The 114,759-nt window shown below is 71.9% G+C and carries 104 protein-coding genes and 1 tRNA gene (1 of these 105 only partly in view); 39 read left to right on the forward strand and 66 right to left on the reverse strand.

Going from position 1 to position 114,759, the window contains the following annotated elements; genetic code table 11:
* Positions 1-830 precede the first annotated feature (830 nt).
* A complete protein-coding gene (locus ACGFIE_RS28160) occupies positions 831-1,127 on the forward strand; it encodes a DUF1540 domain-containing protein (protein WP_393300179.1) in 297 nt (98 codons plus the stop codon).
* A 13-nt stretch (positions 1,128-1,140) separates the two neighbouring features.
* On the opposite strand, the gene ACGFIE_RS28165 is transcribed toward ACGFIE_RS28160, so the two are convergent.
* Positions 1,141-3,141, reverse strand: coding sequence for a protein meaA (locus ACGFIE_RS28165; protein ID WP_393300182.1), 2,001 nt, complete (start codon positions 3,139-3,141; stop codon positions 1,141-1,143).
* Between the two features lie 152 nt (positions 3,142-3,293).
* Between ACGFIE_RS28165 and ACGFIE_RS28170 the strand changes: the two genes are divergently transcribed.
* Both ACGFIE_RS28170 and ACGFIE_RS28175 read left to right on the forward strand, forming a co-directional pair.
* Positions 3,294-4,145, forward strand: a complete 852-nt coding sequence (locus tag ACGFIE_RS28170) for an ABC transporter ATP-binding protein (RefSeq protein WP_393300185.1) — start codon at positions 3,294-3,296, stop codon at positions 4,143-4,145.
* Complete coding sequence (locus ACGFIE_RS28175; RefSeq protein WP_363679851.1) at positions 4,142-4,987, forward strand: ABC transporter permease; 846 nt, start codon at positions 4,142-4,144, stop codon at positions 4,985-4,987. The genes ACGFIE_RS28170 and ACGFIE_RS28175 overlap by 4 nt, the downstream gene beginning before the upstream one ends.
* Before the next feature lie 41 nt (positions 4,988-5,028).
* On the opposite strand, the gene ACGFIE_RS28180 is transcribed toward ACGFIE_RS28175, so the two are convergent.
* Positions 5,029-5,877: a 3-hydroxyacyl-CoA dehydrogenase family protein gene (locus ACGFIE_RS28180; RefSeq protein WP_363679853.1), complete on the reverse strand. Its 849-nt coding sequence runs from the start codon at positions 5,875-5,877 to the stop codon at positions 5,029-5,031.
* A 327-nt stretch (positions 5,878-6,204) separates the two neighbouring features.
* Between ACGFIE_RS28180 and ACGFIE_RS28185 the strand changes: the two genes are divergently transcribed.
* Positions 6,205-6,834, forward strand: coding sequence for a hypothetical protein (locus ACGFIE_RS28185; protein ID WP_393300189.1), 630 nt, complete (start codon positions 6,205-6,207; stop codon positions 6,832-6,834).
* Here the strand turns inward: ACGFIE_RS28185 and ACGFIE_RS28190 are convergent.
* Positions 6,825-8,258 carry a serine/threonine-protein kinase gene (locus tag ACGFIE_RS28190; RefSeq protein WP_393300192.1) on the reverse strand — a complete coding sequence of 478 codons (1,434 nt, stop codon included), beginning with the start codon at positions 8,256-8,258 and terminating at the stop codon, positions 6,825-6,827. The genes ACGFIE_RS28185 and ACGFIE_RS28190 overlap by 10 nt on opposite strands.
* A 44-nt stretch (positions 8,259-8,302) precedes the next feature.
* Here ACGFIE_RS28190 and ACGFIE_RS28195 point away from each other — a divergent pair, with 44 nt between their 5' ends.
* On the forward strand, positions 8,303-8,851 hold the full coding sequence (locus ACGFIE_RS28195) for an RNA polymerase sigma factor (protein WP_393300195.1): 549 nt from the start codon (positions 8,303-8,305) through the stop codon (positions 8,849-8,851).
* A gap of 58 nt (positions 8,852-8,909) precedes the next feature.
* On the opposite strand, the gene murA is transcribed toward ACGFIE_RS28195, so the two are convergent.
* Positions 8,910-10,352: a UDP-N-acetylglucosamine 1-carboxyvinyltransferase gene (gene murA / locus ACGFIE_RS28200; protein ID WP_393300198.1), complete on the reverse strand. Its 1,443-nt coding sequence runs from the start codon at positions 10,350-10,352 to the stop codon at positions 8,910-8,912.
* Here murA and ACGFIE_RS28205 point away from each other — a divergent pair.
* Positions 10,351-10,923 carry a cob(I)yrinic acid a,c-diamide adenosyltransferase gene (locus tag ACGFIE_RS28205; protein ID WP_393300201.1) on the forward strand — a complete coding sequence of 191 codons (573 nt, stop codon included), beginning with the start codon at positions 10,351-10,353 and terminating at the stop codon, positions 10,921-10,923. The two genes, murA and ACGFIE_RS28205, sit on opposite strands and share 2 nt — an antisense overlap.
* Before the next feature lie 354 nt (positions 10,924-11,277).
* On the opposite strand, the gene ACGFIE_RS28210 is transcribed toward ACGFIE_RS28205, so the two are convergent.
* The 13 genes from ACGFIE_RS28210 to glyA all read right to left on the reverse strand — a co-directional run bounded on the left by ACGFIE_RS28210 (position 11,278) and on the right by glyA (position 22,313).
* Positions 11,278-11,733, reverse strand: a complete 456-nt coding sequence (locus ACGFIE_RS28210) for a DUF2550 domain-containing protein (RefSeq protein ID WP_393300204.1) — start codon at positions 11,731-11,733, stop codon at positions 11,278-11,280.
* A gap of 13 nt (positions 11,734-11,746) precedes the next feature.
* Positions 11,747-12,028 (reverse strand): F0F1 ATP synthase subunit epsilon, encoded by a 282-nt coding sequence (locus ACGFIE_RS28215; RefSeq protein WP_363679867.1) that lies wholly within the window; start codon positions 12,026-12,028, stop codon positions 11,747-11,749.
* Between the two features lie 89 nt (positions 12,029-12,117).
* Positions 12,118-13,260 carry an LCP family protein gene (locus ACGFIE_RS28220; RefSeq protein WP_393300207.1) on the reverse strand — a complete coding sequence of 381 codons (1,143 nt, stop codon included), beginning with the start codon at positions 13,258-13,260 and terminating at the stop codon, positions 12,118-12,120.
* A gap of 219 nt (positions 13,261-13,479) precedes the next feature.
* The gene (gene atpD / locus ACGFIE_RS28225; protein WP_393300210.1) at positions 13,480-14,916 is read right to left on the reverse strand and encodes a F0F1 ATP synthase subunit beta; all 1,437 of its coding nucleotides are present in this window, start codon (positions 14,914-14,916) and stop codon (positions 13,480-13,482) included.
* Positions 14,916-15,845, reverse strand: a complete 930-nt coding sequence (locus ACGFIE_RS28230; RefSeq protein ID WP_266245724.1) for a F0F1 ATP synthase subunit gamma — start codon at positions 15,843-15,845, stop codon at positions 14,916-14,918. The genes atpD and ACGFIE_RS28230 overlap by 1 nt, the downstream gene beginning before the upstream one ends.
* A gap of 4 nt (positions 15,846-15,849) precedes the next feature.
* The gene (gene atpA / locus ACGFIE_RS28235) at positions 15,850-17,502 is read right to left on the reverse strand and encodes a F0F1 ATP synthase subunit alpha (protein WP_393300213.1); all 1,653 of its coding nucleotides are present in this window, start codon (positions 17,500-17,502) and stop codon (positions 15,850-15,852) included.
* A gap of 168 nt (positions 17,503-17,670) precedes the next feature.
* Entirely contained in the window at positions 17,671-18,492 is an 822-nt protein-coding gene (locus tag ACGFIE_RS28240) for a F0F1 ATP synthase subunit delta (RefSeq protein ID WP_393300216.1), read from the reverse strand.
* Positions 18,492-19,031 (reverse strand): F0F1 ATP synthase subunit B, encoded by a 540-nt coding sequence (locus ACGFIE_RS28245; protein ID WP_393300515.1) that lies wholly within the window; start codon positions 19,029-19,031, stop codon positions 18,492-18,494. The genes ACGFIE_RS28240 and ACGFIE_RS28245 overlap by 1 nt, the downstream gene beginning before the upstream one ends.
* 31 nt (positions 19,032-19,062) lie before the next feature.
* Positions 19,063-19,305, reverse strand: coding sequence for an ATP synthase F0 subunit C (locus tag ACGFIE_RS28250; protein WP_358107021.1), 243 nt, complete (start codon positions 19,303-19,305; stop codon positions 19,063-19,065).
* 65 nt (positions 19,306-19,370) lie between these two features.
* Complete coding sequence (gene atpB, locus ACGFIE_RS28255) at positions 19,371-20,168, reverse strand: F0F1 ATP synthase subunit A (protein ID WP_393300219.1); 798 nt, start codon at positions 20,166-20,168, stop codon at positions 19,371-19,373.
* A gap of 11 nt (positions 20,169-20,179) precedes the next feature.
* Positions 20,180-20,416, reverse strand: coding sequence for an AtpZ/AtpI family protein (locus ACGFIE_RS28260; RefSeq protein ID WP_266245732.1), 237 nt, complete (start codon positions 20,414-20,416; stop codon positions 20,180-20,182).
* 189 nt (positions 20,417-20,605) lie between these two features.
* Entirely contained in the window at positions 20,606-21,016 is a 411-nt protein-coding gene (locus ACGFIE_RS28265) for a hypothetical protein (protein WP_393300518.1), read from the reverse strand.
* Positions 21,017-21,023: 7 nt separating this feature from the next.
* Positions 21,024-22,313, reverse strand: coding sequence for a serine hydroxymethyltransferase (glyA, locus tag ACGFIE_RS28270; RefSeq protein ID WP_393300222.1), 1,290 nt, complete (start codon positions 22,311-22,313; stop codon positions 21,024-21,026).
* A gap of 35 nt (positions 22,314-22,348) precedes the next feature.
* Between glyA and ACGFIE_RS28275 the strand changes: the two genes are divergently transcribed.
* Entirely contained in the window at positions 22,349-23,812 is a 1,464-nt protein-coding gene (locus ACGFIE_RS28275) for an SDR family oxidoreductase (RefSeq protein WP_393300225.1), read from the forward strand.
* 19 nt (positions 23,813-23,831) lie between these two features.
* Here ACGFIE_RS28275 and ACGFIE_RS28280 read toward each other — a convergent pair whose 3' ends face one another.
* From ACGFIE_RS28280 to prmC, 4 genes are all read right to left on the reverse strand, one after another.
* Positions 23,832-25,946, reverse strand: a complete 2,115-nt coding sequence (locus tag ACGFIE_RS28280; protein WP_393300228.1) for a transglycosylase domain-containing protein — start codon at positions 25,944-25,946, stop codon at positions 23,832-23,834.
* A 106-nt stretch (positions 25,947-26,052) separates the two neighbouring features.
* Positions 26,053-26,664 (reverse strand): phosphotyrosine protein phosphatase, encoded by a 612-nt coding sequence (locus tag ACGFIE_RS28285; protein ID WP_393300231.1) that lies wholly within the window; start codon positions 26,662-26,664, stop codon positions 26,053-26,055.
* A complete protein-coding gene (locus ACGFIE_RS28290) occupies positions 26,665-27,312 on the reverse strand; it encodes an L-threonylcarbamoyladenylate synthase (RefSeq protein ID WP_363680494.1) in 648 nt (215 codons plus the stop codon).
* The gene (gene prmC / locus ACGFIE_RS28295; protein ID WP_393300234.1) at positions 27,312-28,259 is read right to left on the reverse strand and encodes a peptide chain release factor N(5)-glutamine methyltransferase; all 948 of its coding nucleotides are present in this window, start codon (positions 28,257-28,259) and stop codon (positions 27,312-27,314) included. Before prmC ends, ACGFIE_RS28290 begins: the two co-directional genes overlap by 1 nt.
* A gap of 72 nt (positions 28,260-28,331) precedes the next feature.
* Here prmC and ACGFIE_RS28300 point away from each other — a divergent pair, with 72 nt between their 5' ends.
* Positions 28,332-29,879 carry a diguanylate cyclase domain-containing protein gene (locus ACGFIE_RS28300; RefSeq protein WP_393300237.1) on the forward strand — a complete coding sequence of 516 codons (1,548 nt, stop codon included), beginning with the start codon at positions 28,332-28,334 and terminating at the stop codon, positions 29,877-29,879.
* Positions 29,880-29,915: 36 nt separating this feature from the next.
* On the opposite strand, the gene prfA is transcribed toward ACGFIE_RS28300, so the two are convergent.
* On the reverse strand, positions 29,916-31,004 hold the full coding sequence (gene prfA, locus ACGFIE_RS28305) for a peptide chain release factor 1 (RefSeq protein ID WP_393300240.1): 1,089 nt from the start codon (positions 31,002-31,004) through the stop codon (positions 29,916-29,918).
* 127 nt (positions 31,005-31,131) lie between these two features.
* Entirely contained in the window at positions 31,132-31,356 is a 225-nt protein-coding gene (rpmE, locus tag ACGFIE_RS28310) for a 50S ribosomal protein L31 (RefSeq protein ID WP_007464546.1), read from the reverse strand.
* A gap of 275 nt (positions 31,357-31,631) precedes the next feature.
* On the opposite strand from rpmE, the gene ACGFIE_RS28315 reads away from it, so the two are divergent.
* Positions 31,632-32,528: an AAA family ATPase gene (locus tag ACGFIE_RS28315; protein WP_393300243.1), complete on the forward strand. Its 897-nt coding sequence runs from the start codon at positions 31,632-31,634 to the stop codon at positions 32,526-32,528.
* Between the two features lie 144 nt (positions 32,529-32,672).
* On the opposite strand, the gene rho is transcribed toward ACGFIE_RS28315, so the two are convergent.
* The 9 genes from rho to argS form a co-directional block, all read right to left on the reverse strand.
* Positions 32,673-34,877, reverse strand: a complete 2,205-nt coding sequence (rho, locus tag ACGFIE_RS28320; RefSeq protein WP_393300246.1) for a transcription termination factor Rho — start codon at positions 34,875-34,877, stop codon at positions 32,673-32,675.
* A 295-nt stretch (positions 34,878-35,172) separates the two neighbouring features.
* Complete coding sequence (gene thrB, locus ACGFIE_RS28325; RefSeq protein WP_393300249.1) at positions 35,173-36,117, reverse strand: homoserine kinase; 945 nt, start codon at positions 36,115-36,117, stop codon at positions 35,173-35,175.
* Positions 36,118-36,183: 66 nt separating this feature from the next.
* Positions 36,184-37,428 (reverse strand): MFS transporter, encoded by a 1,245-nt coding sequence (locus ACGFIE_RS28330; RefSeq protein WP_393300252.1) that lies wholly within the window; start codon positions 37,426-37,428, stop codon positions 36,184-36,186.
* 11 nt (positions 37,429-37,439) lie between these two features.
* Positions 37,440-38,255, reverse strand: coding sequence for a polysaccharide deacetylase family protein (locus ACGFIE_RS28335; protein ID WP_393300255.1), 816 nt, complete (start codon positions 38,253-38,255; stop codon positions 37,440-37,442).
* A gap of 158 nt (positions 38,256-38,413) precedes the next feature.
* A complete protein-coding gene (locus ACGFIE_RS28340; RefSeq protein ID WP_393300258.1) occupies positions 38,414-41,713 on the reverse strand; it encodes an efflux RND transporter permease subunit in 3,300 nt (1,099 codons plus the stop codon).
* Positions 41,714-41,832: 119 nt separating this feature from the next.
* A complete protein-coding gene (thrC, locus tag ACGFIE_RS28345; RefSeq protein WP_363679910.1) occupies positions 41,833-42,882 on the reverse strand; it encodes a threonine synthase in 1,050 nt (349 codons plus the stop codon).
* Positions 42,883-43,015: 133 nt separating this feature from the next.
* The gene (locus tag ACGFIE_RS28350; RefSeq protein ID WP_393300522.1) at positions 43,016-44,326 is read right to left on the reverse strand and encodes a homoserine dehydrogenase; all 1,311 of its coding nucleotides are present in this window, start codon (positions 44,324-44,326) and stop codon (positions 43,016-43,018) included.
* A gap of 8 nt (positions 44,327-44,334) precedes the next feature.
* Complete coding sequence (gene lysA, locus ACGFIE_RS28355) at positions 44,335-45,720, reverse strand: diaminopimelate decarboxylase (RefSeq protein WP_393300262.1); 1,386 nt, start codon at positions 45,718-45,720, stop codon at positions 44,335-44,337.
* 4 nt (positions 45,721-45,724) lie between these two features.
* Positions 45,725-47,398, reverse strand: a complete 1,674-nt coding sequence (gene argS / locus ACGFIE_RS28360) for an arginine--tRNA ligase (protein WP_393300265.1) — start codon at positions 47,396-47,398, stop codon at positions 45,725-45,727.
* A 97-nt stretch (positions 47,399-47,495) separates the two neighbouring features.
* Between argS and ACGFIE_RS28365 the strand changes: the two genes are divergently transcribed.
* The 5 genes from ACGFIE_RS28365 (at position 47,496) to ACGFIE_RS28385 (ending at position 51,048) form a co-directional block, all read left to right on the forward strand.
* A complete protein-coding gene (locus ACGFIE_RS28365) occupies positions 47,496-48,302 on the forward strand; it encodes a DUF3105 domain-containing protein (protein ID WP_393300268.1) in 807 nt (268 codons plus the stop codon).
* Positions 48,303-48,310: 8 nt separating this feature from the next.
* Entirely contained in the window at positions 48,311-48,979 is a 669-nt protein-coding gene (locus ACGFIE_RS28370; protein ID WP_363679918.1) for a DUF305 domain-containing protein, read from the forward strand.
* A gap of 378 nt (positions 48,980-49,357) precedes the next feature.
* Positions 49,358-50,050, forward strand: coding sequence for a winged helix-turn-helix domain-containing protein (locus ACGFIE_RS28375; protein ID WP_363679920.1), 693 nt, complete (start codon positions 49,358-49,360; stop codon positions 50,048-50,050).
* 92 nt (positions 50,051-50,142) lie between these two features.
* Positions 50,143-50,214 (forward strand) — tRNA-Arg (locus tag ACGFIE_RS28380).
* A 366-nt stretch (positions 50,215-50,580) separates the two neighbouring features.
* Positions 50,581-51,048 carry a hypothetical protein gene (locus ACGFIE_RS28385; RefSeq protein WP_393300271.1) on the forward strand — a complete coding sequence of 156 codons (468 nt, stop codon included), beginning with the start codon at positions 50,581-50,583 and terminating at the stop codon, positions 51,046-51,048.
* A 16-nt stretch (positions 51,049-51,064) separates the two neighbouring features.
* Here ACGFIE_RS28385 and ACGFIE_RS28390 read toward each other — a convergent pair whose 3' ends face one another.
* From ACGFIE_RS28390 to ACGFIE_RS28405, 4 genes are all read right to left on the reverse strand, one after another.
* Entirely contained in the window at positions 51,065-53,446 is a 2,382-nt protein-coding gene (locus tag ACGFIE_RS28390) for an ATP-binding cassette domain-containing protein (protein WP_393300274.1), read from the reverse strand.
* 92 nt (positions 53,447-53,538) lie between these two features.
* Positions 53,539-53,988 carry a helix-turn-helix transcriptional regulator gene (locus ACGFIE_RS28395; protein ID WP_363679928.1) on the reverse strand — a complete coding sequence of 150 codons (450 nt, stop codon included), beginning with the start codon at positions 53,986-53,988 and terminating at the stop codon, positions 53,539-53,541.
* Between the two features lie 92 nt (positions 53,989-54,080).
* Positions 54,081-55,040, reverse strand: coding sequence for a DNA polymerase domain-containing protein (locus tag ACGFIE_RS28400; RefSeq protein ID WP_393300277.1), 960 nt, complete (start codon positions 55,038-55,040; stop codon positions 54,081-54,083).
* Complete coding sequence (locus tag ACGFIE_RS28405; protein WP_393300280.1) at positions 55,037-56,602, reverse strand: MFS transporter; 1,566 nt, start codon at positions 56,600-56,602, stop codon at positions 55,037-55,039. Before ACGFIE_RS28405 ends, ACGFIE_RS28400 begins: the two co-directional genes overlap by 4 nt.
* Positions 56,603-56,680: 78 nt before the next feature.
* Here ACGFIE_RS28405 and ACGFIE_RS28410 point away from each other — a divergent pair, with 78 nt between their 5' ends.
* The 3 genes from ACGFIE_RS28410 to ACGFIE_RS28420 all read left to right on the forward strand — a co-directional run bounded on the left by ACGFIE_RS28410 (position 56,681) and on the right by ACGFIE_RS28420 (position 60,027).
* On the forward strand, positions 56,681-57,112 hold the full coding sequence (locus tag ACGFIE_RS28410; protein ID WP_393300283.1) for a winged helix-turn-helix transcriptional regulator: 432 nt from the start codon (positions 56,681-56,683) through the stop codon (positions 57,110-57,112).
* A 100-nt stretch (positions 57,113-57,212) separates the two neighbouring features.
* Positions 57,213-57,764: a TetR/AcrR family transcriptional regulator gene (locus ACGFIE_RS28415; protein WP_393300286.1), complete on the forward strand. Its 552-nt coding sequence runs from the start codon at positions 57,213-57,215 to the stop codon at positions 57,762-57,764.
* 34 nt (positions 57,765-57,798) lie between these two features.
* Positions 57,799-60,027: an MMPL family transporter gene (locus ACGFIE_RS28420; RefSeq protein ID WP_393300288.1), complete on the forward strand. Its 2,229-nt coding sequence runs from the start codon at positions 57,799-57,801 to the stop codon at positions 60,025-60,027.
* Between the two features lie 58 nt (positions 60,028-60,085).
* Here the strand turns inward: ACGFIE_RS28420 and ACGFIE_RS28425 are convergent, their stop codons facing one another.
* A complete protein-coding gene (locus ACGFIE_RS28425) occupies positions 60,086-61,342 on the reverse strand; it encodes an erythromycin esterase family protein (RefSeq protein WP_393300291.1) in 1,257 nt (418 codons plus the stop codon).
* Positions 61,343-61,442: 100 nt separating this feature from the next.
* Between ACGFIE_RS28425 and ACGFIE_RS28430 the strand changes: the two genes are divergently transcribed.
* Positions 61,443-61,634 (forward strand): DUF2795 domain-containing protein, encoded by a 192-nt coding sequence (locus ACGFIE_RS28430; protein ID WP_363679940.1) that lies wholly within the window; start codon positions 61,443-61,445, stop codon positions 61,632-61,634.
* A 228-nt stretch (positions 61,635-61,862) separates the two neighbouring features.
* Here ACGFIE_RS28430 and ACGFIE_RS28435 read toward each other — a convergent pair whose 3' ends face one another.
* Positions 61,863-62,765 carry a Gfo/Idh/MocA family protein gene (locus tag ACGFIE_RS28435; RefSeq protein ID WP_393300294.1) on the reverse strand — a complete coding sequence of 301 codons (903 nt, stop codon included), beginning with the start codon at positions 62,763-62,765 and terminating at the stop codon, positions 61,863-61,865.
* A 449-nt stretch (positions 62,766-63,214) separates the two neighbouring features.
* Between ACGFIE_RS28435 and ACGFIE_RS28440 the strand changes: the two genes are divergently transcribed.
* The 3 genes from ACGFIE_RS28440 (at position 63,215) to ACGFIE_RS28450 (ending at position 65,357) form a co-directional block, all read left to right on the forward strand.
* Positions 63,215-63,607, forward strand: a complete 393-nt coding sequence (locus tag ACGFIE_RS28440) for a hypothetical protein (protein ID WP_393300297.1) — start codon at positions 63,215-63,217, stop codon at positions 63,605-63,607.
* The gene (locus ACGFIE_RS28445) at positions 63,600-64,016 is read left to right on the forward strand and encodes a hypothetical protein (protein WP_393300300.1); all 417 of its coding nucleotides are present in this window, start codon (positions 63,600-63,602) and stop codon (positions 64,014-64,016) included. The genes ACGFIE_RS28440 and ACGFIE_RS28445 overlap by 8 nt, the downstream gene beginning before the upstream one ends.
* A 138-nt stretch (positions 64,017-64,154) precedes the next feature.
* The gene (locus ACGFIE_RS28450) at positions 64,155-65,357 is read left to right on the forward strand and encodes a DUF418 domain-containing protein (protein ID WP_393300302.1); all 1,203 of its coding nucleotides are present in this window, start codon (positions 64,155-64,157) and stop codon (positions 65,355-65,357) included.
* Positions 65,358-65,383: 26 nt separating this feature from the next.
* Here ACGFIE_RS28450 and fabG read toward each other — a convergent pair whose 3' ends face one another.
* Both fabG and ACGFIE_RS28460 read right to left on the reverse strand, forming a co-directional pair.
* A complete protein-coding gene (gene fabG / locus ACGFIE_RS28455; protein ID WP_393300305.1) occupies positions 65,384-66,142 on the reverse strand; it encodes a 3-oxoacyl-ACP reductase FabG in 759 nt (252 codons plus the stop codon).
* 43 nt (positions 66,143-66,185) lie between these two features.
* Positions 66,186-67,838: an alpha-amylase family protein gene (locus tag ACGFIE_RS28460; RefSeq protein WP_393300307.1), complete on the reverse strand. Its 1,653-nt coding sequence runs from the start codon at positions 67,836-67,838 to the stop codon at positions 66,186-66,188.
* 78 nt (positions 67,839-67,916) lie between these two features.
* Between ACGFIE_RS28460 and ACGFIE_RS28465 the strand changes: the two genes are divergently transcribed.
* A complete protein-coding gene (locus tag ACGFIE_RS28465; RefSeq protein WP_393300309.1) occupies positions 67,917-68,531 on the forward strand; it encodes a DUF1349 domain-containing protein in 615 nt (204 codons plus the stop codon).
* Positions 68,532-68,625: 94 nt separating this feature from the next.
* Positions 68,626-69,297 carry a DedA family protein gene (locus ACGFIE_RS28470; RefSeq protein WP_393300312.1) on the forward strand — a complete coding sequence of 224 codons (672 nt, stop codon included), beginning with the start codon at positions 68,626-68,628 and terminating at the stop codon, positions 69,295-69,297.
* 33 nt (positions 69,298-69,330) lie between these two features.
* Here ACGFIE_RS28470 and ACGFIE_RS28475 read toward each other — a convergent pair whose 3' ends face one another.
* Both ACGFIE_RS28475 and ACGFIE_RS28480 read right to left on the reverse strand, forming a co-directional pair.
* Positions 69,331-70,074: a YidC/Oxa1 family membrane protein insertase gene (locus ACGFIE_RS28475; RefSeq protein ID WP_393300315.1), complete on the reverse strand. Its 744-nt coding sequence runs from the start codon at positions 70,072-70,074 to the stop codon at positions 69,331-69,333.
* A gap of 98 nt (positions 70,075-70,172) precedes the next feature.
* Positions 70,173-70,466 (reverse strand): DUF6412 domain-containing protein, encoded by a 294-nt coding sequence (locus ACGFIE_RS28480; protein ID WP_363679956.1) that lies wholly within the window; start codon positions 70,464-70,466, stop codon positions 70,173-70,175.
* A gap of 207 nt (positions 70,467-70,673) precedes the next feature.
* On the opposite strand from ACGFIE_RS28480, the gene ACGFIE_RS28485 reads away from it, so the two are divergent.
* From ACGFIE_RS28485 to ACGFIE_RS28495, 3 genes are read left to right on the forward strand one after another with little or no spacing between them, the layout of a single operon-like run.
* A complete protein-coding gene (locus ACGFIE_RS28485) occupies positions 70,674-71,810 on the forward strand; it encodes a glutamate--cysteine ligase (RefSeq protein WP_393300318.1) in 1,137 nt (378 codons plus the stop codon).
* A 24-nt stretch (positions 71,811-71,834) separates the two neighbouring features.
* Positions 71,835-73,214 (forward strand): FAD-dependent oxidoreductase, encoded by a 1,380-nt coding sequence (locus ACGFIE_RS28490; RefSeq protein ID WP_393300321.1) that lies wholly within the window; start codon positions 71,835-71,837, stop codon positions 73,212-73,214.
* 27 nt (positions 73,215-73,241) lie between these two features.
* A complete protein-coding gene (locus ACGFIE_RS28495; RefSeq protein ID WP_393300324.1) occupies positions 73,242-74,270 on the forward strand; it encodes a LacI family DNA-binding transcriptional regulator in 1,029 nt (342 codons plus the stop codon).
* An 18-nt stretch (positions 74,271-74,288) separates the two neighbouring features.
* Here the strand turns inward: ACGFIE_RS28495 and ACGFIE_RS28500 are convergent, their stop codons facing one another.
* The 3 genes from ACGFIE_RS28500 to ACGFIE_RS28510 all read right to left on the reverse strand — a co-directional run bounded on the left by ACGFIE_RS28500 (position 74,289) and on the right by ACGFIE_RS28510 (position 77,178).
* A complete protein-coding gene (locus ACGFIE_RS28500; protein ID WP_393300327.1) occupies positions 74,289-75,239 on the reverse strand; it encodes a carbohydrate kinase in 951 nt (316 codons plus the stop codon).
* Positions 75,236-76,501, reverse strand: a complete 1,266-nt coding sequence (locus tag ACGFIE_RS28505) for an AGE family epimerase/isomerase (RefSeq protein WP_393300330.1) — start codon at positions 76,499-76,501, stop codon at positions 75,236-75,238. The genes ACGFIE_RS28500 and ACGFIE_RS28505 overlap by 4 nt, the downstream gene beginning before the upstream one ends.
* Before the next feature lie 251 nt (positions 76,502-76,752).
* Positions 76,753-77,178 carry a nucleoside deaminase gene (locus tag ACGFIE_RS28510; RefSeq protein WP_393300333.1) on the reverse strand — a complete coding sequence of 142 codons (426 nt, stop codon included), beginning with the start codon at positions 77,176-77,178 and terminating at the stop codon, positions 76,753-76,755.
* Positions 77,179-77,254: 76 nt separating this feature from the next.
* Here ACGFIE_RS28510 and ACGFIE_RS28515 point away from each other — a divergent pair, with 76 nt between their 5' ends.
* Positions 77,255-78,121: an aminoglycoside phosphotransferase family protein gene (locus ACGFIE_RS28515; RefSeq protein ID WP_393300335.1), complete on the forward strand. Its 867-nt coding sequence runs from the start codon at positions 77,255-77,257 to the stop codon at positions 78,119-78,121.
* On the opposite strand, the gene ACGFIE_RS28520 is transcribed toward ACGFIE_RS28515, so the two are convergent.
* Positions 78,104-78,946, reverse strand: a complete 843-nt coding sequence (locus ACGFIE_RS28520) for an Fpg/Nei family DNA glycosylase (RefSeq protein WP_393300338.1) — start codon at positions 78,944-78,946, stop codon at positions 78,104-78,106. The genes ACGFIE_RS28515 and ACGFIE_RS28520 overlap by 18 nt on opposite strands.
* Before the next feature lie 224 nt (positions 78,947-79,170).
* Between ACGFIE_RS28520 and ACGFIE_RS28525 the strand changes: the two genes are divergently transcribed.
* From ACGFIE_RS28525 to rocD, 3 genes are all read left to right on the forward strand, one after another.
* The gene (locus ACGFIE_RS28525; protein WP_393300341.1) at positions 79,171-80,028 is read left to right on the forward strand and encodes a thrombospondin; all 858 of its coding nucleotides are present in this window, start codon (positions 79,171-79,173) and stop codon (positions 80,026-80,028) included.
* A gap of 350 nt (positions 80,029-80,378) precedes the next feature.
* A complete protein-coding gene (gene ddaH, locus ACGFIE_RS28530; protein WP_181518433.1) occupies positions 80,379-81,194 on the forward strand; it encodes a dimethylargininase in 816 nt (271 codons plus the stop codon).
* The gene (gene rocD, locus ACGFIE_RS28535) at positions 81,191-82,405 is read left to right on the forward strand and encodes an ornithine--oxo-acid transaminase (protein ID WP_393300344.1); all 1,215 of its coding nucleotides are present in this window, start codon (positions 81,191-81,193) and stop codon (positions 82,403-82,405) included. Before ddaH ends, rocD begins: the two co-directional genes overlap by 4 nt.
* A 181-nt stretch (positions 82,406-82,586) precedes the next feature.
* Here the strand turns inward: rocD and ACGFIE_RS28540 are convergent, their stop codons facing one another.
* The 10 genes from ACGFIE_RS28540 to ACGFIE_RS28585 form a co-directional block, all read right to left on the reverse strand.
* Entirely contained in the window at positions 82,587-83,741 is a 1,155-nt protein-coding gene (locus ACGFIE_RS28540; protein ID WP_393300346.1) for an FHA domain-containing protein, read from the reverse strand.
* Positions 83,738-84,031, reverse strand: a complete 294-nt coding sequence (locus ACGFIE_RS28545) for a 4a-hydroxytetrahydrobiopterin dehydratase (protein WP_393300349.1) — start codon at positions 84,029-84,031, stop codon at positions 83,738-83,740. The genes ACGFIE_RS28540 and ACGFIE_RS28545 overlap by 4 nt, the downstream gene beginning before the upstream one ends.
* Positions 84,032-84,246: 215 nt before the next feature.
* Positions 84,247-84,507 (reverse strand): MafI family immunity protein, encoded by a 261-nt coding sequence (locus ACGFIE_RS28550; protein ID WP_393300352.1) that lies wholly within the window; start codon positions 84,505-84,507, stop codon positions 84,247-84,249.
* 110 nt (positions 84,508-84,617) lie between these two features.
* Positions 84,618-84,860 carry a hypothetical protein gene (locus ACGFIE_RS28555; protein ID WP_393300355.1) on the reverse strand — a complete coding sequence of 81 codons (243 nt, stop codon included), beginning with the start codon at positions 84,858-84,860 and terminating at the stop codon, positions 84,618-84,620.
* Between the two features lie 49 nt (positions 84,861-84,909).
* Positions 84,910-85,353, reverse strand: coding sequence for a hypothetical protein (locus ACGFIE_RS28560; RefSeq protein ID WP_393300358.1), 444 nt, complete (start codon positions 85,351-85,353; stop codon positions 84,910-84,912).
* Positions 85,354-85,519: 166 nt separating this feature from the next.
* Positions 85,520-86,572 (reverse strand): acyl-CoA desaturase, encoded by a 1,053-nt coding sequence (locus ACGFIE_RS28565; protein WP_363679979.1) that lies wholly within the window; start codon positions 86,570-86,572, stop codon positions 85,520-85,522.
* A gap of 133 nt (positions 86,573-86,705) precedes the next feature.
* A complete protein-coding gene (locus ACGFIE_RS28570; RefSeq protein ID WP_393300361.1) occupies positions 86,706-90,209 on the reverse strand; it encodes an SCO7613 C-terminal domain-containing membrane protein in 3,504 nt (1,167 codons plus the stop codon).
* Positions 90,210-90,257: 48 nt separating this feature from the next.
* Positions 90,258-90,578 (reverse strand): divalent-cation tolerance protein CutA, encoded by a 321-nt coding sequence (gene cutA, locus ACGFIE_RS28575; protein WP_363679981.1) that lies wholly within the window; start codon positions 90,576-90,578, stop codon positions 90,258-90,260.
* A gap of 9 nt (positions 90,579-90,587) precedes the next feature.
* Entirely contained in the window at positions 90,588-91,604 is a 1,017-nt protein-coding gene (locus ACGFIE_RS28580) for a 1-acyl-sn-glycerol-3-phosphate acyltransferase (RefSeq protein ID WP_393300364.1), read from the reverse strand.
* Complete coding sequence (locus tag ACGFIE_RS28585; protein WP_363679983.1) at positions 91,604-92,437, reverse strand: patatin-like phospholipase family protein; 834 nt, start codon at positions 92,435-92,437, stop codon at positions 91,604-91,606. Before ACGFIE_RS28585 ends, ACGFIE_RS28580 begins: the two co-directional genes overlap by 1 nt.
* 165 nt (positions 92,438-92,602) lie before the next feature.
* Here ACGFIE_RS28585 and ACGFIE_RS28590 point away from each other — a divergent pair, with 165 nt between their 5' ends.
* Positions 92,603-94,126, forward strand: coding sequence for a protein kinase (locus tag ACGFIE_RS28590; protein ID WP_393300367.1), 1,524 nt, complete (start codon positions 92,603-92,605; stop codon positions 94,124-94,126).
* 15 nt (positions 94,127-94,141) lie between these two features.
* Here ACGFIE_RS28590 and ACGFIE_RS28595 read toward each other — a convergent pair whose 3' ends face one another.
* From ACGFIE_RS28595 to ACGFIE_RS28635, 9 genes are all read right to left on the reverse strand, one after another.
* Positions 94,142-95,197, reverse strand: coding sequence for a glycosyltransferase family 4 protein (locus ACGFIE_RS28595; protein WP_393300525.1), 1,056 nt, complete (start codon positions 95,195-95,197; stop codon positions 94,142-94,144).
* A gap of 157 nt (positions 95,198-95,354) precedes the next feature.
* Positions 95,355-96,014 (reverse strand): BON domain-containing protein, encoded by a 660-nt coding sequence (locus ACGFIE_RS28600; protein ID WP_393300370.1) that lies wholly within the window; start codon positions 96,012-96,014, stop codon positions 95,355-95,357.
* 174 nt (positions 96,015-96,188) lie between these two features.
* On the reverse strand, positions 96,189-97,850 hold the full coding sequence (locus ACGFIE_RS28605) for a trypsin-like peptidase domain-containing protein (protein ID WP_393300372.1): 1,662 nt from the start codon (positions 97,848-97,850) through the stop codon (positions 96,189-96,191).
* Between the two features lie 62 nt (positions 97,851-97,912).
* Positions 97,913-99,469 (reverse strand): ATP-binding protein, encoded by a 1,557-nt coding sequence (locus tag ACGFIE_RS28610; RefSeq protein WP_393300375.1) that lies wholly within the window; start codon positions 99,467-99,469, stop codon positions 97,913-97,915.
* Positions 99,466-100,167, reverse strand: a complete 702-nt coding sequence (locus tag ACGFIE_RS28615; protein WP_110561683.1) for a response regulator transcription factor — start codon at positions 100,165-100,167, stop codon at positions 99,466-99,468. The genes ACGFIE_RS28610 and ACGFIE_RS28615 overlap by 4 nt, the downstream gene beginning before the upstream one ends.
* An 85-nt stretch (positions 100,168-100,252) precedes the next feature.
* Complete coding sequence (locus tag ACGFIE_RS28620; protein ID WP_393300378.1) at positions 100,253-100,864, reverse strand: PadR family transcriptional regulator; 612 nt, start codon at positions 100,862-100,864, stop codon at positions 100,253-100,255.
* Positions 100,861-101,685 (reverse strand): DUF4097 domain-containing protein, encoded by an 825-nt coding sequence (locus ACGFIE_RS28625; protein ID WP_393300381.1) that lies wholly within the window; start codon positions 101,683-101,685, stop codon positions 100,861-100,863. The genes ACGFIE_RS28620 and ACGFIE_RS28625 overlap by 4 nt, the downstream gene beginning before the upstream one ends.
* A gap of 103 nt (positions 101,686-101,788) precedes the next feature.
* Positions 101,789-102,727, reverse strand: a complete 939-nt coding sequence (locus ACGFIE_RS28630; protein WP_393300384.1) for a lysophospholipid acyltransferase family protein — start codon at positions 102,725-102,727, stop codon at positions 101,789-101,791.
* Complete coding sequence (locus ACGFIE_RS28635; protein WP_393300387.1) at positions 102,724-103,506, reverse strand: GNAT family N-acetyltransferase; 783 nt, start codon at positions 103,504-103,506, stop codon at positions 102,724-102,726. Before ACGFIE_RS28635 ends, ACGFIE_RS28630 begins: the two co-directional genes overlap by 4 nt.
* Before the next feature lie 151 nt (positions 103,507-103,657).
* Between ACGFIE_RS28635 and ACGFIE_RS28640 the strand changes: the two genes are divergently transcribed.
* From ACGFIE_RS28640 to ACGFIE_RS28670, 7 genes are all read left to right on the forward strand, one after another.
* Positions 103,658-104,302: a hypothetical protein gene (locus ACGFIE_RS28640; protein WP_393300389.1), complete on the forward strand. Its 645-nt coding sequence runs from the start codon at positions 103,658-103,660 to the stop codon at positions 104,300-104,302.
* A gap of 141 nt (positions 104,303-104,443) precedes the next feature.
* A complete protein-coding gene (locus tag ACGFIE_RS28645; RefSeq protein ID WP_363679992.1) occupies positions 104,444-105,379 on the forward strand; it encodes an ABC transporter ATP-binding protein in 936 nt (311 codons plus the stop codon).
* Complete coding sequence (locus ACGFIE_RS28650) at positions 105,376-106,197, forward strand: ABC transporter permease (RefSeq protein WP_393300392.1); 822 nt, start codon at positions 105,376-105,378, stop codon at positions 106,195-106,197. The genes ACGFIE_RS28645 and ACGFIE_RS28650 overlap by 4 nt, the downstream gene beginning before the upstream one ends.
* A gap of 249 nt (positions 106,198-106,446) precedes the next feature.
* Complete coding sequence (locus ACGFIE_RS28655; RefSeq protein WP_393300395.1) at positions 106,447-110,193, forward strand: multifunctional oxoglutarate decarboxylase/oxoglutarate dehydrogenase thiamine pyrophosphate-binding subunit/dihydrolipoyllysine-residue succinyltransferase subunit; 3,747 nt, start codon at positions 106,447-106,449, stop codon at positions 110,191-110,193.
* Between the two features lie 122 nt (positions 110,194-110,315).
* Positions 110,316-110,501: a DUF6104 family protein gene (locus tag ACGFIE_RS28660; protein ID WP_393300398.1), complete on the forward strand. Its 186-nt coding sequence runs from the start codon at positions 110,316-110,318 to the stop codon at positions 110,499-110,501.
* A 218-nt stretch (positions 110,502-110,719) separates the two neighbouring features.
* Positions 110,720-112,789 (forward strand): phosphate acetyltransferase, encoded by a 2,070-nt coding sequence (pta, locus tag ACGFIE_RS28665; RefSeq protein ID WP_363680000.1) that lies wholly within the window; start codon positions 110,720-110,722, stop codon positions 112,787-112,789.
* Positions 112,786-113,901: an acetate/propionate family kinase gene (locus ACGFIE_RS28670; RefSeq protein WP_393300401.1), complete on the forward strand. Its 1,116-nt coding sequence runs from the start codon at positions 112,786-112,788 to the stop codon at positions 113,899-113,901. Before pta ends, ACGFIE_RS28670 begins: the two co-directional genes overlap by 4 nt.
* A 59-nt stretch (positions 113,902-113,960) precedes the next feature.
* Here ACGFIE_RS28670 and ACGFIE_RS28675 read toward each other — a convergent pair whose 3' ends face one another.
* Complete coding sequence (locus ACGFIE_RS28675) at positions 113,961-114,134, reverse strand: hypothetical protein (protein WP_363680004.1); 174 nt, start codon at positions 114,132-114,134, stop codon at positions 113,961-113,963.
* Positions 114,135-114,291: 157 nt separating this feature from the next.
* On the opposite strand from ACGFIE_RS28675, the gene ACGFIE_RS28680 reads away from it, so the two are divergent.
* Positions 114,292-114,759: the 5' portion of an alpha/beta hydrolase family protein gene (locus ACGFIE_RS28680; protein WP_393300404.1), read on the forward strand. The gene runs 426 nt beyond the window's last position; the window shows 468 of its 894 coding nt (coding positions 1-468); its start codon is at positions 114,292-114,294; the stop codon falls past the right edge of the window.

Here is a 114,759-nt window from a genome sequence, read left to right on the forward strand (position 1 = left end):
GGCGAACGCGAGACCAGCAACGGACAGCATGCTCTTACGGAAGATCGTGTTCATGGGGGTAGCTCCTTCGGGGGTAGGAACACCCGCATCACCAGAGGGGCGGTGACGGGGGTGTGAGCACCTCGTCCGGCGCTGCACAAGAAGGGGGAAAGTCTGGGGGGCGGCGCCTGCGAGCGGGGCTCGCGGCGCCCGAGGCGGCCTGCGAGCCGGGGGGCTCGTGGCGCCGGGACCGTGTGTAACGACCGTCGAGCCGGGGTGATTCCCGGGCCGGCGGGCTGGTTCGCTGGCGGGTCGCCCGGGTGAGCGGGTGTGCCGCAGCAGATGGCCGTGCGGGCCGATCAGCCTTGCCGGGGCTACCGGATCTAGCCGGTGCGCTCGGCGGCCCTGCGCGTCGTTCGGGGGTCTGCAACGACCCGACCGGACCGGCCATTCCCACCCTCCATGACAGGGCGGGTGGCCGTGGTCCTGCGATCGTCAGGGTGTGTAACGACCCCCGGCCCGCCACGATTCCAGCCCACGGATGCACCCGATCACACCCAACGCGGCCCCGGAACCGGACATTAAGCCCAGCCCGTCCGAGCCGTGACGGCCGCGTCGAACGCTCGGGCGGTGATCGACACGAGTTCGCCGATATCGGGGTATCCGGGACGCCAGGACACCCCGACATCAGTGGAACTCGTGTTGATCACGCGCAACCTGACGGCTCCGTCGGGACGGCACGAGACGGCCCGATCAGCGATGCCGCCGGGACTGATCGGCGGGCGGACATATCGGGTCTTCGGAGACCGGCAAATGCCTAGGATCGGGGCAAGAGCCTAGAGGAGGTCGGCATGACCACAGCGATGGAGATGCCCCGGGTCCAGGAGTGCGTGGTCGCGGCGTGTGCGTACAACCAGGGCGGTGACTGCCACGCCTTCGCGATCACCATCGGCAGCGTGGACCACGCGCACTGCCACACCTTCGTCGAGTCAGCGGTTCGTGGCGGCGTGGACGGCCTGACCGCCCAGGTGGGCGCCTGCCAGCGTTCCGACTGCCGGCACAACGAGCAGTTGGAGTGCCACGCGTCTTCGATCAAGGTCGGCCCGGACAACGACATGGCCGACTGCATGACGTACGCCGGTCGCTGACCGAAAACGGGGCTCAGGGCAGGTCGTTGGCGTGCCGGATGACCGTCACCAGGTCGTCGATGATGCCGGTGAGGGCGAAGTCCTTCGGGGTGAAGACCCGGGCCACCCCGGCGGCCCGCAGGGTGTCGGCGTCGCAGGCGGGGATGATGCCGCCCACCACCACCGGCAGGTCCGGCCGGCCGGCGGCGCGCAGCCCGTCGAGCACAGCGGGTACGGCGGCCAGGTGTGAGCCGGACAGCACGGAGAGCCCGACCAGATCGACGTCCTCCTCGACGGCGGCGGCCACGATCTGCCCGGCGGTCAGCCGGATGCCCTGGTAGACGACCTCGAATCCGGCGTTGCGGGCGCGTACCGCGATCTGTTCCGCGCCGTTGGAGTGCCCGTCGAGGCCGGGTTTGCCGACCAGCAGCCGGAGCCGGCCGCGGCCCAGCTCGCGGGCCGTGGCGGTGGCCCGCTCGCGGACGGCCGCGAGGCCGGGGTCTCCGCCGCTGCCGGTGGCGCCGGCCAGGCCGGTGGGCGCCCGGTACTCGCCGAAGACCTGGCGCAGCGCGCCGGCCCACTCACCTGTGGTCACCCCGGCGCGTACACATTCCAGGGTGGCGGGCATCAGGTTTGTCGTGGTCGCGGCGTCCGCGCGGAGCCGGGCCAGTGCCGCGTCGACCGCCGCGTCGTCCCGGCCGGCACGCCACCGGCGTACGGAGGCGACGGCCGCAGCCTCGACCGCGGGATCGACCTGTTCGACGACCTCCGCTCCGGCGGCGGTCAGCGGGGAGGGTTCGGTCTCGGCGTACCTGTTGACGCCGACCACCACGTCGGCGCCGGACTCCATCCGGCGGCGGCGTTCGGCCAGCGAGGCGACAAGCGCGCTCTTGAGGTAGCCGGTCTCCACGGCGGCGACCACCCCGCCCAGCTCCAGCACCGTGGCCAGCTCGACGCGCGCTCCGGTGACGATCTCGTCGACGAGCGCGGTCATCACGTGCGAGCCGGCGAAGAGGTCGGGGTATTCGAGCAGGTCCGACTCGTACCCCAGAACCTGCTGCATCCGCAGCGACCATTGCTGGTCCCAGGGGCGGGGCAGGCCGAGCGCCTCGTTCCAGGCGGGCAGTTGCACGGCGCGGGCCCGGGCGTCGCGGGACATCGTCACGCCGAGCATCTCCAGCACGATGCGCTGGATGTTGTTCTCCGGCTGCGCCTCGGTGAGGCCGAGCGAGTTGACCTGTACGCCGTAGCGGAACCGCCGCTGCCGGGCCTCGGTCACCCCGTACCGGTCCCGGGTGATCTCGTCCCAGAGCGCGCCGAACGCGCGCATCTTGGCGATCTCCTCGACGAAACGCACGCCGGCGTTGACGAAGAACGAGATCCGCTGGACCACCTCGCCCATCCGCTCGGCGGGCACCTGACCGGAGTCACGGACCGCGTCGAGCACGGCGACTGCGGTGGCCAGCGCGAAACCCACCTCCTGCACGGGCGTGGCGCCGGCCTCCTGGAGGTGGTACGAGCAGATGTTGACCGGGTTCCACCGCGGCATGGTCTTCAGCGTGTGGGCGATGACGTCCGCGGTGAGCCGCAGCGAGGCGGCCGGCGGGAAGATGTACGTGCCCCGCGACAGGTACTCCTTGATGATGTCGTTCTGCGTGGTCCCGGAGAGCATGTCGACGGTCCGGCCCTGCTCCCTGGCGACCGTGTCGTACAGGGCCAGCAGCCACATCGCCGGGGCGTTGATGGTCATCGAGGTGTTCATCTCGGCGAGTGGGATGCCGTCGAAGAGCGCCCGCATGTCGCCCAGGTGGGCCACCGGCACGCCGACCCGGCCGACCTCGCCGGCGGCGAGTTCGTGGTCCGGGTCGTACCCCGTCTGGGTGGGCAGGTCGAAGGCGACCGACAGGCCGGTCTGGCCCTTGGCGAGGTTGCGGCGGAAGAGGGCGTTGGTCGCGGCGGCCGACGAGTGGCCGGCGTAGGTGCGCATCACCCACGGGCGGTCCCGCTCGGGCAACCGGCTCGGCGTCTCATCCATGGCCGGAGTCTAAGTTACCGTTCAGTAGATCGGGTTGTGGAAAACCACACAGGTCCATGTCGCGGACGTCCAGGCGCGAACTGCCGACAGTGGCGCGCGTCGCCACACCCCGGGGCACCGGAGCGGCCGGTCCAGGGCGCACACTTGACGGCATGGATGACGAGCTGGCGATCTCCGTCCGGGGGTTACGCAAGGCGTACGGCGAGAACGTGGCGGTGGCGGGCGTGGACCTCGACGTCCACCGCGGCGAGGTGTTCGCGTTGCTCGGCCCGAACGGCGCCGGCAAGACCACCACCGTGGAGATCCTGGAGGGCTACCGGCGTCGCGACGCCGGCGAGGTCTCCGTGCTCGGCACCGACCCGGCCCATCCCGACACGGACTGGCGGTCCCGGGTGGGCATCGTGCTGCAGGGCACCGGCGAGTTCGACGAACTGACAGTCGCCGAGGTGGTCCGGCACTTCTCCGGCTTCTACCCCGATGCCGACGACCCGGCCAAGGTGATCGAGCGGGTCGGGCTTGCCGGCAAGGCGAAGGCCCGTACGCACACCCTCTCCGGCGGGCAGAAGCGCCGCCTGGACGTGGCGCTGGGCATCATCGGCCGCCCCGAGTTGCTCTTTCTCGACGAGCCGACGACAGGCTTCGACCCGGAGGCCCGCCGCGAGTTCTGGGAGCTGATCCGCGACCTCGCCGCGGCCGGCACCACGATCGTGCTGACCACGCACTACCTGGACGAGGCCGAGGCGCTCGCCGACCGGGTCGGCGTGATCGCGGGCGGCCTTCTGGTCGAGGTCGCTGCCCCGAACCTGCTGGGCAATCGCCAGGAGGCCCTCGCGACGGTCTCCTGGCGTACCCCGGAAGGCACGCTGGAGCTTGCGCAAACCGCGACGCCGACGGCCCTCGTGGCCGACCTGGCCGCGCGCCACGGCGGCGAGGTCCCCGGGCTCACCGTGACCCGGCCGACCCTGGAGGACGTCTACCTCACCATGATCGGACACGCGCGATGACGACCACCACGAAGCCGGCGACGCCTGTCACCGCGAGCCCCGGCCGGCGGCCGGGCGCCGGCAGCCTCGCCCTGCGCCAGGGCCGCCTGGAGATCACCCAGTTCCTGCGCAGCCGGGAGTCCGTGGTCTTCACCATGGGCTTCCCCATCATCATGATCGTGATCTTCGCGTCGATCTTCCACGGCACGATCGGCGGCGGGGTCAAGTTCACCCAGTACTTCATCACCGGCATGATCGCCACCGGCCTGATGACCGTGAGCTTCCAGAACCTGGGCATCTGGATCCCGGTCGAGCGGGACCGGGGCGTGCTCAAGCGCTACCGGGGCACGCCCATGCCGAAGTGGGTCTGGTTCGCCGGCAAGGTGCTCATGGTGGTGGCGATCGGCATCGCCGAGACGGCGCTGCTGCTGGCCGTCGCGGTGGCGCTGTTCGACCTCGACCTACCCGGCACTGCCGGGAGGTGGCTCACCTTCGGTTGGGTGTCCATGCTGGGGGTGACTGCGTGCACCCTGTGCGGCATCGCCATCTCGTCGCTTGCCCGCAGCGCCCGCAGCGGCTCGGCGGTGGTCACGCCGGTGGCCCTGGTGCTCCAGTTCATCTCCGGGGTGTTCTTCGTCTTCACCGACCTGCCCACCTGGATGCAGCAGGTGGCGGCGCTGTTCCCACTCAAGTGGATGTGCCAGGGGCTGCGCGCGGTCTTCCTGCCGGAGAGCTTCGGCGCCCAGGAGCCGGGCGGGTCGTTCGAACTGGGCCGGGTGGCGCTTGTGCTCGCCCTGTGGTGCGTGATCGGCCTGGCGCTCTGCCTGACCACGTTCCGCTGGACCACCAAGCGCGACGGCTGAGGGTCGACCGGGGCGGGCAGCCGCCCCGGTCGACGTCACTCTCAGTACGTGTAGAAGCCCTTGCCGGTCTTGCGGCCCAGGTCGCCGGCGGTGACCATGCGCTGGAGCAGCTCCGGCGGGAAGAACTTCTCGTCCGCCGTGTCGGTGTAGATGTTCTTCGAGGCGTGCAGCAGCACGTCCACGCCGGTCAGGTCGGTGGTGGCCAGCGGGCCCATGGCGTGCCCGAAGCCCAGGCGGCAGGCGGTGTCCAGGTCCTCGGCCGACACCACGCCGGCCTCGACCAGCTTGACCGCCTCCACCACCAGGGCGGAGATCAGCCGGGTGGTGACGAAGCCGGCGATGTCCCGGTTGACCACCACTACCGTCTTGCCGATCTCCTCGGCGAAGGCCCGCACGGTGGCGAGTGTGGCATCGCTGGTCTTGTAGCCGCGCACCAGCTCGCAGAGCTGCATCATCGGCACCGGCGAGAAGAAGTGGGTGCCGACGACGGCCTCGGGCCGCTCGGTGACCGCGGCGATCTGCGTGACCGGGATTGCCGACGTGTTGGTGGCGAGCACCGCGTCGGACTTGCAGATCTTGTCCAGAGCGCGGAACACCTCGTGCTTGATCTCCAGCCGCTCGAAGACGGCCTCGACCACGATGTCCGCGTCCGCCGCCGCCTCCAGGTCGGTGGTCGGGGTGATCCGCGCGAGCGTCGCCTCGACGTCCGACGCCTCGATCTTGCCCTTCTCGGCGAACTTCTCCAGCGACTTCCGGATGCCGCCGAGCCCTCGGGTGGTGGCCGCGTCGTCCAGGTCGCGCAGTGTCACCTGCCAGCCCGCCTGCGCCGCCACCTGGGCGATGCCGGAGCCCATCAGCCCGGCCCCGACGACCGCGAGTCGACCCGCCATCTGCTTCTCCCTCGCTGCGATTGAGTGCCTGCCTGCACCCTAGTCGGCGAGCCTGAACGACGACTAAGGGCTCCTGGCACCCTCGGCGCCTCACCTGCCGGAGCGCGCCGTCGCCGGACGGCTCGACACGCACGGAACAGTGATCGACGGTGCAGAGGTGCGGGCGCTCAGCGGCGGCCAGCAAACGGGCCGCGTCAGGCCGGCTCCGGCCGTGACATGATGCCGCGCTGGGGTGACGGATTCACGACTCCGCGCCGCGAACAAACTCCCGTCCGGGCGCATCGAACCCTACGACAACAACCCAGTGGAATGAGCCAGGAGCCAACGATGCGTGCAATGCCTGTGGTCGGAACTATCACCTGCCTCCTGTTCGTGGGGGCGTGCTCGTCACCCGCGCACCGGAGCGGCGACGCGGCACCGGCCGGCTCGCCGGAGCAGACGACCAGCGCGCCCACCACCGGGACGTCGGCTTCGCCCACGTCGGCGTCGCCCACGTCGTCTTCGCCGTCCGCGCGGCCGTCCGGCAGCGCCACCAGCACCGCGCTCGTCCTGGGCCCGAACGGGCTCGGCTCGCTGAAGCTGGGAATGTCCCGTGAGCAGGCCACCGCGACCGGCATGCTGCGCCCGTTCGCCGCCTACCGGGACGAGTGCGCGCTGGCCCAACTGCGGTCCGCCCCGGCCGACAGGGGGAATGTCAACGTCTCCCGAACTCTGGGGATCGCCACCATCGACGCGTACGGCAGCATCACGACGCCCGAGGGAGCCCGAATCGGCATGTCCAGCGCCGGGATGCTTCGGATCTACCCGGGGTGGAAGGTGGCCGACGGAGACGCGGCAAACGGTCGTGGCTCCGTAAAGACCCCCGGCAACGACAAGGCCGTCTACCGCATCGCGACGAGAAACGGCACGGTCACCGAGCTGACTCTTCAGTACGCGAACCAGAACTGCTACGAGTAGACGGACCGGATCCGGCCGGCCTGCGGCGCCAGCGAGTTGGACATCCGCAGGCCGGCCAGGATCTCGTCGGTCAGGTCGGTATCGCCGACCTGCTTGATCTGCAGGTAGACGCCATAGCTGCGCTGCGGCACGGAGAGCACCACCTCGCTGAACGAGACCGAGGCGCCACACGATGTCCACCGTCGTACCCGCGCCGGGTTGCCGCCCACGTCCACGGTCCGGTCGGGCTGGTGGACGCAGGAGATGTGACTGGGCAGCGCGGGTGCCGTGCCACCGGCAAGCAGAGCTCTGCTCACACCGACGAACACGCCAGGTATCCCGCTCGCCGGGTCCGGCCAGGCAGTCAGGTCCGGGGCGACCACGAGACCCGGCGCGTGGCCCGCGGGAAGTCGCAGCGCCACCGGATCCCAGCCGGCGTCCTTCAGCTCGCCGGCCCAGCTCGGTGGCACCGCGATGGAAAGGGCACCGGTGGCATCGTCCACGCGTACCCAGCCCGACCGTGCCGGCAGCGTGGAACTGGATGCCGTCGTCGCCAGTAGCGCGATCAGTGCGACCCCGACGCCGACAACTCGCGCCAACTGCCGCACGAACCGGCCACGGCCCGTGTCCCGATCGATCGACGCGATGACCCGATGCAGCTCCTCGGCCATGGCCGCCGCGGACGGCCAGCGTTGCCGGGGATCGTGATGCAGCGCCCGCCGCACCAGGTCATCCACAGTGGATGGAACACCGGGCTGTGCCTGAGACGGCCTGGGCAACGACCGCCCGCCCCTGCCCGCACGGCTGGCCTGGTCGGGAGGGTTCCCGGTCAACATGTGGTACAGGGTCGCTCCGATCGCGTACACGTCGGCGCGGATGTCCAGGCCGCCACCGGGCGTGGCCTGCTCCGGCGGCATGTAGCCGGGTGTGCCGGCGGCGATGGTGAACCCGGACGCGTTCGCGAGCGCCTTGGCCAGACCGAGGTCGGCGACGAGCACCCGATCCCGGTCCGGAGCCGGCTGGAACAACACATTTGACGGTTTGAGGTCACGGTGCAACACACCAGCCTCGTGCAGCACCGTGACCGCGCCGGCGATGTCCGCCGCGACGAGCAGTGCCTCCCGTACCGGCAGCGGCCCCGAAACGAGCCGATCGGCGAGAGTTCCACCGGCCGCGTACGGCATCACCAGGTACGGCCGGCCGTCGGACAGCTCACCGACGTCGAGCACGCGTACGAGCGAACTGGAATCCGTCCGCCGCATGATCCGCGCTTCCTGCTCGAAGCGCTCCCGCAGATCGGCATGGTACGACCAGTTGTCCGCCAGCACCTTGATCGCCACCGAGGCGTCCAGAGCATCGTCGGCGCCGAGCCACACCGTGGCGAACGCTCCGGAACCGATACGCCGCAGAACGCGGTATCGGCCGATCTTGTCGGGCACTGACACGCCCGTAGTATGACCGACGCAACGCTGAGGAACGGGGGCTGAGCATGTCAAAAGATCTTGAAATCGAGGAACTCGCCAGCCGTGCCGCCACGGGCGACACCGCGGCTCTCGATGCCCTGCTGATCAGCATCGGCCCACAGGTCATGCGGCAGTGTCTACGCCTCCTCCCGTGCCGGCAGGACGCCGAAGAGGCGTGCCAGGATGCCCTTCTGCAGGTCGCCCGCAACATAGGCGGTTTCGCGGGACGGTCCAGGTTCTCCACCTGGCTGTACGTCGTCACGGCCAACTGCGCCCGGCAGACGTACCGAAGCCTCAAGCGCCGGGCCGACGAGCAGTCCACGCCACTGCTTCCGCTCGACGCCGCCGACCCGCGAACGACGAGCGTCATCGCGGGCTCCCGGCTCGACCTGCTGGACGCGCTGGAGCGACTGGAGGCTCACCGACCCGAACTCGTTGCCCCTCTGGTATTGCGTGACCTGTGCCAGTTGACCTACGACGAGATCGCCGAGCATCTCGTCATTCCGGTCGGCACGTTGAAATCGCGCATCCACGACGCGCGACGGCACGTGCGGGCGTCGCTGAAGGCCGCCTGACACCGCAAGGGTCGCGGCAATCACTGTCGCTGCCCGGGGCGCCGGGCGGGCTGCGCCCTCAGATCTCCAGAGCGGGCTCCTCCGGGGTCGTGCCCCGCTCGACAGCCACCCCGAGCGCACGCAGGTCGGCCACGAAGTCGGGGTAGCCCCTGTCGACGTGATGGACGTGGGAGACCTCGGTGGCCCCGTCCGCGCACAACCCCGCGATGATGAGCCCCGCGCCCGCGCGGATGTCGGTGGCTCGCACCGGCGCGCCGGACAGCCGCTCCCGCCCCCGGACCACTGCGTGGTGGCCGTCGGTCTTGATGTCCGCGCCGAGCCGCATCATCTCGTTGGCGAACATGAACCGGCCGTCGAAGATGTTCTCCGTGATCAGGGAGGCGCCGTCGCTGACCGCGGCCAGCCCGATCGCCATGGGCAGCAGGTCGGTGGCGAACCCGGGGTACGGCAGCGTCACCACGTCCACCGCCCGGGGCCGGTCGTCCATGCGTACCCGGAAGCCGTCTCCTCGCGTCTCGACCAGGCCGCCGGCCGCGACGACCTTGTCCAGGGCGACCTCCAGGTAGGCCGGGTCCAGCCCGGTCACCGTCACGTCGCCGCGCGTCATGGCGGCACCGAACGCCCAGGTGCCGGCGACGATCCGGTCCCCCACCGTGGCGTGCCGGACGGGGTGCAGGCCGGCGACACCGGTGATCCGCAGGGTGGACGTACCGGCACCGGAGATCCGCGCGCCCATCTGGTTGAGCATCGTGCAGATATCGACGATCTCCGGTTCCCGGGCCGCGTTGTCGATCATCGTGGTGCCCTGGGCGAGCACCGCCGCCATCACCAGGTTCTCGGTCGCACCCACGCTGGGGAAGTCCAGCACGATGTCGGCGCCGCGCAGCCCGTGCGGGGCCTCGGCGATGACGAAGCCGTGCTCACCGGAGATCTCCGCGCCCATCCGCGTCAGCCCGGAGATGTGCATGTCCAGCCCGCGCGATCCGATCGCGTCGCCGCCGGGGTGGGCCACCCGGACGTACCCCCGGCGGGCCAGCAGCGGACCCAGCACGCAGATCGACGCGCGCAGCCGGCGGACCAGGTCGTAGTCCGCGTCCGCGCCCGGTTGCTCGGGTACGTCGATGGTCACGGAACGGGACCTGGCGATTCCGCCCCGTGCCACCATCGGGTCGACGGGGTCGTCCGCGTCGAACCGGACGTCACAGCCCAGCCGGCGCAGCACCTCCCCCATGATCGCGATGTCGGTGATCCGCGGGACGTTGGTGATCACGCTGCGGCCCGGTGCGAGCAGCGCGGCGGCCATCAGCTTCAGCGCCGAGTTCTTGGCGCCGACCACGTGCACGGTTCCGGTCAGCCGTGCCCCACCGCAGATCCGGATGACGTCGACATCGGGGATCGCCGGATCACCGGCGTCGCCGGGCCCCACCGCCGCCGGCCAGCCGGCAGTGGCGTCCGGCCGCGCGGGGATCGTCAGGTCCGGTATCCGTAGGCTGTGCGTCATGGCCGTCCACCTCACGCGCATCTACACCAAGGCCGGCGACGCCGGCATGACCAGGCTGAGCAACAACGAGCAGGTCCCGAAGACCGATCCACGGATCGCCGCGTACGCGGATGTCGACGAGTGCAACGCGGCTATCGGCGTCGCGCTCGCCCTGGGCCAACTCGACGAGGAACTGCAGGGCGTGCTGGCGTCGGTGCAGAACGACCTGTTCGACGTCGGGGCTGACCTGTCCACCCCGGTCGAGCCGGAGCCGAAGTACCCGCCGCTGCGGGTGACCGAGGCGTACGTCGAGCGCCTGGAGGGCTGGTGCGACGAGTACAACGCACGCCTGAGCAAGCTCGACTCCTTCATCCTCCCCGGCGGCACCGCGGGCGCGGCGCTGCTGCACGTGGCGCGGACCACCGCCCGGCGTGCGGAACGGGCGGCGTGGGCGCTGGTCAGCCACGATCCGGATCGGACCAGCCCGCTCCCGGCAAAGTATCTCAACCGGCTCTCCGATCTGCTCTTTATCCTGTCAAGAACGGCAAATCCGGCAGGCGATGTGCTATGGGTGCCGGGCGGCAATCGCTGAAGATGAGCGCCGTGCGGTTGTGGATTCCCCATCTGGCCACAACCACGCGTAGCCGGCACGTGATCGACTCGGCCAGCCGGCCCGACCAGCGCCGAGATCGACTCGGGTTCATGAAAACCGGGGCCTCCCAGCCACAGGGACACCGCGAATTCAAGAAAATCGAGTCGATCAAGCCGAAAAGGCGCGACTCAACCGCACAGGTAACGGCGCCGGACCGACGCACAGCGACAACGACGGGTTTCCGGGGCAGCCCGCCCGGCGCAGGGATCAAGCCTGACCGCCCGGAGCCGGGCGGGCTGCCCCGGAAACCCACAAGAGCAACCAAGGGACCGCCTCAGGCCACCCGAAGCAGCCTCAGGCAGCCGGCCAGTCCTGGGAGGCCATACGCGGCGAGACCGCCCCCGGAGGGGCGGCCTCGAGCCAGGAGAGGAACCCGGTGACGGTCGATCGCGCCATGGCGATCTCCACCGGTGCGTGGTGACTCGTACAGCGGAGGATCACCCAGTCGGCCGGCATGGAGAGCCGTTCCTGCCCTTCGGGCAACCGCCGGCGCTCGACCGCGAGATCCTTGCGGAGGAGAACCCGCTTGGGGCGGAGCGCGAAGCTGAACATCCGATACCAGCGCAGCTCGTCACCTGCGAACCGGCCGAAGCCGGGTGACCAGCCGCGCCCGTCGAGAACTGTGGTGACCCGGACGCTGAGCCGGATGATGCCACCGCTGCGGGTCACGAAGGCCCGCCGGACGAAGAGCACGAGAAGCGCGACGAGGATGACGGCGACGCCGATCCCGATCCCTTCGACGATCTCCATCCTCGGTGTGAACTCAGCGGCTCTGCGCGGAGACCGGGGTTGCGCTCTCGGCCAGCACCGTGACGCCCTCGGCGCTCACCGAGAGGAAGCCGCCGGCCACCTCGTACGCGACCTGCTCGCCGCCGGCCAGCTTGATGCGGACCTCGCCCGGCTCGGCGAGCTGGCCGAGTAGCGGCGCGTGCCCCGGCAGGACACCGAGCTCGCCCTCGGTGGTCCGGGCGACGACCATTTCGGCCTCACCGGACCAGACCTTCTCCTCGACGGCGACGAGCTCGACGTGAAGCTGCTGTGCCACGCTGTCTCCTTGCTGCGGCGACGGATTGCCGAAAGTCTAGTCGTGACGCCGAGCAGACCCCAAGGCGGGTGGGGAGAGCTACGCCACGGCTACTTGGTCTTGTTCTGGAATTCCGGGTGCTCCAGCAGGAACGGGTCCAGTTGTTCATTGTGCAGGGCGGTGAAGAAGTCCGGGACGCCTGCCTGGAACTGCTCACCCTTGTAGGTCTTGCCGTCGAAGACCCCACCACCGGGGAGTTTGATCATCTGGATGGTGTTCGGTCGGATGTTCTTCAGGGCGAGCCCGAAGTCGACAACACTGTTGCCGCGACCGTTGAAGATCAGCGACTGGCCGGCGGCACGGAGCACCTTGTCCAGCTTGATCGGGTTGGCAACCACGTCGGCGCTGAACGCCTGCCCGACCATCGCCTTGACGAACTGCTGCTGGTGGCGCTGCCGACCGTAGTCCGAGTCCGGAACGCCGTTCTTCGGGTACCGCTGCCGGACGTAGTCCAGCGCCTGCCACCCCTTCAGGTGGTGCGTGCCCTTCGTGTAGACCGCCTGCGGCCCGACGTAACCCTCTCCGTACGTCTTGCCCGGCCGCGCAGTGCCGTCCGGCTGCTTGTGCTCGGACCGCACCTCCCTCTCGACGTACATGTCGACGCCACCCATCGCGTCGACGATCTTCTGGAAGCCGGTGAAGTTGATGATCGCGCCACCGTCGAACCGCTTGATGCCCGTCACGTTCTGCACAGTGGTGGCCAACAGCTCGAACCCCCGCGCAGCGTCGGGGTTCTTGCCGGGCACCTTGCTGCCGAACGACATCGCCGCGTTGATCTTGGTCTTCTCACCGGGGAAGTTGGCCTTCTTGAACGCCGGAATCTGCACGTAGAGGTCCCGCGGCACCGAGAACAGGTAGGCCCGGTCCATCGAGGCCGGCACGTGCAGCACCATGATCGAGTCGGCCAGCGGCGCCGCCGTCGGCGTACGCGGGTCGATGCCGACAAGCAGGAGGTTGAGCGGGCCCTTGATGTCGCTCTTCTTCTCCTTGGCGCCCGCCGCCTGGTCACCGAAGAGGTCGGCCTTGCCGACGGCGCCCTCGTAGCGGGCCATCAGCACCTCGGTGCCGACGAGCACCCCGCCGCTGAGCACGGTCAGCACCATGCCGAAGACGGTGCACACCTTGGCCCAACGCGGCACACCCCGCCAGATGGACGACTTGCGGCCACGCTTACCGGCCTTACCCACGTGCATCTCCGTTCGTTACGCCCACAGACATGAGACGGGCGCACGTCGTCGAAAGGTTGCAGAAGTCAGCGCTCGTTCTGGTGAACGCGCGGACCCGACCGTATCTCGCGTGCCGCCGGACCGACGACCACTGGTAACAGACGGCGACGATGGTAAGACGCGAAGATGAACAAAAGACTGCCCCGACATTGCCGGGGCAGTCTTTTGCGGTACGAATCCGGGCTGTCAGCCCTTCATCAGCTCCTCAGCCTTGCGCTCCAGGTCCTCGAGACCGCCGCACATGAAGAACGCCTGCTCGGGGAAGTGATCGTACTCACCCTCGCTGATCTTGCGGAATGCCTCGATGGTCTCCTTGATCGGGACCGTCGAGCCCGGCACGCCGGTGAACTGCTCCGCCGCGTAGGTGTTCTGCGAGAGGAAGCGCTCGATCCGCCGCGCGCGCTGCACGGTGATCTTGTCTTCCTCGGAGAGCTCCTCGATACCGAGGATGGCGATGATGTCCTGCAGGTCGCGGTAGCGCTGCAGGATCCGCTTCACCTCGGTGGCGACCTGGAAGTGGTCCTGGCCGACGAACTCCGGGGCGAGGATCCGGGACGAGGACGCCAGCGGGTCCACGGCCGGGTAGATGCCCTTGTCGGAGATCGACCGCTCCAGGTTGGTGGTCGCGTCCAGGTGGGCGAACGTGGTGGCCGGAGCGGGGTCGGTGTAGTCGTCCGCCGGCACGTAGATCGCCTGCATGGAGGTGATGGCCTGGCCCCGGACGGAGGTGATCCGCTCCTGGAGCTCGCCCATCTCGTCCGCCAGGGTCGGCTGGTAACCCACGGCGCTCGGCATGCGGCCGAGCAGCGTGGAGACCTCGGAACCGGCCTGGGTGAAGCGGAAGATGTTGTCGATGAAGAGCAGCACCTCCTGCTTCTTCACGTCCCGGAAGTACTCCGCCATGGTCAGCGCGGAGAGCGCCACCCGCAGCCGGGTGCCCGGCGGCTCGTCCATCTGGCCGTAGACCAGCGCGGTCTTGTCGATGACGCCGGACTCGGTCATCTCGGCGATGAGGTCGTTGCCCTCGCGGGTGCGCTCACCCACGCCGGCGAACACCGAGGTACCACCGAAGTTGCGGGCGACCCGAGTGATCATCTCCTGGATGAGCACCGTCTTGCCGACGCCCGCACCGCCGAACAGACCGATCTTGCCGCCCTTGACGTACGGGGCGAGCAGGTCGATGACCTTGATGCCGGTCTCCAGCATCTCGGTCTTCGGCTCCAGGTCCGCGAAGGCCGGGGCCTTGCGGTGGATACCCCAGCGGTCGTCCGGGGTCAGGGTCTCGCCCTCTTTGAGGTTGAGCACCTCGCCGATCGCGTTGAACACGTGGCCCTTGACGGCGTCGCCCACCGGAACGGTGATCGGCTCGCCGCGGTCGGTCACCTCGGCGCCGCGGACCAGGCCATCGGTCGGCTGCATCGAGATGGCGCGGACCAGGTTGTCACCCAGGTGCTGGGCGACCTCCAGGGTCAGCGTCTTCTCACCGCCGGACAGGTTCACCTTGACGTTGAGGGCGTTGAACAGGGGCGGCATGGCGTCGCGCGGGAACTCGGCGTCGACGACCGGGCCGATGACCCGGACCACGCGACCCGTGGCCGTCTTGGTCTCTACTGGTGCAGTCATCACACTTCACTTCCCGACGCGGCCAGCGCGTTGGCGCCGCCGACGATCTCGCTGATCTCCTGGGTGATCCCGGCCTGGCGAGCCGAGTTCATCTCGCGCGTGTACTTCTCGATCATGTCTTCGGCGTTGTCGGTGGCGCTCTTCATCGCCCGCCGACGCGACGCCGACTCACTCGCCGCCGACTCGATCAACGCCGCGTAGATCCGCGTGTTGATGTACCTCGGCAGGAGCGCGTCGAGCAGCGCCTCCGCCTCCGGCTCGAACTCGTACGCCGGCAGCAGCCCCTCGGAGCGCGGCCGGTCCTCCACCTGCATCGGACCGATCACCTTGGTGACCGGGCTCTGCGTCATCAGCGAGTGGAACTCGGTGTAGACGATGTGCAACTCGTCGACGCCGAGCACCCCGTCCGCACCGGCCCCGCCGTCGGCGTCGTCCGCACCGGCCGTGAACGCCTTGATCAGCGTCTCACCCACGGTACGGGCGTCCTCGAACGACGGCTGCTCACTGAAGCCGGTCCAGTTCGCCTCGATCGGCCGGTCGCGGAACCGGTAGAACCCGACGCCCTTACGCCCGATGACGTAGAGCACCGGCTCCTTGCCGTCCGCCTTGAGCCGCGCGATCAGCGACTCCGCCATCCTGATCGCGTTGGAGCTGTAACCGCCGGCCAGGCCACGGTCGCTGGTGACCAACAGGACGCCCGCCCGCCGCACCCGCTCGCGCGGGGTGAGCAGCGGGTGGTCGATCCGCGCGTTGGACGCCAGCGCCGTGAGCACACCGGTGATGGCCTGGGCGTACGGCAGGGACGCCTGCACCCGGGCCTGGGCCTTGGCGATCCGGCTCGTCGCCACGAGCTCCATCGCCTTGGTGATCTTCTTCATCGACTTCGCCGAGCGGATCCGTTGACGAAGAACGCGTACCTGGGCCGCCATCGGATCAGCTCTCGGCCGGGCGGTCGGTAGTGCCGTCGCGGAAGCGGGTCACCGTCTCGCGGTTCTCGTCGCCCTCCAGCGGCTGCGCCGGCGCGTCGTTGACCTTGCGCTCGTCGGCCTTGCCGAGGAAGACCTGCTTGAACTCGGTGATCGCCGCCTCCAGGGAGCCGACGATGTCGTCGCCCCACTGGTTGTCGGCGATACCGGCCAGCACACCCTCGTGCTTGTGCCGCAGGTACTGGAGGAACTCCGCCTCGAAGCGCCGCACGTCACCCACCGGGATGTCGTCCAGCTTGCCCTCGACGCCGGCCCAGACCGAGACGACCTCCTGCTCGACCGGGAACGGCGAGTAGTTCGGCTGCTTCAGCAGCTCGACCAGGCGGACACCGCGGTCCAGCTGGGCCCGGGAGGCCCGGTCCAGGTCGGAGGCGAAGGCGGCGAACGCCTCCAGCTCGCGGTACTGGGCCAGGTTGAGCCGCAGCGAACCGGCGACCTTGCGCATCGGCTTCACCTGCGCGGCGCCACCGACGCGGGACACCGAGGTGCCGACGTTGATGGCCGGCCGGACGCCCTGGTTGAACAGGTCCGTCTCCAGGAAGATCTGGCCGTCGGTGATCGAGATGACGTTGGTCGGGATGAAGGCCGAGATGTCGTTGGCCTTCGTCTCGATGATCGGCAGACCGGTCATCGAGCCGCCACCCAGCTCGTCGGAGAGCTTCGCGCAGCGCTCCAGCAGGCGGGAGTGCAGGTAGAAGACGTCACCCGGGTACGCCTCACGGCCCGGCGGGCGACGCAGCAGCAGCGACACGGCCCGGTACGCCTCGGCCTGCTTGCTCAGGTCGTCGAAGACGATCAGGACGTGCTTGCCGCCGTACATCCAGTGCTGCCCGATGGACGAGCCGGTGTACGGGGCCAGGTACTTGAAGCCGGCCGGGTCGGACGCCGGCGAGGCGACGATGGTCGTGTACTCCATCGCGCCCGCCTCCTCCAGCTGCCCCTTGATCGAGGCGATGGTGGAGGCCTTCTGGCCGATGGCGACGTAGATGCAGCGAACCTGCTTCTTCGGGTCGCCGGTGCGCCAGTTGTCCCGCTGGTTGAGGATGGCGTCCAGGGCGACAGTGGTCTTGCCGGTCTTGCGGTCGCCGATGATCAGCTGACGCTGACCCCGACCGATCGGCGTCATCGCGTCGATGGCCTTGATGCCGGTCTGCAGCGGCTCGAACACCGACTGGCGGGACATCACGTTCGGAGCCTGCAGCTCCAGCTCGCGGAAGCCCTCGTTGGCGATGTCACCGAGCCCGTCGATGGGCTGGCCGAGCGCGTCGACCACGCGGCCGAGGAAGGCGTCGCCGACCGGAACGGAGAGAACCCGCTCGGTGCGCTTGACGCGCTGCCCCTCCTCCAACTTGGCGGAGTCACCGAGAACGACGACACCGATCTCCCGGACGTCGAGGTTCAACGCCACGCCGAGCGTGCCGTCCTCGAACTCCAGGAGCTCGTTGGTCATGGTCGAGGGCAGGCCCTCGACGTGGGCGATACCGTCACCGGTGTCGGCGACGGTGCCGACCTCCTCGCGGGAGACGTCGGACGAGTAGGAGGAGACGTAGCGCTCCAGGGCGCCGCGGATCTCCTCCGTCGAGATGGTCAGCTCGGCCATCCTCTGCTTCCTTAAAATTCAGGGGCCCGGGATACCTAGTACCGACCGGTCCGAATGGCGTCTGTCAATCCGGGCGCTGCGGCGGCGGAGCCGCCCCAACGTCGAGGCGGCGAAGCCACCGCATTGCTGAGGTAGCGCAGCCACCGCGTTGCTGGGCGGCGAAGCCGCTCAGCGCTTCGCGAGCGCGTTGCGGGTCTCGTTGAGGCGGCGAAGGATGGTGCCGTCGTACAGGTCGGAACCGACCCGCACGCTCACGCCACCCAGGACGTGGGGGTCGACCGTCTGCTTGACGGAGACCTCTCGACCGTATATCGCGCTGAGGCTCGCTCCCAGTCGGCGCTCGTCCGAGTCACTCAACGGAGCCGCGACGGTCACGTACGCCACCTGCCGGTCGCGTCGCTCGGCGGCGAGCTCCACCAGGCGGGTGAGTGCCCCGCTGAAGGAGCGACCGCCGAACCCGCCCAACGCCACCTCGACGAGGCGGACGGTAACCGGGCGGGCCTTGTCGGCGAGCAGCTCGCGGGCCAGGGTGGCCCGCTGCTCGACCGGGGCGACCGGGTCGGCAAGCGTGTTGCTCAGCGCCGACTGACCCGACACGACCTGACCGAAGCGGAACAGCTCGTCCTCGACCTCGCCCAGCTCGCCGGCTTTGTCGGCGCTGGCGAGCAGCGCCTCCACGCCGAGGCGCTCGGTGCCGTCGAGCAACTCCGACGGCGCCGACCAGCGGCCGGACACCAGCGTCACGAGCAGGTCGAGAGCGTCGGCCCCGATCCGCCCGCCCAGCATGTCGCCGAGCAGTGCGCCGCGGTCCGCGCCGGAGCGAGCCGGCTCGGACAGCGCCCGACGCAGCCGCGGCTCACGCCGCAGCAGGGTCGCGACGGAGAGGATGGCGTCGGCGGTGGACGTCACCGCCGACGGCTCCGCGCCGCGGACGTACGCGTCGAGGCGCTCGGCCGCGACCTTGTACGACTCCCGGCTGGCGGCCTGCATCAGCGGGCCCCCGTGCTCTCGAGGCCGCTCAGGAACCGGTCGACGGTGCCCTTGCGCCGCGCCTCGTCGGTAAGCGACTCGCCGACGATCTTGCTGGCGAGGTCCACCGCGATCGTGCCGACCTCGGCGCGCAGCTCGCGCACGATGGTGGCCCGCTCGGCGGCGAGCTGGTCCTTGCCGGCCTGGATGACCCGGTCGGACTCTTCCCGTGCCTTGGCGAGGATGTCCTGCCGGATGCCCTCGGCGTCGGCCCGCGCGTCGTCCCGGATCTTGGCGGCGTCGGTGCGAGCCTCGGCGAGCTGGGCACGGTACTGCTCGAGCAGCTGGTTCGCCTCGGCCTGGGCGGCCTCGGCGCGCTTGATGCCGCCCTCGATCGCGTCGACCCGAGCCTGGAACGTCTGCTCCATGCGCGGGAAGACGAACTTCATCAGCACGAAGCAGAGCACGGCGAAGGCGATCGTGCCGACCACGATCTCCTGCCCGATCGGAATGATCGGGTTGTGGTCTGACTCACCACCCTCGGCGGCGAGGAGGAACAACATGGGTGACCTCCCGGTCGAAAGGGCTGGATCAGGCTGCGGAGCCGGCCCAGATGAAGCCGAAGGCGATGCCGAACAGCGCGAGCGCCTCGATGACGGCGAAGCCGATCCAGACGTACGGCAGGGTCATCCGCGAGGACTCGGGCTGGCGGGCGGTCGACTGGATGTAGGCGGCGAAGACCAGGCCAACGCCGATGCCCGGGCCGATGGCGGCGAGACCGTAGCCGATGGCAGCGGTGCTACCGGTGACCTCGGCGAGAACGCTAGCGTCCATTGGTGTGGTTCCTCCTGGTTATCACGCGTGACTCTCACGCGGGACGACAACGGTTGGTGCGTGGATCAGTGCTCTTCGGCGATCGCGCCCTGGATGTAGCTGGCGCTCAGCACCGTGAAGACGTAGGCCTGCAGGACGATTACCAGCGCCTCGAGAAGGGTCAGCGCCACGGTCATCACCCAGGACACCACCGAGACCGGTGCCAGCCAGGCGTTGGCGCTCAGCATCGCGAAGCCGCCGAGCGTGAAGACCAGCAGGAGCATGTGGCCGGCGAACATGTTCGCGAAGAGACGTACGGCAAGCGAGAACGGCCGGATGATGAAGGTCGAGAACGCCTCGATCGGGACCAGCAGCGGCAGGATGTACCACGGTGCCGGCGGGATCAGGGCGTGCTTGAAGTACTTCCCGAAGCCGTGGTGCCGGATGCCGATGTAGTTGAACAGCACGTAGCTGATCACCGCGAGGATCGCCGGGAAGGCGATGTGCGAGTTCGGCGAGATCTGGAACAGCGGGATGATCGCGAACGCGTTCGTCAGCAGCACGAAGCAGAACAGCGTCGTGAAGTACGGAGCGAACCGCACACCCTGGTGCCCGATCATGTCGACCGAGATGTTGTTGCGCACGAAGCCGTAGATCGACTCGGCGAACCACTGCTTCTTGGTCGGCACCAGCTTCGGGTTCCGATAGGTCGCCAGGAAGAAGATGATCAGCACGCCGACCGCGATCCAGATCATCAAGGTGAACTTGGTGACCCAGTACGAATTTTCCACACCCCAGGGCAGGATGCTGGGCAGGTAGAAGTCCTCCACACTGGGTGGGAATTCCGCCTGGCCAGCTGCCAGGACGTTCGCCTGTCCGAACACCGCGTCCCTTCCTAAGTAGGCGTGCCGAGTCGGCGGATGACCAGGATGACTCCCCCAGCCATGCCGAGCACGAAGCCGATGCCGGTGGCGACGCCACCGGTGTCGAGCCACTGGTCGACCAGCCAGCCGATGAAACCCCACACGAGCATGCCTCCGACGAGGTAGCTGAGCGCGGTCCAACCCTGACCGGCGCCGGACGGATAGTCGTCCGGTTCACCAGCGGGACGGGGGGTTTGGTCATCAGCCATGACGGGGCGAACGATATCAGCCGGGAAGACGAGGCTGTGCCTCACCCCCCGCACAACCATCGTTGTGTGGGCATCTCGGGGCTCGCGTCGTCTGTGGGCACGCTACTCCCCTTCCGCCCGTCGGTGAATGACCGGAGGCCGACACGTTCCCGCGCGTCCGCTGGTTGGGACGACCGGCCGATCGGCAGGTCAGCCCCGCGGTCGACGAGCGTGCACCGTGGTCAGCCACCAGAGGTGCACCGCTGTCCACACTGCCACCCCGGCGACGATGCCGAGGCAGAGAGGGATCAACCCGGTCCAGCCGGTCGAGGCCACCGCCACCAGCACGACACCCAACAGGGTGAACTTCAGCACGTACAGGCCCAGCCCGAGCGGCAGCAGCAACTGCGGGTTGATCTGGTCGGCCCGGGCCAGCACCACAGTGGTGAGGGTGTAGCTGAACACCGTGACGCCCACGCCGGCCGCCGCGCCGAGCGCGGCGGTCACGCCGCCGGTCACCGCGCCCACCACCGCGGCGACCACGGCCAGCCCCACCGACGCGCCCAGCAACACCGGCAGGTGCCGCAACCGCCACCGCCGGTCGGCGGCGGCCTCGACCACCCCGGGCTCAGCCACGGGGGTACGCCGGGAACGCTGCGGCCAGCTCGGCCACCTCGGCGCCGATCCGGGTCAGCGCGTCGACGCCGCCCGCGGCACCCGGATCCGTCCGCACCGCGCGGGCGATCAGGGCCGCCACCTGCCGCAGCTCACCCTCCCGCATGCCCTGGGTGGTGACGCTCGGCGTGCCCACCCGGAGCCCCGAGGCCACCAGCGGCGGCTGTGGGTCGTACGGGATGGCGTTCTTGTTGAGCGTGATCGCGGCGGCGTCGCAGCGGGCCTCGGCCTGGGCGCCGGTCACGCCCAGCTCCCGCAGGTCGATCAGGGCGAGGTGGGTGTCGGTGCCGCCGGACACCGGACGCATCCCCTCGTCGGCCAGCCCCGCGGCGAGCGCCTGCGCGTTGCGGACCACCTGGCCGGCGTACGTCTGGAACTCGGGTTGGGCCGCCTCGCGCAGCGCGACCGCCTTCGCCGCGACCGCGTGCATGAGCGGGCCGCCCTGCGTGAACGGGAAGACCGCCTTGTCGATCCGCTGGGCCAGCGACTCGCGGCAGAGGATCATGCCGCCGCGCGGCCCGCGCAGCACCTTGTGCGTGGTGGCGCAGACGACGTCGGCGTACGGCACCGGGGACGGGATCGCCCGGCCGGCGACCAGGCCGATGAAGTGCGCGGCGTCCACCATGAGGTACGCGCCGACCTCGTCGGCGATCTCCCGGAACCGCGCGAAGTCGATCAGGCGCGGGTACGCGGTGGCACCGCAGATGATCAGCTTGGGCCGGTGCGTCCGGGCCAGGTCGCGAACCTCGTCGTAATCGATCAGCTCGGTGTCCGGCCGGACCGGGTAACCGACCGGGCGGAACCACTTGCCGGAGAAGTTGACCCGGCTGCCGTGGGTCAGGTGCCCGCCGTGCGGCAGGTCCATCGCCAGCACCGTGTCGCCCGGCTGCACCAGCGCGGCGTACGCGGCCAGGTTGGCGCTCGCCCCCGAGTGCGGCTGGAGGTTGGCGTGCTCGGCCCCGAACAGCTCCTTGGCGCGGGCGATGCCGATCTCCTCGGCCCGGTCCACCTCGGCGCAGCCGCCGTAGTAGCGCCGACCCGGATAGCCCTCGGCGTACTTGTTGGTGAGCGTCGAGCCGAGCGCGGCCAGCACCGCCGGTGAGGTCAGGTTCTCGCTCGCGATGAGCTGCAGGCCGCCGCGCAACCGGTCCAGCTCGCCGAGGACCACCCCGGCGATCTCCGGGTCGGTGGCCCTGAGCTGCGCGAAATCCGGCCCCCAGAAGGTGCTCGTCTCGGTCTCCACAGCGAACGAGTCTAGGCGGCCGCAGACTGGGAGCTGTGAGATGCCTCGTCACCGGCGCTACCGGATACATCGGCGGGCGGCTGACGCCGCTGCTGCTCGCCGACGGCCACACCGTACGCTGCCTCGCCCGCAAGGCCGTACGGCTGCGCGACGTGCCCTGGGCCTCGGCGGCCGAGATCGTCGAGGGCGACCTGAGCCGCCCGGAGACCCTGCCCGCCGCGTTCGCCGACGTGGACGTCGCGTACTTCCTGGTGCACTCGCTGGGCCGGTCCGACTTCGAGGCGGCAGACCGGACGGCGGCTACCAACTTCGCGGCGGCGGCCCGCGCGGCAGGCGTACGCCGGATCGTCTACCTGGGCGGCCCGGAGCCGGCCTCCGACGCCGAGGTCCCCTCGCCGCACCTGCGGTCCCGCGCCGAGGTCGGTCGGATCCTGCTGGCCAGCGGGGTGCCCACCGCGGTACTCCGCGCCGCGGTGATCATCGGCTCCGGCTCGGCGTCGTTCGAGATGCTGCGGTACCTGACCGAGCGGCTGCCCGCCATGATCACCCCACGGTGGGTCCGCAACCGGATCCAGCCGATCGCGGTCCGCGACGTGCTGCGCTACCTGGCCGGCTGCACCGCGCTGCCGCCCGAGGTCAATCGCGGCTTCGACATCGGTGGGCCCGACGTGCTCACCTTCCGCGAGATGATGCAGCGGTACGCCCGGGTGGCCGGCCTGCGCCGACGGATCATCGTGCCGGTCCGACCGCTCACCCCGTCGCTGTCCTCGCACTGGGTCGGCCTCATCACCCCGGTGCCGAACGCCATCGCCCGCCCACTCGTGGAGAGCCTGATCCACGAGGCCGTGGCGCACGAACACGACATCGCCAGGTACGTGCCCGACCCACCGGACGGCCTCACCGGCTTCGACGACGCGGTGGCACTGGCGCTGGCCAAGGTGCGCGACGCCCAGGTGGAGACCCGCTGGTCCACCGCGAGCGGCCCGGACGCGCCGGCCGAGCCGCTGCCCACCGACCCGGACTGGTCCGGCGGTACCGCGTACACCGACGTCCGGGAGCGCACTGTCGACGCGTCACCGGCGGCGCTGTGGCGGGTCATCGAGGGCGTCGGCGGCGAGCACGGCTGGTACTCGTTCCCCCTCGCCTGGTCGGTGCGCGGCTGGCTGGACCGGCTGGTCGGCGGGGTGGGACTGCGGCGGGGCAGGCGTGACCCGCACCGCCTCCAGGTCGGCGAGGCGCTGGACTTCTGGCGGGTGGAGGAGATCGTCCCGGGTGAGCTGCTGCGGCTGCGCGCGGAGATGCGACTGCCCGGCCGCGCCTGGCTGGAGATGCGGGCACTGCCCGTCGACGGCGGGCGCAGCCGCTACCAGCAGCGCGCCGTCTTCCTGCCCCGCGGGCTGGCCGGCCACGCCTACTGGGGGTCGGTGGCCCCGTTCCACGCGGTGGTCTTCGGCGGCATGGCCCGCAACATCGCCCGCAACGCCGAACAAACCCCCTGACCACCCCGCCTCCGACGGGTCAGTTGCCGGTGCGGGCTCCGGTCGTCTGGAAGGCGGCGCGTTCGCTCGGCGGGACGAAGTCGCGGACCGGCTGGTCGCGCAGAGCGACGCGGAGCACCTCCCCCACCGCTGTCACCATCTGCGCCTGCACCGCCTGACCGACCGCGTCGCGCGGGTCGTCCGGGTTGGCCGCCATCGAGGCGACGGCCAACTGCGGGGTGAAGGCCACCACCGTCTCCGTCTCGTACCGCTCGGAGCTACCGGTCTTGCCGGCCACCGGGCGACCGAGGCGGGCACGCAGGTCGGGCGCGGTGGCACCGTCGCACCGCCCGTACATCGACTGGTCGCCCACCGGGCAACGGGCCGCGTCCGCCGCCGCCCGCGCCACGTCGGTGTCGAGCACCTGTCGGCAGTCCGGCTTGGCGGCGTCCACGGGCCGGCCCGCCGAGTCGCTTATCGAGACCACCGGCAGCGGCGCGCACCAGGTCCCCTCGGCCGCCACCGTGGCGTACGCGGTGGCCAGGTCCAGCGGGGTCGTCGCGGCCACGCCCAGGGTGAACGGGCCCCAGTTCTTCGCGCCGTAGCGGGCCAGCCGCTCGTCGGAGTCGGCGCGCAGTACGACGCCGAGCCGCTCGGCCATCTCCACCACCCGATCGGCGCCGACCCGCTCGGTCAGCCAGGCGAAGTAGGTGTTCACCGACCGGCCGAACGCGGTCCACATGGTGCGGGGGCCGTCCATCGACGACGGGCTGGCGTTCGACGGGCACCAACGGCCGTCGCAGCTTCCCGTCCCCGTCGCCGGGAACCGGGTGAGCAGTTGGCTCGGCGCCGTGAACTCGGTCGACAGCGGCAGGCCGGACTCCAGCGCGGCCAGCATGGCGAACAGCTTGAACGTCGAGCCGGCCTGGTAGCCGTCGATGGCACCGCCGCCGGCGACGAGCTGGTTGACAGTGTTCGGATGGTTCTTCTGCCCGACCGGGTTGTCGGCGACGCTGTAGGTGCGGTTCACCGACATCGCCAGCACCCGCCCGGTGCCGGGCTGCACCACAGTGGTCGGCACCGCCCGCGCCTCGGTCGGGCGGTAGATCTTCAGCACCTGCTCCGTGGTGGCCCGCTGCACCGCCGGGTCCAGCGACGAGACGATGGAGAAGCCGCCCCGGCGCAACGTACGCTGCCGCTCGTCGGCACTCGACCCGAACGCCGACTGGCTGCTCCACCAGCGGGTGAACCAGTCGCAGAAGAAGCCCCAGTCGTTGTGCCCGTCGGGCACCCCCGTGCAGTCGTTGGGCGTCTGGCTGGGCCGCAACTGCAACGGCTCGGCCTGCGCCGCCGCCGCCGCGTCGGCAGGCACCTGACCGGTCTCCACCAGCCGTTCGAGCACGTACGTCCGTCGGCCCAGGGCGCTGTCGGCGTCCCCGTTGATCGGGTCGTCGCTGTCCGGCGAGCGGACCAACCCGGCCAGCAGTGCGGCCTGGGCCAGTGTCAACTCGGCCGGCGAGCGGGAGAAGTAGCGCTTGCTGGCCGCCGCGATCCCGTACGCCCCGGCGCCGAAGTAGGCGATGTTGAGATAGCGGGTGAGGATGTCCTCCTTGCTCAGCTCCCGCTCCAGCGCCAACGCGTACCTCATCTCCTGGAGCTTGCGGGCGGTGGTGACCTCGGTGGCCGCCTGGCGCTCCCGCTCGGTCAGCCGGGGGTCGCTGCTGAGCACGTTGCGGACGTACTGCATGGTCAGGGTGGAGGCGCCCTGCCGGGTCTTGCCGTCCCGCTTGTTCACAGTGAAGGCGCGCACGACGCCGCGCAGGTCCACGCCGCTGTGCTGGTAGAACCGGACGTCCTCGGCCGCCACGATGGCCTGGCGCATCACCGGGGCGACCTCGCGCAGCGGGACGTCCACCCGGTCCTCCTGGTAGAAGGACGTGATCAGGGTGGCGCCGTCGTTGGCGTAGAGGTTGGAGCGCTGGGCGGTGGGCGGCGTACGCAGCGTGCTGGGCAGCTCCGAGTAGGGCGTGGACAGGGCGCTGAAGCCGATCCCGAAGACCAGGGCCGCGGGTAGGGCGGCCCCGGCCAGCACCAGTCCGGCCAGCACACCGGCGATCACCACGGTCAGCAGTTTGTCGAGTCGGGCCCGGATCATCAGCTCTCCCCGCAGGAGCCGGTCACGCTAGGACCCGTTCAGAATGACCCGGAACGCCCCTTTCGCCCCTGGTTTTCCCCAAACCCGGAGGAAACTCGCACGACGCTCAGGGCAGCAGCGCGGCGGCCAGCGGGTGGACCGTCTCCTCGATCTCGTCGGCGACCCTGGTGAAGCACTGGTCACCACGACCCCAGGGATCGTCGAGATCGTCGGTGGGCAGCGAGGACGCGCCCAGCCGACTGTCGTGCGCCGCCGCCACCAGGGCCACGCCCCGGGCGTACACCGCATCCGGGGTCGCCTCGGCCGCCGGCAACGCGGCCGCGTCCACCGCGGCCAGCAGGCGGCCGAACTCACCAAGCACGAAGGTGCGGGCCGCCGCGTCCGGGCGCAGCGCCACCACGTACTCCTGCTGGTCGGCCGTGGCCGTCAGGACCAGATCGGCGGCGTCGATGTGGTCCGAACGCAGCTTGCGCGCCGCGAAACCCTCGACGGCGCCGCCACGGTCGATGACCTGGCGCGCGGCCGGCGGGTTCATCTCCTCGCCCGCGTGCCAGCCGCCGGTGCCGGCGCTGTGGCTGTGCAGCAGCTCCTCGGCGGCGGCCGGGTCCTGCGCACGCCGGGTCAACCGCTCCCGCATCGCGAGGGCGAGCAGCCGCTCGGCCATCGGCGAACGACAGATGTTGCCCATGCAGACGTGCAGGACGGTGAACGGGGGCACTCAGACCCCCTGGACGTCGACGAGATCCGGGACGACGTCCCGCAGCTTCTCCAGCGGGATCGCACCGGCCCGCAGCAACTGCGGCACCTCGCCGGTCAGGTCCACGATCGTGCTCGGCACCGGGTCCGGGCAGGGCCCGGCCTCCAGGTACGCGCGCACCGAGTAGCTGAGCTGGTCACGCGCCTCCTCGGCGGTGACCGCGGCCGGCTGGCCCGTCTTGTTGGCCGAGGAGACAGCCATCGGGCCGGTCTCCCGCAGGACCTCCAGGGCCACCGGGTGCAGCGGCATCCGCACCGCCACGGTGCCCGTCTTGTCGCCCAGGTCCCACTGGAGGCTCGGCGAGTGCTCGACCACGATCGTCAGGGCACCCGGCCAGAACGCCTCCACCAGGTCCCGTGCTGCCGTGGGCAGCGAGAAGACCAACCCGTCCAGGGTGTGGCGCGAACCGATCAGCACCGGCGGCGGCATCTGCCGACCCCGGCCCTTCGCGTCCAGCAGCGCCTTGACCGCGTAGGGCGTGAACGCGTCCGCGCCGATCCCGTAGACCGTGTCCGTCGGGAGGACGACAAGCTCGCCGTTCTTGACCGCCTCGATGGCCGCAGCGATGCCGCGGTCCCGATCGGCGGGCGATCGGCAGTCGTAGAGCATCACGAGGAGTCAGTCTGCCACGCCGGCCCGGACGCGGTGTGCTGGCCGTCCGCCCGTCGGGACGCGGTCGCGTAGCGGGGGCGGCCGGTGAGGTCCGGATGCTCCGTGACCGCCTCGAACCGGCCGTCGGAGGCGAACAACGCCGGCACCGCCACGCCGTGTGTGTCGTCGTGCTCGACCCCGATGACGCCGCCGGGGCGCAGCAGCGCCGCCGCCCGGCCGATCACCGGCCGGATCACCGCCAGACCGTCCACGCCGCCGAAGACCGCCTCCGCCGGATCGTGCGCCGCCACCTCCGGCGGCACCACCACCTCCACCGGCACGTACGGCGGGTTGCAGAGCAGCACGTCCACCCGGCCCGCCAGGTCGGCAAGCAGGTCCGGCGCCGTCACGTCGGCCTCGACCACCTCGATCGGCCGGTCGCCCGCGGCGGCCCGCTCGGCCGCGTTGCGGCGCAGCCACGCCAGCGCCGCCGGGGACCGCTCGACAGCGATCACCCGCGCCCCGGGTAGCTCCTGCGCCACCGCCAGGGCGATGGCGCCGGTGCCGCTGCACAGGTCCACGACCAGTGGCTCGGATCTGCCCCGCCCCTGCTCGACACCCCAGCCCGCCAGCAGTTCCGTCTCCGGACGGGGCACGAAGACGCCCGGACCGACCGCCAACTCCAGATGCCGGAATCCCGCCCGACCGGTCAGGTGCTGCAACGGCTCCCGACGGACGCGACGGCCGACCAGCTCGTCGAGCCGGGTCAGCTGGGCGTCGTCCAGGTCGTCGGCGAGCGCCAGACGACCCCGGGGCACCCCCAGCACGTACGCCGCCAGCAGCTCGGCCTCCACGCGCGCCGGGCCCACCCCGGCGGCGGCGAGCGCCCGCGCCGCGCGGGCGACCGCGGCGGACGGACGGGTACGTCCTGTCCCTTCGGGGGGGTGTTGCGGCAGAGTGGTCACGCGACAATCATGAGGCGTCACGGACGACGCCACGAACGGGTGCGTCAAGACGCACACGGCAGGAGGTTGTGGGTGGGCTGGCTCGACCGGGTCCATGACCAGGTTGACACCCTCAGGCAGGCGCGGGCTTTGCAAGAAGCAAGTCGCTCCGCGGAGTCGTACGCGTTGCTGGAGCGGGTGATCCGTACCACCACCGACCCGGCGGCCCGCGCGGACGCCCTCGTGCAGCGCCTCTCCGCGCTGATCAATCTCGGTCGGACGGCGGAGTTCACCCGGGCCATCGAGGAGGCGTCGGCGGCCGTTCGCGATCTCGCTGAGCCCTACCTGCACGGGCACCTCAACGCGCTGGCCGCGCTCGCCGCGCACCACCAGGGCGCGCTGGACCGCTGCGTCACCCACCTCGTCAAGGCCGCCCGGGCGCTCAGCGCCGTGGAGGACCCGGACCGGGACACGGCGTGGGGCTGGCACGACCTCGCGATGGCCTACAGCTACCTCAGCTTCCACGGCTACGCCCTGGGCGCGATCGAACGCGCGCGGCAGCTCGGGTCGACCTCCGGCATCCCCGAGGAGACGTTCGCCGCACCGGGCATCCGGCTGCGCAACGCCGTGGCACTGGACCACAACGGGGACAGCGACGGCTGCCTGCGGGTCCTGCGGGACGTCGCAGCCGACCTGGCCCGGTTCGTCCGCAGCGGGCGGGCCGGCCGGCTGCGCCCGAGCAGCCTCGCCGCGTACGGATATTCGGCGGCCCGGCAGGCCGCGCTCGGCGACCCGCTGGAGTCGACAGGCGAGGCCGAGCCGTCCCACCTGCTCAGCCACGGCGGGGACAGCGCCCGTGCGCGGGACATGCGACAGCTCGGCATGGTCTGCCTGGCCATCGCGGACGGTCGACCCATCGAGGCGGTCGCCCGGCTGGACACCATCCGGGTGTCCACCGAGACACTCGGCGCGGCCGAGCCGGCCCGGCTGCGCAGCATCGCGCTGGCCCGCGCCGGCGACCACCCGGCGGCGCACCGGGCCGACCGGCTGGCGTTCCGGCTCGCCGCACAACGCAACGACCGGCTGCGCGACGTCTACATCGACGGCATCGCCGCCCGCATCGACCACGAGGAGATGCGCCGGGAGGCGGCACGGTACGAGGGTGAGGCGCTTACCGACCCGCTCACCGGGCTGCCCAACCGGCGCCGGCTGGAGCGGTACATCACCGCCGTCGTCACCCGGGGCGAGCGGGTCGTCATCGGCGTCTGCGACCTGGACGGCTTCAAGGCGGTAAACACCCGCCACGGGCACCACTCCGGCGACCTGGTGCTGCAACGCATCGCCGGGGTGATCAACCGGGTGATGCGCCGGGGCGACTTCGTGGCCCGCTACGGCGGGGACGAGTTCGTGGTGGTGCTCCCGGAGACCGGCATGACCGAGGCCGCCGAGGTGGCCCGCCGGATCGAGGCGGCGGTGCGCAACGAGGACTGGGAGTCCCTGGTGCCGGGCACCCCGGTCGGCGTGAGCATCGGCTTCGCGGAGGTGTCCGGTGGCGGCGGGCTGCGCGACGCGCTCAGCGTCGCCTTCGAACAGGCCGACCGGGAGATGCTACGGGCGAAGTCACGCCCCCGCGCGAGCTGACCGCACGCACCGCGCGATCGATCGGCGGCGGTCCGGTCAGCGGCGGGTCAGCTCCGTGTCGCCGGCCAGCCGGGCGGCGCGGTCGGCCTCGGCCAGGGCGTCCAGCACCCCGTCCAGGTCGCCGGCGAGCGCCAGGTCCAGGTTGTACGCGGTGTAGCCGATCCGGTGGTCGGTGATCCGGTTCTGCGGGAAGTTGTACGTGCGGATCCGCTCCGAGCGGTCCACCGTCCGCACCTGCGCCTTGCGGGCGTCCGAGGCGGCGGCATCGGCCTGCTCCTGGGCGGCGGCGAGCAGCCGGGCCCGCAGGATCCGCATCGCCTGCTCCCGGTTCTGCAACTGGGACTTCTCGTTCTGGCAGGAGACGACGATGCCCGTCGGCAGGTGGGTGATCCGCACCGCCGAGTCGGTGGTGTTCACCGACTGGCCGCCCGGCCCGGACGACCGGAACACGTCGATGCGCAGCTCGTTGGCGTCGATGGTGACGTCGACGTCCTCGGCCTCGGGCAGCACCAGCACGCCAGCCGCGCTGGTGTGGATCCGGCCCTGCGACTCCGTGACCGGGACGCGCTGCACCCGGTGCACGCCGCCCTCCCACTTGAGCCGCGACCAGACGCCGTTGCCACCCTCGGGTACGCCCTTCGTCTTGATCGACAGCGAGACGTCCTTGACCCCACCGAGGTCCGAGTCCTGCGCGTCGATCACCTCGGTGACCCAGCCGTGGCGCTCGGCGTACCGGGTGTACATCCGCAGCAGGTCGCCTGCGAACAGCGCCGACTCCTCGCCACCCTCACCGGCCTTGATCTCGACGATCACGTCCTTGGCGTCGTGCGGGTCACGCGGGATGAGCAGCTCGGCGAGGCGCTCCTCCAGTCCCGGCAGGGACGCCGCGATCGCCTCGGTCTCGGCCGCGAACGAGGGGTCCTCGGCGGCCAACTCGCGGGCCGCGGCCAGGTCGGCGCGCGCCTGCTCCAGCTCACCGGCGGCCTTGTGCAGCGGCACCAGCGCGGCGTACCGGCGACCCACCCGGCGCGCGGTGGCCTGGTCGGCGTGGATGGCCGGGTCGGCCAGCCGCTTCTCCAGCTCCGCGTACTCGTCGAGGAGGCCGGCCAGACGCTCGCTGCTCATGCTGCGGATGCTCCTTCGAGGATGCGACACCGGCCGACTCGACGGTCGGACGCCGGGCGGGAATCAGGCAGAACGCGGACGGCGCCCGTGCCCGGTGAAAAACCGGACACGGGCGCCGAACGGGGAGTTACTTGGCCTTCTTGGCCTGAACCTTGGCGTACTTCTGCTGGAACTTCGCGACCCGGCCGGCGGTGTCGAGAACGCGCTGCTTACCGGTGTAGAACGGGTGGCAGGCGCTGCAGGTCTCGACGTGGATCGCCCCGCCCTTGGCGGTGCTGCGGGTCGTGAACGTGTTACCGCAGGAGCAGCTGACCTCGGTGGTCACGTACTCCGGGTGGATGTTTGCCTTCATCTCGCCTCGGTCCTCTCGTTGGTGGTCGCCGGGTCGCCGTCATCACTCGTCGCGCCGTACACGACGGGCTCGGGCGTGAACCGGAACCGGTGGCCGATTGACCAGTGTGCCATGGGCCTGAGCCGACCCGGCAAGCGGGCCGCACACCTCGTCCGGCATCGTCAACACGTGCCTACCCGTCCGCATTCCCGCCGCCTGCCGGGGCAATCGCGCACCCTGGGAGCCGCCGCCGCGTACCCCAGCGGGGGTACGCCTGTCGAGCCTGAGGTGTGCCGATGACCCGACTGATCGCGACCCGAGGGCTGCCCGCCTCGGGCAAGACCACCTTCGCCCGTACGCTCCAGCCGTCCGTGGTGCGGGTCAACCGGGACGACCTGCGCCGGATGCTGCACGGCGAGCGCCTGTTCACCCAGTGGGCCGAGGCCCAGGTGACAGTCGTGCAGCGGGCCCAGGTGGAGGCGCTGCTGCGGGCGCGGGCGGACGTCTGCGTGGACGACACCAACCTCCGCGCCCGTTCGTTGCGGGGCTGGGCCGAGCTGGCCGCCCGACACGGCGCGGATTTCGAGGTGCACGACTTCACCGACGTACCGCTGGACGAGTGCCTGCGCCGCGACGCCGCCCGCCCGGCGGCCGAGCAGGTCGGCGCGGACGCCATCCGCCGGCTGCACGAGCGGTACCTGGAGGGCCGGAGCCTGCCCCTGCCGGTGCCGCAGGCCAGCAGCGGAGGACCCGCCGCCGTGCACCCGCCGTCGACCGAACCGCCGGAGATCGTTCTGGTGGACATCGACGGCACCGTCGCGCTGGCCGTGTCCCGCAGCCCGTACGACATGACGCGGGTGGGCCAGGACCAGCCGAACCCGGCGGTGATCGCGGCGGTCCGGGCCATGCACGCCGCCGGGTACGGGGTGGTCTTCTGCTCCGGGCGGGACGCCTCGGCCCGAGCGGCCACCGAGGCGTGGCTGGCCCGGCACGTCCGGGTCCCCTACCTCGGTCTGCACCTGCGCGCCGTCGGCGACACCCGGAAGGACTCGATCGTCAAGCGGGAGATCTACGACCGGGAGATCCGGGACCGTTACCGGGTGGTCGGGGTCTTCGACGACCGCGCCCAGGTGGTCCAGATGTGGCGGGCCCTCGGCCTCACCGTCTTCCAGGTGGCCGACGGCGACTTCTGAGGCGAGGGGTTCCCGGACGGTGCGGCATCCGTCCGTCGTGGACGATGGCCGGGACGGGCTGGGTGTGTCGGCCTCCTGGCGGACACGACGAAGGGGCACGGCCACAGCGGCCGTGCCCCTTCGTCGTTGGTCACCCGGGGATGGTTACTCCCCCGGCGTGGACTTCGCGATCTGCATCAGGAACTCGATGTTGGTGCGGGACTGCTTGAGCCGGTCCAGCAGGAGGTCCATCGCCGCCTGCGAGTCCAGCGAGTGCAGCACCTTCCGGAGCTTGTGGATGATGGCCAGCTCCTCGGGCGCGAGCAGGACCTCTTCCTTCCGGGTGCCGGACGGGTTGATGTCGATGGCCGGGAAGGTCCGCTTGTCGGCGATCTTCCGGTCCAGCTTCAGCTCCGCGTTACCGGTGCCCTTGAACTCCTCGAAGATGACCGTGTCCGCCATGGACCCGGTCTCCACCAGCGCCGTGGCGATGATGGTCAGCGACCCGCCGTTCTCGATGTTGCGGGCCGCGCCGAGGAAGCGCTTCGGCGGGTAGAGCGCGGTGGAGTCGATACCACCCGACATGATCCGGCCGCTGGCCGGCGCCGCCAGGTTGTACGACCGGCCGAGCCGGGTCACCGAGTCGAGCAGCACGACGACGTCGTGGCCCAGCTCGACCAGGCGCTTGGCCCGCTCGATCGCCAGCTCCGCCACCGTCGTGTGGTCCTGCGGCGGACGGTCGAACGTGGCCGCGATGACCTCGCCCTTGATCGACCGCTGCATGTCGGTGACCTCTTCGGGCCGCTCGTCGACAAGCACCACCATGAGGTGGCACTCCGGGTTGTTCCGGGTGATCGCGTTCGCGATCGCCTGGAGCACCATCGTCTTACCCGCCTTCGGCGGAGACTGGATGAGCGCCCGCTGGCCCTTGCCGATCGGCATGACCAGGTCGATGACCCGGGTGGTCAGGATGTGCGGCTCGGTCTCCAACCGCAGGCGCTCCTGCGGGTAGAGCGGCGTGAGCTTGTAGAACTCCGGCCGCCGCCGCGCCTCGTCCGGCTCCATCCCGTTGATCGTGTCCAGCCGCATCAGCGGGTTGTACTTGTCCCGCCGCTGGTCGCCGGTGTTGCCACCCTCGCGGGCCGCACGCACCGCGCCGGTGATCGCGTCACCGCGGCGCAGACCGTACTTCTTGATCTGGGACATCGAGACGTACACGTCGTTCGGGCCGGCCAGGTAACCGGTCGTCCGCACGAAGGCGTAGTTGTCGAGCACGTCGATGATGCCGGCCACGGGGACGAGCACGTCGTCCTCGCCGACCTGCGGCTCACGGCCACCGGTGTCGCCACCGGTCTCCGCCCGCTCGCCACGGCCGCGCCGACGGTCGCGGAAGCGGCTACGCCGGCCACGCCGACCGCCGCCCTCGCCGTCATCGTCGTCGTTGTCCCGCTCGACACGCTGACCGCGGTCGTTGCGGTCGGCGCGCTCCGAACGGTCGTTGCGCTCGCCGCGCTCGCCCCGGTCGTTGCGGTCGCTCCGGTCGTTGCGGTCGGTCCGCTCGCCACGGTCGGCACGCTCGCCCCGATCGTTGCGCTCGGCCCGCTCACCACGGTCGGCGCGGTCGTTACGCTCGCCGCGATCGTTGCGGTCGGTCCGATCGTTACGGTCGGTCCGCTCGCCACGGTCGGTCCGCTCGCCACGGTCGGCACGCTCGCCCCGATCGTTGCGCTCGGCCCGCTCACCACGGTCGGCACGGTCGTTGCGCTCGGCGCGGTCGCGACGGTTCTCGCCGCGCTCGGGCCGCTCGCCGGCCTCCACCTCGTCGGTGCGAGCCTCGGAGGAGCGGACCTCGGCGGAACGCACCTCAGAAGTGCGCGCCTCAGAGGTGCGCGCCTCAGAGGTGCGCGGCTCAGAAGTGCGCGCCTCAGAGGTGCGCGGCTCAGAGGTGCCGGCCTCGGAGGCACGGGATTCGGCCGGGGCGGTCCGGCTGCGCCGGGTACGACCACGACCCTCGGTCGCAGTCGCCGGCTCGGCCGACGCCTGCTCGGTGTTGCGGCCCTCGGTCGCCGGGCGATCCACGCTCTCCCGCACCTCCTCACGGGCCGGAGCGGCCGCAGCCGCGACCTCGGCTCGCGGTCGAGGGGTCCCGGCGGCGTTGCCGCCCTGCCGCTCGGAGATCGCGGCGATCAGCTCACCCTTGCGCATGCGAGCCGTGCCGGAGATGCCGAGCGACGCGGCCAGGCTCTGCAGCTCTGGCAGCAGCATCGCCGACAGACCGGTGCCGCTGCGCCGACGACGGGCGGGAGCGGCAGCGGTGGCATCGCCAGCGACGTTGGAAACATCCGACGTCACGTCGGTGGTGTCGCTCAATGGATTCCTTCCCTCGATAAGGCCGGGACTGCCCGGAGTCGGAGCTCAGGTGGCCGGGCGGCCTCGGTGCACCCGCCTCGCAAGGACGCGTCGCGGGAGTCTGTGACACAGCAGCCGGTGGTTTCCCGACCCACCAAAAGTCGGTGAGCAGGTCTCGCCGTCTGCGGCGACCTGTGGAAACTGCGGTGCGGCGTGGGCCTTGGCAGGGGTGACGGGCTGACCGCCGAGAGCTTCGGGGGTGCGCCGCCCCGCAGGAGATCGCGTGCTTCGCGGCTGTGCTAGGTCTAGAGCGTAATCAACTCTTCCGACCTGCGGCAACAGGGTCCCGCTCGGCGTGTCCCAGTCTACCCCGGGCGACCCGGGCACCGCTGACGTCTATCGGTAACTGCCAGATCTGCCAGTCTGTTCCCGCGTCGAGGCTCGGCGGCGGCTCGCTGAGCGCCAGCACGCTCGGCCCGGCCCCACTGACCACAGCCGCCACACCTGCCGCGCGCAACTCGCTGACCAGGGCAGATGTGCCGGGCATCCCGGGTGCGCGGTAATCCTGGTGGAGGCGGTCGACGGTCGCCGGCAGCAGCAGCGCCGGGGCCGTGGTGAGCGCGTGCACCAGCAACGCCGCCCGCCCCGCCGTCAACGCGGCGTCGGCGTGGGGCACGGTGGCCGGCAGCGCCGCCCGCGCGGTCGCGGTCAGACCGCGCTCGGCCGGTACGAAAACCGTGGGTCGTACGTCGTCGGCGACCGGCAGGGACACCGCCCGAGCGCCGCCCGGCTCGGACCAGGCCACGGTGAAACCGCCGAGCAGGCACGGCGCGACATTGTCCGGGTGGCCCTCGATCTCGGCGGCCAGCCGGAGCACACCCGGCTGGTCCAGCCGGCGCTCGCCGTCGACGACCAGGGCACGGGCCAGCAGCACCCCGGCGACGATGGCTGCCGACGACGACCCCAGGCCACGCGCCTGCGGAATGCGGTTCACGCACTCGACGCTCAGGCCGCCGGGCTGCCCGCCGAGAACGTCGAAGGTGGCACGCATGGCCCGGACCACCAGGTGCCGGTCGTCGTCCGGCAGCTCACCCGCGCCCTGCCCGGTGACCGTCACCTGGACGCCGGCGGGCGCGACCTCGGCGGCCAGGTCGTCGTAGAGCCCGAGGGCGAGCCCCAGCGCGTCGAAGCCCGGACCGAGGTTGGCACTGGTCGCGGGGACCCGGACCCGGACCGGCCCGGCGGTGAAGTTCGTCGGCACGCGCTCATGCTAGGGGTCGACACCGACGATCCGGCCCGCCGCCCGCACCATGGGACCGCCGGGTCTTCAGCCGGCCGGGTTGGGTACCGGCTCGGTGGCCGGATCGGTCAGGGAGAGCCGGCGCGTGGCGATCCGCCAACCGACCGCGTACACGAGGGTGACGAGCCCGCAGCCGGCCAGCACCACCCGCTCGTCCACCACGTCCACCACCAGGGCCACCGCCAGTTGACTCACCGAGATGGCAAGCGTCGCGAGCATCATGTCGGTGGCGAAGACCCGGCCGCGCAGCCGGTCCGGCACCTCGCCCTGGAGGGCGAAGTTCGACATCACCCAGTTGCTGCCGCCCGCGAAGTGCGCCACGAACACCAGCAGCAGCACCAGCGGGAACCAGCGGACCACCGACGTACCCAGGTAGGACAGACCGTAGAGCGACATGGACAGCGCGAGTCCGGGCAGCAGCCAGGACCTGTTGGTCAACACCCGGCGCATCAGGATCGGCCCGACCAGGGCACCGGCCCCGCGGACCGCGAAGAGCAGGCCGGCGCCCAGCGAACCGACCCCGTAGACGCCGGCGAGCAGCGGAAACACGGTCAGCACGCCGTTGCCCAGGCCGACCGCCGACTTGACCGTGACCAGCGCCAGCACCCGTGGCCGGTGCCCGATGTAACCGAGCGCCTCGCGGACCGCCGACCACGTGCGCTGCGCCGGCAGCTCCGGGTCGCGGGGCGCCTGCAGGGGCCGGCGGATCCGGGTGGCGAGGCCCGCGGCCAGGGCCAGGCCCACCGCCGCCACCCAGAAGCAGGCGTACGGGCCGGCAGCCGAGCTGAGCACACCACCCAGCGAGGCGCCCACCACCGTCATGGTGCCCCAGGCCGAGCCGGCCACGGCGTTACCGGCGGCCAGCTCGTGCGGTTCCAACACGTTGGGGAGCGCGGCCTGGGCGGCCGGTGAGTAGAACGCCTTGGCGACCGCGACGACCCCGATCGCCACCAGCGCCAGCCACGCCGTACCGCGGTTGCGTACGCCGAGGAGCAGCAGCACGCCGGCCAGCGCGGCCACGTTCGCGGCAATCATGATCTTGCGGCGGTCGAAGCGGTCGGCGATCGTGCCGGTGTACGGCAGCAGCAGCGCCACGATGCCGGTGTCCACCGCCAGAACGAGTGCGCCCCAGACCCCGCTGCCGGTCAACTGGGGCAGCAGCACCAGCAGCGGCACCATGACGAACCAGTCGGCGCCGAAGACCACCAACTCGGCGAGGAAGAGGTTGCGAAAGCTCCGGTTGCCGGTGAGGACCGCGAGGGTGGACGCCACGCAGCGGGACCCTACCCGGTCGGCGTGGGGGCCACACCGGGTGCCAGCAGCGCCGAGACGGTGACGAAGGTGTAGCCACGCGCCCGCAGCCCGGCGATCATGTCCGGGAGGCCGTGCAGCGCGACCAGACGTCGCCGGTCACCGACATCGTGCCCGAGCACTATCGTCCCCGGCCGGACGCCGGCCACGATCCGCCGGGCGTGGCCGGCCGGGTCGTCGGGAAACTCCCGCTCCACCATCTGCGACGACCAGAGCACGAGCCGGTAGTTCAGCCGGGCTGCCGCGTGCAGCACCGCACCACCCAGGTGGCCGTACGGCGGGCGGACCAGCCGCGGCGGCGTGCCCGTCACGTCGGCGATCGCGTCGTGGCTGCGGTGCAGGTCGTCGTACGCCTCGGCGGCGTCCAGTTGGGCGAGGTCCCGGTGCGCCCAACTGTGGTTGCCCACCTCGTGCGTGGCGAGCCTGTCGCGCACGAGGTCGGCGTGCTTCCTGACCTGGGCGCCGACCAGGAAGAACGTCGCGGGCACCCGGTGCTGGGCGAGGGTGTCCAGCACCATGGGCGTCCACCGTGGCGCCGGCCCGTCGTCGAAGGTGAGCGCGACCAGCCGCTGCGTGGTCGACCCCGACCAGATGACCGGCACGGCGCCGGCGCCGACGTCCTGCGGCCCGTTGCCGACCGTGGCGCTGGCCGGGCCGCCCGCGAGCGGCAGCCGCCGATGGGTGAGCCACACGTCGGTGGCGCCCGCCCCGGCGGCCGCACCGGTCACCACCAGAGCCCCCCGGCGCAGCAGATCGCGCCGGGACCACCCATGCGCGCTCTCGGTCATCCACCCGCCCCGCTCGCCGGCACCTCACCATTGCTACCTGGAGTATGCAAGACGTGACGCGAGGTGCAGCGCCCGTCGACCGATCGGAGTGTCCGAGGGGGCACGGCGAACGCCCCCGGCGAGCGAGCCTGCCGGGGGCGTTCGCGGATGTCGTCCGACTACTCGGTCGGCTCCGACGGGGGCAGCGGCGAGCGACGGCTGCGGGGCAGCCGTAGCACCTCGAACTGGTCCGTGCCGTCCACGAGCGCGCCCGACGGGGTGGGGCGTGCCGCCGCCGGCTGCGAACCCTCGGCAGGCGTCGAGGCCGGTGCGTTCGTCGGCACTGCCACCTGGTTCGGGCCGTCCGGCTCGACGCCCTCCGGCGCGGTCGGTCCGGTCGGCGCGGTCACCGTCGGGTCGCCGGAGCGCCGCCGACGACGACGCTCCCGCAGCGACTCCTTGGTGTGCTCCACCATCGTGTAGAGCGTCGGCACCAGGATCAGCGTCAACAGCGTCGAGCTGAGCAGGCCGCCGATCACCACGACCGCCAGAGGCTGCGAGATGAAGCCACCCTCGCCGGTCAGTCCGAACGCCATCGGCAGCAACGCGAAGATCGTCGCGACCGCGGTCATCAGGATCGGGCGCAGCCGGCGCCGGCCACCCTCGACCACCGCCTCCCCGACCCCCATGCCCTGTGCCCGGTACTGGTTGATCAGATCGAGCAGCACGATCGCGTTTGTCACCACGATGCCGACGAGCATCAGCACACCGATCAGCGCCGGCACTCCCAGCGGAGTCCCGGTCACCAGCAGCAGACCGATCGCGCCTGTCGACGCGAACGGAATGGAGATCAACAGGATCAACGCCTGCGTGAGGCTCCGGAACGTGGCCACCATGATCAGGAACACGATCGCGATGGCGACCAGCACCGCCAGGGCCAGGTCACCGAAGGCGTCCGCCTGATCGGCGCTGACGCCACCGATGGTGAAGCTCGCCCCCGGGACGTCGATACCGTCGAGCCGCTTCTGCAACTCCTTGGTGGTCGCACCCAGGTTCGAACCGGTCGCGGCACCTGTCACCGAGACGCTACGGTCGCCGTCGATCCGGGTGACCTGCTGCGGCCCCTCGGCCTGGGTGACGTCCGCGATGTCGTCCAGCTTGACCGGCCCGATCGGAAGGGCCCGCAACTGCTCCAGCGACACCGGCGCGGTCGCGCTCAGCCGCAGCACCACGTCCTGCTGGTGGCCGTCGAGCGCCACCTGCCCCAGCGGAGCGCCACGGAACGCCTGCGACACGAGCTGACCCACGGCGGCCTCGGTGAGGCCGACCCGTCCGGCGGCGACCCGGTCGACCGTCACGTCGACCCTCGGCACCCGCTCCGCGAGGCTCGTGGTGACGTCCTCGACGTCCGGGACACCTGCCATCGCCGTCCGGGCCGCCTCGGCGGCCCGGGTCAGCACCTCCGGGTCACCGGCCTGGACGATCACCTCCAGCTGGCTGGTCGAGGCGTCCTGGCCACCGCCGAAGCTGACCTCACCCAGGCTGGTGCCGATCTTGTCGAACTCCCGGCGCAGCTCCTCACGGACCTGCTTGGCGTCGGTGTCCCCGTCGAGCGCCAACGACCAGCTCGCGACGTTGTTGCCTCCGCCGCCCGCCCACGGGCTGTCGCCCCCGCCGGCGGTCACCTGGTACGTGTCGACCCCGTCGACCCGACCGAGGACCGCCTCGACCTGCTTGGCGGCCGCGTCGGTGGCGGCCAGACCGCTGCCCGCCGGCAGTTCCTGCCGGAAGCTGAGCGTGTCCTGACCGGAGTCGTCCAGGAAGTTCGTCTCCAACTTCTGCGCCAACCCGAAGGTGCCGAAGAGCACCAGCAGGCCGAGCCCGACGGTGATCCAGCGGGTCGACCGCTTGCGGGTGGCGAACCCGATCACCGGCAGGTACGCGCGCTGCAACGGGTTGCGCAGCTCCTTCTCCTCGGCGTCGCGGCGCACCGCCTCGTCGTCGACGGTGCCGCCGCGCGGCTTGAGGAACCAGTACGCAAGCACCGGGATCACGGTCAGCGAGACCAGCAGCGAGGCGAGCAGCGCCACCGTCACCGTGATCGCGAACGGCGCGAAGAGCTGCCCGACGAACCCGCCGACCAGGGCGATAGGTGCGAACACCGCCACCGTCGTGAGGGTGGACGCGGTCACCGCGCCGGCCACCTCGCGAACGCCGGTGACGATCGCCTGCCGCTTCTCCTCGCCGTACTCCAGGTGTCGTTTGATGTTCTCCAACACCACGATCGAGTCGTCCACCACCCGGCCCACCGCGATTGTCAGCGCGCCGAGGGTCAGCAGGTTGAGTGAGTAGTCGCCGATCCACAGGGCGATCAACGCCACCAGCACGGAGAGCGGGATGGAGACCGCGGTGACCACAGTCGAACGCACCGACAGGAGGAAGACCAGGATGACGATGACCGCCATCACCAGACCCAGCAGGCCCTCGGTGGTCAACGACTCGATCGACTTCTCCACGAACGGCGCCTGGTCGAAGACCACTGTCAGCTCCGCGCCGGAGGCGTCCTTCAGGTCGGCCAGCCGGTCCCGGATCTCGTGCGAGATCTCCACCGCGTTGCCGTCCGGGGCAGCCGTGACGGCGATGCCGAGGCTGTCCTTGCCGTTGGTCCGGGTGATCGCGGTGGCCGGGGCGAGCTGCTGCTCGACCGCCGCCACGTCACCGAGACGAACCGGTGTCGCGCCGGGCGCGACGATGATGCCGCGCAGATCGTCCAGGGTCGCGATCGGCGTGCCGACCTGCACCGGAAGGGCCAGGCCGCCGTTGGTCACCGCGCCGGCCGGCACCGACACGCCGTTGGTCTTCAACGCGGCGCCGATCGCGGTCGGCTGGACCTTCGCCGCGGCCAGCTTCGCCGGGTCCGGGGTGACCACCACGACGTCGTCGCGGGTTCCGGTCACCTCGACCGTACGGACGCCCTCGATGCCCTCCAGCTCCGGCACCACTGTCGCGCGCAGCTTCTCGGCGAGCGCCCGCTCGTCGGCGCCGCCGGCCGCGGCCAGCACCACCGCCGGCAGGTCGTCGGTGCTCCCCGCGATGACCTGCGGGTCGACGCTCTCCGGCAACTGGGCGTCGATCCGGCTCAGCGCGGTCTGCATCTTGTTGACCACGTCGTCCAGGTCGGTGCCGAACTCGTACTGCACCTGGACCGTGGCCGACCCCTCGCGGGACGTGGAGGTGACCTTGTCCAGCCCGGGAATGCCCTGCAGGGCGTTCTCGATCGGCTCGGTCACCTGCGACTCGACGATCTCGGGGCCGGCGCCGGGGTAGGCGGCCACGATGAACGCGGCAGGGAACTCGAGCGACGGCAGCAGTTGCTGCTTAAGTGACGGCACGGCGAACGCTCCGAACGCCGTAATCACCACCGCGATGAGGGCGACAAGCCCTCGGTTGGCGAGGCTGAATCTGGCGAGCAGCGACATCGGCCTGGCTCACTCCTGAAAGAGAATGCGGGCGGGGATAGGGGAAAGTGTGCCGGATTCGATCACCGGAGCCCCCGCCGCCCCCGGCCGCGTCCCACCGCCGCCGGGCGCTACCGCTCTCAGGCCAGGTCGAGCGCGCGGGCCGCTGCCAGCGAGTCGTTCTCGATGGTCACCGGGGCGGGCGCGGTCGAGATCGCCCACTCGGGGTCCTTCAGGCCGTGACCGGTCACCGTGCACACCACTGTCGAGCCGGCCGGAACCGCGCCCGCCGCGGCCTGCTGGAGCAGGCCGGCCACGCTGGCCGCGCTGCCCAGCTCGACGAAGACCCCCACCTCGCGGGCGAGCAGCCGGTACGCGGTGAGGATCTCCCGGTCGGTCACCGCCGCGATCAGGCCACCGGAGGCGTCCCGGGCGTCGAGCGCCTTGGTCCAGCTCGCCGGGTTGCCGATCCGGATGGCGGTGGCGATCGTCGACGGCTCCGGCACCACCTGGCCGGTCACGATCGGCGCAGCCCCGGACGCCTGGAAGCCGTACATCTTCGGCGCCCGGGTGGTGGTGCCGGCGGCGTGCTCCTCCGAATATCCCATCCAGTACGCGGAGATGTTGCCGGCGTTGCCGACGGGCAGGCAGTGGATGTCGGGTGCGTCGCCGAGCGCCTCGACGATCTCGAAGGCGGCGGTCTTCTGGCCGTGCAGCCGGTCGATGTTCACCGAGTTGACAAGCGCGACCGGGTGATCCTGGGCCAGCTTGGCGGCGAGCGCGAGGCAGTCGTCGAAGTTGCCGCTCACCTGGAGCAGCTTCGCCCCGTGCACCAGCGCCTGGGCCAGCTTGCCCAACGCGATCTTGCCCTGCGGCACCAGCACGGCGCAGGTCAGCCCGGCACGGGCCGCGTACGCCGCGGCGGAGGCGCTGGTGTTGCCGGTGGAGGCGCAGATGATCGCCTTGTTACCGGCCTCGACAGCCTTGGAGACCGCGAGGGTCATCCCGCGGTCCTTGAAGGAGCCGGTCGGGTTGGCGCCCTCCACCTTCAGGTAGACGTCGCAGCCCAGCCGGGCCGAGAGCACGGGCGCCGGCAGCAGCGGAGTGTTTCCCTCGTGCAACGTGACGACCGGCGTGGCCGCGGTGACCGGCAGCCGATCCCGGTACGCCTCGATCAGACCCCGCCACATGTCGCTCTCCTCGCCTCTGTCCCTGCACCGACCCGAGCATCAGGCACCCTGGACCACCCTGCCGCAGCCATCGATGGCACACCCCGGGTTACCCACCTGGCGGGACGCGGGAGCCGCCCGGTGGTTCAACGAGTCAGGCGCCGCCCTCGACCCGCAGCACGCTCGTCACCGAACGGACGATGTCCAGGCCCCGCAGCTCGACCACCGTCGCGGCGAGCGCGGCGTCCGGTGCCACGTGGGTGACGATGACCAACTCGGCGTCGCCGTCCCGGCCGGGAGCCCCGCCCGCCGAGCCCTGCCGGACGGTCGCGATCGACACGTCGTGCCGGGCGAACACGCCGGCCACCGCGGCCAGCACACCCGGTCGGTCGGCCACGTCCAGGCTCACGTGGTAGCGGGTCAGCGCCTCGCCCATCGGCCGCACCGCCAGGGCCGCGTACGCGCTCTCGCTGGCCGCGCGGACCCCGGCGAGCCGGTTGCGGGACACCGCCACCACGTCGCCGAGCACGGCGCTGGCGGTCGGCGCACCACCCGCGCCCCGGCCGTAGAACATCAGCTGCCCGGCGGCGTCGGCCTCGACGAAGACCGCGTTGAACGCGTCGCCGACGCTGGCCAGCGGATGGCTGCGCGGGATCATCGCCGGGTGCACCCGGACGCTCACCGTCTCCCGGCCGGCCGGGTCGACACCCCGCGCCGCGATGCAGAGCAGCTTGATCGTGCAGCCCATGGCCTGGGCGCTGGCCATGTCGGCGGCGGTCACCTCGGTGATGCCCTCGCGGTGCACGTCGGCCGCCCCGACCCGGGTGTGGAACGCCAGCGAGGCGAGGATCGCGGCCTTGGCCGCCGCGTCGAAGCCCTCCACGTCGGCTGTGGGGTCGGCCTCCGCGTACCCCAGCTCGGTGGCCTCTTCCAGGGCCTCGGCGAAGCCGGCGCCGGTGGCGTCCATCGCGGAGAGGATGAAGTTGGTGGTGCCGTTGACGATGCCGGTGACCCGGTTGATCCGGTCACCGTGCAGCGACTCGCGCAGCGGTCGCAGCAGCGGGATGGCGCCGGCCACGGACGCCTCGTAGTAGAGGTCGCCGCCGCCCTCGGCGGCGGCTTCGTGCAGGGCCACGCCGTCCTCGGCGAGCAGCGCCTTGTTGGCGGTGACCACGCTCTTACCGGCCCGCAGCGCCTCGACCAGCCAGCTTCGGGCCGGCTCGATCCCGCCGACCACCTCGATCACCACGTCCACGTCGTCGCGCTTGATCAGGCCGAGCGCGTCGGTGGTGAACAGGTCCTCGTCGACCGGCAGGTCACCGCGGTCGCGGCCGAGCCGGCGGACGGCGATGCCGGCGATCTCCAGTGGAGCGCCGATGCGGGCGGCCAGGTCGGCCGACTGCTCGTGCAGCAGTCGGACCACCTCCTGGCCGACCGTGCCGCAGCCGAGCAGCGCCAAGCGCACAGGTGACGTCATCCCACATCCAATGCCAGCAGATCGTCTTCGGTCTCCCGCCGGACGATCAGACGCGCCTGGCCGTCGCGCACCGCCACGACCGGTGGCCGCGGCACGTGGTTGTAGTTGCTGGCCATGCTCCGGCAGTAGGCGCCGGTGCCGGGCACTGCGACAAGATCTCCGGGCTGCACGTCGGCGGGCAGGAATTCATCCTTCACCACGATGTCCCCGGACTCACAGTGCTTTCCCACCACGCGGGCGAGCAACGGCTGCGCGGTCGACGCCCGGGAGGCCAGCGTGGCCGAGTAGGACGCGTCGTAGAGCGCCGTGCGGATGTTGTCGCTCATCCCGCCGTCGACGCTGACGTAGGTGCGGAGGCCGTCGAGGTCCTTGACCGTGCCGACCTCGTAGAGGGTGAACACGGCCGGCCCGACGATGGCCCGCCCCGGCTCGATCGACAGGTGCGGCACGGCCAGGTTCTCCGCCGCGCACTCCGAGTCGACGATCTTGCGCAGGCGCTTGGCCAGGTCCTGCGGAGCAGCCGGGTCGTCCTGGGTGGTGTACGCGATGCCGAAACCGCCACCCAGGTCCAGCTCGGGCAGCTCCACCCCACGCGCGTCGCGGATCTGCGCCTGCAGGGCGAGCACCCGGCGGGCCGAGACCTCGAAGCCGCTGGCGTCGAAGATCTGCGAACCGATGTGCGAGTGCAGACCCCGCAGCTCCAGCACACCCTCGTCGAGGATCTTGAAGGCGGCGTTCGCGGCGGCGCCACCGGCCAGCGAGAAGCCGAACTTCTGGTCCTCGTGGGCGGTGGCGATGAACTCGTGGGTGTGCGCCTCGACGCCGACGGTGACCCGGACCAGCACCCGGGGCCGTACCCCGCGCTCGCGGGCCAACGCGGTGAGCCTGTCGATCTCGGTGAACGAGTCGACGATGATCCGCCCCACCCCGGCGTCCAGCGCCCGGGCCAGCTCGGCTACCGACTTGTTGTTGCCGTGGAAACCGATCCGCTCCGGCGGCATCCCCGCCGACAGCGCCGTGGCCAGCTCGCCGCCCGTGCACACGTCCAGGTGCAGCCCTTCCTCGGCGATCATCCGGACCACCGCCCGGCAAAGGAACGCCTTGCCGGCGTAGAACACGTCCTCGGTCGGGAAGGCAGCCCGAAAGTCACGGCAGCGCGAGCGCAGGTCGGCCTCGTCGAGGACGTACACCGGGGTGCCGAACTCGGCCGCGATGTCGCGGACGCTCAGGCCCGCGACGGCGACCGCGCCGTCGGCCCCGCGCGTCACCGACCGTGGCCACAGCGCCGGCACGAGGGCGTTGACGTCGGCCGGGGCACGCAGCCACGCCGGCCCCTGGTTGCTGATGTCCGCGTGCAGTGCTCCAGCCTCGTGAGCGCGCATCGTGCTACATCCTTTCCGGGGCGGAGACGCCGAGCAGGTGCAGCCCGTTGGCGATCACCGTGCGGGTGGCGTCGTTGAGCCAGAGCCGGGCGCGGTTGGCGTCGGTGACGGGCTCGTCGCCGCGCGGCAGGATCCGGCAGGTCGGCTCGTCGTAGAACCGGTGGTACGCCTGCGACACGCGCTCCTCGAGGTAGCGCGCGACCCGGTGCGGTTCCCGCAGCTCGGCCGCCGACGCGACCACGGCGGGGAACTCGGCGAGCGCCTTGAGCAGCTCGTTCTCCTTGTCGTGGTCGAGCAGGTCGGGGCGGAACCCCGCGCCGTCGCCACGGGTGAGGCCGACCTGGGCGGCCTGGCGGGCGGCGCTTGCCGTCCGGGCCGCCACGTACTGCACGTAGTAGACCGGGTTGTCGCGGCTCGCCCGGGTCCACAGTTCGATGTCGATGTCGATGGGCGAGTCGCTGGAGTAGCGGGCCAGCGCGTACCGGGACGCGTCCACGCCGATGGCGTCGACCAGGTCCTCCAGGGTGATCACCGTGCCGGCCCGCTTGCTCATCCGCATCGGGGCGCCGTCGCGCAGCAGGTTGACGAGCTGCCCGATGAGGATCTCCAGGTTGCGCTCCGGGTCGTCGCCGAAGCACGCGGCCATCGCCTTCATCCGGCCGATGTAGCCGTGGTGGTCGGCGCCCAGCATGATCACGACCCGCTCGAAGCCGCGCTCGCGCTTGTCCAGGTAGTAGGCGCAGTCCGCGGCGAAGTACGTCCACTCGCCGTTGGACTTGCGCAGCACCCGGTCCTTGTCGTCACCGAAGTCGGTGGTGCGCAGCCAGGTGGCGCCCTCGGACTCGTAGAGGTGGCCCTGCTCGCGCAGGCGGGCCAGGGCGAGGTCCAGCTCGCCGCGGTCGTGCAGGTCCTTCTCGTTGAAGTAGGTGTCGAACTCGACCCCGAAGTCGCGCAGCGACGAGCGGATCTCGTCGAACATCAGCGCGACGCCCTCGACCCGGAAGACCTCCTGGGCGGCGTCGTCGTCGAGCGAGCGCACCTCCGGCCGGCGGGCCTGCACCTCGGTGGCGATCTCGGCGATGTACGCGCCGCCGTAGCCGTCCTCCGGCGCGGGCTCGCCCTTGGACGCGGCGAGCAGCGAGCGAGCGAACCTGTCGATCTGGGAACCGGCGTCGTTGAAGTAGTACTCCGTGCCCACCTCGGCGCCGGTGGCCCGCAGCAGCCGGCTCAGCGCGTCACCGACGGCCGCCCAGCGGACCCCGCCGATGTGCACCGGGCCGGTCGGGTTGGCCGAGACGAACTCCAGGTTGATCTTCTCGCCGGCGAGCCGGTCGCTGCGACCGTACTCCGCGCCGGCCTCGACGATCAGCCGGGCGAGCTGGCCCGCGGCGGCGGCGTCGAGGCGGATGTTCAAAAAGCCCGGCCCGGCGATCTCCACCGACTTGATCCCCGGCGCCCGGCCCAGCTCGTCGGCAAGGGCGCTGGCAAGCTCGCGCGGTGGGACGCCCACCTTCTTGCTCAACTGCAGAGCGAGCGTCGAGGCGTAGTCGCCGTGCTCGGGGTTGCGCGGTCGCTCCACCACCGTGCGCTCCGGGAGCGCGGCGTGATCCAGGCCACGGTCGGTGAAGACGGCGTGGGCGGCGGTGAGGACGACCGAGGCGAGTTCTGCAGGAGTCACCCAACCATGTTATCGGGGGTAGACTCGGGCACTCGGCGGCTACCCTGCGCGTCATCCGGCCCGCCACTCCCCTGACCGACCGACCTGACGAGGCACGATGAGCATCAGCACCCCGGGCGGCCCTGAGCGCCGCCCGACCGTGGTCAGCACCGGCAAGAAGCCGGCTGCGGGCCGGCCGGCGTCCGGCGCCAAGGCCGGCACCGGCAAGCCGGCAGGCACGCCACGGGCAGGCGGTAGCGGCAAGGGCCCCCGCAAGCCGGTCAGTCCGGTCAAGGTGAGCCAGGGCCGGGCCTGGGGCCCGATCGCGCTCTTCGTGACAGTGGGCGTGCTGGCCGCCGGCATCATCGGCTACGGCGCCTGGGCGTCGTTCCAGGGCTCCAAGCCGTGGGACAAGAAGGCCAACGCCATCGAGGGCATCGTCAACATCCGCAAGACCGACAAGACGAGCCTCGAGTACGAGTCCCACAAGTCGGGTCCGCTTACCTACAAGTACTCGCCGCCCGTGGGTGGGGTGCACAACGCGGCCTGGCAGAACTGCATGGGTGACGTCTACGACGCCCCGATCGCCAACGAGCACGCGGTGCACAGCCTGGAGCACGGCGCGGTCTGGATCACCTACCGCCCGGATCTGCCGAAGGACCAGGTCGACAAGCTCGCCGGCAAGGTGCGTGGCGTCGAGAAGATGCTGATGAGCCCGTACGAGGGCCTGGACAAGCCGATCTCGCTCCAGGCGTGGGGCTACCAGCTCAAGCTCGACAACGCCGACGACAAGCGGATCGACGAGTTCATCAAGGACCTGCGGGTGAACGCCTCCGTCGAGGGTCCGACCGCCCTCTGCAACACGGGCGTCACCGCCACCGGCACCACGCCGCGCGACCTCCAGCAGCAGCCCCCCACCCAGTAAGGACGGCTATGACAGCCCCCGCCACCACCGACACCGAGCACGACGACGTCGTGGCCGCCCCGGACGAGGACGGCCGGGCCCCGGCGCGGCGCTACGGCCTCGCGGCGCTCGCCATCATGGTGGTGGTGGGCCTGCTGCTCGGGTACGCCGGCGGCCTGCTCACCCCCCGCCTCGTCCGGCCCGGTGACTCCTCGGTCGAGGCGGGCTTCGCGCGGGACATGACGACCCACCACGCCCAGGCGGTGGAGATGAGCCTCATCGCGTACCGGTCGGCGACGCTGCCCGAGGTCCGGCAGATCGCCGTCGACATCGCCACCGGCCAGCAGGGCGAGATCGGCGCCATGCAGACCTGGCTGCGCGAGTGGGGTCTCAGCCCGACCGGTTCGAAGCCGCCGATGTCGTGGATGTCGGACGGGGCCACCGTCAAGGACGGGCTGATGCCGGGCATGGCCACCCCCCAACAGATGGCCTCGTTGCGCGACGCCAAGGGCATCGAGGTCGACAGGCAGTTCCTGAAGTTGATGTACGACCACCACCTGGGCGGCATCCACATGATCGACGCGGCGCTCGGCGAGACCGACAACGCCGAGGTCGTACGGGTGGCGCAGACCATGAAGAACACCCAGCAGTCCGAGCTGAACAACCTCCGGCAGCTCCAGGCGCAGGCCAAGGGCTGATCCACGGCACGGGCGTACCGGGCCTGCGTCACCGCCACCCATTGGCGGGGCGCGGGCCCGCGCCGTCCGGGCACAAGCCCGACCCGAGCCGCCCCGGCGCGGGCGCGAGCCCCGCCCAGCGCGCCGCGGGCCGCGGGCCGCGGGCCGCGGGCCGCGGGCCGCGGGCCGCGCGCCGCGATGATCGACTCGGGTTCCTGGAAGTCGGGGTGTCCGAGGCACGCTGACAGCCCGGTTTCCAGGAAACCGGGGTCGATCAACGCCCGCCATGTCCGGATAGTTCCTCATGGGGTGATTGACCGAGACAGGCGATTACGTTGCTTAGAGAGTTTTCTCCACACATATCGTGACCAGAGATGATTCGAGCTCGTTGCCCAAGACGTGGGGGTTGCACTCAGAGACGCACGGCGCTCGGTCACCAGTTGGTGCCGACGCCACACCATCGGCGGTGACGGGGCGGTGGCAGCCGTCCGTCGCGGACAGCGGCAGGGCGAGCCGGGAACGCTCAGTCGCGAACAGGAACTCGAACTGATCGACACACTCCGGGGCGTCCACCCCGACGAGTTCGGCCTGGACGACGAGCTGTGGACGCGGCAGAGCCTCACCACGCTCATCCAGCGCCGGTTCGACCTACCGCTGGACGCGGGCGCGGTCGGGGCGTACCTGCGGGCCTGGGGGTTGGGTCCGCGGGAACCGCGCGAACGGGCCTGCGGGCTCTGCGTCAGCGCGGTCGAGCGCTGGGTACGTAGCGAGTATCCGGCGATCACCCGGACGGCCCAGGAGCACCTGGCCGAGGTCTACTGGATCGGTCGGGTGCGGCTGCGCGGCACGATGCCGGCGGCGGACGTGATCTCCGCGGTGTCGTCCCGGGGCCGGGTGCGCTTCATGATCACCACGCCGACTGTCGACCCGCCGCTCCCCCGCGACTTCGTGCTGCGACTCAGTGGCGAGGAGCAACGCACCGTGCACCTGATCGTGGACGGGTCCTGGCCACGCAACGAGTGGCCACGGCGCCTGCCCCGGCGGATCGTCCTGCATCCGCTGCCCAGCTGTGGGCGGGCGATCGCGGCCTGACCACCGGGCGGGCCGGTCACCGACACGATCGGCTCGCCCGATACCGATTCGGCGTACGCGGAGGAGGTTTGCTAGTCTTCTCCAGTCGCTGAGCCCCCGTAGCTCAGGGGATAGAGCACCGCCCTCCGGAGGCGGGGGCGCAGGTTCGAATCCTGCCGGGGGCACAAGCTTTGGCGCTCCATGTCCGCTGAGAATCGCGGACCTGGGGCGCTTGTCATTTCTGCTCCGGGGCCGAGCCCCGGACCCCACGCACCCGGCGCCGGCTCGCGTCGAACCCCCACGCACCCGGCGCCGGCTTGCGTCCGACCCCCGGCGCTCCCGGCGCCGGCTCGCGTCGAACCCCCACGCACCCGGCGCCGGCTCGCGTCGAACCCCCGGCGCTCCCGGAGCCGGCTCGCGTCGAACCCCCACGCACCCGGCGCCGGCTCGCGTCGAACCCCCAACGCTCCCGGAGCCGGCTCGCGTCGAACAACGCGCGGAGCACCCCACATCCCTCGACAGCATTCGCGCCCTAGATCAAGAATGGCGCCATGCTGTTTCTCGTGTTGCTCCTCGCCGCGCTGAGCGGGGTCGCCGTCGCGGTGTTCCTCACCGTTCGTGGGCTCCGCGCGGTGGTGAGAAGAAGCGAACGCTCCCGCCCAGGGGGTTGGCTGCGGGCTGCGGCGCTCCTCGCGGGTGCGGCGGCTGTCGCGATGTACGCGTGGGGCCTGCTCCACGTCGGCTTCGCGGTCATGCAGGCGGAGGACGGCGGCGCAGGCTCCTTCCCGATCGAACCCTGCCGGGAGGCCGGGCCGCAGCTCGCCAGCCGGGTCGACGGGTACGCGGTCAGCTACCTCCCGATCCGCTTCGAGTGCCGCCTCAGCGACGGCGGCACATACGTCACCTCATCCGTTCCCGGGTACGTCAACCCGGTCGTGGCCGCCCTCGGGCTGATCACCGCCACGAGTGGGATCCTCGGCAGCACGACGGCACGGCGCGCCCGACCGCCGGTGGCGTGACCGTTCGACAGGCCCGTCACGAGCCGACGTATGCCGCCAGGTGCTCCCCGGTGAGGGTGGAACGGGCGGCGACGAGATCGGCCGGGGTGCCCTCGAAGACGATCCGGCCGCCGTCGTGACCGGCGCCCGGACCCAGGTCGATGATCCAGTCGGCGTGCGCCATGACCGCCTGGTGGTGCTCGACGACGATCACCGACTTGCCGGAGTCGACGAGCCGGTCCAGCAGGCCGAGCAGTTGCTCGACGTCGGCGAGGTGCAGGCCTGTGGTCGGCTCGTCGAGGACGTACACGCCGCCCTTCTCTGCCATCCGGGTGGCCAGCTTGAGCCGCTGCCGTTCGCCGCCGGACAGTGTGGTCAGGGGCTGACCGAGGCTGAGGTAGCCGAGGCCGACGTCGACGAGCCGGTCGAGGATGGCGTGCGCGGCCGGCGTACGTGCCGCACCCGTACCGAAGAACTCCTCGGCCTCGCGCACCGACATCGCCAGCACCTCGCTGATGTCGCGACCACCGAAGCGGTACTCCAGGACCGACGCCTGGAACCGCCTTCCCTCGCACTCCTCGCAGGTGGCGGCGACACCTGCCATCATTCCCAGGTCGGTGTAGATGACGCCGGCGCCGTTGCAGCCGGGGCAGGCGCCCTCGGAGTTGGCGCTGAACAGCGCCGGCTTCACTCCGTTGGCCTTCGCGAACGCCTTGCGGATCGGGTCGAGCAGACCCGTGTACGTCGCCGGGTTGCTCCGTCGCGAGCCACGGATCGCGCTCTGGTCGACCGACACCACCCCGTCGGAGTCGGACACCGAGCCGTGGATCAGCGAACTCTTTCCCGAGCCGGCCACGCCGGTCACCACCACGAGCACGCCGAGCGGGATGTCGACGTCGACGTCGCGCAGGTTGTGGGTGGCCGCGCCGCGTACCTCAAGGACACCCGTCGGCTTCCGCACGGACGTCCTCAGGCGGGCCCGGTCGTCCAGGTGCCGCCCGGTGAGCGTGTCGCTGGCGCGCAGCCCGTCGACAGTGCCCTCGAACACCACCTCGCCACCGCCGGTCCCGGCGCCGGGGCCGAGGTCGACAACGTGGTCGGCGATGGCGATCGCCTCCGGCTTGTGCTCCACCACCAGGACCGTGTTGCCCTTGTCGCGCAGGCGCAGCAGCAGGCCGTTCATCCGCGCGATGTCGTGCGGGTGCAGCCCGATCGTCGGTTCGTCGAAGACGTACGTGACGTCGGTGAGCGACGACCCGAGGTGGCGGATCATCTTGGTGCGCTGCGCCTCGCCACCGGAGAGCGTGCCCGACGGCCGGTCGAGCGACAGGTAGCCCAGCCCGATCTCCTCGAACGAGTCGAGGAGGTGTTGCAACCCGGTGAGCAGCGGCGCCACCGACGGCTCGCTGACGCCCCGGACCCAGGCCGCCAGGTCGCTGATCTGCATCGCGCAGACGTCGGCGATGTTCTTGCCTTTGATCTTCGACGACCGGGCCTCGGCGCTGAGCCGGGTGCCGGCACAGTCGGGGCAGGTCGTGAACGTCACGGCACGGTCCACGAAGGCGCGGATGTGCGGTTGGAGCGTGTCCACGTCCTTGGCGAGGAACGACTTCTGGATCTGCGGGATCAGGCCGACGTACGTCAGGTTGATGCCGTCGACCTTGATCTTGGTCGGCTCCCGGTGGAGCAGGTCCTGCAACTCCTTCTTCGTGTACTTGCGGATCGGCTTGTCCGGGTCGAAGTAGCCGCAGCCGCGGAAGATCCGGCCGTACCAGCCCTCCATGCTGTAGCCGGGGATCGTGATCGCGCCCTCGTTGAGCGACAGGCTGTCGTCGTAGAGCGCGGTCAGGTCGAAGTCGGTGACCGCGCCCATCCCCTCACAGCGCGGACACATGCCGCCGAGACGGTTGAAGGTCGCCTTCTCGGTCTTGGTCCGGCCCGCGCCGCGGTCCACCGTGATCGCGCCGGTAGCCCGCACCGAGGGGACGTTGAAGGAGAACGCGTTCGGCGAGCCGATGTGCGGTTGCCCGAGCCGGCTGAAGAGGATGCGCAGCATGGCGTTGGCGTCGGTGGCGGTGCCGACTGTGGAGCGGGCGTTGGCGCCCATCCGCTCCTGGTCGACGATGATCGCGGTGGTCAGCCCGTCCAGCATGTCGACCTCGGGCCGGGTCAGCGTCGGCATGAAGCCCTGCACGAAGGCGCTGTAAGTCTCATTGATCATCCGCTGCGACTCGGCGGCGATGGTGCCGAACACCAGCGAGCTCTTGCCGGAACCGGAGACCCCCGTGAACACCGTCAGTCGGCGCTTCGGAAGCTCGACAGTGACGTCCTTGAGGTTGTTGACGCGCGCGCCCTGCACCCGGATCAGGTCGTGCCGGTCGGCGAGGTGCGCCGCGGGCGGGTCCGTGGCCTTGCTCATGGTGTCTCCATCTTCTCGGGCGGGCGGGGGCCCTCAGGTCACGGCCGGCGCGGCTCGGGGAGGCTCGCCCACGCCGGTGCGAGCCGTGCCAGTCACGCTATGGGCGGCGGCGTGACCTGGGCTTCTCGATTCCTGATCGGTCTGGTCACCTGCTTCGCCGTGCACGACGGCATCCCGGCCGTCGCGAGCGCCGCCTCCCGCCGGTAGGTGCTCGGCGGCACACCTACCAACTCGGTGAAGCGGGTGCTGAAGGTGCCGAGCGACGAGCAGCCGACCGCGAAACAGACATCGGTGACGCTCAGGTCACCGCGACGCAGCAGCGCCATCGCGCGCTCGACGCGCCGGGTCATGAGATAGCTGTACGGAGATTCGCCGTAGGCGAGCCGGAACTCCCGACTGAGGTGTCCGGCCGACATGTGGACGCCCCGGGCGAGCGCCTCGACGTCCAGGGGCTGCGCGTACTCCCTGTCGATGCGGTCACGGACACGGCGCAGCCGCGCGAGATCGCTCAGGCGCTGGCTCTCGGCGGATCGGCTGCTCACCTGGGAAATCGTGCCACAGACCCCCGACGAGATGGACCGCCCAGGACCGCGCGCCTCGCCCTGTCGCGGCGTGATCGGGCTGGCGCGTACCGTCAGCCTGCCTCGCGGCGGGCGCGGGCCCGGCGCTTGCCCTCGTGCATGGCCTGCACCCGGGCCACCGGGATGGTCCGGCCCTCCTCGACCAGGTCGGCGGGGAGCGACTGCGGCGCCGGCATCAGCGCGACCCACGGGTCGCCCCCGGCGACAAGTGGCGGCACCGTCCGGATGGTGAAGTCGGCCGGGGTCACCTCGGTCAGGTCGGACCAGTCGACCGGGAAGGAGACCGGCATTCCGGGCCGCAGTCGCGGGCTGTACGCGGCCACGACCGTCGCACCGCCGGCCCGGGTGGCGTCCACGAAGACCTTCCCACCCCTGTCTTCCTTGATGTACGCCGTGGTGGCGAGCGCCGGGTCGAGCCGCTCCGCGCGGACGGCGAGCGCCCGGGTGGCGGCGGCCAACTCCTCGGCGGTGGGGTCGCCCGACACCGGGACGAAGACGTGCACGCCCTTGGCGCCGCTGGTCTTGACGGCCCCGGCGAGGCCGGCGTCGGCGAGTGCCTGCCGGACCAGCAGAGCGGCGGCGACGGCCGCGCGGAACCCGTCGCCCTCCGGCGGGTCCAGGTCGAGCACCAGGTGCGTCGGCCGGTGCAGGTCGGCCACCGTGGCCAGCGTCGGGTGGTACTCGACGGCCCGCTGGTTGGCTAGCCAGAGCAGGGTGCGCCTGTCGTCGCAGAGGGCGTACGAGATCTCCCGGTGGGACGCCTCGGCCCAGACCGGCGTCCGGCGGACCCAGTCCGGGGTGTAGCGGGGCAGGTTCTTCTGCATGAACGGCGGCTGGCCGGGGCGGACCCGGATCACCGACAGCGGCCGGTCCCGCAGCTGCCCGATGATCGGCTCCCGGACCGCGTCGAGGTAGTCGACCAGGTCGCGCTTCGTCGCGTCGTCACGGTCGGACAGCGGCTGGTCCAGGTTGGTCAGGGCCACGCCGTCGCGGGTCTCGTCAGCCTCACTCACCCGATCACCCTCTCGGCCCCGGCGTCGTCGGTCAACCGGACGCGGCGCTTCGACACGGAACGATTCCGGTGCCCGGCGTCATCGAGGGATGCGTCGACCTCGGCCGACGAGTCGACCTCGGGCCGCGAACCGGCCGGCCCGTCGGCCTCGGGCCGCGAGCCGGCCGGGCGCCGGGGCAGGGTGCCCAGCGCCACCAGCAACGCGGCGAGCACCAGGCCGGCGGCCACGGCGTACGCGACCCGGTAGCCGCCGGCCAGCGCCACCACCTCGGCCCGACCGGCTGCCCGGAGGCCGTCGCTGCGGGCCGCGGCCAGGGTCGCCAGCGCGGCCAGGCCGACCGCCCCACCGACCTGCTGGGTGGTGTTGGCCAGCCCGGACGCCAGCCCGGCGTCGCTGTCGGTCGCGCCGACCATGGCCAGCGTGGTGACCGACGGCAGGGTCAGGCCGCCGGCCACACCGAAGACCACAAGCGCGGGGAGTACGTCGCCGAGGTAGCCGCCGTCGGCGGGTAGCCGGGTGAGCAGCAGGAAACCGGCAGTCGCCAGGGCCAGCCCGGCCAGCAGCACGGTTCGGGCGCCCCAGCGGCCGATCAGTCGACCGGCCAGGCCGAGCGAGATCACCGCGATCACCACCGGGGTGGGTAGGAACGCCCAGCCGGTGGCCGCCGCGTCCAGGCCGAGCACCAGTTGCAGCTCCACGGCGAGCAGGAACTGGAAGCCGAAGAACGCGGCGATCATGAGGAACTGCACGGCGTTCGCGGCCACCAGGCCCGGGACGCGCAGCATCCGGGCGGGCACCAGCGGGGTCGCCGCCATCCGTTGGCGCAGGATGAACCCGCCGAGCAGCAGCGCCGCGACGGCGACCGCGCCGAGGGTCCGCGGGCTGGTCCAGCCGTACTCGCCGGTCCCCACGATGCCCAGCACGGCGGTCATCAGACCGGCGGTGACGAGCAGCGCGCCGGGCAGGTCCAGGCCGGCCCGCAGGCCGATCCCCCGTTCGGCGGGGAGCAGGCGGAGGGCCGCGAGCAGGACGGCGGCCCCGATCGGCAGGTTGACCAGGAAGATCGCCCGCCAACCGGCCCCATCGGTGAGCACCCCACCGACGACGGTGCCGATCGATGCGCCGGCTGCCCCGGTGAAGCTGAAGACGGCTATGGCGCGGGCCCGCTCGACCGGCTCGGGGTAGAGCCGGACGATCATGCCGAGGCTGACCGCCATGGCGAGCGCGCCACCGACGCCCTGGCCGAATCGCGCGGCGACCAGCAGCCCCGGACCGGTGGCGACCGCGCAGGCGAGCGAGGCCAGCGTGAACAGGGCGACGCCGGCCAGGAAGACCGCCCGCCGGCCGAGCAGGTCGCCGAGCCGGCCGGCGAGCAGCAGCAGCCCGCCGAACGCCACCAGGTACGCGTTTACCACCCACGCCAGGCCGGCGGCGGTGAAGCCCAGGTCGCGTTGTACGGAGGGCAGCGCGACCGCCACCACGGTGCCGTCCAGAATGATCATCAGGCTGCCGGCGCAGAGCACGAGCAGGGCCGGCCAGCGGGCCGGGACGGTACGGTCCATCGCACGCCTCCTTGGTGCACGGTTTGTTACCGACGTCATCGTCTGTGACCATGAGCCGGAGCGGAAGGAGGCACTCTGATGTCCCAGAGGAACAGCGATGTGTCCGCGCCCGTCGCGGCGGAGTCCACCTGCGCCGCCGGGAACGTGCCGTTCACCCCCGGGCAGGCCCGGGCGTGCACCGTCCGCGAGGTGCTGGACCGGGTCGGCGGCAAGTGGAGCATCGGCATCCTGGTGGCCGCGTCGAACGGCCCGGTGCGCTTCACCGAGCTGGAGCGGCACATCGAGGGCATCAGCCGCCGGATGCTCACCCTGACCCTGCGCAACCTGGAACGCGACGGTCTGCTGCACCGCACGGTCTATCCCACCGTCCCGCCGAAGGTGGAGTACACGGCCACACCGATGGCGCTGGAGCTGTACGAGTCGCTGGTGGCGCTCACCAGTTGGGCCGAACGGCACCGCCGGGCCATCGCCGAGGCGCGGAACAGGTACGACGCCGAGCACGCCGGCTAAACCAGGGGCCCGTGTGGGGAACGCCACGGCGTTCGTCTGACCGATCGGTCAGGATCTGACCGATCGGTCAGGCATGCTGGTTTCCGGAGGTGGACCGGTGATGGCCAGAGCGGTGTCCGAGACGCACGGTGAGATTCTCGCCGCGGCGGCGCGACGGTTCGCGGTGACCGGCTACCGGGGCACCTCGTTGCAGGACATCGCCCGGGAGGTCGGCTGCTCCAAGGCCACGGTGCTCTACCACTTCGCCAACAAGGAAGCCCTGCTCGCCGAGCTTATGGCACCCGCGATCGGCGTGCTGCGCGACCTCGACGACCAGCTCACCGGCCAGACCGGAGCGGCCGCCCAGGAGGTCGCCGCCCAGGGCTTCGTCGACCTCGCGGTCCGGTTCCGGCGGGAGATCGCGGTGCTGCGCGGCGAGTTCCCCGAGCTGCTGTGCCAGCCGGCTTTCGCGCACATCCAGCAGATCTCCGACCGGCTGCGCGACGCGTTGGCCGGGCACTCCGACCGACCGGGCGCCCGGATCGCCGCGCTGGTGCTGCTCGCCGGCATCTCCGAGGCGTGCGCCGAGTTCGCCGACATCCCCGACGACGAACTGCGCGCCGCCCTGCTCGCCCTCGTCCGGCGGGCCGTCGAACCCGTCGACGCACCCTGACCCATCCACCCACGACCGAGGACAAGGACTCCTGATGGCCACCCTGCTCTACCGGCTCGGCCGGGGCGCGTTGCGCCGGCGACGGCTCGTCGTCGCGCTCTGGCTCGTCGTACTCGTCGGCGCCGGTCTGGCCGCGGCGACGCTGCGCGGCCCGACGGCGAGCAACTTCACCATGCCCGGCACCGAGAGCCAGCGCGCGCTCGACCTGCTCGCCGAGCAGTTCCCAGCGGCCAGCGGCGCGACCGGCACCATCACGGTCAAGGCGCCCGCGAACGGCCAACTCGCCACCCCGCAGGGCCAGGCCGTGGTCCAGGAGCTGGTCCAGCAGGCCGCGACGCTGCCCGGCGTGGTCGGAGCGGTCAACCCGCTCCAGGTCGGCGCGGTCTCCCCCGACGGCCGGTACGCGCTGATCCAGGTCCAGTTCGCCACCGGCGGCGACGAGGTGACCGACGAGCAGAAGGACGCGTACGAGCAGGTCGGCGCGGCGGCGAAGGCGCAGGGTTGGCAGGTCGCCCCGGGCGGCGAGGTGCTCGGCGGGGAGCCGGAGATCGGCTCGACCGAGGCGCTCGGCGTGCTTGTCGCCGCGATCGTCCTGATCATCACGTTCGGCTCGCTGGTGGCCGCCGGGATGACCATGCTCAACGCGCTGATCGGCGTGGGCGTCGGCATGGCCGGCCTGTTCGCGCTGAGCGGCGTCGTCCAGTTGACCAGCACGGCGCCGATCCTGGCGCTGATGCTCGGCCTCGCCGTCGGCATCGACTACTCGCTGTTCATCACCTCCCGGCACCGGCAGAACCTGCTCGACGGCCTGCCCCCGGACGAGGCCGTCGGCCGGGCCGTGGGCACCGCCGGCTCCGCAGTTGTCTTCGCGGGCGCCACGGTGGTCATCGCGCTCGCCGGGCTGGCCGTGGTGGACATCCCGTTCCTCACCGTGATGGGTCTCGCCGCCGCCGGCACCGTCACCGTGGCCGTGCTCGTCGCAATCACCCTCCAGCCGGCGCTGCTCGGCTTCGCCGGACGCCGGGTGCTCCCCCGGCGGCTGCGCGCCGTCCCCACCGACGGCACCGACGTCACCGCCGCTGACGAGGACGACACGGACGTCACCGACCGACCGGCCGCGACGACGACCGAGGAGAGCAACCGGTTCGGCTTCCGCTGGGCGCGCCTGGTCACCCGGTTCCGCGTACCTGTCATCCTGGTCGGCCTGCTCGGCCTGGGGCTGCTCGCGCTGCCCACGCCGGACATGCGGCTGGCCCTGCCGGGCGCCGCGACGGCGGCCGTCGGCTCCCCCGCGCGGATGGCGAACGACCTGACCGTCGAGGGCTTCGGCCCGGGCTTCACCGGCCGGCTCGCGGTGGTGGTCGCCGGTGACTCGCCGCAGGCCACCTCGGCCGCCGTACCGCAGGTCACCGCGCTGCTCCAGCGCACCGACAACGTCCTCGCGGTGGCGCCGCCCCAGCTCAGCCCGGACGGCCGGACGGCGCTGCTCGGCGTGATCCCGAAGACCGGCCCGACCGACGCGGCCACCGAAACCCTGGTGCACGACATCCGCGGCTCGGTGAGCGGCATCCGCGACGCGGACGTGCTGCTCACCGGCGTCACCGCGATCGGCATCGACGTGTCCGAGAAGCTCTCCGACGCGCTGCCGGTCTACCTGCTGCTGGTGGTCGGGCTGTCGGTCCTGCTGCTGATGCTTGTGTTCCGCTCGCTGCTGGTGCCGGTCAAGGCCGCGCTGGGCTTCCTGCTCACCGTCGCGGCCACGTTCGGCATCACGGTGGCGGTGTTCCAGCAGGGGCACCTCGCCGACCTGGTCGGCCTGGACACGCCCGGCCCGCTGATCAGCTTCCTGCCGATCCTGCTCATCGGCATCCTGTTCGGGCTCGCCATGGACTACGAGGTGTTCCTGGTGTCCCGGATGCGGGAGGACTTCGTGCACGGCGCGACCGCCCGCCAGGCCACGATCAGCGGCATGGGACACGGCGCCCGCGTGGTCACCGCCGCCGCCCTGATCATGATGTCGGTGTTCGGGGGCTTCGTCTTCCTCGACGACCCGGTGATCAAGTCGATGGGCTTCGCGCTCGCCATCGGCGTGGCCATCGACGCCTTCGTGGTCCGCATGACGATCGTCCCGGCAGTGATGTCCCTGCTCGGCGACCGCGCCTGGTGGCTTCCCCGCTGGCTCAACCGCGCCCTGCCGAACGTCGACATCGAGGGCGAGGGCCTGCGCACCCACCTGACGACCCAGACCCCCACCCGGGTCTGACCCGTTCCGAACACGGAGGGTGCGGCACCCCCTCGGGGGCCGCACCCTCCGGCATCGCTCACACGCCTGCCGGGTACGTCTCCATCTCACCGGGAACGGCCGGGACCGCCAGCGGGTGCAGGGCCGTCGTCTCGTCACACCAGATGAGGGCGTCGTAGCGTTCCCCGAGCCGGGTCGGCACGTAGTTGCCCCAGGACTCGAAGGACGGGTCGTAGACCACCCCGATCGCCCGGTGGTCCGCGGGTTCGGTGACCCAGTCCGGCTGGTCGTCGCCGCCGAAGACGAGCACCGCACGCTCCGGCATCAGCTCGTGCAACCGCCGTTCCACCGAGCCCTCCCGCGCCGGCGGCACCACCATCGCCTCGGAGGGCGAGCCCCACCGGGGAGCGGCGATCACCGTGCCCCGGTAGGTGCCGAACCCGATCAACGCCACCGCGTCGTCGCCGTGCCGCTCACGAGCCAACTGACCGATGTTGATCATTCCGTCGGCGGCCATGTCGGTGGCCCGCGCATCCCCCACGTGCGTGTTGTGCGCCCAGACGATCCCGCGGGCGTCCGGGCCGTAGCGTTGCAGCAGCCGGTCCAGGGTGTCCTGCATGTGGGTGTCACGGATGTTCCACGAGTCCGGGCCGCCGGCCACCATCGCCCGGTAGTACCGCTCCGCGCCGGCCACCACCTCCGCGTTCTGCCAGGCCGAGAAGCGGTCCGGGCCGTCCGACATGGCCTGTTCCCGGGTACGCGCCAGCAGCCGGACGACCTCCTCCTCGCAGCGCGCGGAGACGAACCGACTGGCCGCGCCGTACTCCTCGACCCGCTTGCCGTACGGCTCGAAGCACCGGTACGCGTCCTGCGCCGCCTCCAGCGAGGTCGGGTCCTCCTCCCCCAGGTAGTCGAAGATCGCCTGCATCGACTCCCAGAGGCTGTAGACGTCGAGCCCGTGGAAACCGGCACGCCCGTCCTCCGGCCGTTCCAGGTTCCACGCCCGCAGCCAGCGGCAGAAGCGTGCCACCTCGGCGTTCGCCCACATCCAGGTCGGCCACCGCTCGAAGTGTTCCAACGCGGTCTGCGGATCGGGGGCCCCTCCCGGCGCGGCGGTGACCGAGCGGTGCACCCGGTCGCAGTCCGGCCAGTCGCCCTCCACGGCCACGAACGAGAAGCCGCACTCCGCGATCAGCCGGCGGGTGAGCTGCTCACGCAGCCGGTAGTAGTCGTAGCTGCCGTGGGTGGACTCGCCGATCATCACCACCCGGGCGTCCCGGACGCGCTCCAGCAACGGGTCGAAGTCGCTCGGCGCGCCGAGCCGCTGAACCAGCATGGCAGCGGCTACCCGGCGGCCGCGCCGGCAAACCGGCGGCGCGTCGCCCGCCGACACGCCGTGCGCGTGTACGGCTGCGGCCAACGGGTAGCCGACCGGCATGACCGTTCCCGGCGTGCAGTTGCAGGAGTACCTGGCCGGCCTCGACTACCCGGTCTCCCGCGAGGACCTCGTCCGTTGGGGGCAGGAGAACGGGGCCAGCACGGCCATGTTGCAGATGTTGCAGGCGTTGCCGGCCGAACAGTTCGAGTCGCCGGCCGAGTTGAGCGAGGCGCTCACCACCCTGGCCTGACCGGCCGGTCACCGCACGTGCAGCAGCCGAACAGCACCAGCCACTGCTCCGACCAGACGTACCCACCCGGTGTCCGACCCAATGCGCGTCCCGCGCAGAGCGGCCGCAACCCGGGCCCCCTGCTCACCGCTGCGTTGATCATGAAGTTATTGCCACGACACGCCGGGCGGGACGGCAATAACTTCATGATCAACAGGGTGGGGGGGGGGGGTGGGGGGCCGGGGGGGGTTACTGGAGGGGGATTGTGCGGGATTCTGTTCGGGCGGTTTCGGCGGCGGCGAGGATCGTCACGACCTCGCGGCCGAAGCGGACGTCGCAGCGGTGGTCGCGGGTGCCGGTCCGCACCTGCTCGACGAGCTGGTCGATCGCGACACCGAACGCCGTGGCGGGGTCGTTCTCGCCGACCGGGACGGTCTCGATCCCGTTCTCGCCGTAGAACACGAACTCCCGGGCCATCGCCTCGCTCGGGGCGTCCAGGGACAGCGAGGCGCTGCTGGTGGCACCGCCGTCGTGGGTGAGCAGCAGGTGCACCATCCCGCTCGGCCCGTCCATCGCCGCCACCCGGGTCACCCGACCCAGCACCGGCAGGAGAATGGAGAGCGCGTGCGGGGCGATGTCCCAGAGCGCACCGTGTTCACGACGCCAGAGGGAGCCGCCGTACGGGCTGCCCTCCTGGAAGATCGACGCGAACGCCGTGGTGCGGCCGTGCTGCCAGCCACCGGCGGCGGCGGTGGAGGCGAGGAACGCGGTCACGTTCGGCTGGAAGCGCTGGGTGAAGAACACGACAGACGCGACCCCGGACGCCTCGGCGGCGGCGACCACGCGGTCGGCGTCCTCGACGGTCAGTGCCAGCGGCTTGTCCAGCAGCAGGTGACGGCCGGCGGTGGCGGCACGGACCGCGATGTCGGCCTGAACGTCCGGCGGCAGCGCGACAGCGATCGCCTCGCACTGCTCGATCAGCGCGTCGACATCGGCGTAGGCAGGCACCCCGTACCGCTCGGCCAGCGCCGAGGCCCGCTCCGGGTTACGCCCCCACACGCCTACCAGTTCCGCTTCCGGGTGTGCGTGCAGTGCCTTACCGTGCGTCTCGATCGCCCAGTGACCGGTGCCGAACAAGCCGAACCGCAGCACGTGTACCTCCGCTGTTTCCCCGCACCGTGGCGACGCCACGGACGCGATCCACGCTAGTCGCCCCAGCAGGGGCACCGGCGGCGGGTCGACCAACCGGAGCAGTTCATGTCCGGTGCCACCGGGGCGTGACCGGGGTCCGGTCGATGCCTGTAGAGCTGCCCCAGATGTGGGGCGGCGGCGCCGCCGGCCGCGCACACTGTGGCCACCGGCTGCATGATCGACTCGACTTCCTTGACTCCGGGGCATCCGCAGACAATCGACACCGCGCCTTACCGGAAACCGAGTCGATCAAGGCGTCTCTCGCCGCGCCCCACTCGTGGGGCAGCTCTACAGCGAGCGGCCGACACCCTGCCGGCCACCCCCGTCCGGTGGCGGCGAGGCAGGTCAACCGGGTACTACGACGGTTAGTAGACTGTGCCGGTGACCGAGGCAACGACCGGCTGGGGCCGATGACGAGCGCGGCGGCCGACTCGCCTGTGGACGGGCTCCTCGCGACGGCGTCGATCGTGCTGTCGCTGCTCGTCGCCGTGTGGGCGCTGGTCGCGGCGGTACGCCAACGGCCACCGGACCGGGTGCAGTTCACCGGCCTTGCCGTACTCGAACTGGCGCTGCTCGCGTTGGGGGTGCTGGCCCTGGTCGCGGTCGGTGGCGGGGACCGGCCGGGCGAGCCCGGCGCGTTCTACGGCTACCTCGTCACGCTTGTCTGCCTGCCGCCGCTGGCGTGGGTGCTGGCCCGGATGGAGCCGACCCGCTGGGGGTCGGCGATCGTCTGCGCGGTCTGCCTGGTCGCGCCGGTAGTGGTGGTCCGGCTGCAGCAGACCTGGGAGGTCCTCGGTGGTTGAGACACAACCGGCCCGACGCGCCACGAACGCGGGTCCGGGTCGGCTGCTGATCGCGGTCTACCTGCTCTTCGCCATCGCGGCGACGAGTCGGGCAGGTCTGCAGATCGCCACCAAGTTCGACGAGGCCCCGGTCGCGTACCTGCTCTCCGCTCTGGCCGCGATCATCTACATCGTGGCCGCGATCGGCCTGGCCCGTGCCGGGCACACCGGCCGACGGGTGGCGCTGGCCTGCTGCTCGGTGGAGCTGGTCGGGGTCGTCGCGATCGGCATCCTCAGCGTGGTCGACAAGGACCTGTTCCCCGACGAGACGGTGTGGTCGCAGTTCGGCAGCGGGTACGGCTACATCCCGCTGGTGCTGCCGGTGCTCGGCCTGTACTGGCTCTGGCGCACCCGCCGCGACCCGGCCTGACCCGAACCACCGGCAGCCGAGGTAGGGCACACCCCACCGGCGACCGTCCCGCTCACTGGCTGTCATCCGGACAGGCCGCTTCCTAGGGTCACAGGAGAGTCATCGAACGCTACTCCTGGCCGTTCCGGAGGTGGTCACGTGCATCCTTCCATCGAGGACCCGCCCGTCGAGAGCCGTACGTCCGGGACGCTCTCCCGGATCATCGACGTCGACGCTCTGCGGGCCGTGGCGCTGCTCCTCATCCTGATCGTCAACATCGCCTTCTTCGCCTCCGGCTACGCCTTTCAGCTGGTCCCGGATCCCGCACAGGACTCGTGGGGCGACCGGACGGTCCTGTGGCTGGTCGAACTCCTCTTCACGATGAAGGCGTACCTGCTCTTCTCCTTTCTGTTCGGCTACAGCTTCACGCTCCAACTCGATTCCGCCGCACGGCGGGGCGTCGACTTCGCCCCACGATTCCGGCGACGACTGGCCGGGCTCTTCGTGCTCGGCATCCTGCACGCGGTGCTGCTGTTCCAGGGCGACATCCTGACCACGTACGCATTGCTCGGTCTGGCCCTGCTCGCCATGCGACGAGTCGCCGTCGGGACCGCCCTGCGCACCGCCGTGCTGGTGACCGGTGGGATCGGCTTCGTCCTCGCGCTCGCCGCCGTCGGCGGGGTCCAGTTGGTCACCGATCCGGCGACGGCACTCGCGGCGGGGCAGCGGTCCACCGAGGCGCTACAGGGTGGCCTCGGCTCGGTGATCGCCGAGCACGTACGCCAACTGCCGGCGATGGTCGGCGCGCTGGTCGTGCAGGGGCCGCTCGCCTTCTCGGCCTTCCTCGTCGGTTACGCGGCCGGGCGGCGTCGACTGCTCACCACAGTCGTCGAGAACCAGCAGCTCCTGCGCCGGGTGCAGCACATCGGCTATCCGGTCGGCCTGGCCGGCGCGGTGGTCTTCGCATCGGGCGGGGGCACCGCCAACCTGACCGGGCTGACGGCGGGCGTGCTCACCGCGCCACTGCTCGCGGCGGCGTACGCGGCCAGCCTGCTCCAGTTCTTCCAGACCGACCGGGGGCGGCGAGTGGTCGCCGTACTCGCGCCGGCCGGACGGATGTCCCTGTCGAACTACCTGGGCCAGTCGCTGCTCTGCGTGCTGGTCTTCACGGGTGTCGGTCTGGGGCTCGCGGGATCCGTCGCGCCTGCGTTCGTGGTCCTCATCGCGGTCGCGATCTACGGTGTGCAGCTCGCCGTCAGCGCGGTGTGGATGGCCCGGTTCCGGTACGGGCCGATGGAGTGGCTGTTGCGGGCCTGGACCGAGCTGCGGTGGCCACGGCTGACGAGGGCGCTTCCTCGGTGAGCAAGCGCCCTCGTCGGACGGCCGGGTCAGGCCCGTGGGCCACCGGCGACGTAGATGACCTGGCCGGAGACGAATCCGGCCCCCTCGCTGGTCAGGAACGAGATGGTGTGCGCGACGTCCTCCGGGCGCCCCGGACGACGGACCGGGATCTCGGCGGCGGCGTGCTTCTGGAGGTCCTCGAAGTCGACCTTCATGCGGGCGGCGGTGGCCGCGGTCATGTCGGTGACGATGAAGCCCGGCGCGACCGCGTTGACAGTCACCCCGAACGGCCCCAGTTCGATGGCGAGCGTCTTGGTGAAGCCCTGTAGGCCCGCCTTGGCCGTCGCGTAGTTCGCCTGACCCCGGTTGCCCAGCGCGGACGTGCTGGAGAGGTTGACGATGCGGCCCCACTTGCGGTCCACCATGTGCTTCTGCGTGGCCTGGCTGAACAGGAACGCGCCGCGCAGGTGCACTCCCATGACCGTGTCCCAGTCGGCGTTGGTCATCTTGAACAGCAGGTTGTCGCGGAGCACGCCGGCGTTGTTGACAAGCACGGTGGGCGCGCCAAGGTCGGCGGCGACGCGGGCCACCGCCGCCTCGACCTGGTCGCGGTCGGAGACGTCGGCGCCCACACCGAGCGCACGACCGCCCGCGCCGACGATGGCGTCCACCGTCTCCTTGGTGGCGGCCTCCTCGATGTCGACCACGGCGACGGCCATCCCGTCGGCGGCCAGCCGTCGGGCGGTGGCCGCGCCGATGCCGCGTGCGGCTCCGGTGACGATGGCGACGCGGGACTCCTCCGACATGATTACCTCCCGGTAACGTGGGGTCGATCGGAGGAGCTTAACGTCAGAACCCCCGACCCCGGCATAGGCGAATCCACCGGTATCCGTGCCCGGAGACCTTCACCGCGCCGAGCTTGCCCAACTCGCCGTAGCCACGGTCGGTGAGCACGTCGATCGGCAGGTCGGCCTCCGGTTCCAGGCTGCTCAGGTCCACCTCGACGTCGTCGGTACCCAGGTTGTGCAGGAAGACCATCGTCCCGGTCGGCCCGTCCGCGCGGTGTGCCAGCACTCCGGCCGGCACCGCCACGTCGATGTGGGTGGTCGAGCCGGAGCCGATCTCGGGGGCCTCCCGCAGGGTCCGGATCATGCGCTCGAACCAGGCGAGCAGCGACTTCGGGTCGCCGCGCTGGGCGGTGACGTTGACTGTCTGGTAGCCGAACTCACCCTTGTCGAGCACCGGGCGGACCAGCTTCTCCGGGTCCGCGGTGGAGAAGCCGGCGTTCGGCTTGTACGACCACTGCATAGGCGTACGGATCGCCTCCCGACCGGGCAGCGACAGGTCCTCGCCCATCCCGATCTCCTCGCCGTAGCGCAGCACAGGCGTGCCGCGCAGTGAGAACTGCAGGGCGTACGCCAGCTCGATGCGCCGCCTGTCGTTGCCGAGCATCGGGGCGAGCCGGCGACGGATGCCCCGGTCGTAGATCCGCATATTCTCGTCCGGGCCGAACTCCGCGTACACCTGGTTGCGCTGTTCGGTGGTCAACCGGGACAGGTCGATCTCGTCGTGGTTGCGCAGGAAGGTGGCCCACTGCCCACCGACGGGGAGCGTCGGGGTGTCGCGCAACGCCTCGATCAGCGACTCCGGGTCCTGCCGGGCCAGGGCGAGCATCAGCCGGCCGTTGAGCATGAAGTCGAAGAGCATGTGGATGCGGTTGCCGGAGCCGCTGGTGTCGCCGAAGAACGTGGGCAGTTGGTCCGGTTCGACGTTCGCCTCGGCCAGCAGGACGGCGTCGCCGCGCCGCCACTGCACGTGCTGGCGCATCTCGGTGAGGAACTCGAAGTCCTTAGGCGAGTCCGGGTTGCCCGGCTCGGTCAGCTCGATGATGAACGGCACGGCGTCCATCCGGAAACCGGAGACCCCGAGCTGGAGCCAGAACGACATGATCTTCTTGACCTCGGCGCGGACCTGCGGGTTGGCGAAGTTGAGGTCCGGCTGGAACTTGTAGAACCGGTGGTAGAACCACGCCTTGGCCGTCCGGTCGTAGCTCCAGGTCTCCTTCTGCTCCCCGGGGAAGACCATGCCCTGGTGCCTGTCGTCGGGCTCGGTGTCGGACCAGACGAACCAGTCGCGGTACGGCGAGTCCGGCGACGAACGGGCGGACTGGAACCACGGGTGCTCGTCGGAGGTGTGGTTGACCACCAGGTCGATGATCACGCGGATGCCCCGGTTCTGCGCCTGGTGCAGCAGCTCGGCGAAGTCGCCGAGGGTGCCGAAGCGCGGGTCCACGTTGTAGAAGTCGGTGACGTCGTAGCCGTCGTCGCGGTTGGGTGACGGGTGGATCGGGTGCAGCCACAGACAGGTCACGCCCAGCCGCGCGAGATAGTCCAGTCGGCCGATCAGTCCTCGGATGTCACCGACACCGTCGCCGTCGGAGTCGGCGTACGTGTCGATGTCGAGGCAGTAGACGACGGCTTCGGAATACCAACGGTCACCCATGCCGGAGGAACATCTCCGGTCGATCACCACGGCAAACCCGGGCGGCGGGGCCCGGCGCGGTTGGTTACCGTGCCGGTCATGGAGATCGACCTCGTACCGCCGAGCGAACCGCTGGACTGGGCCCGGGGCGCGTGGTTGCACCCGCCGGTCCGCGCCGAGGAGGGTCCGGCCGGCGAGCTGGTCGTCGAGGCCGGGGCGGAGACCGACTTCTGGCGGCGGACCAGCTACGGCTTCGTCCACGACAACGGGCCGGCCCTGCTGGCGCCGCTGCCGGTGGGCGCCGCCATGGAGGTGAGCTTCACCCTCGACTTCTCGGAGCAGTTCGACCAGGCCGGTGTGCTGGTCCGGGTGGACGAGGCGACGTGGGTCAAGGCGGGCGTCGAGGTGAGCGACGGCGAGGCCCAGCTCGGCGCGGTGGCGACCCGGGAGTTCTCCGACTGGTCGGTGTCCCCGGTCCCGGGGTGGGCCGGCCAGGAGGTGACCGTGCGGGTCAGCCGGGCCGGCGACGCGCTCACCGTACGGGCCCGGGTCGCGGACGCGGCCTGGCGACTGGTCCGCCTCGCACCGCTGGATCCGGCGGCCGAGGCCATGGCCGGCCCGTTCTGCTGCGCGCCGACACGCGCCGGCCTCACCGTGGCGTTCACCGGCTGGCGGCAGGGCCCGGCCGACACCGCCCTGCACCCGGAGGACTGACCCGGCTGGCGTGGCAGGCCTCACGCGCAGGTGTGCCACGCCGGCCGCTGGGTATGACCATGCGATCCCCGGTAGCCGCTCGGAAGGACGACCAATGGCGTTCGCCCAGACTGGTGACCCGTCCGAGTTCACCGGCCTGACCGGGTGGGTGGCGGCGGTGATCGAGGCCATGGGCCCGGCCGGGGTGGCGCTGCTTGTCGCGTTGGAGAGCATCGTCCCGCCGATCCCCAGCGAGATCGTGCTGGCGCTGGCCGGCTTCCTGTCCCACGAGGGCAAGTTCAACGTCGTGGTCGTGGTGCTGGCCGCGACGGTCGGCTCGCTGGTCGGCGCGCTGGTGCTCTACTGGCTCGGCGCGGCCCTCGGGGAGGAACGGCTCAAGCGCTGGTTGGACCGGATCCCGCTGGTGGACCGCGACGACCTGGAGAGGGCCGACCGCTGGTTCGAGCGGCACGGCCGGTGGGCGGTGCTGATCGGCCGGGTGGTGCCGTTTGTCCGCAGCCTGGTCTCCGTTCCGGCCGGCGCCAACCGGATGCCGCTGGGCGAGTTCGTCCTGCTCACCACGATCGGCAGCGGGGTGTGGAACGCCCTCATCGTCGGGGCCGGTTACGCGCTGGGCAGCCGCTGGCAGGACGTGGCCCGCTACAGCGACTGGTTCAACTACGCGATCGGCGCGGTCTTCGTCGTGATGGTGGTCGGCTGGGTGATCCGCAAGATCCGCCGTCGTCGCGAGCGCGACGACCGGCGGTCGGTGACCGCCGGTCGCTGATCCGCGTTCCACTCAACCGTGCTGCCCGACGGGTCAGCCGGGCAGCGCGACGGGCTGCTGGGGTCGGCGCAGTACCGCCTGCTCCAGCGCCGACCAGGCGGTCGTCGTCACCAGGTAGATCACCGCCGCGAGCGGCAGCACCAGCGCCACCAGGACTGTCGTGAACGGCAGCAGGGGCAGCAGCCGGCCGAGCGTGGCGGCTCCCGGCCCCTCGGTGGGCGTACCGGCGACCGTGCCGACCGCCGCCTGCGCCCGGCGTGCCCTCCGCGACGACCACCAGGCCAGCGCCAGCAGCAGGGCCAGCAGGACGACGAAGAGCGGTCCGGCCGCGCCGGCCAACCCGTCGCTCACGTGGTGGCCCAGCGGCACCCCGGCCAGCCGCTCGTCCAGCAGCCCCGTGCCGCCCTCGTCGGTGGCGAACAGCCGGTACAGCACCAGCAGGAACGGCGCCTGGAGCAGCAACGGCAGGCAACCGGCGATCGGGTTCGCGCCGGCCGAGCGGTACAGCGCGAACACCTCGCGCTGGAGCGTCGCCGGGTCGTCGGCGTACCGCTGCTGGAGATCGCGCACCTGGGGTGCGAGCGCCGCGCGGCGTCGTTCCCCGCGGACCTGCGCGACGGTCAGCGGCGCGATGAGCAAACGGACGGCGATGGTGAGCAGCACGATGGCGGCGACCGTCGCCATGCCACCGGCCAACGGTTCGAGCAGATCGGTGAGCCAGGACAACGCGGTGCCGGCGGCGCCGACGACGCTGTGCAGTGGTGCGAAGGCGAGCATGGGAAACCCCTCGGTCCGATTCCGGTGGGTCCTCCCCGGCGGCGGCCGCCGGCACGGAGGACCGGTGACTGTGGGATCGGCCGCGCGACGGTGTGGCGCTACGCGGCCGAGGGGCGTCCGGGTGCGCGGGGGCGAGGTCGGCCGGCGGCGTCCGGGTCGATCTGACGGGGTACCCGGCGACCTCGGGCGCGGGCACGCAGCCCGGCCCAGCGTCGCGCGACGCCCGGTGCTCCCGGCTGGCCCGGCACGTGCGCGGCGAGCAGCGCGGCGAACAGGACCAGGGCGGTCAGGGCGGCCCCCGCCAGCACGTCGGCAGGGCGGTCCGCGAGCATGGTGAGCTGGGCGAACGCGGACATCCACGCGACCCAGAGGAAACTCAGCGGCACCGGCACGGGCTCAGCATAGGACCCGCTGTCACACCGTCCGGTTGAATCGCGATCGCCCCGGCGGCCGGCCCGTGCCGCACCACGCGCCAGTTGTGGCCCGACACGCGCGGACCGCGCGCCGTTACACGTTTCCGGGCGTTGCCACTGTGGGTAACCAAGCGGCCGACCGACGCGGGCGGACCGCGACAGGCAGAAACGGACGGTGGTGTCGCGATGACGGGCCAGCTGGCAGAGGCACCCAGCGGGACGACCGCGGGAACCGATGCGCTCACCGTGGGTGTCGAGGAGGAGTTCCTGCTCGTCGACCCGCACACCGGAGCCGCGGTGCCCGCCGTCGACCTGGTGCTGGAGCAGGTGCCGGCGGAGTTGCGCGGCCAGGTGGAGCGCGAGTTCCAGACCAGCCAGATCGAGATCGGCACTCCCCCCGGCTTGGAGCTGTCCTCGATCCGGCACTCCCTCGGCGTACTGCGTAAGGCGCTGGCCGACGCGGCCGAGCGGGCCGGCGTACGGCTGCTGGCCATCGGCACCGGCCCGGTGGACGGCCCGGTGCCGCCGGTGGTGGACAAGCCCCGCTTCGACCGGATGATCGAACGGTTCCGCCTGCTCGTTCCCGGCCCCGGCAACAACGGCATGCACGTGCACGTGGGCATTCCCGATCCGGAGACCGGCGTGCAGGTGCTCAACCACGTCCGGCCGTGGCTGCCGATGCTGCACGCCATCACCACCAACTCGCCGTTCTCCCGTGGCGAGGACACCGGCTACGCGAGCTGGCGCTCGGTGGAGTGGGAGCGTTGGCCCTCGGTGGCGCCGACGCCCTGGTTGGAGTCGCACGAGCACTACCAGCGGCTGATCCGTCAGTTGATCTCCAGCGGGGTGATGCTCGACGAGGGGATGCTCTACTGGTACGCCCGGCTGTCGGCGAAGTACCCGACCGTGGAGCTGCGCATCGGCGACGTCTGCCCGACCGTTGACGACGCGGTGCTCGTCGCCGCGCTGGTCCGTGCCCTCGTGGCCACCGCCATCGCCGACGTCGAGGCCGACCGGCCGGCCCTGCGGACCGACCACCACCTGCTGGTCGGCGCGCACTGGCGGGCCGCCCACGACGGCCTGGAGGGCGACGGCGTCGACGTCACCACGGGCGAGCTGCGCCCGGCCTGGGAGCTGCTGGACGGGTTCGTGGAGCGGCTGCGGCCGGCGCTGGAGCAGCACGGCGACTGGGCGGAGGTGTCCGACCTGCTGGGCGGGCTGCGCCGCCACGGCACCGGCGCGGCCCGGCAGCGTGCCGTTTACGCCCGTACCGGACGTCTCGTCGACGTCGTGCAGGACGTGGCGCGACAGACCCGCGGCTGACCACGCCCGTGACAGGATGATCCCGTGGCGCAACGACTGATCGTCATCGGCGGGGACGCCGCCGGCATGTCGGCGGCGTCCCAGGCGCGACGCCGTCGCGGCCGTGCCGACCTGGAGATCGTGGTCTTCGAGCGGGGTCACTTCACCTCGTACTCGTCGTGCGGCATCCCGTACTGGATCAGCGGGATGGTGTCCGGCCCCGAGGAGTTGATCGCGCGGACGCCGGAGACGTTCCGCACGCAGTACGCCATGGACGTGCGGATGCGCCACGAGGTGACGGCCATCGACCTGGAACGCCGCGAGGTCGTCGCCCGGGACCTGGAGGGCGGCGGCGAGGTCCGCGAGCGCTTCGACGACCTGGTGTACGCCGCGGGCGCGGTGCCGGTGCAGCCACCGTGGGCGGACACCGACGCGGGCGGCGTGTTCGGGATGCAGACCCTCGACGACGGCGCGGCCCTGCGCGCCTGGCTGGACGCCGAGCCGCAGCCACGCCGGGCCGTGGTGGTCGGTGGCGGGTACATCGGCGTCGAGATGGCCGAGGCGCTGATCGAGCGCGGCCTCGCGGTCACCCTGGTCGAGGCGGGCCAGCAGCCCATGGCGACTGTCGACGGCGACATGGCCGAACTGGTCGCCGAGGCCATGCGCGGCCTCGGTGTCACGATCCGCACCAGCCTGCCGGTGACCGGCCTGGAGCAGCGGAACGGCCGGGTGTCCGCGATCGTCACGGCCGAGGGGCCGATGCCCACCGACGTCGTGGTCCTGGGTCTGGGCGTACGCCCGAACACCGCGCTCGCCAAGGCTGCCGGCTTCCCGATCGGGCCGACGGGTGGCATCCGGGTGGACCGTCGGCTGCGGGTGCCGGGCCTGCCCGGGGTCTGGGCGGCGGGCGACTGCGTGGAGACGCTGCACCGGGTCAGCGGAATGCCCGTGCACGTGCCGCTGGGCACGCACGCCAACAAGCAGGGCCGGGCGGCCGGCATCAACATCGGCGGCGGGTACGCGACGTTCCCGGGCGTGATCGGCACGGCGGTGACCAAGGTCTGCGACCTGGAGGTGGGTCGCACGGGCCTGCGCGAGCGGGAGGCCGAGGCGGCCGGCTTCGAGTTCGTCTCGGTGGTCGCCGAGTCGACAAACCGGGCCGGCTACTACCCGGGCTCTCGGCTGATGACCGTCAAGCTGATCGCCGAGCGACCCAGCGGCCGGCTGCTCGGCGCGCAGATCGTCGGCTGGTCCGAGGCGGCCAAACGGATCGACACGTTGGCCGTGGCGCTGTGGAACGGCATGACGGTGGACGACATGACCGCGCTCGACCTGGGCTACGCTCCGCCGTACGCGCCGGTCTGGGATCCGGTGCTGATCGCCGCCCGAAAGGCGGTCGACGCGCTCGCCGCTCTCGACCGTTGACCCGCGCCCGCCGTGGAGGACCACCCCGTGACCCAGACTCCGACCAGGTCGACCGCGCGCCGACGTCCGACAATGGTCGATGTCGCCCGGCACGCCGGGGTCAGCCTGAAGACGGTCTCCCGGGTCGTCAACGACGAGCCGGTGGGGCAGGAGTTGCTCGGTCGGGTGCTGGCCGCCATCGCCGAGCTGGGTTTCCGGCGTAACGACATCGCGCGCAACCTGCGATCGCGGCAGCTCAACGCCACCGTCGGGCTGCTGATCGAGGAGATCGCCAACCCGTTCTACGCCACCATCGCCAGCGTCGCCGCCGAGATCGCCGCCGCCCACGGCACCATGTTGATCACCGCCTCCTCCGAGGAGGACCCGGAGCGGGAACGCGCCGTCCTCCAGGACTTCACCCAGCGCCGGGTCGACGGGCTGCTGGTGGTGCCGGCCGGTCCGGACCACTCGTTCCTGCGCCGCGAGGTCGAGCTGGGCATGCCTGTGGTCTTCCTGGACCGGCCGCCGCAGGGGTTGCTCGCGGACGCCGTGCTGCTGGACAACCGAGGTGGCGGCCGGGCCGGGGTCGCCGCACTGCTCGACGAGGGGCACCGGCGGGTGGGTCTCCTGCTCGGCGCACCGAGCGTCTCCACCATGCGTGAACGGCTGGTCGGCGCGCGAGCCGCGCTGGCGGCGGCCGGGGTCGAGCCGGACGACTCGCTGGTCCGCGACCGCCTGATCGCTCCCGAGGACGCCGGCCGGGCGGTCGCCGCGCTGCTCGACCTTCCGGACCCGCCCACCGCGTTCTTCTGCGGCAACAACCGGCTCACCGTCGGCGCCCTCGCCGAGCTGCACCGCCGGGGCAGCGACGCGGCGTTGGTCGGCTTCGACGACTTCGAGCTGGCCCACCTGATGCCCCGGCCGTTGCGGGTCGTCGGGTACGACACGCGGGAGCTGGCCCGGGTCGCGACCGAGCGCCTGTTCCACCGCATTGCCGGCGACGACTCCCCGCCGTCGACAACGGTGCTCCCCACCCGACTCCTCCGCCGGGGCCTCAACCCGCCACCCCCCGCCTGACCCCCGACCCGGGGCGGCTCAGGTGGTGTGGAGAAGCGCCTCTACCTCCGCCTTTCGGGGTGGGTCCGCGCCCCGGTGGGCGCAGGTCAGCGCGGCCACCGTCGCGGCCTGGCGCAGCACCGCGCTCCACTGCTGCTCGGTCACCGTGGCGAGCCGGTCGGCCGGCCGGTCACCGAGCGCGTCGACGTCGGCCAGCGCGGCCAGCAGGCCACCCGTGAACGAGTCGCCGGCGCCGACGGTGTCGACCACCGTGGTGCGTACCGCTGGCTGTTCGTGCAGTGCGCCGTTCGGGGCGAGCAGCAACGCGCCCTCGCCGCCCCGGGTGACCACCGCGCAGGACACCCCGGCCTCGCGCCACTCGGCCAGCACGTCGCCCACCGAGCGGTCCGGGTAGAGCCAGGCCAGGTCCTCGTCGCTGGCCTTGACCAGGTGCGCGAGGCGGACCTGCCGGCGTACCCGCCGCTGCTCCGCGGCCCGGTCGGTGACGATGCTCGGGCGCAGGTTGAGGTCGATCGAGATGGTCAGCCCGTCGCGGTCGCGTTCGCGGGAGAGCAGGCCCTCCAGCACGTGCGCGCCGGGCGCGAGGGCGAGTGCGAGCGACCCGGTGTGCAGTGCCGTCGCCGACGACGCGGCCAAATCGGGCAGCTCCTGCGGGGTCCACTGCCAGTCCGCCGTGCCGTCGAGCCGGAACTCGTAGCTGGCCTGCCCGGTGGCGTCCAGGGTGGCCACCGCCACCGAGGTGGGCTCCTCGGCGTGGACCGCCCACCGCAGGTCCACCCGGTTGGCCGCCAGGTGCTCGGCGATCTGCCGGCCGTACTCGTCGGGGCCGAGGCGGGCCAGCAGCCGCACCGGCTGGTCGAGCCGAGCCAGGGTGACCGCCACGTTCGCCGGGGAGCCACCCGGCACCGCCCGCTGCCCGTCGGCGGTGACCACCAGGTCGATGAGGGCCTCGCCGGCGACCACGATCATGCGGTCACCGTGCCCGGGGCGAGCGGGCCGGGGCCACCGAGCCCGTCGGCCGAACGGGACAGCAGGACCGCCTGGTACGCGTGGTAGACGTCCGGCCGGCCGTGCCAGACCGTGTCGGCGGGCAGGTTCCGCGCGTCCAGCTCGTGCCGCCAGCCGGTGCCGTCGATCAGGTAGCGGCGCGCGTACGCCCAGAAGACCCGGTACCAGTCGGCGTAGACCGCGTCCCCGGTGCGGCGGTGCAGGGTGATCGCCGCGCCGATGGCCTCGGCCAGCACCCAGTGCATCCGGGAGCGCACCACCGGCCGGTCGTCCCAGTCGATCGTGTAGACGAAGCCGTCGGCGCCGTCGACAGCCCAGCCGCGCCGTACGGCGGCGGCGAACAGGGTACGGGCGTCGGCGAGCAGCCAGTCCGGTGGCTGCGGCAGGACCGCCTCCAACTCCAGCAGCAGTCGGGCCCACTCCAGCCAGTGGCCCATCGTCGAGCCGTACGGCCGGAACGGGTCGGCGGGCTGGTCCCGGTTGTAGTCGAGCAGGGGCGTCCAGTCGGCGGTGAAGTGCTCGGGCAGTCGCCAGTCGTGCCGGGGGGCCTCGGTGTGCACCAGGTGGGTGGCGATCCGCAGGGCCCGGTCGGTCCAGCTCGCGTCGCCGGTGGCGGCGGCAGCGGCGAGGAACGCCTCGACCATGTGCATGCTGCTGTTCGCGCCTCGGTAGTCCTCGGTGACAGTCCAGTCCCGGTTCCACGATTCGCGGACCGCGCCCACCTCGTCGTCCCAGAACCGGTCCCGCACCACGCTCTGCACGTCGGCGAGCAGGCGGTCGGCGCCGGGTCGCCCGGCCCGAGCGGCGCTGGACGCGGCGAGCAGCACGAACGCGTGGTCGTACCCGGCCTTGCGGTCGTCGGTGGGCGTGCCCTGCTGGTCCACTCCGCCGAACCAACCGCCGTACCTGTCGTCGCGCAGCAGCGTGCTGAGCGCGGCGACGCCGTGGTCGACGAGGGCGGCGGCATCCGGGTCGCCGCCGGAGTGGGCGAGCGCGGCCACGTGGGTCATCCGGCAGGTGATCCAGGTGTGCAGGGGCTCGCCACGGTCCGGGGTGCGGTCGTCGGTGAGCCACCAGAACCCGCCCTCGGGGCGGACCGCGCGGCGGGCCGTGTCGAGCAGCGTATGGGCCTGGTCGGTGAGGAACCCGTCCAGGTCGGGCAGGTCGGGTGACCCTGCCGGAGCGGGGGTCGTGGCGGCGTCGGGTTGGGGCACGTCGGTCATGTCAGCTGGTCACCGTCGGGTAGGAATGGGACATACGGCCAGAATCGGCGGACGGACCGGGTTCGCGTCGGGAAACCCGCCAACGGGACACCGTAAACCGGCCGGTCGCACCGGATGAGAGCAAGAGGATCATGCGTACGATTCATCCCTTCTTGCCCGTTGACATCGTTGTCAGGCTTCAACCCTGCTCCGATTGCCTGTCGACTGTCAATCGCGCTTGCGTCACACCCACCGACGGCCGCGGGCCCGGCTCAGTAGTAGTCGTCGATCGGTCGACGCGCCTCCTCGAACAGCGCCGGCCCCTCGTAGCGGACCGGAGGCAGCGCCGGGGTGGCCGGTTTGACCTGCTCGAACTGCTCGCCGGACAGCGCGTACACCACCCGCCCCAGGCCGGAGCGGTCGATCGCGGTGGCGCACATCGGGCAGGGCTGGCAGCTCGTGAACATCGTGGTGCCGGCGGCCACCTCCGGGGAGAGTTCCCGGGCAGCCCAGCGGGCCAGCTTCAGCTCCGGGTGGGCGGTGATGTCCGAATCCGAGACCACCGTGTTGTGGTCCTCGATCAGGACGACGCCGTCCGCGCCGACAAGCAACGAGCCGAACGGCCGTTCACCGGCAGCCCCCGCCCGAGCGGCGAGGTCGACGGCACGGCGGAGAAACGTCTCGTCCTCAGGTGTCATCCGTCCACGCTAACCACAGTGGAGCCGACACACGAACACTGTCGATTCAGCGCCGCCGATGCCCCAGGATGACCGGATGGATCTGCCTGAGGGACTTGCCTGGATACGAACATCAGCGGTCGGCAGGGCCTGGCTGGCCACACTCCCGACGTTGCTGGCGGAGTGCGCCGAGCGGTGGTCGCTGCGGCTGGGCCCGCCCTTCCGGTACGCGTACGCCTCGCTCGCTCTCCCCGCCGACCTGCCCGACGGCACGGCGGCGGTGCTCAAGCTCCAGTTCCCTGCCGAGGACAGCCAGCACGAGGCCCACGCGCTGGCCCACTGGGACGGTGACGGCGCGGTCCGGCTGCTCGCGCACGACCCGGACCGGCACGCCCTGCTCGTGGAACGCTGCCAACCCGGCACACCGCTGTACGAGCTGCCGATGGACCGGGCCCTGGACGCGGCGATCGACGTGCTGCCCCGGCTCTGGCGGCCGGCCGGCGCACCGTTCACCCCGCTGGCCGAGGAGGCGGCCGGCTGGCTCGACCGGATTCCGCGAAGCTGGGAGCGGACCGGCCGGCCGTACGAGCGGCGACTGCTCGACGCGGCGCGCGCCCTACTCGTCGACCTGGCGTCGAGCCAGGGCGAGCAGGTGCTCGTCAACCAGGACCTGCACGCCGGCAACGTGCTCGCCGCCGACCGCGAGCCATGGCTGGTGATCGACCCGAAGCCCCTGAGCGGCGAGCGGGAGTTCTCGGTCGTCCCGCTCGTGCGCGGTCAGGAGCTGGGCCACTCGCCGGCCGCGGTCCGGCACCGGCTCGAGCGGCTCAGCACCGAACTGGGGCTGGACGCCGAGCGGGTACGGGGTTGGACGATCGGTCACACGATGGCCTGGAGCATCGACGAGGACGTCGTCTTCCCGCACCAGATCGAGACCGTCCGCTGGCTACTCGACAGCGCGTGATCTGCGGCGGGCGGTTCGGTCGGGTTGGCAGGTGCGGCACCAGTAGAGGTTGCGGCCGGCCAGCTCGCTCCGGCTGACCTCGGTGCCGCAGACGTGGCAGAGGCCCCCGGCGCGGCGGTAGACGTACACCTCGCCACCGTGGCGGTCGACGCGCGGTGGGCGACCCATCGCCTCCGGCAGGTGCACGTCGCGGACCGTGTCGATCCGCCCCTGCCGCAGGGCGAGGCGCATCAACTCGACCAGGTCGGCCCAGAGGGCGTCCCAGCCGGTGCGGGTCAGCCCTCGGCCGGGCATCGTCGGCGACAGTCCGGCCCGGAACAGCGCCTCGGTCACGAAGATCAGCCCGGTGCCGGCCACCACCGACTGGTCCAGGAGCAGCGCCGCGAGGGGCGTCGGGCTGCGGGAGATCCGGGCGTACGCCCGCTCGGGGTCGGCGTCGGCACGCAGCGGATCCGGCCCGAGGCGCTCGCGCAGGGCGTTGACCTCGGGCGGCGTGAACAGCTCGCAGGCGGTCGGCCCGCGCAGGTCGAGCCAGTGCCGGTCACTGGCCAGCCGCAGCCGCACCTGACCGACCGGATCGGGCGGCGTCCCCGGCCCGTCGGTGAACTTCCCGTACAGGCCGAGGTGCACGTGCAGGGTCAGCTCGCCGGCGTAGTGGTGCAGGAGGTGCTTGCCGTACGCCTCGGTGCCCTCCAGGACGGTGCCGGAGAGGCGGGCGGCCCCCTCGGCGAAGCGGCCCTGCGGACTGGCGGCGTGCAGCTTGTCCCCGGCGAACAGCTCGGCGTGCAGGGCCGCCAGGCGATGAATCGTGTGTCCCTCTGGCACGGGTGCCAAGAATAGCCAGCCCGGCGAGCGCGCCGCGTTGATCGACTCGGGTTCCTGGAAGACGGGGTGTTGCGATGGACGGGACACCCCGGTTTACAGGAAGGCGAGTCGATCGGCCGTACCCGGGATTGGTGTCAGGAAACGTCCAGGTGGGTATTTCCGGGTCGTACCGCGTGGGTGCCACCCGTTTCGTCGGCCACCACGCATTCAATAGGAGGTGTGTAGTGGTCAGGATTCCTTCGCTGTCCCGCCGGTCCGAGCCGGCGCCGACGCGGGACGAGAACCTCGACGGCCGCGTCGACGGCCGCGACACCCCGGTCGCCGACCGGGCCAGCAGCACGGCGGTCACCGACACGGGCCGCTCCGACGACGTCACCGGTCGACCGGTGATCACCGACCGGGACGCCGACCAGACGACGTACCGCAGCACGACGGCGACCGACGACCAAGCCGGCGCGGCCGAACGACGCGCCGCGGAGCGCGCGGCCGTGGCCCGAGCCGCCACCGCCCGCCCGCTTGAGGGCGATTCCCGGCCCGGCGCCACCCGGCCGGCCGGCGCCGCGGCGACTGCCCCGACCATCGACCGCACCGTCGACCGCGACACCGACCTCGACCGCACGACCCGGCGGCCGGAACGCGACGCGGACCTCGACCGGACGACCGGGCGACCCGACCCGACCGACCGCGTCGTGACCGACCGCCCGGTCGACCCGACCCCCGGCCACAGCGAGCCGGATCCCTCGGTGACGCGCGGCCCGAAGCCACGGGCCAGCCTGCTCGCCACCCTCGGCCTGATCGTCTCCGTCGCCGGTGCGCTGTTCGTGCTGACCGGCACCCTTGCCGGGTACGGCATCGGGCTCGGCGCGTTCGGCTCGGTGCTCTCGGTGCTCGGGCTGATGGCCACCCGCCGCCGGCACGTCGCCGGCAAGACCGACGCGCTGTTCGGCGTGCTCATCGGGCTCGCGGCGGTGGTGATCGGTGTGCTGGCGATGACCGGGCAGTTCGACTGGCCGAGCACCGACGGCGACTGGGTGCCGCGCTTCCGGGAGTGGCTTGACTCACAGTTTGTGGACCGTTTCTAGCGGGCACTGTTCCGCTCGCCGGTGATGCACCGGCGAACACCCGGCGGTTCGCCGGCAGCCCGACCACCCGGTGGTTCACCGGCCGGGCACACCCTTTCAGGGGCGGCGGTTCGCCGCCCCTGAAGTGTTTCCGGGGCCCGGTCCGCCGGGCCCCGAGGCGTTTTCACAACTCCGTTGGCCCTCTACGCAACGAATCGCAGCCGTGGACCGCTCAGACGCAACGAATGTTCGGTCTGCGCAACTCTCGGTGGTGGATCCTGCCGTCCGGGCCGCATAGCGTTGAGCCACGGCGCCAGCCCGTGGGCCACGGAGGCCGGGCGCGCCCGACCCCTGGGAGCAGGACAATGACGATGGACGCCACCAGCCAGCGCCTGTTGATGTGCCGGCCGACGTACTTCGCCGTCGACTACGCGATCAACCCCTGGATGGACCCGAGCGCGCCGGTCGACGCCGCGCTGGCCGTCCGCCAGTGGGAGCAGCTACGCCAGACGTACCTTGACCTGGGCCACACCGTCGAGGAGATCACTCCGGTGCCCGGCCTGCCCGACATGGTCTTCGCCGCCAACGGCGGCACCGTGATCGACGGCAAGGCGATGGCCGTGCAGTTCCGCGACCCGCAGCGCGCCGACGAGGCGCCGGCCTACCGGGCCTGGTTCGAGGCCGCCGGCTTCGAGATGTACGACCCGAAGCACGTCAACGAGGGCGAGGGCGACGTCCTGCTCGCCGGTGACCACCTGCTGGCCGGCACCGGCTTCCGCACCGCCCACGCCGCGCACGCCCAGTTGCAGGAGGTCTTCGGCTACCCGGTGATCACCATGCAGCTCGTCGACCCGCGCTTCTACCACCTGGACACGGCGCTGACCGTGCTCGACGAGCGGACCGTGGCGTACCTGCCGGAGGCGTTCTCCCCCGGCAGCCAGGCCGTGCTGCGCCGGCTCTTCCCCGACGCGGTGCACGCCACCATGGCCGACGCCGAGGTGCTCGGCCTGAACGCGGTGAGCGACGGCCGACACGTCGTGCTGCCCGCCCAGGCCACCGACCTGGCCGCCAAGCTGCGCGACCGGGGCTACGAGACCATCGGGGTCGACCTGTCCGAGCTACGTAAGGCAGGCGGCGGACCGAAGTGCTGCACGCTGCGACTCCGTCAGGGAAAGGCAAGCAAGTGATCGAGGACATGCTGCGGACCCCGTCCGCCGTCCGGGACGCGGAGAAGTACACCGCGCACAACTACCACCCGCTGCCGGTGGTGATCTCGTCCGCCGAGGGCGCGTGGCTCACCGACGTGGACGGCAAGCGCTACCTGGACTGCCTGGCCGGCTACTCGGCGCTGAACTTCGGCCACCGGCACCCGCAGCTCATCGCCGCCGCGCACGCGCAACTGGACCGGCTCACGCTCACCAGCCGCGCGTTCATCCACGACCAGTTCGCCGACTTCTGCCGGGAGCTGGCCGAGCTGTGCGGCAAGGACCTCGTGCTGCCGATGAACACCGGCGCCGAGGCGGTGGAGACCGGGATCAAGGTGGCCCGCAAGTGGGGCTACCAGGTCAAGGGCGTCACCCCGGGCCAGGCCAACATCGTGGTCGCCGAGGGCAACTTCCACGGCCGGACGACCACGATCGTCAGCTTCTCCACCGACGAGGACGCCCGCGCCGACTTCGGGCCGTACACCCCGGGCTTCACCGTCGTGCCGTACGGCGACCTGGACGCGCTGACCGCCGCGATCGACGAGAACACGGTGGCCGTGCTGCTGGAGCCGATCCAGGGCGAGCAGGGCGTGGTGGTGCCGCCCGAGGGCTACCTGCCGGGCGTACGTCGGGTCTGCACCGAGCGGAACGTGCTGTTCATCGCCGACGAGATCCAGTCCGGTCTGGGGCGTACCGGTCGGACGTTCGCCTGTGACCACGAGGGCGTCGTGCCGGACATGTACCTGCTGGGCAAGGCGCTCGGCGGCGGCATCGTGCCGGTGTCCGCCGTCGCCGCGAACGCCGACGTGCTCGGCGTGCTCAAGCCCGGCCAGCACGGCTCCACCTTCGGCGGCAACCCCCTGGCGTGCGCGGTGGCCATCGAGGTCGTCCGGCTGCTGGCCACCGGCGAGTTCCAGCGCCGCTCGGCCGAGCTGGGCGAGCGGCTGCGGGCCGGCCTGGAGGCGCTGGTCGGCAAGGGCCTCGTCGGGGTACGCGTCCGTGGCCTGTGGGCCGGTCTGGACATCGACCCGGCGCTGATGAGCGGGCGGGAGGCGTGCGAGCGGCTGGCGGAGCGCGGTGTGCTCGCCAAGGACACCCACGGCTCGACCATCCGGCTGGCCCCACCGCTGGTGATCACCGAAGAGGAGATCGACCTGGCGGTGGCGCAACTGGCAAAGGTGCTAACCACCTAACAGTTGCCCCCGTCCCCCGTCCCCGTCCCCGTCCCCGTCCCCGGTCCCCGGTCCCCGGTCCCCGCGCTGGACGGCACCGCTCGCGTTGATCATGAAGTTATCGCCCTCTGCCGCGGCGTGTCGTGGCAATAACTTCATGATCAACCGGGGGTTGGCGGGCCGGGGGCGCCGGGTGGGGGGGTCAGGGGCGGGGTAGGCGCATGGCCATCGTCGGGGCTTCGGCCATCACCGAGGTGGGTGTGAACGGGGCGCCGGTCGGCAACTCCTCGGCACGGCCGATCTGCACCCCCGGGTACAGCTCGATCATGTCGTTCTCGCCCAGCACCCGGGACTGCTGCGGGGCCAGCGGGATCCGATCCGCCTCGTTCATCGACCCGGACGGCCGGATGCCGGACCCGTTGGTGCTGACGTCGGTCACGATGACCTCGCCGACCCGCAGCTCGAAGCGGACATGACCACGGCTGATCCAGCGCCGGGCCTCGTCGTTGAGCCACTGCCCGAGCATGATCCCGCCGTCCTGCTCGGGTGCCCGGCCGGCCACCACCGGCTGCTCCTCGCTCAGCACGAACCGCCGCCGGACCAGGCCACCCACGCGCACCGCGAGCACCTCCGTACGCGGCCGAGGACCGCCGTCACCGAGACGCGCGCCGTGTCGGGGGCAGGTTGGCACGCCATTGCGCAGCGAGGGCGGCGGCTGCGCGGCCGGGCTGCGATCCGCTCCCCCGGCCAGGTCGGCGAACGCGCCGCCTCCACCACCGCTGCCGAACAACGCGCAGCCCGACTCCGGGCAGCGCCACTGCCGGGCCAGCAGCTTCGCCCCGGTCGGCGAACGCGTGCCGCTCACCGGGGCGTGGCCGCCGCCGACGTGCGCGATGAACACCGGCCCGCCGGCGCCCGGCACCGGGGCGACGACCCGGCCGGGCTGCTCGACCAGCCACGGGAACCGCCCGCGCAGCCCGTCGAAGCGCACCCGGCTGAGCACCGGCAGACCGAGCAGGTCGGCGACCTCCAGCATCCGGTCACCCGGGTTGTCGAGCACCTCGACGAGCCCGTCGTCGGCCCAACGGCGAACGACCATCCGCTCGTTGGAGGTCAGGTCGGCGTCCGAGAGCAGCGCGCGGTGCACCACTGCGTACACCTGGACGCTGTCCTCCTCCAGCTCGCGGGAGAGCGCGTCGATGACCATGCCGAGGCGCAGCAGGCTCGCCGGCCGGCCTCCGTCGATGTCCTGGTAACGGATGATCTCGGCCAGGTCGAGCACCGCACGGGCCAGCGACGGGTCGGTGCAGACCCGCCCCTCGATGGCGTCCAGAACCTTGCTGATCTCGAATCTCATGCCGCACTCCGGACGATGTCGTCGATCCGCCGGGCCAGCTCGACGTCCCGGTGGGTGACCCCACCGGCCGAGTGCGTGACACAGCGGAAGGTCAGGGTCCGCCATCGGATGTCGATGTCGGGATGGTGGTCGAGCTCCTCGGCCACCGCCGCCACCCGGTCCACCACCGCGATGGCGTCCGGGAAACTGCCGAGCTGGACGGTACGGCCGATGCCGGTCGGGTCACCCGACCAGCCGGCCAACCCGCCCAGCTCTTTCCGCACCGCGTCCGCGGTGAGCAGGTCTGCCATGACCAGACCCTACCGGTGGGGTGTCCGGCGAGCCGTACGCGCCACCGGCGGCAGGCGGGGCCCAGGCCCTGTTTCATAGGAACTGGCCGGCCTGCGGCGGGCCCCGACGACGACCGGCGGCGTTGTGGTCTCGTCCGGATACGACACCGGTATCCGGACGAAACAGCGCCTTGCCGGCTCGCCGCCTCGACTCGACCGCCCTTGTGAAACGGGGCCTAGTCCTCGATGAGCTCGTCGAGTCTGGCAATCGAGTTCAACGTGCCCAATTCCTGAGCGCCCGCCACGAGGCGGTCGTGGTACGCCGAGGTGATGGAGAGGGAATCCTCGTAGATCCAGGAGCACATCGTGTCGAACGCCAACTCTTCCTCGCCCACGCTCATCAGGTGCCGGACGTCGGCAATGACCTCTCCCGACGTCAGAGGTGAATCCTCAAGCAGTTGGGAGATGAGGTGGCGCAGGTACAGGTAATGCTCCACTTCGCTCTCCTTCTGCCGCCTCAGGGGAAGGGCAACTCAGCCGGCTTCCCAGCCCACTTCCTTCTGGTAAGCGACGAAGCCACGATCCGTGGTGGCGAAGCGAACCGACGTCACGCCCCCAGAATCCCGGCCCGCTCTCGCACCGGGACGAGCTCGGCGGTTTCGTTGTTCAGCGGTTCACGACAACGGAACAGCTCGACGAAACCAGCGGCCAACAGGGACTCGACGGCCCGACGCGCCTGCGCCAGAGCCTCGTCGGTCGTACGCGGCTCGCTGTCACCCCGCACTTCCGCGAGAGCCTGCCGGAGCCCTGTGTAGTCCTCGATCCCGAGCCACAGGAGGTGCCGCTCCACCGCGTGCAATTCTTCTCCCCGGAGGCAGCCCTTTCCACAGTTTGCCGTCCTACAACCGCAGACGCTCCACCAGCACCCTGACGTTGGGCGCCACCTCACGCCAACCGTCCACTGTCAGGTAGATCACGCGAGGATCGCCGCCATCGGCGCCGTAGTGCAGTGCTATCGACATGTCCACGCCGAGGTCGCCGACGACGAGACACCGACTCGGATCGATGTCGCATTCCGGGCCGACAAGGTCCCGGTAAACCTCAGGCGACTGCGCCCGGAGCAGCTCGTCCTGGCGCGCCATCGATGGGAGATCGTAGAAGCGGGGGTCGTCCGGATCATCGTCGAACACCTCCCTCAGCACCTGCATGTCGGGTGGCTTCCAACGGCCGCTCTCCATGACCTGCACAAGTTCGGCAGGGAGCACGAAGCCACCTATCAACAGCCTGGGAACGACCACTTGACCACTCACCCCACGCTCGGTGGCTTGCCGGACCGAATCCATGATCGGGCCTCGCCGGGCCTGAGCGGGTGCAGCATGTCCGAAATTTCGGCACATTCACGCTTGCCGAGTTCCCACGCATGGCGCTCGTCCCGACCACCGTCACCAGCCCGGCGCACACACGGCGGTGGGGCGGCATCATCAGACGCCGCCCCACCGCTCAGTCCGTTCAGCCGCGCAGCGGCCGGCCCACGTCGTGCAGGTGGCCGAGCGCCTGCCGGTACGACTCGATAAGCCCGGTCTCCGCGTACGAGATGCCCTGCTCGACGCAGTAGGCGCGGACGATCGGCTGCGCCCGACGCAGGTTCGCCCGGGGCATGTTCGGGAACAGGTGGTGCTCGATCTGGTAGTTGAGCCCGCCCAACGCCGTGTCGACCAGCCGGCTGCCCCGCACGTTGCGGGAGGTCAGCACCTGCTTACGCAGGAAGTCCAGCTCGTCCTCGGCGGTCGGCATCGGCATGCCCTTGTGGTTCGGCGCGAACGCGCAGCCCATGTACAGGCCCCACAGCCCCTGGTGCACGGCGGCGAAGACCAGCGCCTTGGCCGGCGACATGACCGTCAGCAGCAGCGCCACGTAGCCGGCGGTGTGGGCGAGGAGCAGCCCGGCCTCGACCGCGCGGTGCCGCATCGGCGTCGCGTACCTGCCGCTCTGCTCCCGGCCGATGATCGCCCGGATGCTCGCCACGTGCAGGCTCAGGCCCTCCAGGAAGAGCAGCGGGAAGAAGAGGTAAGCCTGCCGGCTCGCCATCCAGCGGTGCGCGCCCCGGGTTTCCAGCGCCTGTTCGGGAGTCCACACCAGAGCGCCCGCGCCGACGTCCGGGTCCTCGTCCTCGTGGTTCGGGTTGGCGTGGTGCCGATTGTGCTTGTCGACCCACCAGCCGTAGCTGATCCCCACCGCCGCGTTGCCGGCGACCAGCCCCACGACCTCGCTGGGAAAGCGTCGACGGAACATCTGGCGGTGCCCGGCGTCGTGACCGAGGAAAGCGACCTGGGTGGTGGCCACCGCCATCACGGCCGCGAGCGCCACCTGCCACCAGGAGTCGCCGACCAGGAACACGGCGACCCAGCCGGCCACGAAGGCGCCGAGGGTGAGCACGAGGCGGGCGACGTACGAGGCAGGGCGCCGCTCCAGCAGGCCGGCCTGACTGATCCGTCGGGACAACTGTGCGTAATCGCTACCCCGCCGTCGTACCGGCGGTTCCGCCACCGCTCCGAGCGCCATTACTGCTCCCGTTCCGCTTGCGCCCGAACCGGGATGGTTCGGGGTCAATGGCAGTCTCCCCGCATTGGTTGCGCTGAGTAACCCTGGCAACCCCCGAATGGGGGGTAGGGCGGGCCCTACCCCCCGCTTCGGTTCAGCCCAGCCGGGCCACCACGGCGCGTAGTCGCGCCAGGTCACGACGCCGCCGCTCGTAGCTCGCGGCCAGCCCGATCAGCGCCAGCCCGCCGGCTCCGAGGTAGATCCACCGCGGCAGCAGGTCCCAGCCACGGACCAGTTCGTGCATCGCCAGGACCGCCAGCACCCCGCCGCCCAGCAGCACCGGTGCCTGCCAGCGGCGGGTGGCGCCGGTGAGCACCACGCCCAACGCCGCTCCGCCGAGCAGCAACCGCCGCCACGGCTGCGGGTCCGGGCCGGCCAGCACCGACGCCAGGCTCGGCAGCAGCGCCGCGACGAGCCCCGGGCCGAGCGCCGGCCAGCTGGTCAGTCCCGGCCGGGCCCGCAACGCCAGCAGGCCCGCCCCGAGGGCGAGCGCCGCGGCCGGCAGCGTGTACGCCTCCAGTACGGTCACCCCACCGGCGGCGAGCAGCACCCACGCTCCGAGCAACTCGCTGGTCCCGGCGATGGCGGCGAACCGCCACCGTCGACCGGTCGGCTCGCCCCGCCGCAGCAGCCGTAGCGCGACGGCCGCGCCCCACAGCACACAGACGGTCGCGAGGTGCCGCGCCGCCTCGACGGTGAGCACCGCCGCCACCACCGCCACCGCCTGCGCGGCGGCGTCCAGCACACGCCCGACCGGCGCCGGCGCCGTCGGCCGCCGCCCGGTCGCGACGTCGACCGCGACCGCCCGCGCCGGCCCGGTCGCGGCGGCGGCGGCGGCGGCCAGGATCAGCACGGCCACTCCCAGCAACGGGTACGCCGCCGCCCGCAACGGCAGCCCTCCGGCGAGCGGAGCGGTCACCGCCAGCGCACACGCCGCCCCCACCGCCGCGACGGTCCCGACGACGCGCGCCCCGACCGCCCGCCCGCCGACCGCGACGACCACCGCCGCCACCACCAGCGCGCCCTCGGCCGCGAGCGTGCCGGCCCGGGTCGCCAGGAGCCCGGTCACGCCGGTCGCGACCAGCACCACCCCCACGGGTACGGCGATCGGCTTCAACGCCGGACGCGGCACCACCAGGGCGGCGACGAGCAGCGTGGACACCCCGACGAGCAGGGTGGCGACCGGCAGCACCGGCCACGGCGCGCCCACGGCGACCAGCAGCACCGGCAGCGCGGCGGCGGCGAACGGCAGAGCGGCAAGCAGCGGCGGGCGCACCCGCCGACCGGTCAGCACCGCCGCCACCGCCACCGCGACGAGCGCCAGCCCGACGGGGACCATCCCCCGGTCGGCGACGGCCGTCGGCGCACCCGACCAGACCACCCACCGGCCGTACGGGGCGATCAGCGCCACGAGCACCGCCGGCAGCGCGGCCAGCACCGCGACCCCCGCCAGCACGACACCCCCCACCACCAGCACGCCCGACGGCTGGTTCGTCAGCAGCCCCCCGACCACCGAGCGCTCCCCCGGCCCGCCCGACTCGTCGCCGGTCCCCGGCAGGCCCCGGCGGGCGACGAGCGCGACGCCAAGCGCCCCCAACGCGGCGTACAGCGTCACGGGCTCGTTCCCCGCCGCCACCAGCGGCGCGACCCCGGCCGCGAGCACCGCGACCACGGCGCCCGTGACCGCGTACCCGAGCAGGTCGACCCGCTGGCGACGCACCGCGAGCACCGCGACCAGCGCCAGCCCGGCGGCGCACAGGGCGAGCCGGGCCTGCCACCACGGCGGCGTGCCGGCCGCGAACAGGGCCACCGCGGCGATGCCGGGCAACGTGAGCTGCGCGATCAGCAGACCCACGCCCGCCACCCGGCGGTACGCCCCACCACGACGCGACGCCGCCGCCACCCCGAGTACGGCGCTCGTGCCCAACACCACCACCACGCCGACCGGATCGGCCAGGGCCACCAGCAGCGCGTGCCCGACCAGGACGGCCCCGCCGAGCGCCCCGCCGAGCAGGGCGGCCGGGCGGATCGCCGGGCGAGCCAGCACGGCGAGCACGAGCGCGACCCCACCCGCCAGGTCGACGGCCACCACGGTCGCCCACGACGCCGTCCAGCCGGCCGGCACGGCGAGCAGCACCGCCACCGCACCGGCCGAGGCGAGCAGCGCCCACCCGCCGCGGGGCAGCAGCAAGGCCGTCGCGCCCAGCGCCAGAGCGACGCAGGGTGCCACCTGCCAGCCCCAGCTCAGGTCCGGCCCCCACCCGGCCCCGTGCCACGGCGGCAGCGACCGGCCGGCGGCGGCGACCGCCAGCACCCCCGTGATCACCACGGCGATCTGCGCCGTCCCCGCCGCGACCAGCAGCGCCCCGGCGCGCGGCCCGGCCCGCCAACCCGTCGGCAGCAGCCGCACCGCCCCGGCCAGGACGAGCGCCACCGTCGCCGCCGCGAGCAACAGCAGCGACGGGCGCAGCTCACCCACCGGACGCAGCACCGCGGCGGCGAACACCGGAACCAGCAGCCCTCCGGCCACCGCCCGCAGCGCCACCCCACCGACCAGCAGCGCCGCGCCGAGACCTGTCACCGCGACCAGCAGCAGCGGCACCCCGCCCAGCAGCGGCGACCCCGCCGCCCGCCCCACCAGCAACGGCACCAGGGCACACGCGGCGGCACCGACGAGCGCGCCAACGTGACCCACCGCCGCGAGCACCCGACCGGCGACGCGGCCCGCCCCCTCCCCGCCGCGCAGGGCGGCCAGCACCGCCAGGTCCAGCAGGGCCACCCCGAGCAGCACCAGCGCCCAGCCGGCCGCGCCGGGCTCGGCGTCCGCCGCGAGCAGCGGCAGCACCGGCTGCGCCGCCAGCAGGCCGGCGAACCAGGGCCCGGTCAACCCGCTCGACCGGCCGTACGCCACGGCGACCGCCGCGCTGGCCCCCCCGACCAGCGCGGCGTACCGGGTGCCCGGCCAACCGGCCACGCCGGCCAGGTTCACCGACCAGGCGGCGTACCCGTCCAGCACCACCAGCAGCAGCCCCACGGCGGCGAACGTCTCCGCCGTGCCCCGCAACCCCCGGCGGACCGCCAGCAGCGGGCCGGCCAGGACGAGCGCCGTGACCGCAGCCAGGATCAGCGCCCGGCCACCGACCCCCACGGCCGCCCAGGCCACCGCCGTGAAGACGACGGCCGCCGTGCCGAGCAGGAGTCCACCGAGGACGAACAGCAGGCCCTGCACCGTCCGGGTCGACGTCTCCGCCGCCCCCGGCCGGGCGTGCTGCACCGAGCCACCGGGCGCGGTGGACGCGACGACCGACGGCGACGCCACGACCGACGGCGGCCCGACGACCGGGACCCCCGCCGCCAACCCCGCGCGGACGACCGCCGCCAGCTCGGCCCGCCGCCGCGAGGTGGTCGCCAACAGCCCGGCCAACTCGGTGTACGTCAGACGAGCCCGCTCCACCTCGGGCTCGAGCCGAGCCACCTCCCGCCCCAGTCGGACCACCTCGGCCGCGACCGGGTCCGGTGGGCGGCGACAGCCGGTGCAACCGGCGCTCAGATCGGCCGGGGCGCCGCAGGCGGGGCAGGGATAGCGGGTGTCGTCCACCCGCTCATCATCGAGATAACGACCGGCAACGGCACAGAGTGCGCGTACCTAGGGTCGGGTGTGGTCGTGCACCCAGGCGGCGTACGCGGGATCACCACTGTCCACGCGCGACACCAGGATCTCCGGAACCTCGTACGGGTGGCTGGCCCGGATCTGGTCCACAAGCGCGGCCAACCGATCCGGTGCGGTCTTGAACTGCACGGACCACTCGGTGCTCGTCTCCACCCCGGAACGCCACCAGTAGGTGCTGTCCACCTGACCGCCGACCTGGGCACAGGCGGCGAGCCGCCCGGCGACGGCCGCGGCCGCCAGCACGTCCGCAACCGAACGCGCATCCACCACAGTCGTCACCACGCTGATCTGGTCCACGAGCGCACCCTACGCGGCGGCATCCCGATTGGCCGCGATCCACGTGTCAATCTGTGCCCACCAGTCGAAGAGCCAGTCGATGCGCTGCTGCCGTTCGGTAGGTACCTCCTCCGGGGGCACCGACCAGAACCGCATCACGATCCGCTTGTCCATGGGCAGTTCCCGCCACACATCGGCGACGGTGAGCATCCGGTCCAGTCCGGTGTGGGCGACGAAGATGACACCGGCGTCCGGGGCGGCGTCGAACGCGGCGAGCACCCCGCCGGGCTGCGGGGCGAGCACGTGGCGCATCCGTTCGGCGCGCTGCGCCATGCGTTCCAGGCCGAGGGACCGCAGCCGGGCGATGGCCCGCAGCCGCCGGTTGGGGGTGAAGTTGCCGCCCTCCGGGAAGATCACGAAGGCGTCGTTGTCGTCCAGGCCGGCGGCCAGGTGACCGACCTGGCGTACCGTCTCCTCGCCGCGCTCCGGCGTGGGCGCGATGAACCGGTTGGGCAGGCGGTTGAGCAGCACATCGATCGCCGGGTCCCACTGGAGGCTGTCCTTCAGCACGATCCGCGGCTCCCGGTGGAACCAGTTGACCAGCCCGTGGATCAGGATGAACGAGTCGCCCGGCCCGGCGTGCCGGCAGAGCACCAGCTCGGGCCGGCCGGGCAGCGCGGTGTCCGGGTCCGTGCCGACCACGTCGATGTGCAGCCGCAGCGACCAGCGCGCCTGCCAGAACAGCACCCGCAGGAACCAGCCGGCCAACACGTAGTGCGCGCGCTGGAAGGCCGGAGAGCGGCTGCGCCAACCGAAGCCGGACGCCAGCCACAGGATGAACAGCGCGAGCAGCGCGGCAGCGTCCCAGACCAGGTAGACGCAGCCGATCCAGAGCAGCCGCAGGGGGCGTAACCGGCCCGGGACCAGCGGTGAGGCGGCCGCCGCGAGCAGCGCCCAGACCGGCAGCGTCGTCACCACGGCGATCGCGAGCAGCACCACGCCGGGGGCGATCAGCAGCCGCCGCAGCCACCTGGGGGGCAGCGGCATCAGCGCTCCACGTTGGTGGCGAGGTAGCGGCGCGACGCGGTGTACGCCCGGCTGATCCGCCGTCCCACCGCCGCCATGTCCCGGTACGCCCACGGGGTGTCGTCGCGTGGGTTCAGCCCACCTGTCGGCAGGACGTGCACCTCCACCCCCTCGGGCAGCGCGGCCATCTCGCGGAAGAAGCGGTGCCGGCGGGATATCTCGAACGCGACCTGCGCGATCTCCCACGGCCGCCGGGGTGGCGTCAGCTCCCGTTCGATCCGGCCCACCTGGAGGACGAAGATCTGGCCGGCGCCCGCGGCCACCGCCTCGCCGATCGGGATGGAGTTCACGATGCCGCCGTCGACGTAGTGCGCGCCGTCGATCTCGGTGGGCGGGAGCAGGCCCGGCACCGAGGCCGACGCCAGCACGGCCGGCACCACCGGGCCACTGGAGAACCAGTGCTCGGCGGCCCGCTCGATGTGCGCGGCGCAGCAGCGGAACGGCACCCGCAGGTCGGCGAATGTGGTGTCGACGCCCAGTTCGGATTCCAGCAGCCGCCGCAGAGGCCGGGGCGAGTGCAGGTGGGTGCGGGCGGCGAAGCGGCGCAGTTGCCGGGCCACCGAGTCGCCGTACACCTCGCTGGCCTCGGGTGAGGCCCAGAGCCGGACCAGCCGGTCGGTCACCGCTTCGGACGGGTCGGCGGCGACAAGCGCGCCGTTGACCGCGCCGATCGAGGTGCCGAGCACCATGTCGGGTTGGATGCCGGCGCGGAACAGGGCCCGCAGCATGCCCACCTCGACGGCGCCGAGCACCCCGCCACCACCGAGCACGAACGCCACCGGTCCCGCCGCCATGTCCTCATCCTGGCACGCGCCCGCCGCCTACCGACGGGCCGCCGCCGCGCGGCGGTGGGCGCGGCCCGGTCGCCGTCCGCCGACGATCCACCACATCGCCGTTGACAGGTCGGACACATTCGCGCAACCTGATACCGCTCCCACCCCAGAGGGCAGGTGCGATAGGTGAAGGCAGCGCTGCATCCGGGCCGATTGCTGGCCCGCAGGTACCGACTCATCGACCAGATCGGTGCCGGCGGCATGTCGGTGATCTGGCGCGCACGGGACGAGGTGCTCGACCGCGTCGTGGCGCTCAAGGTGCTCGCGCCGTCGCTCGCCGCCGACGCGCGGTTCCGCGACATGGTGCGGGAGGAGGCGCGAGCCGCGGCCCAGTTGGTGCACCCGCACGTGACGTCGGTGCACGACTACGGCGAGACGGTCGACCCGGACGGGTCCATCACGTCGTTCGTGGTGATGGAGCTGCTCAGCGGCGAGGAGTTGGAGCTGCGGCTCACCGAGGGCCCGCTGCCGTGGCCGGAGGCGGTCGAGGTGGGCGCCCAGGTCGCGGACGCGTTGGCCGCCGCGCACCGGCTGGGCATCGTGCACCGCGACATCACCCCGGCCAACGTCATGATGACCGCGATGGGGGTGAAGGTCCTCGACTTCGGCATCGCCACCCGGATCGGCGCTCCGGACGAGGACGAGGACGGCGGCACCTTCGGCACCCCGGCGTACGTGGCCCCGGAACGGCTCGACGGCGCACCCGCCCAGCCCGCCACCGACGTCTACTCGCTCGGCGTCCTGCTGCACGAGGCGTTGACCGGCCGGGTGCCGTACCCGGCGGACACCTGGGAACAGCTCAGCGCCGCGCTGGCCGGCGGCCCGGCGCCGACCCTGGCCGACCTGCCGGAGCTGCCCGCGGCGGTGGCCCGGATCTGCCTGCGGAGCCTCTCCCGGGACCCGGCGGACCGGCCTACCGCCCGGCAACTCGCCACCGCGCTGCGCGACCACCGCCTGCCACCCGAACCACCGACAGCCACGATCCGGGTGCCCACCCTGGCCCTGCCGCCGGCGGGCTCGCCGACGAGCGCCACGGGGGCGACGCACACCGGCGTCGCGACGGTGGCGACGGCGCCGCACGCGGGCGACGCGACAGTGCCGCCGCTGGACGACGACGTGGTGGAGGCGCCCGGCCGGTACCGGCGGCGGGCGCTGCTCCTGATCCCGGTGGTGCTTGCCGTCGGGGTGGCGCTGGCCGGTGCGGCCCTGCTGCCCGACCAGCAGCCGGATCGCCGGGCGCAGCCGTCGGCCGGCCCCGTGACGCCCGTGCCGACCGAGCCGCCGACCGACCCGCCGACCGACCCCCCGGCCACCGAGCCGTTCCGACCGAGCCCGGCGCCGTCGTCGCCGCCGGCCACCCGCGCGCCCACCGGCGGGCCGAGCACCCTCGTGGAGGCCGCCAACCGTGTCGACGGGTTGATCGGCGCCGGCCTGCGCGACGGGGAGATCCGCGACGACGTCGCCCTCGACCTGCGCAACGAGCTGCGCAACCTGCTGGCCGCCGTCCGCTCCGGCCGGGACGAGTTGGCCCCACCGGTGGCCCGGCTGCGCGAGAAGGTTGCGGTCCGCCTCGGCGAGGGGGCGATCAGTCCGGCGTACGCGCAACGGCTGGACGCCGCCATCGCCGAGCTGGGCGCGGCACGGGTCTGATCCGGTGCGACGCCGTCAGCGGACCGCGACGGGGGCCGCCTCCCGGACGGCGGGCCGCCCGAGGGCGAAGCGCCGGTAGACGTCCTCGTAGCCGTACGCCATCCGCTCGACCGAGAAGTTCTCGGCGACGTGCGCCACGCAGTCCTGCGGGTCCAGCTCCCGGGCGGCCAGCAGCGCGGCGGGCAGCTCGTCGGGCCGTCGGCAGACCAGCCCGGTGACTCCGGGCCGCACCAGCTCGGGCACCGCGCCCCGGTCGAGCGCGACCACGGGCGTACCTGTCGCCATCGCCTCCAACATCACCATGCCGAACGGCTCCTCCCACTGGATCGGCATGATCAGGCAACGGGCGTCGACGAGCATCCGCAGGGTCTCGGCGCGGTCGGCGTTGAGCACGACCGTCACGTCCTCGTCGACAAGCGGCGCGACGACCTGCTCGTAGTAGCGCCGCTCGGCCGGCTCGTTGCACTTGCCGGCCAGCAGCAGCGGCAGCCCGGCCTCCCGGCAGGCGCGGATGGCGATGTCCGGGCCCTTGTCCGGGCTGAACCGGGCCAGCCACAGCACCGGCCCGGGGCCGGGCACCGTCTTGCGCGGGAAGCCACGCAGGTCAAGCGCGTTGTGCACGGTGCCGGCCCAGGGCAGGCCCGGGTTGAGTCGACGCTGGGCGTGCGAGATGGCCACCAGGGCGACGTCCTCGTCGGCGTCGCCGAGCACGTCGCCGTACTCCCCCACCGGGTTGCCGTGCACCGTCGCCACCGTCGGCACGGACCGGCGGCCGGCCACGAGCGGGCCGATGGTGGTGTGGTCGTGGATCACGTCGAAGTCGGGAGGCGTGATCAGGTGTTTGACCCGGGCCAGGTGCGCCAGCTCGGGCAGTGACTCGCCGAGCCGCTCGTACTGGACCTCGGCGACGGTGGAGACGAATCCGCTGGCGGCGGTGCCGTGCTGCTCGCCGGCCCCGAACAGCGTCACCGCGTGACCGTGCGCGGTCAACGCGTCGACCAGGCCGGCCACCACCTGCTCCAGACCGCCGTAGCCGGGCGGCGGCACGGACAGCCATGGCGGGACCACCATCGCGATGCGCAACGACCGCTCCGGCGAGCGGTCGGCGGGCGGGTGGTTCACGGCCACGAGTCCTCCCCGTTGATCCCCGATCGGGTATCGCCGTCGGTCGGCATGGTCCGCGCCGGTTTCCCCACCCGGCCCCCGGTAAACCGGACAAGACGGACGCTTACCCGCCGACCAGGAGTTGGTCGTGCACCGCTCGTACGCCCGGCGCCGACCACGCCACCCGTTCCACCTGGTCCCGTTCCCACCACGAGCGGACCACGCCGGCGAGGACCAGCGTGTCGCCGTCCACCTCCACCGTCACCCGCTCGGCGCCGAGGGTGCGCGCCAGGGCACGCCGGACGTCCTGTCGCAGCCGCTCGCCGGCCGGAGGCGCGGACGGTCGTACCTCGACCAGGTTCGTGATACCCCGTACGCCGTCCAGCCGCCGCAACTCCCCCTCGGCGGCCCGGCGCTGCCACCCGAACTCGACCTCGCCGCGCAGCATCAACCAGCCGTTGGCCACCGTGACGTCCAGCCGTTCGGAGGGCACGAAACTGTCCCACTCCAGGGCCCGGGCCGCGGCGAGGGCGACATCGCCGTCGGTGCGCCCCGGTGTCCCCGGCAGCCGTACCTCGATCTCGTCGGCCACCACGCGCACCCCGCGCACCCGCTGGGCGCAGCGGGTCGCCGCCCAGGCACGGGCTGCCCCGTCCACGAAACCGGTCAGGGTGACCACTCCCTGGTCGACGGCCACCCCGATCTCGTTGGGGCGCACCCGCGGATCCCAGGCCAGTTCGGCCAGGACCGCACGCTGGATCAGCTCGTCGTCGCGGACGTCCACCGGCCCTCACCCCCGTCTCGCCTCGTCCACCGAACCTGCCGGGTGTACGGGTGACGGCGGTTCACCCGAAGTGGGTGAACCGCCGTCCGGGCGGAAAAGAGCGGCGGGTGACGGAGCCGACCCCCTCGGCCCCGCCACCCGCCGCCGGAGGGAGGAGGCAGGTTCAGTTGTCGGTCAGGACGTCTCGGCGAGCGTCACGGTCACGGTCTTCTCGGCGCCGTCGCGCTTGAAGTGCACCTCGACCCGGTCGCCGACCTTGCCGGCCTGCACCGCGCCGACCAGGTCGTCGGAGTCGTTGATCACCTTGTCGCCGAAGCGGGTGACCACGTCGCCGCGCTGGAGGCCGGCCTTCTCGGCGGGGCTGCCCGTGGTGATCGAGGCGACCAGCGCGCCGCCACCCTCGGCCTGGTTGACGCCGACCCCGAGCGAGGGGTGGCTGACCTTCTCGCCGCGCTGGAGCTTGCCCGCGACGTCCTTGGCCTTGTTGCTGGGGATGGCGAAGCCGACGCCGATGTTGCCGGTGCTCTGGCCGGAGGTGGCGATGGCGGTGTTGACGCCGATCACCTCACCCCGGGTGTTGACAAGCGCGCCACCGGAGTTGCCGGGGTTGATCGGGGCGTCGGTCTGCAGCAGGCCGGAGATCGAGCTGACCGCCTGGCTCTGCTGGTTCGGGTCCTGCTGCTGGCCGCCCTCGCCGGCCCGGATGGTGCGGTCCCGGGCGCTGAGGATGCCCGCGGTCACCGAGCCCTGCAGGCCGAGCGGGCTGCCGAGGGCGAGCACCTGGTCGCCGACCTGCATCGCGTCGCTGTCGCCGAACTTCGCCGGCTTGAGGTTGCTCACCCCGTCGGCCTTCACCACGGCCAGGTCGGTCTTCGGATCGGTGCCGACGATCTTCGCCCGGGCCTTGTTGCCGTCGGCGAAGACGACCTGCACGGTGTCCCCGCTGGCGGAGGCGACCACGTGGTTGTTGGTGAGCACGTAGCCGTCGGCGGTGAGCACGACACCGGAGCCCTCGCCGCTGTCGGTGGCGATGGAGACGACGCTGTCCTGGACGGAAGCGGCGATCTTCGGCAGGTCGGCGCTGTTGAGCACGGGGGCCGCCGTGTAGGTGCGGGTGACGCCGCCGTTGTCGCCGTCGAGGGCGAGTGCGAGCGCGCCACCGGCGACGCCGGAGCCGAGCATCAGGGCGAACACCGCGACGCCGGCGCCGGCGAACTTGGCGATCCGGCTCGGCCGAGGCCCGGAGCCGGGCGGCGTGGCCTGCGGCCCCCAGGGCGGCACGGGCTGCCCCGGGTGGTGCTGCTGGTGCTGGGCGTGCAGTGGGTGCTGCGGGTAGGCGGCGCCCGGCTGGCCCCCGCCGGCCCAGCCGGACTGCTGGCCCGCGTGCCAGCCGGCGCCCGGGTACTGGCCGGCGGCGGGCTGCGGGTAACCGGAGTAGCCGGGCTGGCCCGGGTAGCCCGGCTGGCCGGGCTGAGCAGGCTGGCCGGAGTAGCCCGGCTGGCCGGGTGCCGGGTGGCCGGAGACCGGGTACGGCGGCGCGGACGCGCCGGCGGCGGTCGGCGGCTCGTACCCCGTGGGCTGGGCGGCGGTGGGCGACTCGTACCCGGTCGGCTGCCCGGCGTGCGGCGCGGACGGCGTCGGTCCGTCGGAAGCGGCGGGCACGGCCGGGGTGGCGACGGTGGGCGCGGTGTCCCCGTCGGTCGAGACGACCGGAACGGGGGTCGTCGGAGAGTCGGACTGCGCGCGCTCGTCGCGCGGCAGCTCGGCGGTGGGGTGCGACGGCTCGGCGTCGGTGGGGGCCGGCCGGCGCTGCGGGTCGGACTCGAACTCGGTCATGGGACTACCTTCTCCCCGGGCACTGCAATCAACCTGGAACCGTCCTGGAAGTTGGCTGAAAGTCACTCGCCCAGATCGTCGACCTTGGGCACCTGCGGCAGCCGGACCCGGAACGTGGCCCCGCCGCCGGGCGTCTCGAGCACCTCGACCGAGCCGTGGTGAGCGGCTACCAGCGCCGCCACGATGGCCAGGCCGAGACCGGTGCCGGTGTTGCCGTCGGCCCGTCGGGTCCGGGCCGCGTCCGCCCGGTAGAACCGCTCGAAGACCCGCTCTGACTGCTCCCGGGTGAGACCGGGGCCGGTGTCGACCACCTCCACCACCGCGAGATTGCCCGGCTCGGCCCGCAGGCGCAGGCTGACGTCGGCATCCGGTGGGGTGTGGGTCAGCGCGTTTGTCACCAGGTTGCCGATGACCTGCCGCAACCGCGCGTCGTCGGCATAGACGACGAGCGGGCCGGAACCGGGCTCGATCTCCAGCTCGATCCGCCGGTCCGGGGCGATCGCCCGGGCGGCCTGGACGGCGTCGGAGGCCAGCACCGGCAGCTCCACCGGGGCCAGCGAGAGCGGCCGTTCCCGGTCCAGCCGGGCGAGCAGCAACAGGTCCTCCACCAGCAGACCCATCCGGGCCGCCTCGTCCTCGATCCGGCGCAGCAGCCCGGCGGTCTGCTCCGGCGCGCGGGCCGCGCCCTGCCGGTACAGCTCGGCGAAGCCACGGATGGTGGTCAGCGGGGTCCGCAGCTCGTGCGAGGCGTCCGCGACGAACTGCCGCATCCGCTCCTCGGAGCGCCGCGCCCGCGCCTCGGACGCCTGGGCGGCGGCGGCCGCGTCCCGGGCGGTGCTCTCCGCCGAGCGGGCCGCCGTCTCCGACGCCGCGCGGGCGGTGAACGCCGCCTCGATCTGGGTGAGCATCGCGTTCAGCGCGCGGGAGAGCCGGCCCAGCTCGGAGGTGGGCTCCTCGTGCCCCTGCTCCGGGTCGGGCACCCGGCGGGTCAGGTCGCCACCGGCGATGGCGGCGGCCGTCCGTTCGATCTCGACGAGGGGTTTGAGGCTGGTCCGCACGATCGCCGCACCCACCGACGCGAGCAGGATCAGCACCGCGCCACCGACCAGGAGGTCTATCCAGACGAGCTGCTTGACCGCGCGGTCCACGTCGGTGAGCGGCTGACCCACGGCCAGCACCGAGCCGTCCGGTTGGGGCGCGTAATAGACGCGCCACCGGGTGAGGCGATCGTGTGAGATGACCGTGTGCGGCTCGCCCTCCGCCGCCTGGAAGTCCTTGCGGCTGGCGGGAAACGCGGGCAGCTGGTCGGGGTCGAAGTTCCGCTTGTCGTACTTGGGCTCGTACACCTGCTGCTCGTCGGCAACGATCACGACGTAGTCGCTTGGCAGTATCGCGCCGACCTCACGGCTGCGCAGCATCGGAAGCAGCTGGCCGAGGCCCTGGGCGGTCGACCGGACCTGCCCGTCGACCTGGCCCTCCAGGTAGTTGCGGAGGAAGTAGGCCGTCAGTGAGCTGATCACCAGCAGCGCGACGGCGACAAGCGTGAGCACCGAGGCGACCAGCTTCACCCGCAGCGGTACGCCCCGCAGCCGCCCCTTCGCGTCCTGGACGGTGTTCACGCCGCCGGCTTGCGCAGCACGTACCCCACGCCGCGAAGGGTGTGGATCAGGCGGGGCTGGGTGGTGTCGACCTTGCGCCGCAGGTAGGAGATGTAGGACTCGACGATGTTGTCGTCGCCGCGGAAGTCGTAGTTCCAGACGTGGTCGAGGATCTGCGCCTTGGACAGCACCCGGTTGGCGTTGAGCATCAGGTAGCGCAGCAGCTTGAACTCGGTCGGCGAGAGCTGCACACGTTGCCCGGCCCGGTGCACCTCGTGGGTCTCCTCGTCCAGCTCCAGGTCGGCGAAGGTGAGCCGGGACGGGGCCTGCTCGCCGGTGGTGGTGCGGCGCAGCACGGCGCGGATCCGGGCGGTCAGCTCCTCCAGGCTGAACGGCTTCGTGACGTAGTCGTCGCCGCCCAGGGTGAGCCCGCGGATCTTGTCGTCGGTGGCGTCCCGGGCGGTCAGGAACACCACGGGGGTACGCGTACCGCCCTCGCGGAGCATCCGGATGACCTCGAAGCCGTCCAGGTCCGGCAGCATCACGTCGAGCACGACCAGGTCGGGCCGGTGGTCCTTGGCGGCGTGCAACGCCGCGCTGCCGCTGGTCGCGGTGGCCACGTCGAAGCCCGCGAAGCGCAGGCTCGCGGAGAGCAGTTCGAGGATGTTGGGGTCGTCCTCGACGACGAGAAGTCGCGCCTCGGTCTGGGTAGCGGGCATGGGCCCAATCATCGGTGAACTCACTGCACCGGCGCTGGACGCTTCCTGGAAAAACCCTGTGAGTCGTCCGGGGTGCCGGCAGGTGTCAGCGCAGCAGTCGGCGCAGCCCGTCGAGGGCGCCGTCGAGCAGCCGGATCGCCGTGCTCAGTTGAGTGTCGCTGAACTGCCGCGCCCGCGCCAGACGGCTCACCTCGGCGGTGAACGAGGCCAGACGCTTGTCGAACTCCTCGAGCAGGGCGGCGCGCGACCCGTCGCCCGACGGGGGCCGGTACGACGACGCGGGCGGCTCCCACCGCGTACGCCGGGTCTGCCGGGTGGCCTCGCTCAGCTCCCGCTTGAGGTCGCGCGTCGAGCCGCGCACCTCGCTGCGGATCTCGCCGGCCAGGGTGGAGAGATCGGCCACCGAGGAAGCGATGTCCGCCTCCAGCGCGGCCAGCTCACCGGCGCGCTGGCGCAGCTCGGCGAGGCCGGCGTCGGTGATGGCGTACGTCTTGCGCCCCCCGGCGGCGGTGTGGCTGACCAGCCCCTCGGCCTCCAGCCGTTGCAGGCGGGGGTAGATGGTGCCGGCGCTTGGCGCGTAGAGCCCGAGGAACCGGTCCTCCAGGAGGCGGATCAGCTCGTAGCCGTGCTTGGGGCCGTCGTCGAGGAGCTTGAGCAGGTAGAGCCGGAGCCGCCCGTGGCTGAACACGGCGGTCACGGCAACTCCTCCTCGTCGGCGGCCACCGGTCGGGCGAGGAGCGAGATGCTCCCCGACGTCGCGGAGGCCCAGAGCTTACCTTCGCCGGCGCCGAGCACTCCCTCGCTGCTGGGCAGCGGGAATCGCGAGTTGCGCACCTGCGGGAAGCCACTGGTGATCCGGCCGGAGGCGGTGTTGAGCCGGACGGCGAGGTCGCTGTCCTCGCGGACCCGGACGGTGATGCTGCCCGAGATGGTGGTGAGCTGGATCTCGCTGCGTCGTGGGTTGTCCAGGTCGCAGGTTATCGCCCCGGAGACGGTCTGCGCCCGCACCCGGTCGGCGGCGCTGTCGGCGAGGATGACCTCCCCCGAGACGGTCTCCAGGGTGAGGTCGCCGCGCACGCCGAGCGCCTCCACCGGACCGGAGGTGATCTTCGCGGAGGTGTTGCCGCGCAGGCCCATCAGGGTGATCTGACCGGCGACGACGTGGGCCCTGGTCTGCTGGCGCAGGCCGGACGCGACAAGCGACCCGGACACCAACTCCAGGTCGGCGAGGACGTCGGCGGGCACGGCGACGGAGACGTCCACCCGCGGGTAGCGGTGGATCATCTGGAACCACCGCAGGACCTCCGACCAGCCGTGGCCGCGCTCCTGACGGATGCTGAGCCGCCCGTCGGAGTGGTCGATCAGGACCGGCCGGCGGCCGACCTGGGTGACGTCGACCCGGGTCGGGCCGTCGGTGGCGACCACGTTGAGCCGTCCACTGATCAGGCGGACGTCCAGCCGGGTGACCGGGCCGTCCACGGTGAGCCGCTGCGGGCTGTCGACAGTCCATCCGGCCATGGCGTCCTCCCCTCGACGACGCGCCCACACGCGCCGACAAGGAGACAGTAACGCGATACATCGCGACACACAAGACTATCGCGAGTCGCCCTCCCCCGCCCGCTCAGGCCGCCAGGTCCAGGTCCCTGCCGGCGGTCGGCGAGAGAACGGGGTCCGCCGGGGTCGGGGTGGGCACCGGCCGCAGCCGGGCCCGCGTCGCGGCACCCGCCGGAGGCACCAGGTGTACGGCCGACTCCGCGGCCCGGGCCAGCAACCGCCGGTCGGCGTCGCGGGCCGGGTGCAGCGCGGCGGCGATCGTCACCGTGACCACCAGGTGCCGCGCCGCCACCACCCGGCCCACCGAGCGCAGCAGGGTGTCCGCGCCGAGGAAGGCAGCGGCAGTCGTGACCGCCCCGGTGGCCTCGCACCGGTAGCCGAGCCGCAGCGGCACCACCGGGCTGCCCGCGTCGATGGCGGCCTGGAACATCGCCGGCCGGAAGCCGCCCCCGGGGCGGCACTCGGCCGCGCCGTCCCCGGCACACCAGGTCGTACCCTCGGGAAAGACCGTGACCGACCGGCCGGCGCGCAGCGTGTCGGCGAGCCTTCGCACGGTGGCCGGCAGCGCCCGCGGCCGGGACCGGTCCACGAAGACCGTGCCCGCAGCCGCCGCCAGCAGCCCGACCAGCGGCCAGGACCGGACCTCCCGCTTCGCCACCATCCGGGTGGGCGCGACCGCCAGGACGGCGAGGATGTCCAGCCAGGAGACGTGGTTGGCGACCAGCAGCGCGCGCCGCCGGGGCAGCCGGCCTTTGATCATCAGCCGGACGCCGAACGCGCGCGCGGTGCCCCGGGCCCAGCCGCGCAGCACCGCCTGCCGCTCGCGTGCCGGCAGCACGGGCAGCAGCACCGCCACGCCCACCCCGGCCAGCAGCATCCCGCTCGCCGCCGCCAACCGGAGTACCCGGCGAGCCACCGGCACGGTGGGCACCTCGCCGGCGGCCGGCAGGCAGTCGTCGTCGCAGCCCGAGAGGGGCCGCCACAGGTCGCGCGCCCCGACGCTCACCGCTCGCCCCCGCCCAGGAAGTGCCGCAGGTAGCGCGGGTTCATCCGGTCCAGGGAGAAGAGCACGTAGAAGTCCGCGCACCCGAAGTCGGGGTCGTACGACGGCTCACCGCAGATCCACGCGCCGAGCCGCAGGTAACCACGCAGCAGCGGAGGCACCGCCACGCGGGCGGCCGGGTCCGTGGCGGAGGCCGGGGCAGCCGGGGCGGCGGCCGGCTCGGCGAACCACGGACGCAGCGGTCGGACCCGCAGCGGCGGCGGCGACAGGTGCCGGGCCTGCGCCTGGGCCCACACCCCGGCGACCGTCCGACCGCCGTCGGCGACCGGTACGGAGGCGCAGCCGCCGAGCCAGCGGGAGCCGCGCAGGTGCAGGTAGCGGGTGATGCCCGCCCACATCAGATTGATCACCGCACCGGAGCGGTGGTCCGGGTGCACGCAGGACCGGCCCGCCTCGACCAGGTCGTCGCGGAGCGGGTCCAGCGCGCCGAGGTCGAACTCGTCCTCGGCGTACCGCCGATCGGTGCGACCGGGCGGCAGCAGCCGGTACGTGCCGACCACCTGCCCGGTACTGTCCTCGCGGACGATGAGGTGGTCGCAGTGGGCGTCGAAGGGGTCCACGTCCAGCCCGGCGCCGCCGGGGCGGAGGGTGGCGCCCAACTCGGTGGCGAACACCTCGTGGCGCAGGCGTTGCGCGGCCGCGACCTGGGTGGGGTCGTCGGCGATCAGCAGGGTGTATCCGCTGGTCGTCAGGGGTGCGCCAGCGACATGCAGAACGGCCATGGGATCTGTGTAAATGCCCCGGGTTGCCATCGGCGGGCACCACTGGTGTCGCCCGGATGAACGCCTGCCGGCGGATGCTTCCGAACACGTCCGTGCGAGGCTGCCCGACGGGTCGGCGACGCCGCCGCCCCACGCCCCACGGAGGTCACCTGTGCGCATCGAGTCCCGCTACAACGGGCCCACCGGCTCCGGCAACGGCGGTTGGAGCGCCGGCCTCTTCGCCGCCGAGGCGGGACCCGGACCGGTGGAGGTGACGCTGCGTCGGCCACCGCCGCTGGAGACGGCGCTGAGCCTCGTCGACGGCGAGGTCCGGGACCCGGCCGGCGAACTGGTGGCCGAGGTCCGCCCCGCCGGCGTCGTGGACGCCGTCGTGCCCCCGGTCGACAGGGCGACGGCGGTGGAGGCGTCGAGGGGCTACCCCGGGTTCGTCGCGCACCCGTACCCCGGGTGTTTCGTCTGCGGTCCACGCCGGACCGACGGGTTGCGGATCTTCCCCGGCCGGTTGCCGGACGGTCGGACCGCCGCGCCGTTCCGCGCCCCGGAGCAGGTAAGCGACGCCACGGTCTGGGCCGCGTTGGACTGCCCCGGCGGCTGGACGGTGCTCGCGCCGGGCCGCCCGTACCTGCTCGGCCGGATCGCCGCGGTGGTCCACGCCCGGCCGGCGCCGGGCGACGAGTGCGTGGTGACCGGCTCGCTGATCGGCGTCGACGGCCGCAAGGCGCTTGTGCACACCAGCCTGTACGGCCCCGACGGAGCGCTGCTCGGCGCGGCCCGTGCCACCTGGATCGCCCGCTGAGGTCCCCGCCGTCATCCCCAGGCATGAGACCCCTCCGCCCCGCGGATGACCACGCCGTAGGAGCCGGGCCTGATTGACCTTGTTGCTCGGGACCGTCACGCTGTGCCACGGCGTACCTCGACGCCACACGGGAGGAGAATGATGACTGACGGGCAGCGAAGCCCCACCAGCGACGGTCAGATCGTGGTGTCCGGTCTGACGAAGCAATACAAGAACGTGCGGGCGGTGAACAACCTGTCCTTCACCGTGGCACCGGGGCGGGTGACCGGCTTCCTCGGCCCGAACGGCGCCGGCAAGACCACCACGCTGCGCATGCTGCTGAACCTGGTCACGCCGACCGGGGGCACGGCCACCATCAGCGGCCAGCGCTACGCCGACCTCACCGACCCGCTGCGGCACGTCGGCGCGATCCTGGAGGCGTCCAGCGCGCACAAGGGCCGCACCGGCATCAACCACCTGCGGGTGATCTGCGCGGCTGCCGGTCTGCCCCGTTCGCGGGCCGACGAGGCGCTGGAGCTGGTCGGGTTGACCCCGGCGGCGAAGCGGAAGTTCAAGGGCTACTCGCTGGGCATGAAGCAGCGGCTCGGTATCGCCGCCGCGATGCTCGGTGACCCCCGGGTGCTGATCCTCGACGAGCCGGCCAACGGGCTGGACCCGGAGGGCATCCGGTGGATGCGCGGGTTCCTCAAGAACCTCGCCCACGAGGGCCGTACGGTGCTGGTCTCCAGCCACCTGCTGTCGGAGATGCAGTTGCTCGCCGACGACGTGGTGATCATCGCGGCCGGGCAGCTCGTCCGGCAGGGTCCGGTCGAGCAGGTGCTCGGTTCGATGGCGCAGGGCGCACAGGTGCGGGTCCGCACCCCGCAGGCCGAGGCGTTGACCACCGCGCTGAAGGCGCAGTCGGCCACCGTCGCCACCGACGAGCACGGCGTGCTGCTGGTCTCCGGGGTGGACGCCCCGACGATCGGCAAGGCCGCCCTGGCCGCCGGCGTCGAGCTGCACGAACTGACCACCGAACGGCCCGACCTGGAACGGGTCTTCCTGGAGCTGACGGCCGGAAAGGCGGGCATCCGATGAACCTGGTCCGATCCGAGTTGCTCAAGATCCGTACCACCAACACCTGGTGGATCTTCGCGCTGATCAGCCTGCCGCTGTGGGCGCTCACGCTGCTCATCAACTGGCTGCAGGCCGATGCCCTGACCAGCACCAGCCCCGCCGACGTGGGCGACCAGGCCGCCCAGTTCGAGGCCGCGGCCACTCCGGACGCGCTCGCGTCGAACCTCTTCACCACCGGGCAGTTCTTCGGCCTGCTCATCATCATGCTGCTCGGCATCATCGTGGTGACAAGCGAGTTCTTCCACCAGACGGTCACCACCACGTTCCTGACCAACCCGCACCGCACCGCCGTGATGATCGCCAAGCTGGTCGCGGCGGGTGTGCTGGCGCTGCTGTTCTGGCTGGTCACCACCGTGTTCAACCTGATCGCCGGCTCGGCGGTGCTCAGCGCCGTCGGGGTGGACTCCCAGTTGGGCAACGACGCCGCCTGGCGGGCGATCGGGTTGAACCTGCTCGCGTACCTGCTGTGGGCGGTGTTCGGCGTCGGCATCGGCGTGCTGATCCGCAGCCAGATCGGCGCCACCGTGACCGGCATCCTGCTCTACCTGGGCGGCTCGATCGGTGCCATCTTCGTGATCGCCATCCTGGCCGACCGGTGGGGCGACTGGATCAACAACCTGCAACTGCTGGTGCCGTCGCTCGCCTCGTCGCTGATGGTCACCGGGACCGACATCCCCGGTAACCCGCCGCGCTGGGCGGGCGCCGCCGTGCTCATCGGGTACGCGGTGGTCACCGGCCTCGTCGGCAGCCTGCTGCTGCGCCGGCGCGACATTTCCTGATCGACGGAGCTCCGGGGTGGCGGCGGCACGGCCGCCATCCCGCAGTCCCGCCGTACCAGCCGGTGACGGGCCGCGCAGGGGTTGCTGAACTTCTGGCATCTTCTGTGAAACCGGCCACCCGACCGAGGCGGAAATGCCTGGAGGATCTGTACGGCGTAGCCTGGGAGTCGTCCTGTCCGTAGTCCATCAACTGGACGCGACGGACACCGCGTGACACACAAACCCGCGTGAAAGAGGCGATTACCGGCCGTGTCGACCCAGCAGACTTCGCAGGAGAACCCACTGGCGGGTTTCGGCCCGAACGAGTGGATCGTCGAGGAGATGTACCAGCGGTACCTCGCCGACCCAACGAGCGTCGATTCGGCCTGGCACGACTTCTTCGCCGACTACCGGCCGGCGCCCGGCGCCGGCACACCGCGTGGAGCGGGGACGTCGGGCAAGCCGGCCGCCGCGCCCGAGCCGGACGGCCAGCCGGAGGCGGCGGCCACGGTCAGCCAGCCGAGCGCCCCGACGAAGCCGAGCGCCGCCAGCAAGCCGGCCGCCGCGCCGCCGGCTCCGGCCAAGGCCGCGCCCGCGAAGGCCACCCCGGAGAAGGCCGCACCGGCCAAGCCGGCCGCGAAGGCCGCCGGGCCCACCGCCGACGGCCCGCAGACCACCCCGCTGCGGGGTGTCGCCGCGAAGATCGTGCAGAACATGGACGCCTCGCTGAGCGTGCCCACCGCGACAAGCGTCCGCGCGGTCCCTGCGAAGCTGCTTGTCGACAACCGCATCGTGATCAACAACCACCTCGCCCGGGGGCGCGGTGGCAAGGTCAGCTTCACCCACCTGGTCGGCTACGCGATGGTCCGGGCGCTGGTCCAGCACCCCGAGATGAACAACTCCTTCGCCGAGGCCAACGGCAAGCCGGCAGTGGTCCGCCCGGCGCACGTCAACCTCGGCATCGCCATCGACCTGGCCAAGCCGGACGGCACCCGCAACCTGGTGGTCCCCTCCATCAAGGGCTGCGAGCAGATGGACTTCCGGCAGTTCTGGCAGGCGTACGAGGACGTGGTCCGGCGGGCGCGGCGCAACGAGCTGACCATGGAGGACTACTCCGGCACCACGATCTCGCTGACCAACCCGGGCGGCATCGGCACTGTGCACTCCATGCCGCGGCTCATGCAGGGGCAGAGCGCGATCATCGGCGTCGGCGCGATGGAGTACCCGGCGCCCTACCAGGGCATGTCCGAGGCCACCCTCGCCGAGCTGGCCGTCAGCAAGATCATCACGCTCACCAGCACGTACGACCACCGGATCATCCAGGGCGCGCAGTCCGGCGAGTTCCTCAAGGTCATGCACGAACTGATCCTGGGCGAGCACAACTTCTACGACCAGATCTTCACCTCGCTGCGCATCCCGTACGAGCCGGTGCGCTGGGTGCGCGACGTCGCGGTCAACTCCGAGGGTCAGATCAACAAGACCGCCCGGGTGCACGAGCTGATCCACGCGTACCGCGTGCGCGGTCACCTGATGGCCGACACCGACCCGCTGGAATTCACCATCCGCAAGCACCCCGACCTGGACGTCCTCCAGCACGGGCTGACCCTGTGGGACCTGGACCGCGAGTTCCCGGTCAACGGCTTCGCCGGCCGCCAGCGGATGAAGCTGCGCGAGATCCTCGGCGTGCTGCGCGACTCGTACTGCCGCCGCGTCGGCATCGAGTACATGCACATCCAGGACCCGGAGGAGCGGCGCTGGATCCAGGAGCGGATCGAGCGCAAGTACGAGAAGCCGTCCGCCGACGAGCAGAAGCACGTGCTCAACCGGCTCAACGCCGCCGAGGCGTTCGAGACCTTCCTGCAGACCAAGTACGTCGGCCAGAAGCGCTTCTCGCTGGAGGGTGGCGAGTCGCTGATCCCGCTGCTGGGCGAGGTGCTGGAGTCCTCCGCCGAGAGCGGGCTGGACGAGGTCGTCATCGGCATGGCCCACCGGGGCCGGCTCAACGTGCTGGCCAACATCGTCGGGAAGCCGTACGAGAAGATCTTCTCGGAGTTCGAGGGTCACCTCGACCCGCGCTCGACGCAGGGCTCCGGCGACGTGAAATACCACCTGGGTCAGAACGGCAAGTTCACCACCCCGGACGGCGAGCACGTCGTCAAGGTGTCGCTGGTGGCGAACCCGTCGCACCTGGAGGCCGTCGACCCCGTGCTGGAGGGCATCGTCCGGGCCAAGCAGGACCGGATCGACCTCAAGCTGGAGGGTTACACCGTGCTGCCGCTGGCGGTGCACGGTGACGCCGCGTTCGCCGGGCAGGGTGTGGTCGCCGAGACGCTCAACCTGTCGCAGCTGCGCGGCTACCGCACCGGCGGCACCGTGCACGTGGTGGTCAACAACCAGGTCGGCTTCACCACCGCCCCGGAGTACAGCCGGTCCAGCCTCTACAGCACCGACGTGGCCCGGATGATCCAGGCGCCGATCTTCCACGTGAACGGCGACGACCCGGAGGCCGTGGTCCGGGTCGCCCGGCTGGCTTTTGAATACCGGCAGGCGTTCAACAAGGACGTCGTGATCGACATGGTCTGCTACCGCCGGCGCGGCCACAACGAGGGCGACGACCCGTCGATGTCCAACCCTCAGATGTACAAGATCATTGACTCGAAGCGTTCGGTGCGCAAGCTCTACACCGAGGAGCTGATCGGTCGCGGCGACATCACCGTGGAGGACGCGGAGGAGCTGCTGCGCGACTACCAGGCGCAGCTGGAGAAGGTCTTCAAGGCCACCCGGGACGCCGCCGCAGCGCCGCGCCAGCTCAACCGCCCCCGCCGCGAGGAGGAGCCGGAGCCGGCTGTCGACACCGCCACCGACGCCTCCGTGGTGAAGGCGATCGGCGAGGCGCACACCAACCTGCCGGAGGGCTTCACTCCGCACAAGCGGATCCAGCAGCTGCTCGACCGCCGGGCCAAGATGTCCGTCGAGGGCAACATCGACTGGGGCTTCGGCGAGATCATCGCGTTCGGCGCGCTGCTGCACGACGGGGTCACCGTCCGGCTCGCCGGGCAGGACTCGCGGCGCGGCACCTTCGTCCAGCGGCACGCGTCGATCGTCGACTCCCGCACCGGCGACGACTACCTGCCGTTGAAGTCGCTCACCGGTGACGGCGAGCGCTCCCGGTTCTTCGTGCACGACTCGCTGCTCAGCGAGTACGCGGCGATGGGCTTCGAGTACGGCTACTCGGTGGAGAACGTCAACGCCCTTGTCGCCTGGGAGGCCCAGTTCGGTGACTTCGTCAACGGCGCCCAGTCGGTGATCGACGAGTTCATCTCCTCCGGCGAGGTGAAGTGGGGTCAGCGCTCCGCGGTGACCCTGCTGCTCCCGCACGGCCACGAGGGCCAGGGCCCGGACCACACCTCCGGTCGCCCGGAGCGGTTCCTGCAGATGTGCGCCGAGGACAACATGCGGGTGTCCATCCCGACGACGCCGGCGAACTACTTCCACCTTCTGCGTCGCCAGGCCCTGTCGCCGAAGCGCAAGCCGCTCGTGGTGTTCACGCCGAAGTCGCTGCTGCGGCACAAGCTCTGCGTCTCCTCGGTGGAGGACTTCACCACCGGCACCTTCCAGCCGGTGCTGCGCGACACCGCCGCCCCGGCGCCCGAGTCGGTGAAGCGGGTGCTGCTCTGCTCCGGCAAGGTCTACTACGACCTGTTCCAGGCCCGGCAGGAGCGCGGCGTCACCGACACCGCGATCATCCGCATCGAGCAGCTGTACCCGCTGCCGGTGGAGGAGATCCGTGCCGCCCTCGCGCAGTTCCCGAACGCGGAGGACTTCGCCTGGGTGCAGGAGGAGCCGGCCAACCAGGGCGCCTGGTCGTTCGTCGCGCTCAACCTGCTGGAGCACCTCACCGACGTCCGGCTGCGGCGGATCTCCCGCCCGGCCGCGGCGGCACCGGCGGTCGGCTCGGCCAAGACCCACGAGGTCGAGCAGACCGCGCTCATCGAGGCGGCACTCCCCCGCCCGTGACCTGACCGCGCCACGCGAGCCGGGGCAGGGCCGTTCACCACGGTCCTGCCCCGGCTCGCGTCGGTCCATCCGAATCACCTACCCACCCGGCCCGCGCCGGGCCGAAAACAAGGACGTACGCCGTGTACTTCACCGACCGTGGCATCGAGGAGCTGGTCGAGCGCCGGGGCGACGAGCAGGTGACGATGGAGTGGCTGGGCGAGCGCCTGCGCGACTTCGTCGACCTCAACCCCGACTTCGAGACCCCCATCGAACGCCTGGCCACCTACCTGGCCCGCCTAGACGACCCGGACGACGAAGACGCCTAACCCACCCACCCCACCCCACCCACCCCCGAACGCGTTGATCATGAAGTTGTCCGCGCGTGTCGTCGGCGTGTCGAGCGATAACTCCATGATCACCAGGCCAGGGGGCGGGAGGGGCCGCCAGGCCGGAGGGGCCGAAGGGGGCCGCCGGGGCGGCGGTTGTGGGTCCGCAGGGGCGGAGGGCTCGGGTGGGGGGCCTTGCGATCTTCTAGGGTGGGGCTGTGGCCCGAAGTGTGTATCTGACGAGCGTGGGATCGGGCGGGGGTAAGTCGACAATCGCCCTCGGGCTGGCCGAGTTGCTGTCGCGACAGGTGGGGCGGATCGGCGTGTTCCGGCCGCTGGTCGCCGACGCCGTACCGGATTCGATCCTGGCCCTGCTCAGCGAGCGGTACCGGGTCGAGCTACCACTGTCAGAGCTGGCCGGAGCGACGTACGCCGAGGCAGCCGCGCTGGTGGCCGACGGCCGCCGCGAAGAGTTGATCTCCATCGTGGTGGAGCGCTACCGGGCGGTGGAGCGGCAGTGCCCGGCGGTGGTCGTGGTGGGTAGTGACTTCGACGAGCCGGGCGACCCGGCACACCCCAGCGAGCTGGCCTTCAACGCCCGGCTGGCCACCGAGTTCGGCAGTGTGGTGGTGCCGGTGGTGGACGGCTACGAGCAGCAGCCGGCCGCCGTCGCGGCGGCCATGCGGGGGGCGTACCACGATGTGGCCGACCTGGGCGCGACGGTGCTCGCGGTGATCGCCAACCGGGTGTCCGAACCGATGACGTTGCCGGAGCTGCCCGTTCCGGCGTACGCCATCCCGGAGGTGCCGACCGTGTCGGCGCCGACGGTGGCCGAGGTGGCGGCGGCGCTCGGCGCGACCCTGCTGGCCGGGGACGACGCCGCGCTCGGGCGGGACGTGCTGGACTTCGTGGTCGGCGCGGCGCACGTGCCGACCCTGCTGGACCACCTCACCGAGGGCGCTCTGGTGATCACCCCCGGGGACCGGGCCGACCTGCTCGTCGCCGCCAGCGCGGCGCACGTGGCCGGGCAGGTGTCGGTGGCCGGACTCGTGCTCACCCTCGGGGAGCAGCCCGACCCGCGGGTGATGCGGCTGGTGGAGGGCCTGAACACGGGCCTGGCGGTGCTCTCCGTGGGCAGCGACAGCTACGACACGGTGGCCGCGTCCAGCCGGATCGAGGGGCGGCCCAGCATCGCCAACCCGCGCAAGGTGGAGGCCGCGCTCGGCGCGTTCGAGCGCTGCGTGGACACCGACGACCTGGCCCGCCGGCTGCGGGTCAGCCGGTCGACGCGGGTCACCCCGCTGATGTTCGAGAACGAGCTGATCGACCGGGCCCGTTCGAAGCCCCGGCACCTCGTGCTGCCGGAGGGCGCCGAGGAGCGCATCCTGCGGGCGGCGGAGATCCTGCTGCGCCGGGGCGTGGCGGACCTGACGCTGCTCGGCCGCCCGGACGACATCGCCCGGCGCACCCGCGAGCTGGGCATCGACCTCGGCGACGCACGGATCGTCGATCCGGCCACCAGCCGGTGGCGTGACGAGTTCACGGCCGAGTACGCGCGGCTGCGTGCCCACCGGGGCGTCACCGCCGAGTTGGCGCACGACATCGTGGCCCAGCCGAACTACTTCGGGACGCTCATGGTGGCCGCCGGGTACGCCGACGGCATGGTCTCCGGCGCCACGCACACCACCGCCGCCACCATCCGACCCGCGTTCGAGATCATCCGTACCGTGCCGGAGGTCTCGGTGGCCTCCAGCGTCTTCTTCATGCTGCTCGCCGACCGGGTGCTGGTGTACGGCGACTGCGCTGTCAACCGCGACCCGGACGCCCCGCAGCTCGCCGACATCGCGATCTCGTCGGCCGACACCGCCGCCCGCTTCGGTATCGAGCCCCGGGTGGCCATGCTGTCGTACTCCACGGGCAGCTCCGGCGCGGGCGCCGACGTGGAGAAGGTCGCGGCGGCCACCGCGCTGGTCCGGGAGCGTCGGCCCGACCTGCTGGTCGAGGGGCCGATCCAGTACGACGCGGCGATCGATCCCGCGGTGGCGGCGACGAAGCTGCCGGACAGCCCGGTCGCCGGCCAGGCCACGGTCTTCATCTTCCCGGACCTGAACACGGGCAACAACACGTACAAGGCGGTGCAGCGCTCGGCCGGGGCGGTCGCCGTCGGCCCGGTCATGCAGGGCCTACGACGGCCGGTCAACGACCTGTCCCGCGGCGCGACAGTGCCGGACATCGTCAACACGGTGGCGATCACCGCCATCCAGGCGGCCGCCGAGGAGGCGTCATGAGTCGGGTGCTGGTGCTCAACTGTGGGTCGTCGTCGGTGAAGTGGCGACACTACGACGGGGACCGGACCCTCGACCAGGGCACCGTCGAGCGGGTCGGTGAGCCGGGCGGCGGCCCCGCGGACCACGCCGGCGCCGTCCGGCAGATCCTGGCCGGGCTGGACCTGACCGGGCTGGCGGCGGTGGGTCACCGGGTGGTGCACGGCGGCCGGACGTTCAGCGCACCGGCGCTTATCGACGACGCGGTGCTGGCCGCCATCAAGGATCTGGTCCCGCTCGCCCCGCTGCACAACCCGGCCAACCTGGCCGGAATCGAGGTGGCGCGGGCCGCCCTGCCGGACGTCGCGCAGGTCGCCGTCTTCGACACGGCGTTCCACCACACGCTGCCGGAGGCCGCCGCGACCTACGCGATCGACCGGGACACCGCACGGCGGTACGACATCCGCCGGTACGGCTTCCACGGCACCTCGCACGCGTACGTCTCCCGGCGTACCGCCGAGCTGCTGGGCCGCCCGTACGACCAGCTCCACACCATCACCCTGCACCTGGGCAACGGGGCCAGCGCCTGCGCGGTCGAGAACGGCCGCAGCGTCGCCACCTCGATGGGGATGTCTCCCCTCGAAGGGCTGGTGATGGGCACCCGCAGCGGCGACCTCGACCCGACGGTGATCTTTCACCTGCGCCGCGAGGGTGGTCTGTCGGTCGACGACATCGACGACCTGCTCAACCACCGCAGCGGCCTGCTCGGGTTGACCGGCGCCAACGACATGCGCGAGGTGCTCCAGCGCAGGGCGGCCGGGGACCCGGCCGCCGCGCTGGCGTTCGACGTGTACTGCCGGCGGATCACCGGGTACGTGGGCGCGTACTACGCGCTGCTCGGTCACGTGGACGCGATCGCGTTCACCGCTGGTGTGGGTGAGCATGCCGCGCCCGTCCGGGCCGCCGCGCTGGCCGGGCTGACCCGCCTCGGCATCACTGTCGACGAGGCGCGCAACAACGGCGACGGCGACCGGCTGATCTCGCCGGACGGCGCCGAGGTGAGCGTCTGCGTCATCCGCACCGACGAGGAACGGGAGATCGCCCGGCAGACCCGGGACGTGGTCGGGGCGGCCTGACACCGCCCGGGGTGCGGGCGCGTGCCCGGCTCAGCCCCGACTCGTGTGCATGCGCCCGCTCAGCGCATCGCCAACCAGGCGACGACTGCCACCAGCAGGACGACGACCACCGCCACACCGACGATGAGCGGCAGGCGGGACGGCGCGTCGGCCGGACCGGCGGCCTCCGGCGTCTGGGTGAAGGCGCGGAACGCCTCGGTGTTGCCGCTGGGGTCGGTGTAGTTCTCAGCCATGTCGGTGACCCTAGCGAAGCCCGTCGCGGCGCACCGCCCCCGCCTCCGCCGTCAGACGGGGTCGAGCCGGCCGGCGGAGGCGACCCGACCGGGTGGCGACCAGAGCCGGGCCGGACGGCGGGGTCGCTGGACGTGCCCGGGCACCTACGGTGAAACGGTGGGGGCGGGGCGGCTGGTCGCCGTACTGGTGACAGCGCTGCTCGCCGGTTGCGCACCGGCCGGCGCCGTGGTGGTCGGGTCCACCGGACCGCAGATCGCGCGCCGAGCGCCCGAGGGGTCGTACGTCGTCGGCGTGCGTACGCTCACCCTCGATCCGCGCTCGGCGCGTCCCCTGCCGGTCACCATCTGGTATCCGACCGGGACCGCCGGGGTGGCCGCCGGGCGGTTCCCGGTGGTGATCTACAGCCACGGGCTGTACAGCCGACCCGAGCTGCACGCCGAGTTGACCACCCGCTGGGCGGCTGCCGGTTTCGTGGTGGCCGCGCCCGCCTACCCGCACACCCGCGCGGGTGCTCCCCAGTTCAGCAGGGCCGACGTGCGCAACCAACCCGCCGACGCCTGGCGGGTGGTCCGGCACCTGGGCCGGCTCGACAACGACCCGGGTGATCCACTCGCCGGCCACCTG

It is taken from the genome of Micromonospora sp. NPDC049275 (assembly GCF_043197115.1).
Classification (GTDB): domain Bacteria; phylum Actinomycetota; class Actinomycetes; order Mycobacteriales; family Micromonosporaceae; genus Micromonospora.

Coding starts and splice junctions, on each gene's coding strand:
- ACGFIE_RS28430 (WP_363679940.1), top strand. CDS start 61,443: ATGACCGTTCCCGGCGTGCAGTTGCAGGAGTACCTGGCCGGCCTCGAC.
- ACGFIE_RS28645 (WP_363679992.1), top strand. CDS start 104,444: ATGACTGACGGGCAGCGAAGCCCCACCAGCGACGGTCAGATCGTGGTG.
- ACGFIE_RS28365 (WP_393300268.1), top strand. CDS start 47,496: ATGAGCATCAGCACCCCGGGCGGCCCTGAGCGCCGCCCGACCGTGGTC.
- ACGFIE_RS28540 (WP_393300346.1), bottom strand. CDS start 83,741: ATGAGATTCGAGATCAGCAAGGTTCTGGACGCCATCGAGGGGCGGGTC.
- ACGFIE_RS28210 (WP_393300204.1), bottom strand. CDS start 11,733: ATGGAGATCGTCGAAGGGATCGGGATCGGCGTCGCCGTCATCCTCGTC.
- ACGFIE_RS28250 (WP_358107021.1), bottom strand. CDS start 19,305: ATGGACGCTAGCGTTCTCGCCGAGGTCACCGGTAGCACCGCTGCCATC.
- lysA (WP_393300262.1), bottom strand. CDS start 45,720: ATGCGCGCTCACGAGGCTGGAGCACTGCACGCGGACATCAGCAACCAG.
- ACGFIE_RS28165 (WP_393300182.1), bottom strand. CDS start 3,141: ATGGATGAGACGCCGAGCCGGTTGCCCGAGCGGGACCGCCCGTGGGTG.
- ACGFIE_RS28505 (WP_393300330.1), bottom strand. CDS start 76,501: ATGACCGACGTGCCCCAACCCGACGCCGCCACGACCCCCGCTCCGGCA.
- ACGFIE_RS28500 (WP_393300327.1), bottom strand. CDS start 75,239: ATGATCGTGGTCGCCGGCGAGGCCCTCATCGACCTGGTGGTCACCGCC.
- ACGFIE_RS28440 (WP_393300297.1), top strand. CDS start 63,215: ATGACGAGCGCGGCGGCCGACTCGCCTGTGGACGGGCTCCTCGCGACG.
- ACGFIE_RS28485 (WP_393300318.1), top strand. CDS start 70,674: ATGACGGGCCAGCTGGCAGAGGCACCCAGCGGGACGACCGCGGGAACC.
- ACGFIE_RS28315 (WP_393300243.1), top strand. CDS start 31,632: ATGACCCGACTGATCGCGACCCGAGGGCTGCCCGCCTCGGGCAAGACC.
- ACGFIE_RS28510 (WP_393300333.1), bottom strand. CDS start 77,178: ATGACACCTGAGGACGAGACGTTTCTCCGCCGTGCCGTCGACCTCGCC.
- fabG (WP_393300305.1), bottom strand. CDS start 66,142: ATGTCGGAGGAGTCCCGCGTCGCCATCGTCACCGGAGCCGCACGCGGC.
- ACGFIE_RS28425 (WP_393300291.1), bottom strand. CDS start 61,342: ATGCTGGTTCAGCGGCTCGGCGCGCCGAGCGACTTCGACCCGTTGCTG.
- ACGFIE_RS28370 (WP_363679918.1), top strand. CDS start 48,311: ATGACAGCCCCCGCCACCACCGACACCGAGCACGACGACGTCGTGGCC.
- ACGFIE_RS28290 (WP_363680494.1), bottom strand. CDS start 27,312: ATGCTCTACGACTGCCGATCGCCCGCCGATCGGGACCGCGGCATCGCT.
- ACGFIE_RS28545 (WP_393300349.1), bottom strand. CDS start 84,031: ATGGCAGACCTGCTCACCGCGGACGCGGTGCGGAAAGAGCTGGGCGGG.
- ACGFIE_RS28650 (WP_393300392.1), top strand. CDS start 105,376: ATGAACCTGGTCCGATCCGAGTTGCTCAAGATCCGTACCACCAACACC.
- rpmE (WP_007464546.1), bottom strand. CDS start 31,356: ATGAAGGCAAACATCCACCCGGAGTACGTGACCACCGAGGTCAGCTGC.
- ACGFIE_RS28175 (WP_363679851.1), top strand. CDS start 4,142: ATGACGACCACCACGAAGCCGGCGACGCCTGTCACCGCGAGCCCCGGC.
- ACGFIE_RS28385 (WP_393300271.1), top strand. CDS start 50,581: ATGCTGTTTCTCGTGTTGCTCCTCGCCGCGCTGAGCGGGGTCGCCGTC.
- ACGFIE_RS28230 (WP_266245724.1), bottom strand. CDS start 15,845: ATGGCGGCCCAGGTACGCGTTCTTCGTCAACGGATCCGCTCGGCGAAG.
- ACGFIE_RS28220 (WP_393300207.1), bottom strand. CDS start 13,260: ATGCACGTGGGTAAGGCCGGTAAGCGTGGCCGCAAGTCGTCCATCTGG.
- ACGFIE_RS28560 (WP_393300358.1), bottom strand. CDS start 85,353: ATGGATTCGGTCCGGCAAGCCACCGAGCGTGGGGTGAGTGGTCAAGTG.
- atpD (WP_393300210.1), bottom strand. CDS start 14,916: ATGACTGCACCAGTAGAGACCAAGACGGCCACGGGTCGCGTGGTCCGG.
- ACGFIE_RS28465 (WP_393300309.1), top strand. CDS start 67,917: ATGGAGATCGACCTCGTACCGCCGAGCGAACCGCTGGACTGGGCCCGG.
- ACGFIE_RS28405 (WP_393300280.1), bottom strand. CDS start 56,602: ATGGACCGTACCGTCCCGGCCCGCTGGCCGGCCCTGCTCGTGCTCTGC.
- ddaH (WP_181518433.1), top strand. CDS start 80,379: ATGGACGCCACCAGCCAGCGCCTGTTGATGTGCCGGCCGACGTACTTC.
- ACGFIE_RS28625 (WP_393300381.1), bottom strand. CDS start 101,685: ATGGCCGGATGGACTGTCGACAGCCCGCAGCGGCTCACCGTGGACGGC.
- ACGFIE_RS28475 (WP_393300315.1), bottom strand. CDS start 70,074: ATGCTCGCCTTCGCACCACTGCACAGCGTCGTCGGCGCCGCCGGCACC.
- ACGFIE_RS28205 (WP_393300201.1), top strand. CDS start 10,351: ATGGCCGTCCACCTCACGCGCATCTACACCAAGGCCGGCGACGCCGGC.
- prfA (WP_393300240.1), bottom strand. CDS start 31,004: ATGAGCAGCGAGCGTCTGGCCGGCCTCCTCGACGAGTACGCGGAGCTG.
- ACGFIE_RS28195 (WP_393300195.1), top strand. CDS start 8,303: ATGTCAAAAGATCTTGAAATCGAGGAACTCGCCAGCCGTGCCGCCACG.
- ACGFIE_RS28335 (WP_393300255.1), bottom strand. CDS start 38,255: ATGACCGAGAGCGCGCATGGGTGGTCCCGGCGCGATCTGCTGCGCCGG.
- ACGFIE_RS28460 (WP_393300307.1), bottom strand. CDS start 67,838: ATGGGTGACCGTTGGTATTCCGAAGCCGTCGTCTACTGCCTCGACATC.
- ACGFIE_RS28515 (WP_393300335.1), top strand. CDS start 77,255: ATGGATCTGCCTGAGGGACTTGCCTGGATACGAACATCAGCGGTCGGC.
- ACGFIE_RS28565 (WP_363679979.1), bottom strand. CDS start 86,572: ATGGCGCTCGGAGCGGTGGCGGAACCGCCGGTACGACGGCGGGGTAGC.
- murA (WP_393300198.1), bottom strand. CDS start 10,352: ATGACGCACAGCCTACGGATACCGGACCTGACGATCCCCGCGCGGCCG.
- ACGFIE_RS28585 (WP_363679983.1), bottom strand. CDS start 92,437: ATGGCGGCGGGACCGGTGGCGTTCGTGCTCGGTGGTGGCGGGGTGCTC.
- ACGFIE_RS28160 (WP_393300179.1), top strand. CDS start 831: ATGACCACAGCGATGGAGATGCCCCGGGTCCAGGAGTGCGTGGTCGCG.
- ACGFIE_RS28390 (WP_393300274.1), bottom strand. CDS start 53,446: ATGAGCAAGGCCACGGACCCGCCCGCGGCGCACCTCGCCGACCGGCAC.
- ACGFIE_RS28635 (WP_393300387.1), bottom strand. CDS start 103,506: ATGGCCGTTCTGCATGTCGCTGGCGCACCCCTGACGACCAGCGGATAC.
- ACGFIE_RS28595 (WP_393300525.1), bottom strand. CDS start 95,197: ATGGTGGTCCCGCCATGGCTGTCCGTGCCGCCGCCCGGCTACGGCGGT.
- ACGFIE_RS28340 (WP_393300258.1), bottom strand. CDS start 41,713: ATGTCGCTGCTCGCCAGATTCAGCCTCGCCAACCGAGGGCTTGTCGCC.
- ACGFIE_RS28415 (WP_393300286.1), top strand. CDS start 57,213: ATGGCCAGAGCGGTGTCCGAGACGCACGGTGAGATTCTCGCCGCGGCG.
- ACGFIE_RS28615 (WP_110561683.1), bottom strand. CDS start 100,167: ATGCCCGCTACCCAGACCGAGGCGCGACTTCTCGTCGTCGAGGACGAC.
- atpA (WP_393300213.1), bottom strand. CDS start 17,502: ATGGCCGAGCTGACCATCTCGACGGAGGAGATCCGCGGCGCCCTGGAG.
- ACGFIE_RS28170 (WP_393300185.1), top strand. CDS start 3,294: ATGGATGACGAGCTGGCGATCTCCGTCCGGGGGTTACGCAAGGCGTAC.
- ACGFIE_RS28185 (WP_393300189.1), top strand. CDS start 6,205: ATGCGTGCAATGCCTGTGGTCGGAACTATCACCTGCCTCCTGTTCGTG.
- thrC (WP_363679910.1), bottom strand. CDS start 42,882: ATGTGGCGGGGTCTGATCGAGGCGTACCGGGATCGGCTGCCGGTCACC.
- ACGFIE_RS28410 (WP_393300283.1), top strand. CDS start 56,681: ATGTCCCAGAGGAACAGCGATGTGTCCGCGCCCGTCGCGGCGGAGTCC.
- ACGFIE_RS28260 (WP_266245732.1), bottom strand. CDS start 20,416: ATGGCTGATGACCAAACCCCCCGTCCCGCTGGTGAACCGGACGACTAT.
- ACGFIE_RS28670 (WP_393300401.1), top strand. CDS start 112,786: ATGAGTCGGGTGCTGGTGCTCAACTGTGGGTCGTCGTCGGTGAAGTGG.
- ACGFIE_RS28675 (WP_363680004.1), bottom strand. CDS start 114,134: ATGGCTGAGAACTACACCGACCCCAGCGGCAACACCGAGGCGTTCCGC.
- ACGFIE_RS28240 (WP_393300216.1), bottom strand. CDS start 18,492: ATGCAGGCCGCCAGCCGGGAGTCGTACAAGGTCGCGGCCGAGCGCCTC.
- ACGFIE_RS28420 (WP_393300288.1), top strand. CDS start 57,799: ATGGCCACCCTGCTCTACCGGCTCGGCCGGGGCGCGTTGCGCCGGCGA.
- ACGFIE_RS28580 (WP_393300364.1), bottom strand. CDS start 91,604: ATGCCGCTGCCCCCCAGGTGGCTGCGGCGGCTGCTGATCGCCCCCGGC.
- ACGFIE_RS28605 (WP_393300372.1), bottom strand. CDS start 97,850: ATGACCGAGTTCGAGTCCGACCCGCAGCGCCGGCCGGCCCCCACCGAC.
- ACGFIE_RS28280 (WP_393300228.1), bottom strand. CDS start 25,946: ATGATCCGGGCCCGACTCGACAAACTGCTGACCGTGGTGATCGCCGGT.
- ACGFIE_RS28470 (WP_393300312.1), top strand. CDS start 68,626: ATGGCGTTCGCCCAGACTGGTGACCCGTCCGAGTTCACCGGCCTGACC.
- ACGFIE_RS28180 (WP_363679853.1), bottom strand. CDS start 5,877: ATGGCGGGTCGACTCGCGGTCGTCGGGGCCGGGCTGATGGGCTCCGGC.